Source organism: Streptomyces sp. NPDC059499, from assembly GCF_042749285.1.
In the GTDB taxonomy this organism is placed as follows: domain Bacteria; phylum Actinomycetota; class Actinomycetes; order Streptomycetales; family Streptomycetaceae; genus Streptomyces.
On sequence record NZ_JBHYTT010000009.1, the window covers coordinates 154,995 to 270,071 of the forward strand.

Consider the following 115,077-nt stretch of genomic DNA (forward strand, 5'->3'; position numbering starts at 1 on the left):
TGTTGCGTAATTCATCCGGGCCTGACAACCCGCGTCCGGACCGGGCGCGGTGCGCTTCATCACTTAGGTGAACCTAAGTTGACCTGCGGAAATGATGATCTCCGGCACACCTTCGCAGGTGAGAGGTCCCTGGGCGCGCGCAGCGGCCGGGCCTGCGAAAACACGGACGGCCCCCGGCGGAAGGAGCTCCGCCGGGGGCCGGCCGGGTGAGTGCGGGCCGGTCAGCCCGCCGAGAGGTCGGACCGCTCGGTCACCCTGATCGAGTTGACCAGTGTCTTGCCCTCGTTGGCCACGAACCGGAGGTTCAGCTGGCCGTCGGTGACCGTGACGGTGAACGCACGGTCGTGCGCGGTGTACCGCCCGGCCTCCAGTGCCAGGTCGAGGTTGGGCACGACCTGCGCCCCCTCGGCCATCACGTCGAAGACCCGGTCCGTCGGATCGTTGGAGCCGAGCTCGGCGAAGCCCAGTTCGATCCGGTACGTGCCCGAGGGCAGCCCGTCGAAGCGGTACTCGTACATGCCCTGGCGCGCCGTCGAGTAGCGTGCCGGGTCGTCCGTCGCCAAGATGGTCCTCGACGTGCTGACCCGCGTGGCGCTCCCGAGGTACCCGTACGCGCCCGCGGTGTACGCCGGGTCGACCGTCCAGGTGTCACCCAGCGCGTCGACGGCCGCATTCCGGGCGCCGCTGTCCAGCGCCGTCTGGTACGCCGGGACGACGACGCTGACCGGGATCTCGACCACCGGCGCGCGGCCGCTGCCGCTGGTGAGCACCAGGGTCGCGGTGAGGACCGTGCCCGGCGCGGCGCCGGTCGTGTCGAAGGCGAGCGGAACGGACGCCTTCTGCCCCTGGGCGAGTGTGCCCTCGGCGTTGGACAGCCCGAGCCAGCCCATGTCCTGCTTCTCGGTCACGGTGTAGGCCGACTCCGTTCCGGCGTTCGCCAGGTCCAGCGTCCGGGTGCGGGACTGCCCGGCCGGAACGACCAGCTTGACGGCGTCGAGTGCGGGCCGCACCAGCGGTGTGCCGAGTGCCGTCGTGGTGAACGCGATGTCGCCGGCCTCGGCGTCGACCGGTGCGGCGGCCGTCGCGTAGCGGTCGGCGGAGACCTCCACGGTGTACTCCCCCGCGGCCGGCTGGAACGCGTAGGTGCCGTTGCCCGCCGTGGTCACGCTCTCGCCTCCGACGGTGACCGTGGCGCCGGCCAGCGGCTCCTTGTCGTTGGCGTCGACGACCTTGCCGGCCACGACAGCGCGGGCCTTGGCGCCGAAGGACAGCTTCGTGCCGTCCGTGATGGCCGGGGCGTTGTAGGAGTAGAGGAGCGCGTCCGTGCCCGTGGCGTTCTCCAGGCCCACCGTCGCGGTGGCACCCTTGCCCGGCACGGTCTTGTAGTGGTAGGAGACGGAGCCGTCCTCACCGATCACGGCGGAGAACGTGGCGCGCGTGCTGCCGGTCACGACCAGGGCGTCCCGCCACTCGACGACGGCCCTGCGGTTCGGCGCGGTGCCGGTGACCGCCCAGTACACGCCTCCCGACGCGTCGACCGTCATGTTGTCCCAGAGCGGGTAGAGCGCCCCGTTGGGGGTCCCGGTGGTGGGCAGTGTGGCGTTGGTGCTGCTGGTGGACGAGGTGCCGAACGCCAGCACACCCTCGAGAGTCGCGGTCGCCGTCGTGTAGCCCTTGCCGTACAGCGCGAAGCTGAACGGCAGGCTGATGGAGGCCGCACCCGACGTGGTCGAGGAGTAGGACAGCTTCTCGGTGCCCGACGGGAAGTCGGCCGCACTCTCGGTGCTGCAGGAGTAGCCGAAGGTATCGGTCCGGTCGTCCAGGGCGATGTCCTGGGTGAGGTCGGCGGCGACGTCGACCGTGAGCGAGGTCGCGGCTGCACAGGCCCCCGCCGGGGTGACCGCCAGGGTGTAGGAGCCCTGCGGGAGCGTGAGGCTGTACGAGCCGTCGGCCGCGGCCGTCGTGGTGACCGGGGTCCCCTGGGCCACGACGACGGCGCCCGCCTCGGCTCCGGCGGAGCTGGTGACCTTGCCCGACAGGGTGGCCGCGGGCGCCACGGCCAACGGGAAGTCCTTGACCGCCGCGCCGTCCTCGACGACGGTCACCGCGCCCTTCGTGCTGACGTATCCGAACTTGGAGACGGAGGCCTCGTAGTCGCCGACCATCAGCTTGGGCAGGGCGTAGCCCCCGTCCGCCCCGGTCGTCGCGGTCGCGCGCATCGGTCCCTCGAAGGTGACGACGGCGTCCGCGACGGCGGTGCCGCCGGAGGTGACGTTGCCGCTGACGGAGCCGAGTGCTCCGCGCGGGGTGGCGGTGACGGCCTCGAAGGCGTCGAGCCTGCCCTCGCCGAAGACGTTGTTGCGGGCCGCGGTGCCACCGCACTGGTCGGCGGCGGTGTCGACGGCGGTGGAGTCGAGCAGCGCCTCGGTGGCCGTGACGTCACCGGCGATGGCGGGCGAGGCCGCCCACATCAGGGCGACGGTCGCGGCGGTGTGCGGCGAGGCCATCGACGTCCCGGAGATCGTGTTGTAGCCGCCGCCCGCCCAGGAGGAGCGGACGTTCACTCCCGGTGCCGCGAGGTCGGGCTTGATCTCGCCGTTCTCGCCGGTTCCGCGGGCGGAGAAGGAGGCGATGGCGTTGTCGATGTCGAACGCGCCCGAGGAATAGGAGTTGGTGTACGAGCCGGGGCTGCCGGAGGTGTTGCAGCTGGGCCCGTTGTTGCCGTTGGAGAAGGCCGGGAAGATGCCGGCGTCCCGCCAGGACTGCACGGTGTCCCGGTACCAGGCGTCGTAGACGTTCGCGCCCCAGGAGTTGTTCACCACGTCGGGTGCGAGGTCCGGGCGCGGGTTGGCGCCGGCGGAGTCGGTGGGTGCGACGACCCACTGGCCGGAGGCGAGCAGGGTGTCGCGTGCGCAGGAGCTGGTCGCGCAGCCCTTCGCGGCGATCCACCTGGCGCCCGGTGCCACGCCGATGCCGTCGGCTCCCACCATGGTGCCCATGGTGTGCGTGCCGTGGCCGTTGTTGTCGCAGGGTGCGGCTGTGGCGCAGACGGAAGCCGGGTCGAACCAGTTGTAGTCGTGGCTGTACGTGCCGTCCGCCTTGGTGCCGCGGTAGGCGGCCTGGAGCGCGGGGTGGTCGTACTGGACGCCGGAGTCGATGTTGGCGACGACGATGCCCTCGCCCTTGACGCCGAGGCTGCTCCACACCTTGGGTGCGTTGATCCGGTCGATGTTCCACTCGACGGCGTCGACCTCGGGCTCGCCGGTGCCGGGCAGCGGGTCGGGAATCGTGACCGGGTCGTCGGCCTCGATGCTGACCACGTCGGAACGGGCCGCGATCTTCTCGGCGAGTGCCTTGTCGCCGGTGATCTTCACGGTGTTGGCGATCCAGAACGACGTGTACCGCGCTCCGGCGTCCTTGGCCAGTCCGATGACCCCGGCCTGGGACTTCTTGGCGAACGCGGTCTTCGCTTCGAGAACGGCGCGGGCCTTGGCCGTCTTGCCCTTCGCCCGGTGAGCGGACGTGACATCCGCTTCCGCCTTCAGGCCGACCCAGAAGGTCACCTCGTCCTGCACGGCTAACTGCTTGAGCAGTTTGCCCTCGGACTTGGCCTGGTACGCGGACCGGGGCGCCGGCTCGGCCTCCCTGGCCTGGGCAGGGGATGCGCTGATCAGGAGCGGTATCGCGGTCGCTGCCGCGGTGAGGAGTGCGGCGGCGGACCGCCGTCTGAGACGCATGGAACCTCTGGTCACGAGCTCTCCTTCAGGAACAGGCGGGGATCGCCCGCCGTAGGGGATGAAGGAACAGGCGCGGGTGCCACTCACTACTGCCGCTGCCCGTGTACGCGTGGGGGGCGCAGCAACCGCATGAGCTCAGGAAGGAGCATGTGGGACGTGACGCAGGGCACGGAAGGGGGCAGCGGGGCACCTGAGGCGTCATTGGCCGAGCTTTGAGGTGTGCCGAGCTACCGCCCAGGGAAGTACGCACGGCTCCCGGAGGGGACTCCCGGCCCCGGCCCGGCCCCACATTGGCCAATTCGCGCTCCACGGGACCCAGGCCCCGGGGTCCTTCGGCCACTGCCTAGACTTACCGGCCATGAGCAGCGAGCCCGTCGTACAGGTCAAGGCCCTGGTAAAGCGCTACGGCACCAAGACCGCGGTGGACGGCCTCGACCTGGAGGTCCGGGCGGGCGCGGTGACCGCGGTCCTCGGCCCCAACGGCGCCGGCAAGACCACCACCGTAGAAATCTGCGAGGGCTACCGCAGGCCGGACGACGGGACCGTGCGGGTCCTCGGCCTCGACCCCGTCGCCGACGCGGCCGCACTCCGTCCCCGTATCGGCGTGATGCTCCAGTCCGGCGGCGTCTACTCCGGTGCGCGCGCCGACGAGATGCTCAAGCACATGGCGAAACTGCACGCCCATCCGCTGGACGTCGGCATGCTCATCGAACGTCTCGGGCTCGGCAGCTGCGGCCGCACCACCTATCGCCGGCTCTCCGGTGGCCAGCAGCAGCGCCTCGCCCTGGCGATGGCCGTCGTCGGCCGGCCCGAGCTCGTCTTCCTGGACGAACCGACCGCCGGCCTCGACCCGCAGGCCCGCCGCTCCACCTGGGACCTGATCCGTGAGCTGCGCACCGACGGCGTGTCCGTCGTCCTCACCACCCACTTCATGGACGAGGCCGAGGAACTCGCCGATGACATCGCCGTCATCGACGCGGGCCGGGTCATCGCCCAGGGCAGCCCGGAGCAGCTGCGCCGCGGCGGTGCCGAGAACACCCTGCGCTTCACCGGCCGGCCCGGGCTGGATCTCGCCTCGCTCCTGAAGGCTCTGCCCGACGGCACCGAGGCGGCCGAGCTCACCACGGGCGCGTACCGCATCACCGGGAGGATCGACCCGGAGCTGCTGGCCACCGTCACCTCCTGGTGCGCCCAGCACGGCGTGATGCCGGACGGCATCGCGGTGGAGCGGCACACCCTCGAGGACGTCTTCCTCGAACTGACCGGCAAGGAGCTGCGCGCATGAGCGCCGGTACGTACACCCCCCGCCCCGGCGCCGCCCCGCTGCCGCGCATGATCGCCGCACAGGCCGCGCTGGAGACGCGGATGCTGCTGCGCAACGGCGAGCAGCTGCTGCTGACGGTGGTCATTCCGACGCTGCTGCTGGTGCTGTTCAGCGCGGTCGACATCGTGGACACGGGCGCGGGCGAGCCGGTCGACTTCCTGACCCCCGGCGTTCTCGCGCTCGCGGTGATGTCCACGGCCTTCACCGGCCAGGCCATCGCGACGGGGTTCGAGCGGCGCTACGGGGTACTCAAGCGACTGGGCGCCTCACCGCTGCCGCGCTGGGGTCTGTTGGCCGCGAAGACCCTCGCGGTGCTGGTCACCGAGGTGCTGCAGATCGTCCTGCTCACGGTGATCGCCTTCGCGCTGGGCTGGTCGCCCGAGGGCAGCCCGTTCGCCGTCCTGCTGCTCCTGGTGCTGGGCACCGTGGCCTTCTCCGGCCTCGGGCTGCTGATGGCGGGGACGCTGAAGGCCGAGGCGACCCTCGCGGCGGCCAACCTGGTCTTCCTGCTGCTGCTGGTCGGCGGCGGGGTCATCGTGCCGCTGGACAGGTTCCCGGACGCGGCACAGTCGGTCCTCGGGCTGCTGCCGATCTCGGCGCTCTCGGACGGCCTCAGGGACGTCCTCCAGCACGGCGACCCGATGCCGTGGGGCGACCTGGGGATCCTCGCGGTGTGGGCGGTGCTCGGGCTGGGCGCGGCAGCGAAGTTCTTCCGCTGGGAGTGAGCGTGCGGTGACATACCGCTGATGTCGCGAGACATCCGGTAATGACCCCCACCCCTCGTGAAAACATGCACAAGCCGTTGCCTACGATGGTGCGCGTGGAAACCCCCCTCTCCTACATCGCCAAGCGCTGGACGCCGTCCATGAGGACGGCCCGGCGTGCCGCACTGTCCGCAGTCGTCATGACCGTGTTCATCATCGTCACCGGCGGGGCCGTCCGGCTGACAGGATCCGGTCTGGGCTGCGACACCTGGCCCAAGTGCACGGACGACAGCCTCTTCGCCACGCCGGAGCAGGGTCTGCACGGCGCCATCGAATTCGGCAACCGGATGCTCACGTACGTCCTGTCGGCCGCGGTCGGCTGGGCGATCGTCGCGGCGCGCTCCCTGAAGCCCCGCCGGCACGGTCTGACCCGGCTCGCCTGGTCGCAGTTCTGGCTCGTGATGGGGAACGCCGTCATCGGCGGTATCACGGTCTGGGCGGGCCTCAACCCGTGGTCGGTGGCCGGGCACTTCCTGCTCGCCAACGGTCTGCTCACCGTGGCCGTCATCACCTGGGTGCGGATCGGCGAGGGCGACGGACCGCGCCGCCCGCGCGCCCCGAAGCCGGTGCGCACCCTGTCCTGGGCGATCGTGGCGACCTCGGTCGTCCTGATCGCTCTCGGCACCACGGTGACCGGCTCGGGCAAGCACGCCGGGGACAGCAGCGACGTACCGCGCATGCCGTGGGACTGGTCCGCCGCGGCCCATGTGCACGCCGTCGCCGCCTGGGTGGTCTGCGCCCTGGCCGTCGCGATGTGGCTGGCCCTGCGGATCGTGGACGCGCCCGCCGACACCCGGGCGCGCTCCCGGGACCTGCTGGTCGTCCTGGTGGCGCAGGGCACCATCGGGTACGTGCAGTACTTCAGCGACGTCCCCGAGATCCTGGTCGGCCTCCACATGCTCGGCTCCGGCCTGATGTGGATCGCCGTGCTGCGGTTGCTGCTGTCGCTGCGCGAGCGCCCGGTGGCGGGGGCCACCGTTCCCGCCCCGGCGTCCGGACGGCAGCCCGAGCACACGCCCGTGGCCTGATCCGAGCGAACGGCCTCCGCCGTCGTACCCGAGCGGGTACGACGGCGGAGGCCGTTCGCGTGTGCGGGTTCAGCCGTTCGACGGGCCGCCGAGCTGGATGCCGGCCATCCGGGACCACTCGTACGGGCCGGTGCGCACCTTGGCGGCGAATTCGCCGTCGAAGCTCTCGTGCATCGTGATCCCGGACTTCTGCGCGGCGCTCTCGGCGACGGCGTAGGAGGGGGCGACCAGGTCGCCCCAGCCGCCGTCCTCACCCACGAGGACGATGCGGGTGCCCGTCTGGCCGATGTAGGCGAGCTGCCCCTCGGCGCCGCCGTGCGCCTTGGCGAAGGCGCCGATCTGCTTGGCGAGCTTCGCAGCCCTGCGCTCCGCGCGGGCCGCGTGCTTGCTGTCGTCCGTCTGCTGGGTCTCTGCCGTCTCTGCCATGAAAAGGATGCTACCGACGGGTAGATCAATCGGCGACGGGCGGGGGCGTGGCATCGGCCACGTCCCCGCCCGTCGGCGGAGCTTCGTATCTGCGGGACTACCTCAGGAAGGGGTCCACCGCGATGGCGACGAAGAGGAGGGAGACATAGGTGATGGACCAGTGGAACAGCCGCATCTCCTTGAGCTTGCCGCCGGTCACCCCGGCCTTCGCCCGGTTCTGCAGGCCGTGTGCCTCCCAGAGCCAGAAGCCGCCGGCCAGCAGGGCCACCGCCGTGTAGAACCAGCCGGTGTAGCCGAGCGGGGTCAGGAGCAGCGAGACGGCGACCATCACCCAGCTGTAGACGACGATCTGCCGGGCCACCACCCGGTTGGAGGCGACGACCGGGAGCATCGGGACGCCGACCCGGGCGTAGTCCTCCTTCACCTTCATCGACAGCGGCCAGTAGTGCGGCGGCGTCCAGAAGAAGATGACGGCGAAGAGAATGACCGCGGCCCAGGACATCGAATTGGTCACGGCGGACCAGCCGATGAGAACGGGCATGCAGCCGGCGATTCCGCCCCAGACGATGTTCTGCGAGGTCCGGCGCTTCAGCAGCATCGTGTAGACGACGACGTAGAACAGAAGTGCGCCGAGCGAGAGCGCGGCCGAGAGCCAGTTGACGAGCAGGCCGAACCAGACCGTGGAAATCACTCCGAGGGCGATTCCGAACACGAGGCACTCGCGCGGACTCACCATGCCCGTGACCAGCGGCCTCTGGGACGTGCGGTCCATCAGTGCGTCGATGTCACGGTCGATATACATGTTGAGCGCATTGGCACCGCCCGCGGAGAGAAATCCGCCGATGGTGGTGGTGACTACGAGCCATAGGTCGGGCACGCCCTGAGCGGCAAGGAACATCACCGGAACGGTGGTGATCAGCAGCAACTCGATGATGCGCGGCTTGGTAAGTGCCACGAATGCCTTGATGCGGGCCCCGAACGGGCGATGGCCCACTGGGCTCGGAGTCAAGGCGACCCCTGCGGGTCGGGACTCGACGGCCGTCACGCACACCCCTGACAGAGAAATCCCAGCAAGCTCCGGGCATGTAGGCCCGGTAAAGACTTGCGCGAACCAGACCACTGTAGACGTTGCGGATACGCCGCTCTTCGCGGGGGTGGGGTCGTGTTGGGGTGGCGCAGAAGTGAACGGTGGCGCTCATACGGGAGGCGAACTCCGCAGGTCGCCCGCACTGTGGAAAGGGCAGAAGTGAGGCCTTGTTCCGGGGGTAGGCTCGGCAATGCCCGGTGCGGTAACAGCCACCGGTTTACAAACAGTGGAGAGGAGCCCTGACTCAGGGTGAGCACCAAGCCGACCACCACAGACCTCCAGTGGACCGAATTGGACCAGCGGGCCGTGGACACTGTCCGCGTCCTCGCCGCGGACGCCGTACAGAAGGTCGGAAACGGCCACCCGGGTACGGCGATGAGCCTGGCTCCTGCCGCCTACACCCTCTTCCAGAAGGTGATGCGCCACGACCCGGCGGACGCCGACTGGACCGGCCGTGACCGGTTCGTCCTTTCCGCGGGCCACTCCAGCCTGACGCTCTACATCCAGCTCTACCTGGCCGGTTACGGCCTCGAACTGGACGACCTCAAGGCGTTCCGTACCTGGGGCTCCAAGACCCCCGGCCACCCGGAGTACGGCCACACCACCGGTGTCGAGACGACGACCGGCCCCCTCGGCCAGGGTGTCGCCAACGCCGTGGGCATGGCGATGGCCTCCCGTTACGAGCGCGGCCTGTTCGACCCGGAGGCGGCCCCCGGCACCTCCCCGTTCGACCACACCGTCTGGGTCGTCGCCGGTGACGGCTGCCTCCAGGAGGGCATCTCCGCCGAGGCGTCCTCGCTGGCCGGTCACCAGAAGCTCGGCAACCTGGTGCTCCTGTGGGACGACAACCACATCTCGATCGAGGGCGACACGGAGACCGCGGTCTCCGAGGACACCCTCAAGCGGTACGAGTCCTACGGCTGGCACGTCCAGCGCGTCGACCAGTCGCCCAGCGGCGACCTGGACCCCGAGGGCCTCTACCGGGCGCTGCTGGCCGCCAAGGCCGAGACGGAGCGCCCGTCGTTCATCGCGGCCCGTTCGATCATCGCCTGGCCCGCCCCGAACGCCCAGAACACCGAGGCCGCGCACGGCTCGGCGCTCGGCGACGAGGAGATCGCGGCCACCAAGCGGGTGCTCGGCTTCGACCCCGAGAAGACCTTCGAGGTCTCCGACGAGGTCATCTCGCACACCCGTGAGGCACTGGACCGCGGCCGTGAGGCCAAGGCCGAGTGGGAGAAGTCCTTCGCCGCGTGGCGCACCGCCAGCCCGGAGCGCGCCGCCGAGTTCGACCGCATCGCCGCGGGCGAGCTGCCCGCGGGCTGGGAGGACAAGCTCCCCGTCTTCGAGGCCGGCCACGGTGTCGCCACCCGCGCGGCGTCCGGCAAGGTCCTGCAGGCGCTCGGCGGTGTCATCCCCGAGCTGTGGGGCGGCTCGGCCGACCTCGCCGGCTCGAACAACACCACGATCGACAAGACGTCGTCGTTCCTCCCGGTCGGCAACCCGCTGCCCGAGGCCGACCCGTACGGCCGGACGATCCACTTCGGCATCCGCGAGCACGCCATGGCCGCGGCCATGAACGGCATCGCGCTGCACGGCAACACCCGTATCTACGGCGGCACCTTCCTGGTGTTCTCCGACTACATGCGCAACGCCGTGCGCCTGTCCGCGCTGATGCACCTGCCGGTGACGTACGTGTGGACGCACGACTCGGTCGGCCTCGGCGAGGACGGTCCGACGCACCAGCCGGTCGAGCACATCGCCTCGCTGCGCGCCATCCCGGGTCTCAACGTCGTCCGCCCGGCCGACGCCAACGAGACCACGATCGCCTGGCGCGAGATCCTGCGCCGCTACACCAAGGTGTTCGGCAAGGGCGCCCCCCACGGTCTGGCGCTGACCCGCCAGGGTGTGCCGACGTACCCGGCGAACGACAACGCGGCCAAGGGCGGCTACGTCCTGTTCGAGGCCGAGGGCGGCGAGCCGCAGGCCGTTCTGATCGGTACGGGCTCCGAGGTCCAGCTGGCCGTCGAGGCGCGGGACGAGCTGCAGGCGGCCGGTGTGCCGACCCGTGTGGTCTCGATGCCGTGTGTCGAGTGGTTCGAGGAGCAGGACCAGGAGTACAAGGACAGCGTGCTGCCGCCGTCCGTCAAGGCCCGTGTCGCGGTCGAGGCCGGCATCGGTCTCACCTGGCACCGGTACGTGGGCGACGCGGGCCGGATCGTCTCGCTGGAGCACTTCGGTGCCTCGGCCGACGCCAAGGTCCTCTTCCGCGAGTTCGGCTTCACCGCCGGCCACGTGGCCGCCGCCGCCCGGGAATCTCTCGCCGCCACCGCGCGCTGACCCGGTCATACGACAAGTAGGAGATGCAATTCTCATGACAGACGCACTCAAGCGCCTCTCCGACGAGGGCGTGGCGATCTGGCTGGATGACCTGTCCCGTACACGGATCACCTCCGGCAATCTGGCCGAGCTGATCGACCAGAGCCACGTCGTGGGTGTCACCACCAACCCGTCGATCTTCCAGAAGGCGATCTCCGAGGGCCACGGTTACGACCAGCAGCTCACCGATCTCGCCACCCGCAAGGTGACGGTCGACGAGGCCATCCGCATGATCACGACGGCCGACGTCCGCGACGCCGCCGACATCCTGCGCCCGGTCTTCGACGCCACCGACGGCCAGGACGGCCGGGTCTCCATCGAGGTCGACCCGCGCCTGGCCCACCGTACGGCGGCCACCGTCGCCGAGGCCAAGCAGCTGGCCTGGCTGGTGGACCGGCCGAACACACTCATCAAGATCCCGGCGACGAAGGCCGGCCTGCCGGCGATCACCGAGGTCATCGGCAAGGGCATCAGCGTCAACGTGACGCTGATCTTCTCGCTGGAGCGCTACCGCGAGGTCATGGACGCCTACCTGGCGGGCCTGGAGAAGGCGAAGGCCGCGGGCCTGGACCTCTCCAAGATCCACTCGGTGGCCTCGTTCTTCGTGTCCCGTGTGGACAGCGAGATCGACAAGCGTCTGGACGCCGTGGGCACCGACGAGGCGAAGGCACTCAAGGGCAAGGCCGCTCTCGCCAACGCCCGCCTCGCCTACGAGGCGTACGAGGAGGTCTTCTCCTCCGACCGCTGGGCGGCCCTGGACAAGGCCCGCGCCAACAAGCAGCGTCCGCTGTGGGCCTCCACGGGCGTGAAGGACCCCGCGTACAAGGACACCCTGTACGTGGACGACCTGGTCGCCCCCGGCACGGTGAACACCATGCCCGAGGGCACCCTGAACGCCACGGCGGACCACGGACAGATCACGGGCAACACCATCGCCGGCACCTACGAGCAGGCACGTGCCGAGCTCGACGCCGTCGGGAAGCTCGGGATCAGCTACGACGACGTCGTCCAGCTCCTCGAGGACGAGGGCGTCGAGAAGTTCGAGGCTGCCTGGATCGACCTGCTCAACTCCACCGAGGCCGAGCTCAAGCGCCTCGCTCCTTCGGAGGGCTGACCACCTTGTCTGGTGTTCCCGGAGTGAACCCGCTCCGTGACGCACAGGACCGACGGCTCCCGCGTATCGCGGGGCCGTCGGGCCTGGTGATCTTTGGCGTCACGGGCGATTTGTCCCGTAAAAAGCTGATGCCCGCCGTCTACGACCTGGCCAACCGCGGCCTGCTGCCGCCGGGCTTCTCGCTCATCGGTTTCGCACGCCGCGAGTGGCAGGACGAGGACTTCGCCCAGGAGGTCCACGACGCCGTCAAGCAGCACGCGCGTACGCCGTTCCGTGAAGAGGTCTGGCAGCAGCTCATCCAGGGGATGCGCTTCGTCCAGGGCAACTTCGACGACGACGACGCCTTCGAGACCCTGAAGGCCACGATCCAGGAGCTCGACAAGGCACAGGGCACGGGAGGCAACTTCGCCTTCTACCTGTCCGTACCGCCGAAGTTCTTCCCCAAGGTCGTCCAGCAGCTGAAGAAGCACGGGCTGGCGGACCAGAAGGAGGGCTCCTGGCGGCGTGCCGTCATCGAGAAGCCGTTCGGGCACGACCTCACCAGCGCGCAGGAGCTCAACCAGCTCGTGCACGATGTGTTCCCGCCGAACGAGGTCTTCCGTATCGACCACTACCTCGGCAAGGAGACGGTCCAGAACATCCTGGCGCTGCGCTTCGCCAACACGATGTTCGAGCCGATCTGGAACAGGTCGTACGTCGACCACATCCAGATCACGATGGCCGAGGACATCGGCATCGGCGGCCGGGCCGGTTACTACGACGGCATCGGCGCGGCCCGTGACGTCATCCAGAACCACCTGCTCCAGCTGCTGGCGCTGACCGCGATGGAGGAGCCCGGCTCCTTCCACCCGAAGGCCCTGGTCGCCGAGAAGCTCAAGGTGCTCACGGCGGTGGAGCTGCCGGAGGACCTGGGCAAGCACACCGTGCGCGGCCAGTACGCGCACGCGTGGCAGGGCGGCGAGGAGGTCCCCGGCTATCTGGAGGAGGACGGTATCGACCCCAAGTCGAAGACCGACACCTTCGCCGCGATCAAGCTGACGATCAACAACCGCCGCTGGGCGGGCGTGCCGTTCTATCTCCGTACCGGGAAGCGGCTCGGCCGCCGGGTCACGGAGATCGCGGTCGTCTTCAAGCGCGCCCCGTACCTGCCCTTCGAGTCCGGTGCGACGGAGGAGCTGGGCGGCAACGCCCTGGTCATCCGGGTGCAGCCGGACGAGGGCGTCACCGTGAGGTTCGGCTCCAAGGTGCCCGGTACCTCCATGGAGGTACGGGACGTCACGATGGACTTCGCGTACGGCGAGTCCTTCACGGAGTCCAGCCCGGAGGCGTACGAGCGGCTTCTCCTGGATGTCCTGCTCGGCGACGCCAACCTCTTCCCGCGCCACCAGGAGGTCGAGCTCTCCTGGAACATCCTCGATCCGATCGAGCAGTACTGGGACAGGCACGGCAAGCCCGCCCAGTACGCGGCCGGAACCTGGGGCCCGGCCGAGGCCGACGAGATGCTCGCACGCGACGGACGGAGCTGGCGCCGGCCATGAAGATCGATCTCACGGAAACCACGTCCAGCAAGATCAACCAGGCCCTGGTGTCGGCCCGCCGTTCCATCGGCACCCCGGCCATCGGAATGGTGCTCACCCTCGTCGTCGTCACCGACGAGGAGAACGCCTACGACGCACTCCGGGCGGCGGCGGACTCCTCGCGCGAGCACCCCTCGCGGATCATCGCGGTGATCAAGCGGGTCAGCCGCTCGCCGCGCAGCCGGCGTGACGCGCGGCTCGACGCCGAGGTGCGGGTCGGTTCCGACTCGGGCTCCGGCGAGACCGTCGTCCTGCGTCTGCACGGTGAGCTGGCCAACCACGCCCAGTCGGTCGTCCTGCCGCTGCTGCTGCCGGACGCCCCGGTCGTGGTGTGGTGGCCCGAGGACGCCCCGGCGGACCCGGCCAAGGACCCGCTGGGTGCGCTGGCCCAGCGCCGTATCACCGACACGTACTCGGCCGAGCACCCGCTCGACGAGCTCGCGGTGCGTGCGGCGACGTACCAGCCGGGTGACACCGACCTGGCCTGGACCCGCATCACGCCGTGGCGCTCGATGCTGGCGGCCGCGCTCGACCAGCAGCCCGCCCAGGTCGTCTCGGCGACGGTCGAGGGCGAGTCGGACAACCCGAGCTGCGAACTGCTGGCCATGTGGCTCGCGGACCGGCTCGGAGTCCCGGTGGAGCGCACCCTGTCCGCCGGTCCCGGTCTGACGGCCGTGCGGCTGGAGACCAAGAACGGTGTCATCGTTCTGGACCGGGCCGACGGTTCCCTGGCCACGCTCTCCATGGTGGGCCAGCCGGACCGTGCGGTGGCGCTGAAGCGGCGGGAGACCGCCGAGCTCCTCGCGGAGGAGCTGCGGCGGCTGGACCCGGACAACATCTACGAGGCCACGGTGAAGTTCGGCGTGGAGCGTCTCGGCGGTCCCGCCGAGGCGTCCTCGGTCGGTGCCGGGCACAGGCCGTCGTCCCCGGCCGGTGCCGCGGCCCCGGCCGCGAAGAAGGCCGCGGCCAAGAAGGCGGCCTCGAAGTGAGTGCTCCGCAGCTCGTCGTGCACCGCGACAAGGAGCTGATGGCCCAGGCCGCGGCGGCCCGGCTGATCACGAAGATCGTGGACGCCCAGGCCGCGCGCGGATCGGCCTCCGTGGTCCTCACCGGCGGGCGCAACGGCAACGGCCTGCTGGCCGCGCTCGCCGGTTCGCCCGCGCGGGACGCGATCGACTGGTCGCGGCTCGACCTGTGGTGGGGCGACGAGCGGTTCCTGCCCGAGGGCGATCCGGAGCGCAACGTCACGCAGGCCCGCGAGGCCCTGCTGGACGCGGTGGCCCTGGACCCGTCCCGGGTGCACGCGATGCCCGCGTCGGACGGTCCCTACGGCGGCGACGCGGATGCCGCCGCCGCCGGGTACGCGGCCGAACTGGCTGCCGCGGCGGGCCCGGAGGACCACGGTCCCGTACCGACGTTCGATGTGCTGATGCTGGGCGTCGGCCCGGACACGCACGTCGCGTCGCTCTTCCCGGAGCTGCCGGCGGTACGGGAGACCGAGCGCACCGTCGTCGGTGTGCACGGCGCCCCCAAGCCGCCGCCCACCCGTGTCTCGCTCACGCTGCCCGCCATCCGGGCCGCGCGCGAGGTGTGGCTCCTGGCGGCCGGTGAGGACAAGGCCGAGGCGGCGGAGATCGCGCTGTCCGGTGCCGGGGAGATCCAGGCCCCGGCGGCGGGCGCGTACGGCCGCAGCCGCACGCTGTGGCTGCTGGACGCGGCGGCGGCCTCGCGGCTGCCGCGTGCGCTCTACCCGCCTGCCTCCGCGTAGGCACCGGTCGTCCGAGGCCCGGTTCCGCTCCCAGGAGCGTGGCCGGGCCTCTGTCGTGCCAGGGTGGCGCCATGGTGCGAATCGGGACTGTGGTGATGGGCGCGTCGGACGTACGGCGCGCGGCGGACTTCTGGATGGCGGCGCTGGGCTATGTGGAGCGCGAGCCGCTCGAGGACGACTGGGTGGTGCTGGTCCCGGCCGAGGGGCCGGGCGCCGGACTGGCCCTGGGGAAAAGCGAGTCGCCCGTGCAGGAGGTGCCGCGTGTCCACCTCGATCTGTACACCGACGAACAGGACGCCGAGGTGGCACGGCTGACGGAGTTGGGGGCGCAGCCGGTGGCGTGGGAGCTCTATCCGCCGGATCCGGACTTCGTGGTGCTCGCGGACACCGAGGGCAACCGCTTCTGCGTCATCGATACGACGCACGGCTGACCCGCGCGCCTCAGGTGCGCTCCAGGAACGGCTCCAGCAGACCGGGCACGGCCTCCGCGGCGAAGGTGAGGCCTTCGGAGGCGTCGGTGTCGTGCGCGGTGTACGCACCGGCCCCGGCTGCCGTCGTGGCGGTGACGCTCAGCAGTCCTGCCCGGCGCTGGAAGCAGGACTGCTTCACCGTCCAGCCGATCACCCCGGTCCGCTGCAGGGCCGCCGTGGAGCGCCGGAGGGTGCCGGACCGGGTCACGAGGTACTCGCCGCTGACGGTGTGCCCCAGTGCCCGGTACGCGTCGAGGGCCAGCAGCACGGCGAGGGGGAGGAACACCACGGCACAGGCAGCCGCGGTCCACAGCAGTACGGGCGTCAGTACGGCGCCCAGAGCAGCCAGGGTCAGCACGGGGACCAGGACGGCTCCCAGCGCGCGGCGCAGCCGCCTGCTCCGGGCCGCGCGGGGGTGGGCGGTCAGCGTGGCACCGGTCGGGGTCCTCGTCTCGCGCAGGACCTCGGCCGCGATCGTGTCGGCCAGCGGGCGGGGCGCTGCCGGGAGCAGGGTGTTGTGGTCGGCGCCCCGTGATTCCTCGTCCTTGGCCAGCCCCGTGGTGATCGCGTCCACCCGCGCGGCACCGAACAGCCGTACGCCGAGCGGTTCCACGAGGTCCACGCCGCGCAGCCGCTGTTCCTCGACGGAGAGGGAGCGGGAGGTCAGCAGCCCCCGCCGGACGCGCAGGGTGCCGCCGGGTTCGCGTTCCAGACGGTAGTTCCACCACATCTCGACCCAGAGGCCGAGTGCCCCGACGACACCGGCGGTCAGGGCCGCCCCCGCCATGACCACGATCGCCCAGACCAGCGGGGTGTCGAGGAACCGTTCGGCGACCCAGTCGATCACCTCTCCCTGCACGCCTGCCCACTCGCTGATCTGCAGCAGACCGCCGACCGCGGCACCGCCCAGCGCGGGGGCGACGAAGGAGACCGGCGCGTAGCGGATCCAGCGCGGGTCGAGCGTGGCCAGTTCGCCCTCGCGGTGCGTCCCGGTGCCTGACTCCGCGGCACGGTCGAGGAGTTCGTGGCGCAGCCGCTCCCCCTCCGCCCGGGAGACGGGGTCCAGTTCCAGGGTGGATTCGCCGCCCGTCTGTTCGCCGGTGCCGATACGCACCGTGACCAGGCCGAGGAGCCGCAGGTGCACGGGGGCGGTGAGGTCGACGCTGCGGATCCGCGTCCGGTCCAGTGAGCGCCGTTTGACCAGCAGAAGTCCGGTGTGCAGATCGACGCGTTCGGGGCCGACGCGGTAGCGGGTGCGCCGCCACCGCACGTGGTCACCGGCGGCGGCGCACCCGATCAGGACGGCCGCCCCGGCCAGCACCCAGCCGACGGCCCGCGCGTATCCGAACCGGCCGGACAGCGCGAGGACGGCCGGTACGGCCGCGCCGGCCGCGACTCCCGCCGTGACGAGCGCGGTGACCAGCACCGTGCGCGGGTGGATCCGCCGCCACCGGGGGTCCTCGGGCGCGGCGGTGCTCACGTGGCGTCCCCGGGGGTGGCCTGCGTGACCCTGGTCAGCCGTTCGACGAGCTCGGCCGCGACCTCGTGGCCGAGGCCCTCGATCCGCACGGCCCCCTTGGCGGACGCGGTGGTGACCGCGACCGTGGCCAGTCCGAAGAGCTGCTCCAGCGGGCCGCGCACGGTGTCCACCGTCTGGATGCGGGACATCGGCGCGATCCGCCATTCCTGCAGGAAGACACCGGTCCGTACGTAGACCGCGTCGTCGGTGACCTCCCACCGATGGGTGCGGAACCACCAGAGAGGGAAGAGGACGGCGCACAGCAGGCCGATGACCGCCAGCGCCGCCGCGGGCACCAGCAGCCAGAACCTGGCCGGAGCGATGAAGGCTCCCAGCAGGCCCAGCACGGCCACCGGAGCGGCCGTCAGCAACAGCCACTGGGCCCGCCACCATCCGACGGCCCGCGGAGCCGGTGTGTTCCGCGGCGGCCTGAGCGCCACCGTCCCCGCCCCCCTGCCCATCGGCTCAGCGACCCCGCAGCGTGCGGTACGCGGAGACGAGGGCGGCGGTGGAGCTGTCGAGCTCCTCCGCGCCGGTTCCGTCGGTCAGGACCGGCTCGATCTTCCTGGCGAGGACCTTGCCGAGCTCGACGCCCCACTGGTCGAAGGAGTCGATGTTCCAGACGGCGCCCTGGACGAAGACCTTGTGCTCGTACAGCGCGATCAGCTGGCCGAGCACCGACGGGGTGAGCCGGTCGGCGAGGATCGTGGTCGTCGGGTGGTTGCCGCGGAACGTCTTGTGCGGAACGAGCTCCTCGGCGACGCCCTCCGCGCGGACCTCGTCGGGCGTCTTGCCGAAGGCGAGGGCCTGGGTCTGGGCGAAGAAGTTGGCCATCAGCAGGTCGTGCTGGGCGATCAGGCCGGGCAGCAGGTCGCCGACGGGCGCGGCGAAGCCGATGAAGTCCGCCGGGATGACCTTCGTGCCCTGGTGGATCAGCTGGTAGTAGGCGTGCTGGCCGTTGGTGCCGGGGGTGCCCCAGACGACCGGCCCGGTCTGCCAGTCGACCGGATTGCCGTCCCGGTCCACGGACTTGCCGTTGGACTCCATGTCCAGCTGCTGCAAGTACGCGGTGAACTTGGACAGGTAGTGGCTGTAGGGCAGCACGGCGTGGGACTGGGCGTCGAAGAACGCGCCGTACCAGACACCCAGCAGACCCAGCAGGAGCGGGGCGTTCTCCTCGGCGGGCGCGGTGCGGAAGTGCTCGTCGACGAGGTGGAAGCCGTCGAGCATCTCGCGGAACCGGTCCGGGCCGATGGCGATCATCAGCGAGAGGCCGATCGCCGAGTCGAAGGAGTAGCGGCCGCCGACCCAGTCCCAGAACTCGAACATGTTCGCCGTGTCGATACCGAAGTCCGTGACCTTCTCCGCGTTGGTCGACAGCGCCACGAAGTGCTTGGCGACGGCGTCCTGACCCGCCTTCAGCTCGGTGAGCAGCCAGTCGCGGGCGGAGGTGGCGTTGGTGATCGTCTCGATCGTCGTGAAGGTCTTGGACGCGACGATGAACAGCGTCTCCGCCGGGTCGAGGCCCTGTACGGCCTCGTGCAGGTCCGCGCCGTCGACGTTGGACACGAAGCGGACGGTGAGCGAGCGGTCCGTGAAGGAGCGCAGCACCTCGTACGCCATGGCGGGGCCGAGGTCGGAGCCGCCGATGCCGATGTTCACGATGTTCTTGATGGGCTTGCCGGTGTGACCGGTCCACTCGCCCGCCCTGACCCGGTCGGAGAAGGCGGCCATCTTGTCCAGGACCGCGTGCACGGCCGGCACCACGTTCTCGCCATCGACCTCGACCACGGCGTCGCGCGGGGCGCGGAGCGCGGTGTGCAGGACGGCCCGGTCCTCGGTGGTGTTGATCTTCTCGCCGCGGAACATCGCGTCCCGCAGCCCGGCGACGTCCGTGGCGGCGGCGAGCTCGCGCAGCAGGCCCAGCGTCTCGTCGGTGACCAGGTGCTTGGAGTAGTCGATGTGGAGGTCGCCGACCCGGAGGGTGTACGCGCTCCCGCGGTCCGGCGCGTCCGCGAACAGCCGACGCAGATGGGTGCCGCCGAGCTCCTCACGGTGCTTGCCGAGAGCCGTCCACTCGGGAGTCTGATTGAGCTTCGTTCGGCTTTGTGCGTTCATCCGGGAAATCGCCCACTTCTTCTCGTACCTGCAACATCCCCGCTGCCCCTCCAACCTAATAGATCTGAAGGGTGCGACGGGGCAGCAGCGGGCTGTGGGACGACATACGGATTCCGGCCGGGCACCCTTGGGGTGACCGGCCGGTGAACAGCTCTCAGATTTCGCCGCGGAGTTTCGCGAGGGCTTCGGCGAGGATCGCTTCGCCGTCCGCGTCGCTGCGCCGCTCGCGTACGTACGCCAGGTGCGTCTTGTACGGCTCGGTGCGCGGTGGTGCCGGCGGATTGTCCCGGTCCTGGCCGGCCGGGAAGCCGCACCGCGGGCAGTCCCAGGTCTCCGGTACCTGCGCGTCATGGGCGAAGCTCGGCTGCGTCTCGTGCTCGTTCGAGCACCAGAAGGAGATGCGGAGGCGCGGCGCGGACTCGCCGCGCTCGGCCTCCCCCATCGGCCCCGCTCCGACCCGGCTTCCCCGGATCGCGTTGCCACTTGCCACGGTCGTAACTCCCTGCGTGATGGTGCTCGAAGATGCCCCAGTCTACGTAAGGCCCAACGCGCGTCCAGTGGAAGGAGTTACACCCTCACCGGGAATCGCGAACGACGGGTCAGCTGTCCAGCTTGATGAGCAGACCAAGGACGACGATGCACGCGAACCAGGCCAGACCAACCACAACGGTGATGCGGTCGAGGTTACGCTCGGCGACCGACGAGCCACCCACGGACGACTGCATTCCGCCACCGAACATGTCGGAGAGGCCGCCGCCCTTTCCCTTGTGCATCAGCACCAGCAGCATCAGCAGCAGGCTGAAGACGATCAGGGCGATCTCGAACGCCAAAATCACGGCTGGTCCCTACTTTCCGGAATCTTTAGGACTGCATGTACGAACAGCGGGGGCCTGAGAGGGATACCCCTCTCGGCCCCCGCAAGGGTACGACGGATCGGCGCTACCGCATACTCACTGGTCGCGGAAGCGGACGATCTTGACGAACTCGTCGGCGTCCAGGGCGGCACCGCCGATGAGCGCGCCGTCCACGTCGGGCTGCGCCATGATGGCCGCGACGTTGCCGGACTTCACCGAGCCGCCGTACTGGATACGGACGGCGTCGGCCAGCTCCTGCGAGTACAGCTCGGCGAGCCGGCGGCGGATCGCACCGCAGACCTCCTGGGCGTCCTCGGGGGTGGCGACCTCGCCGGTCCCGATGGCCCAGACCGGCTCGTACGCGATCACGATGGACTCGGCCTGCTCGGCCGGGACGTCCTTCAGGGCGCCGTCGAGCTGCGCGAGGGTGTAGGAGACCTGCTCACCCGCCTTGCGGATGTCCAGGCCCTCACCGACGCAGAGGATCGGCGTCAGACCGTGCTTGTAGGCGGCCTTCACCTTGGCGTTGCAGATCTCGTCGTTCTCGCCGTGGTACTGGCGGCGCTCGCTGTGGCCGACGGCCACGTAGGTGCACTTCAGCTTGGCGAGCATCGGGCCGGAGATCTCGCCGGTGTACGCGCCGGAGTCGTGCGCGGAGATGTCCTGGGCGCCGTACTTGATCTTCAGCTTGTCGCCGTCGATCAGGGTCTGCACGGAGCGCAGGTCGGTGAAGGGCGGCAGGACGGCGACCTCTACGGCGTCGTAGTCCTTGTCGGCCAGCGCGAAGGCGAGCTTCTGGGTGTGGGCGATGGCCTCGAGGTGGTTGAGGTTCATCTTCCAGTTGCCCGCCATCAGCGGGGTGCGGGTGCTCATTAAGGGTCAGTCCTCCAGTGCGGCGAGGCCGGGAAGCGTCTTGCCCTCGAGGTATTCGAGGCTGGCGCCGCCACCGGTCGAGATGTGGCCGAATGCGTTCTCGTCAAAGCCCAGGATGCGGACGGCGGCTGCGGAGTCCCCGCCGCCGACGACGCTGAAGGCCGGGGAGTCGACGAGTGCCTGGGCGACGGCCTTGGTGCCCTCGGCGTAGTCGGGGTGCTCGAAGACGCCCATCGGGCCGTTCCAGAAGACGGTGGCCGCGTCGGCGAGCTTCGAGGCGTAGAGCTTGTTGGTCTCCGGGCCGTTGTCCAGGCCCATCACGCCGGCCGGAATGGCGTCGGCGGCGACGGTGGCGGGGTGGCCCGGGGTCTTGGCCTTGAGGTCCGGGAACTGCGCCGAGACGACGACGTCGACGGGGAGCACGAACTCCACGCCCTTCTCCTCGGCACGCTTGAGGTAGCCGAGCACCGCCGGGATCTGGTCCTCCTGGAGGAGGGAGCTGCCGACCTCGTGGCCCTGGGCCTTGAGGAAGGTGTAGGCCATGCCGCCGCCGATGAGGATGCGGTCGGCCTTCTCCAGCAGGTGGTCGATCACGCCGAGCTTGTCGGAGACCTTGGAGCCGCCGAGGACCACGACGTAGGGACGCGTGACGTCCTCGGTGAGCTTCTTGAGGACGCCGACCTCTGTGGCGATCAGGCCGCCGGCCGCGTGCGGCAGGCGGGCCGGAAGGTCGAAGACCGAGGCGTGCTTGCGGTGGACGGCACCGAAGCCGTCGCCCACGTACACGTCGGCGAGCTCGGCAAGCTGATCGGCGAAGGCGCCGCGCTCGGCGTCGTCCTTCGACGTCTCGCCGGCGTTGAAGCGGAGGTTCTCGATGACGGCGACCCGGCCGTCGGTGAGGGCGCCGACCGTGGCGCGGGCGGACTCGCCGACGGTGTCGGTCGCGAAGGCGACCTCGGCACCGAGCAGCTCACCGAGGCGCGCGGCGGCGGGAGCCAGCGAGAACGCCGGGTCCGGGGCGCCCTTGGGGCGGCCGAGGTGCGAGGCGACGACGACCCGCGCGCCGGCTTCGGCGAGCCTGGCGACCGTCGGCTGGACGGCGCGGATGCGGCCGTCGTCGGTGATCGTGGTGCCGTCGAGCGGCACGTTGAGGTCGGCGCGGACGAATACCCGCTTTCCGGCGACCCCTTCGGCGAGAAGTTCGTCGATCGTCTTCATCTTGTTCGCGGTACTCCTTGGAGACGGATGAGCACGCAAGGGGCTCGGACGGCGCCACGTTGCGCCGCCCGAGCCCCTTGCTCACATCGAGATGCCTGCCGATCCGAGGATCAGAGCTGCTCGCCGACGAAGACCGTCAGGTCGACGAGGCGGTTGGAGTAACCCCACTCGTTGTCGTACCAGCCGAGGATCTTCACCGACGTACCCTCCTGGACCATGGTCAGGGAGGAGTCGAAGGTGCAGGACGACGGGTCGCCGACGATGTCGGAGGACACGATCGGGTCCTCGGTGTAGGTCAGGAAACCCTTGAGGTCGCCGTCGTCGGAGGCCTTCTTGAACGCGGCGTTGACCTCGTCCTTGGTGACCTCGCGCTGCAGCGTCACGACGAGGTCGGTAGCGGAACCGGTCGGGACCGGGACGCGCATCGCGATGCCGTCGAGCTTGCCCTTGAGCTGCGGCAGGACCAGAGCGGTCGCCTTGGCGGCACCGGTCGTGGTCGGAATGATGTTCTCGGCCGCGGCGCGGGCGCGACGCAGGTCCGAGTGCGGGAAGTCCAGGATCCGCTGGTCGTTCGTGTACGCGTGGACCGTCGTCATCAGGCCCTTGACGATGCCGAAGTTCTCGTCGAGAACCTTGGCCATCGGCGCCACACAGTTGGTGGTGCAGGAGGCGTTGGAGATGACGTGGTGGTTGGCCGCGTCGTACTTGTCCTGGTTGACGCCCATCACGATGGTGATGTCCTCGTCCTTGGCCGGAGCCGAGATGAGGACCTTCTTGGCGCCACCCGCGATGTGCTTCGCGGCGTCGGCCTTCTTGGTGAAGATGCCGGTCGACTCGATCACGATGTCGACGCCCAGCTGACCCCAGGGGATGTCGGCCGGGTTGCGCTCGGAGAGCACCTTGATGGTGTGACCGTCGACGGTGATGGTGTCGGCGGTGTGGCTCACCTCTGCCTTGAGACGACCCAGAATGGTGTCGTACTTCAGCAGGTGGGCCGTGGTCGCAGTGTCACCCAGGTCGTTGACAGCCACGATCTCGATGTCCGCACCCTGCTCCAGCAGCGCGCGGAAGTAGTTACGACCGATGCGGCCAAAGCCGTTGATGCCTACGCGGATCGTCACGAACCGATCTCCTCGTTAGGTACGCCGGTTTTCGACGCCGGCGAGTTGTATGGGATGTCCCCGACCGCCTCCGACCCTACCTCTCCGAGGGCCCGGTAGTGACATCGAGTAGGGACGGAACGGACGGCGAGGTCCGTACTCCCGAGTAGGAATACGGACCTCCGTTACTGCGTCGACCGCACGGGCGGGGCGCCGGCCCCACCCGTGCGACGGTTACGGAGCGTCAACGCCCCAGACTTCTCAGCGCCTTTCCGATCAACTGCTTCCGCTCGGCGGCCCCGGCCACGTGTTCGAGGCCGAAGCCGAGCAGCACGGTGTCACGGGTCGTGACGGCGGCCTGCGAATGGAACAGCGGTCCGGAACGGGTCCAGTCGGCCGTGTTCTGCGGGCTGCCGGCCGGCGCCCCGGGGGTGTTCCAGGGACCGAGGGCGGTCTCGAAGCCCTCGGTGTCCCGGGCCGTCCCGCCGACGACGAGCTCGGTGTCGTCCACGAAGACCCCGAGTCCGCCCGAGCCCGGGTCGGTGACGTAGGAGACCGAGAGCTCGACCTGCTTGCCCGCGTACGCGCCGAGGTCCACGGAGACCTGCTGCCAGCCGTTGGAGCTGCCCGTGAACCGGTGCCAGCCGCCGGTGGTCCCGGTACCGGTGCAGGAGTCCCCGCCCACGGTCAGGTAGTGGGTGAGGAAGGGGTGGAGCTGGGCGTAGTAGCCCTCCTCGCAGTCCGTGGGCAGGCCGGTGTCGGTGCCGCCGTTGGCGTCGGGCAGGGTCGTCCAGTCGTCCTGGCCCACGGTGCGGGCCTCGACGACGACGTTGTCGTACCCCTCCTCGGTGTCGTAGCTGAGCTGGAACCGCAGGCCGGGGTCGTCCGCCGCGGTGGTGCCCGTCAGGTCGACGGTGCGCGAGAGCCTCTTGTAGGAGGCGTCCTGGTGGGTGGCGGCGGCGAACCAGGAGCCCCCGTACGGCTCGAAGGGTGTGCGGACCCCCGGGTATTCACCCGCCGCGGCGCTGCGGAACTGGGGGAACTCCTCCGGGTCCAGCGTGTCGGAGGTGACCGTGTACGCGCCCGCCGCCTCCAGGGCGTTGTCCGGGACGTCGCCGAGCGTTCCCGTCGCCCCGGACAGCCGTCCGGAGCCTGCGAAGGAGGGCGGGGACTTGAGTCCGACCCTGTTGTACGCACCGAGGTAGTACTGCGAGAAGTCGTCGGTGCCCCCGGCGCCGGTGACGCTCCCGCCCGCCTGCTCGCCGGCGTTGATCAGCTTCCCGCCCTCGTTGACGTAGGAGCGGACCGCGAGCATGGTCGCGGCGGCCGGGCGCCGGTCGCCGGTGTACCACAGGACGGTGCGGAAGTGGCTGAGCACCCCGAGGGCGTGCGGGGCGCCGTTCGCGGCGACGTCCCAGACGGCTGCTCCGTGGCCGTTGGCCGCGAGCGCCCCGGTGTACGCGGCGGTGTGCCGGGCGGGGGCGCCCTCATCGGCGATCACCAGGGTGTCGCCGCGCGGCCGGTCGGCGACGGTGTAGGTGAAGGGGGTGCTGGAGGTGCGCTTGCCGGCGGTCGTGCGGCCGGTGAACCAGACCGTGACGGTGTCGCCCTCGTCGGCGTCCTCGACCTCGGCGCGGTACTGGTCGAAGTGGATGTTGTCCTCGCCGCCGAAGGTCTCGCCGCCCTCCCAGGCCTTGAGCCGCTCGGTGTGCGTACGGCCGCCGTCGATGCGGTAGTTGAGGCGCTTGTCGCGGACGGACTTGCGGGCGGTGACCGCCACTTCCTGGTCGCCGCCGCGGGCGTAGGAGGTGGTGAAGGCGTCAGGGGTGAAGTCGGGCGCGTCGATGCCGACCGGGGAGACCGGCCGGTCGGGGTGCGCGGCGGACTCGGCGACCGCGAGCGCGAAGGGGACGTTCTTGGCGAACTCCTGCTGGATCAGCTTCTCGTCGTCCGGGAAGCGGAAGATCGAGCCGCAGTCGGCCGGTTCCCACGCGTCGTCGGGGTCGATCCGGGAGGCGGTCGCGCACGTCGACATCTCCGGCGTGAACATCATCATCCTGTTGACGTTGGCCGCGTGTCCGTCGGCCTCGCCGTTGGTGACGTACAGCTCGGAGGAGACCTGCGGGCGGTATCCCGGGACGGCGGACTTCTCGGGCGTTCCGGCGAGCGCCTTGTAGACGATGTCGTCGGGTGTGTCCGTGGCGACCTGCCAGCCCACTCCGTACAGCAACAGCTGTGCGGCGGAGTGGTAGTTGATCCCGTACTGGAAGCCGATGCGCTTCTGGAAGGCGTCCAGCGCCCTTGTCTCCGGCTCGGAGGAGGGCGCGGTGCCGCGGAAGGTCTCGTCGCCCGGGTCCGGCGAGGAACCCTCGTTGTCGTAGCCCCACTTGTAGCGGAAGTTGCGGTTGAGGTCGACGCCGTCGCCGGGGGTGATGGTGCCGTCGCCGTTGTTGTCGCGGAGGTTCTTGCGCCAGTCCCGTTCGCCGGTGAACGTGTAGTCGTAGCCGTCGGGGTTGGCGGAGAGCACGAACCACAGTTCGGTGGTGTCGACGATCCTCGTGATCCGCGGGTCCTTGCCGTACCCGTCGAGGTAGTGGTGCATCAGCCGGCGGGTCATCTCCGGGGTGATCCACTCCCGGGCGTGCTGGTTGGACATGTACAGCGTGGCGGGCCTGGAGCCGTCCTTGGCCTTCTTGGCGCCCTTGGTGAGCTTCAGGGCGAGGATGTCCTGGCCGCGGACGGTTCTGCCGATGCTGACGACCTTGGTGAGGCCGGGGTTGGCCTGCGCGGTCGCGAGGATCTCCTTCCGCAGGCCGTTCTCGCCGCTGTACGGGCGGAAGACGCCGTCGCCGGCTGCCGCGACCCGCTTCGAGGCCTTGGCGGAGAGGGTGTGCTCGGTGATCTCGACGCCCTTGCCGCGCAGCTCTCCGGCCTGCCGGTCGGTGAGGTAGAGCTCCACGGTGGCCGAGCCCCGTTCGGGCACCTGCTCACTCAGCTCGTGGCTGTCCGTGCCCGCATCGGCCAGCAGCGGCAGCTGAGCCGCGGAGACCTCCGCGTGCCAGACACCCAGGCCGTCCGCGCCGCCGCCCCTCCCCTGGTCCGCCTGGGCAACGGGTACCGCCAGTCCGGCCATCAGTAGTGAAGCCGCGGCGAGGATCGCTCGCGCTCTGCGTCTCATGAGCCCCCCATGCAGTTGTCTGTCACTTCCGTCCGCCCGGTCGGCGGACAGAGGACAGGTTCGTGATGGTCCATGGTCATGTCAATAGGGCCTCGTCGCGGCACAAAGAGTGTGTACCGGGCATGCATGAGGGCTGCCCGAGGTCCCGGCAATGCCGCCGCCGACGCCCTCGGGAGGTGCGCCGGCGACGGGAGGCGTGCGACCGCTCAGCCGACGAGACCGTCGGCCAGCTCCTCACTGAGGGTGGATTCGGTGCCCGGGATACCGAGGTCCTGGGCCCGCTTGTCGGCCATGGCCAGCAGCCGCCGGATCCGGCCCGCGACCGCGTCCTTGGTCAGCGGCGGGTCGGCGAGGGCACCCAGCTCCTCCAGGGACGCCTGCTTGTGCTCCATGCGCAGCCGTCCGGCCGCCGCGAGGTGCTCCGGGACCTCCTCGCCCAGGATCTCCAGCGCGCGCCCCACGCGGGCGCCTGCGGCCACCGCGGCCCGGGCGGAGCGCCGGAGGTTGGCGTCGTCGAAGTTGGCGAGCCGGTTGGCGGTGGCGCGGACCTCGCGCCGCATCCGGCGCTCCTCCCAGGCCAGCACCGACTCATGGGCGCCGAGACGGGTCAGCAGCGCTCCGATGGCGTCGCCGTCCCGGACGACGACGCGGTCCACCCCGCGCACCTCGCGGGCCTTGGCCGCGATCGAGAGCCTGCGGGCGGCTCCGACCAGGGCGAGGGCGGCCTCCGGGCCGGGGCAGGTCACCTCCAGCGAGGAGGAGCGGCCGGGCTCGGTGAGCGAACCGTGGGCCAGGAAGGCCCCGCGCCAGGCGGCCTCGGCATCGCAGGTGGCCCCCGAGACCACCTGCGGGGGCAGTCCGCGGATCGGCCGGCCGCGGCCGTCGACCAGCCCGGTCTGGCGCGCGAGCTGATCTCCGCCCGCCACCACGCGTACGACATAGCGGGAGCCCCGGCGCAGTCCGCCGGGAGCCATCACGATCAGCTCCGAGCTGTGCCCGAAGATCTCCAGGATGTCCCGCTTCAGCCGGCGCGCCGCCATCGCCGTGTCCAGTTCGGCCTCGATCACAATCCGGCCGCTCACCAGGTGCAGCCCGCCCGCGAATCGAAGAATCGCCGAGACCTCTGCTTTTCTGCAGCAGGTCCGGGTCACGGGAAGCCGAGAGATTTCGTCCTTCACCGCTGGCGTCATCGCCATGGGCCGATCCTTCCATGCATCCGAAAAATACGGTCGTACGCGGCAGCCAACAGCTCCGGATCGTGAATCGGAACACCGTCGGGCGAAGCCACCGGGGCCAGCTCGACCGCGGCTCCGAGCCGCTTGGCGGCGTCGGCGAGGGACTCACGGTCGGGCACCGCAGCCTCGTCGGCCAGCACCACGTCCAAGGCGAGTTTAGGGGCGTGTCGTCCCAAAACCTCCAAATGACGCTGCGGTGAGAAGCCTTCTGTTTCACCGGGTTGTGGTGCGAGGTTCAGCGAGAGGACCTTTCGGGCCTTCGTGGAGACCAGCGCGTCGAGCAGTTCGGGCACCAGGAGGTGCGGAATCACCGAGGAGAACCAGGACCCCGGGCCGAGGACCACCCAGTCGGCGTCGAGGACGGCCGCGACCGCCTCCGGGACCGCCGGCGGGTCGGCGGGCACCACATGGACGGACTGCACCTCACCGGGGGTGAGCGCCACGGTGGCCTGCCCCCGCACGGTCACGATCTCCTCGGGGCGCTCCGGGTCGTGCCCCCGTACGAGCGCCTGGAGCTCCAGGGGTACGGCGGACATGGGCAGCACCCTGCCGTGGGCGCCGAGCAGCTTGCCGACCAGGTCGAGGGCCTGCACGTGGTCGCCCAGCTGTTCCCAGAGGGCGACGATCAGCAGGTTGCCCACCGCGTGCTCGTGCAGATCGCCCTTGGACTCGAAGCGGTGCTGGATGACCTGGGCCCAGGTCTGACCCCATTCGTCGTCCCCGCACAGCGCGGCCAGCGCCTTGCGCAGGTCGCCGGGCGGCAGGACGCCCAGCTCCTCGCGGAGCCTGCCGCTGGAGCCCCCGTCGTCGGCGACGGTGACGACGGCCGTGAGATCACCGGTGATCCGGCGCAGCGCCGTGAGCGACGCCGACAGGCCCATACCGCCACCGAGGGCGACGACCTTGGGCTGCGCGCCCCGCTTGCGGCCGGAGAGCGCGGAGGTGGCTCTGCTCAGCCTGCGCAGGCGCAGGTTGCGACTGGTCACTCGCGCCCCATGTCCCGGTGTACGAGCACGGTCTCGATCCCCTCGGTGGCCAGCCGGGCGGCCAGCTTCTCCGACATCGCGACGGAACGGTGCTTGCCGCCCGTACAGCCGACCGCGATGGTCACATAGCGCTTGCCCTCGCGGCGGTAACCCGCGGCAATCAGCTGGAGCAGCTCCGTGTACTGGTTGAGGAACTCCTTGGCGCCGGGCTGGTCGAAGACGTAGTCGGACACCTCCTCGTTGAGCCCGGTGAAGGGACGCAGCTCGGGGACCCAGTGCGGGTTCGGCAGGAAGCGGCAGTCGACGACGAGGTCGGCGTCGACGGGCAGGCCGTACTTGAAGCCGAACGACATCACCGTGGCCCGCAGCTCCGGCTCCTCGTCGCCGGCGAACTGCGCGTCCATCTTGGCCCGCAGCTCGTGCACGTTGAGGCTGGAGGTGTCGATCACCAGGTCGGCGTCGCCGCGCAGCTCGCGCAGCAGATCGCGTTCGGCTGCGATGCCGTCGACGATCCGGCCGTCGCCCTGGAGGGGGTGCGGACGGCGCACCGACTCGAACCGGCGTACGAGTGCGTCGTCGGAGGACTCCAGGAAGACGATCCGCCGGGTGACGTGTTTGGCCTCCAGGTCCGCGAGGGACTGCCGGAGGTTGTCGAAGAAGCGGCGGCCCCGTACGTCGACGACGACGGCGATGCGCGCGACGTTGCCCTGGGACCGGGCGCCGAGCTCCACCATCGTGGGGATCAGCTCGGGCGGGAGGTTGTCGACGACGAACCAGCCGAGGTCCTCCAGACACTTGGCGGCGGTGCTGCGCCCGGCACCCGACATACCCGAGATGATCACCAGCTCGGGGATGGCCGGCACGGCGGCCTCGGCCTTCTCCTTGGTGCTTCCCGTACTCACGTCTGCTGCTCCGTCTGCTCGGTCGTTCTGGCGTTCATGCGCGTGCTCGGTCATGACGTGCTGCCCCCGTCGTCCTCTTCCATGATCTCTCCTGTGGCCGTGTTCACGGCGGGCGCGGCCGGGGCGGCCGTGGCGAGGGCGGCGGCCACTGATTCCGCCGTCCTGCGGCCTATCCCCGGAACCTCGCAGATCTCGTCGATTGTCGCCTGCCGCAGCTTCTTCACGGAGCCGAAATGCTTGATCAGCGCCTGCTTGCGGGTCTCGCCGAGACCGGCGACGTCGTCCAGCGGGCTGCTGCGGATGCGCTTGGCCCGCTTGGCGCGCTGATAGGTGATCGCGAAGCGGTGGGCCTCGTCGCGGATGCGCTGGAGGAGGTAGAGGCCTTCGCTGGACCGCGGCAGGACCACCGGGTCGTCGTCATCGGGCAGCCAGACCTCTTCGAGGCGCTTGGCGAGGCCGCAGACGGCGATGTCGTCGATTCCCAGCTCGTCCAGGGCGCGCTTGGCCGCGGCGACCTGGGGCTGCCCGCCGTCGACGACGACGAGCTGCGGCGGGTAGGCGAACCGCTTGGGACGGCCGTCGTCCTCGCGGGGCTCCTCACGGGGCTCCTCACGGGACTCTCCGCCGGGCTCTTCACCGGGCTCGGCGGGGGCGTCGGCCAAGGCGGTGGGTGTGCCCCCGGCGGCGCCCGCGGGTGCGGGTTCCACGGACGGTGCGGCCTGTGCGGGCGCAGGTGACCCGGGCGCGGGCTCCGCGGGCGCGGGCGCCGGTACGGGGCCGGTGGCGGCCGGAGTCTCCTCCCACTCCCCCGTCCGCTCCTTCTCCTGGAGGTAGCGCTTGAAGCGGCGGCCGATGACCTCGTGCATCGAGCGGACATCGTCCTGGCCCTCGAAGCCCTTGATCTGGAAGCGGCGGTACTCGCTCTTGCGCGCGAGTCCGTCCTCGAAGACCACCATGGAGGCGACCACGTCGTCTCCCTGCAGGTGCGAGATGTCGAAGCACTCCACCCGCAGCGGTGCCGTGTCCAGGCCGAGCGCCTCGGCGATCTCCTCCAGGGCCCGGGAGCGGGTCGTGAGGTCGGAGGCGCGTTTGGTCTTGTGCAGCCCCAGAGCCTGCTGGGCGTTGCGCTGGACCGTGACCATCAGGTCCTTCTTGTCCCCCCGCTGCGGGATGCGCAGGCTGACCAGGGAGCCGCGGCGGTCCGCGAGCCACTGGGAGACGGCTTCCGGGTCCTCGGGGAGCGCCGGGACGAGGACCTCCTTGGGGACGGAGTCGCCCGTCTCCTCCCCGTACAGCTGCTGGAGCGCGTGCTCGACCAGGCCCGCCGTGTCGACGGCCTCGACCTTGTCGGTGACCCAGCCGCGCTGGCCTCGCACCCTGCCGCCGCGGACGTGGAAGATCTGGACGGCGGCCTCGAGCTCGTCCTCGGCCACCGCGATCAGGTCGGCGTCGGTGGCGTCGGCGAGGACGACGGCGCTCTTCTCCATGGCCCGCCTGAGCGCCTCTGCGTCGTCGCGCAGCCGGGCCGCCCTCTCGTACTCCATCTCCTCGGCCGCCTGCATCATGTCCTTCTCCAGGCGGCGGATGTACGTGCCCGTCCGGCCGGCCATGAAGTCGCAGAAGTCCTCGGCCAGTTCGCGGTGTTCGTCGGGGCTGACCCTGCCGACGCACGGTGCCGAGCACTTGCCGATGTAGCCCAGGAGACAGGGGCGGCCGGTCCTGGCGGCGTTCTTGAACACACCCGCGGAGCAGGTACGCACGGGGAAGACCCGGAGCATGAGGTCGACCGTCTCGCGGATCGCCCAGGCGTGACCGTACGGACCGAAGTAGCGCACGCCCTTCTTCTTGGCTCCGCGCATGACCTGCACGCGCGGGAACTCCTCGTTGAGCGTGACCGCGAGGTAGGGATAGCTCTTGTCGTCGCGGTACTTGACGTTGAACCGGGGGTCGAACTCCTTGATCCAGGAGTACTCCAGCTGGAGCGCCTCGACCTCGGTGGAGACGACGGTCCACTCGACGGAGGCGGCAGTCGTGACCATCGTGCGCGTGCGCGGGTGGAGGCCGGCCAGGTCCTGGAAGTAGTTCGCCAGGCGCTGGCGCAGGTTCTTGGCCTTCCCGACGTAGATCACCCGGCGGTGCTCGTCGCGGAATTTGTAGACCCCCGGGGAGTCGGGGATCTGTCCCGGCTTGGGGCGGTAGCTGGAGGGGTCTGCCATGTCTCACACCCTACTTGCGGGTGGTGACAGCGCGGCATTCTCGCAGGGGATCCGCCTTCCGGCGAGCGCGCGGAGGGGCGGCCCCGGGGTTCGCCCGGCAGAGGTCCGGGAGCGGCCCGCCGCTCGCGGTCAGGCCTCGGGGCCCGCGACCAGTTTTCCGCCCTCGACCTTCACCGGGACGGCGGGCAGCGGCACGGTGGCGGGGCCTTGGAGCGCCTTGCCGGTCGTCATGTCGAACCGGCTGCCGTGGCACGGGCAGTTGCCCTCGTTGCCCTCGACCTTGTCCAGGAGACAGCCCGCGTGGGTGCACTGTGCACTGAACGCCTTGTACTGGCCCTTCGCCGGGCAGCTCACGACGACCCGCTGCTCCCGGTAGAGCTTCGCCCCGCCGACCGGGACCTCGTCGGCGGCACCGAGCTCGACGGGCGCGGTGGGCGTCGGTGTCTGGGCGTGGCCGAGCTTCGAGTCGGTCGAGCAGGCGGCCACTCCCAGCCCGGCGGCACCGGCGAGAGCGGCGCCCTTCAGTACGGTGCGGCGGGCGGCGGGCAGGCCGGACATGCGGTCTCCACTGGTCGGGGGGACAGAGAGCCGCCGGTTCCCGCCCCGGGGCGCCGGATGCCCACGGACGTCGGGCACAGGCCGCGCCTGAAGGCATCGGCGACAGACCCGACGATACCGGCGGAGAACGCCGCCCCTCCGACCGGCCCCGACCGGACCGGGCGGGACCCGGCAGGCGAAGGCCGGGCCGGGGCGCGGCCGGGTCCGGGTCCGGCCCGGGTCGCGCCCGGCCCGGTGGCCGGGAACAGCGCCGAGGCGGCCCCCGGGGTGCCGGGGGCCGCCTCGTCCGGACGGTGTCAGGCCTTCCGCGTGCGGGTGGCCTTCTTCGGTGCGAGCTCCTCGGCCGCGGCCTTCTTGGCCGTCCTGGCCGTGGCCGTCCTGCGGGCCGGGGTGGCCTTCGCTGCGACCGCCTTCTTGGCGGCCGTCCTGCGGACCGGCTTGCGGGCGGCGGGCACCGTGGCCTCACTGATCCGGTCCGCGCCCAGGACGGTCTGCAGGAACTTCCCGGTGTGGCTGGCCGGCACGGAGGCGACATACTCCGGGGAGCCCTCGGCGATGACCAGACCGCCGCCCTTGCCGCCCTCGGGGCCCATGTCGATGACCCAGTCGGCGGTCTTGATGACATCGAGGTTGTGCTCGATGACGATCACCGAGTTGCCCTTGTCGACCAGTCCGGAGAGCACCGCGATGAGCTTGCTGATGTCCTCGAAGTGCAGACCGGTCGTCGGCTCGTCCAGGACGTAGACCGTGCGGCCGGTGGAGCGCTTCTGCAGCTCGCTCGCCAGCTTCACGCGCTGCGCCTCACCGCCGGAGAGCGTCGGCGCGGACTGGCCGAGCCTGACGTACCCGAGGCCGACCTCGTTGAGCGTACGGAGGTGGCGGGCGATCGTCGGGACGGCCTCGAAGAACTCCAGGCCCTCCTCGATCGGCATGTCCAGCACTTCCGCGATGGACTTGCCCTTGTAGTGGACCTCCAGCGTCTCCCTGTTGTACCGCGCTCCGTGACAGACCTCGCACGGGACGTACACGTCGGGCAGGAAGTTCATCTCGATCTTGATCGTGCCGTCGCCCGAGCAGTTCTCGCAGCGGCCGCCCTTGACGTTGAAGGAGAAGCGGCCCGGCAGATAGCCGCGCACCTTCGCTTCCATCGTCTCGGCGAACAGCCTGCGGACATGGTCGAAGACTCCGGTGTACGTGGCCGGGTTGGACCGGGGCGTGCGGCCGATCGGCGACTGGTCGACGTGCACCACCTTGTCGACGAGGTCGTCGCCCTCGACCCGGGTGTGCCGGCCGGGGACCGACTTGGCCCCGTTGAGCTCGCGGGCCAAGTGGGTGTAGAGGATGTCGTTGACCAGGGTCGACTTCCCGGAACCGGAGACACCGGTGACCGCGGTGAGGACACCCAGCGGGAACGAGACGTCGATGTCCTGGAGGTTGTTCTCCCGGGCGCCGTGCACCGTGAGCAGGCGTGTCGGGTCGACGGGGCGCCGGATGTCGGGCATCGCGATGGACTTCTTGCCGGAGAGGTACTGCCCGGTGACCGACGCCTTGTTGGCCAGCAGGTCCTTGAGCGAGCCGGAGTGGACGACCTTGCCGCCGTGCTCACCGGCACCGGGGCCGATGTCGACGACCCAGTCGGCCACCTTGATGGTGTCCTCGTCGTGCTCGACGACGATGAGCGTGTTGCCCATGTCGCGCAGCCGGACCAGGGTCTCGATCAGCCGGTGGTTGTCGCGCTGGTGCAGGCCGATGGACGGCTCGTCCAGCACGTACAGCACGCCGACGAGTCCGGAGCCGATCTGGGTGGCGAGCCTGATGCGCTGGGCCTCGCCACCGGACAGCGTGCCTGCGGCACGGTTCAGCGAGAGGTAGTCCAGGCCGACGTCGACGAGGAACTTCAGCCGCTCGTTGACCTCCTTGAGCACCCGCTCGGCGATCTTCTTGTCGCGGGCGTTCAGCTTGAGGCGGCCGAGGAACTCGGCGCACTCGCTGATCGACATCGCGGCGACCTGGGCGATGGACTTGTCCATCACCGTCACCGCGAGCACGATCGGCTTGAGCCGGGTGCCCTCACAGGTCGGACAGGGCACCTCACGCATGTAGCCCTCGAAGCGCTCCCGGCTGGAGTCGCTCTCGGCCTCGGAGTGCCGCCGCTTGACGAACTGCACCGCACCCTCGAAGGCGGGGGTGGTGTAGGCGCGCTCGCGCCCGTAGCGGTTGCGGTAGCGCACCTCGGTCTGGATCTTGTGGCCATGGAGCAGCGCCTTCTTGGCGCGCTGCGGCAGACCCGCCCAGGGGATGTCCGTACGGAATCCGAGCGCTTCGGCGAGCGCGTTGATCTGCCGCCCGAAGTACTCCTTGGTGTGGCCGTGCGACCAGGGGTGGATCGCGCCCTCGTCGAGCGACTTGTCCTCGTCCGGGACGATCAGCTCCGGGTCGACCTCCATGCGCGTACCGATGCCCGTGCAGTCCGGGCAGGCACCGAAGGGGGAGTTGAAGGAGAAGGAGCGGGGCTCGAGCTCCTCGAAGGACAGGTCGTCGTACGGGCAGTAGAGGTGCTCGGAGAACATCCGCTCGCGCTCGGGGTCGTCCTCCGGGAGGTCGACGAAGTCGAGTACGACCATGCCGCCGGAGAGGCCGAGCGCGGTCTCGACCGAGTCGGTCAGCCGGCGCTTCGCGCTGTCCTTCACGGTGAGGCGGTCGATGACCACCTCGATGGTGTGCTTCTCCTGCTTCTTCAGCGTGGGCGGCTCGGAGAGCTGGATCGTCGCACCGTCGACCCGCGCCCTGCTGTAGCCCTTGGTCTGCAGATCGGCGAAGAGGTCGACGAACTCGCCCTTGCGCTCGCGCACCAGCGGGGAGAGCACCTGGAAGCGGCTGCCCTCGGGCAGGCCGAGGACCTTGTCGACGATGGCCTGGGGCGACTGGCGGGAGATGGGCCTGGCGCACTCGGGGCAGTGTGGCTTGCCGATCCGGGCGAAGAGCAGCCGGAGGTAGTCGTAGACCTCGGTGATGGTGCCGACCGTCGAGCGCGGGTTGCGCGAGGTCGACTTCTGGTCGATGGAGACCGCGGGCGACAGACCTTCGATGAAGTCGACGTCCGGCTTGTCCATCTGGCCGAGGAACTGCCGGGCGTACGAGGAGAGCGACTCCACGTAGCGCCGCTGGCCCTCGGCGAAGATCGTGTCGAACGCGAGTGAGGACTTGCCCGACCCGGAGAGCCCGGTGAAGACGATGAGGGAGTCACGGGGGAGGTCGAGCGAGACGTTCTTCAGGTTGTGCTCGCGCGCGCCACGGACGATGAGACGGTCGGCCACGCCGGTCCGCACCTTTCTGGAGAGAAATGGGGGAACTGAGCCCCTGTCCCAGGGTATGGGGGGCGCCACAGCGATGTAGGGAGTTTCGACTCCGAGCGTATAGCACGCACATTCGATTTACGGACGGTTGATGACTCCTTCACCCGAATGAGTGGCGAGGCTAGGCTCGGCCTCATGATTGATCATGTGCACGACCTGGACGCCGTACGTGAAGCGACCGAACGGCTCCTGAGCGCGACGGGCAAACTGGACAACGCCGCCCTCGCCGAGCCGTCACGGCTGCCGGGCTGGAGCAGAGGACATGTCCTCGCCCACCTGTCACGTAACGCCGACGCGCTCGTAAATGTTCTCCAGGGCCGCCCCATGTACGCGAGCAGCGAAACCCGGGACGCCGACATCGACCGCGATGCGCCCCGCCTCCTCGCCGAGCAGCTCGCCGACCTGCGCGTCAGCGGGGACGGCTTCCTGGCCGCGGCCGCGGCGCCCGCCGACTGGTCGCGCACGATCACGATGCGCAACGGCGTGACGGACTCCGCCTCCCGGGTCCCCTTCCGCCGCCGGGTCGAGGTCGAGCTGCACCATGTCGACCTGGGGATCGGCTACGAGCTGGAGGACCTTCCGGAGGAGTTCGTGATCCGGGAGAACGACTTCCTGGCGGAGCGGTTCGCCGGGCATCCCGATGTGCCTCCCACGACGACGGTGACCCCGGACGGCCACCTCTGGACCACCGGCGGGGGCGGGGACGCCGGACCGGTCGTGGTCCGGGGCAGCGCGACCGACATCCTCGGCTGGCTCTGCGGGCGCCGCGACGGCTCCGGGCTCACCGCGGAAGGCGGCCCCCTTCCCGCGCTGCCCCCGCTATAGGCTGAGACGTATGACGTACAGCGGAACGGTCAAGGTCGGCGGACCTGCGGATGTGCACGAGCTGACGGATCTGATGATCTCCAAGGTCGCTGTCGGCCCGATGAACAACAACGCCTATCTACTGCGCTGCCGGGCCACCGGCGAGCAGCTCCTGATCGACGCGGCGAACGAGGCCGGGACCCTGCTGCAGCTGATCGGCGACGACTCGATCACCGCGGTCGTCACCACGCATCAGCACGGTGACCACTGGCAGGCCCTGGGAGAGGTCGTGACGGCCACCGGGGCACGCACGTACGCGGGACGGTACGACGCCGAGGGCATTCCGGTCCCCACCGATGTGCTCGTCGAGGACGGGGACACGATCCGGGTGGGCCGGGTCGCGCTGACCGCCCGCCATCTGGCCGGCCACACCCCGGGCTCCATCGCGCTGGTCTACGACGACCCTCACGGGGCACCCCACCTGTTCACGGGGGACTGCCTCTTCCCCGGCGGGGTCGGCAACACGCGCAACGACCCGGAGGCGTTCGCGAGCCTGCTCCACGATGTGGAGACCAAGCTCTTCGACCCGCTCCCGGACGAGACCTGGGTCTATCCGGGACACGGACACGACACGACGCTCGGCGCCGAGCGGCCCCGGCTGCCGGAGTGGCGCGAGCGCGGCTGGTGACACACCGGCGGCCGGTGCCTGTTGGCCCCGGCCGCCGATTCGTCCGCTGGTCGTACCGCTACCGGCTCCGCTTCCACCGGTCCTGCTTCCGGCCTACTTCTGCGCGCCGATGCTCTTGCTCTCCTCGTCGGACGCCTTCGCCTTCTCGGCCTCCGCCGCCGCCGTCCTCTTGTTGGCGATCAGGCTGGTGATCGTGGTGACCACCAGGACGCCGCAGATGAAGGTGAGGGAGAACGGGATGGAGATCTCGGGTACGTGCACCCCGGACTCGTGGAGTGCGTGCAGCACCAGCTTGACGCCGATGAATCCGAGGATCACCGAGAGTCCGTAGCTGAGGTGGACCAGCTTCTTCAGCAGACCGCCGATGAGGAAGTACAGCTGACGCAGGCCCATCAGAGCGAACGCGTTGGCGGTGAAGACGATGTACGGGTCCTGGGTCAGCCCGAAGATCGCGGGGATGGAGTCCAGCGCGAACAGCACATCGGTGGTGCCGATGGCGAGCATGACCACCATGAGCGGGGTCATGACGCGCTTGCCGTTGTTGCGGATGAAGAGCTTCGTGCCGTGGTACCTGTCGGCGACACCGAAGCGGTGCTCGATCGACTTCAGGAGACGGTTCTCCTCGAACTCGTCCTCCTCGTCACCGGCCCGCGCCTCCTGGATGAGCTTCCAGGCGGTGTAGATCAGGAACGCGCCGAAGATGTAGAAGACCCACGAGAAGTTGGCGATGACCGCGGCGCCGGCGGCGATGAAGATCGCTCGGAGCACCAGGGCGATCAGCACACCGACGAGCAGCACCCGCTGCTGGAGGTGCGAGGGCACCGAGAACTTCGCCATGATCAGGACGAAGACGAAGAGATTGTCGACGCTGAGCGATTTCTCGGTGATGTAACCGGCGAAGAATTCGCCCGAGGCCTGGGTCTCGCCGAAGAGCAGCAGGCCGAGCCCGAAGAGCGCGGCCAGCACGATCCAGACGATGGTCCAGATTCCGGCTTCCTTGGTCGACACGTCATGGGGCTTGCGCCCGATGAAGAAGTCGACGGCGATGAGGGCGACGAGACCGAGAATGGTCAGCGTCCAAAGGGTCCATGAAACGTCCACTGCGCCTCCGGCAGTTCGCTACGGCTATAGATCAGCGTCGTCGCTGCCGGAGGTCTCTTCCACCCAGGGTGCGCGGGATGCGCACGGGGCCGACGCCCCGGGACCGGTCACAGTCCGTACTGACGGGAACGTCGCGATCGGGAGTACTCCCCTCCGCCCAAAGAACAGTACAGGAACTCCCAAGAAAAGGTAAAGTCTCAGGCAAGGGGCCACCAAAATGGCTGGTCAGGCCGGTTTTGGGTCACGCGGCACCCTGGCTCAGCGATAGCCGTTACGCCGAGCGGCGGCCACCAGTGCGAGGACCTGCTCCAGGACGCGGCTGCCCTGCGGCGGCCTCAGCGGCTCGTACGTCCAGGCGTGGCCCACCCACGGGTCGGCCAGATGGTCGTCGGCGACCGGGGTGATCCGCAGCAGCGACCGCCACAGCGGATCGAGCACGGGACCGTAGGCCCGCGCGTCCTCGCGGTCGGCCACCATCAGCAGGTGCACGCCCACGGCGGGCCCCTCATCGGCCAGATAGCGCAACTGCGTGACCGCCCGGTCGTCGAAACCGTGCGGGAAGTCGTTGACGATCAGCAGCTGCTCGCCCGTGTCCAGGTCCGGCGGGAGCGAGTCGGCGGCACCGGCCCTGATGGCCATCTGCACCAGGTCGACGCGTCGGGTCAGACGGGCGAGCACCGCGGCCACTCCCCCGGGACCTGCGGCAGGCGCCTCCGCCAGAGCCCCGGAGCCGGTCAGGGGCGCCAGCGCACCGGCGGCGGAGCCTGCGGGGTCGATGACATGCACCGAGAACTCGTCCGCGGGATAGACGGCGAGCATCCGGGCGGCCAGGGCGACCGCCGTTTCCATGCCCAGCCTGCGCAACTGGTCACTGTCCGTCAGAGCGGAGGCCTCGGACGCCGTACGGCCGCTGTCCACCCAGATCCCGCGTTCCAGCGGCAGCCGCACCAGCAGCGGGATGTGCAGGTCGGTGCGCTCGGGCAGGTGGAGGTCACCGATGCGCAGCGCCATCGGGATCTCCATCGGAACCCGGTAGGCGTGCCAGACGGGGTTGCCCCAGCCCGCGTACGCGGCCGGGAGCGCGGGCTCGACCACGGCGGACTCGGCGGCCAGCTGGGCGAGGTCCCGGTCCAGAGCCTCACGTGCCCGCGCGGTCAGCTCGTCGCGCTTGGCCCGGGCTTCCTCACGGGCCCGGTCACCCGTGCCACCGATGCGGCTGCGCGGGTCGGACAGGGCCCTGTCGAGCTCCTGGTCCATCCGGGACTCGGCGAAGTCGACCGCGCTGCGATAGGCGGCGGTGGCCCGGGCCAGGTCCTCGAACATGCCCCAGATCTGGTTGTAGAGGCGCTCGTCCATGGACCAGCCGGTGGCGTCACCGGCGACGGGCTGGGCGGGCTGTCCCGGTGCCGCGGGCGGGGCCACCGGAGGGGGCGGTGGCGGGGCCGTGGTCTGGCGGCGCGGATGGGCGTAGTCGATGGGGCCGCCCGTGGTGGGACCGGCCACCGGTGGGGACGGTTCACCGACGGGTTCGGAACCCCGGGTGTGGGGCCGGCCCGGATCGGCGGCCGGAACCGGTCCGGTGGCCGGGGGCGGTCCGGCCGGATGACGTACGCGCCCGCCGTCCGCGGTACGGGGCGGCGGGGGTGTCACGGAGCGGGCCAGGCCGGAGGCGACCGCCTCCTGTATCGAGCGTGCCAGCTCGACGGCTTGTGCCACGCCCTGGTCGGCGAGCATCTCGGCGAGCCCGGCGGCGTATCCCTGGCCGACGGCACGGACCTTCCAGACCCCCTGCCGGCGGTAGAGCTCCAGCGCCGTCACGGCGGACTCGGCGTCCAGGCCCGTGAGGGTGAAGGTGGCGATCTCGGTGCCGTCGAGCCCGGTGACGGCGACGAACGGCGCGGCGACCGCACCGAACCGGACGGGCATGCCCGCCCCCAGGGGCAGGGCCAGGAGCACGGTGACGCGGTGCACCGCGTCGGGAAGTGCCTCCAGGTCGACTGCGAGCCGGTGGTCGGCCGCGGCCTGCCTGGACACCTCGAGTCCGGGCAGCTGGGGCGATCCTGGGTGGGCGATCCACTCGACGCCATGGACCGTGCCCTGCTCGTCCCCGAGCGTGGCACCGGCCACGACGGGCGAGCCCGCCGACACCCTGATCTCCAGACGGGTCTGGGGCAACGTGTGATTCTGCCCCCGGACCAGCTCGGCCGTCATTGCCCTGTCCCCTCGACGTTCGGTGTGGTGCCCTGCCATGGGCGCAGCTCCCGGCGGCGGATGCCTCCGGGAGCTGCTCGTACTGACGTCGGACCGCGGTCCGGTCCTGCTACAGGTGGGGCAGGATGGACGGCATCAGGTCCTGGAAGGTCCGGCCGTTGGCCGGGTTCCCGAGGGCGGTCATCTGCCATCCGTTGCCCGCACGGTGCACCTTGGCCATGATCTGGGCCGTGTACTGGCCGCCGCCGTCGAGCGTGTAGCGGGCGAGCTCCTGGCCGTTCGTCTCGTCGACGATGCGGCAGAAGGCGTTCTGCACTTCCTGGAACGTCTGGCCGGTGAAGGAGTTCACCGTGAAGACGATCTGGTCGATGTGGACCGGGATCCGCTGCAGGTCGACGAGGATCGCCTCGTCGTCGCCACCCGAGCCGGCGCCGCCGACCAGGTTGTCGCCGGTGTGCTTGACCGAGCCGTCGTCACTGACGAGGTGGCGGAAGAACACGACGTCCACAGGCTGCTTGTCGGCGAAGAGCACCGCCGAGGCGTCCAGGTCGATCTCCCGGGTGCGCGAGCCGAACAGACCGCGGCGCGGAGCCGCCTGCCAGCCGAGCCCCATCCGTACCGCGGTCAGGGTCCCCCCGTCGCTCTTCTGCAGGCTGATGGCCTGACCCTTGGTCATATTGACCGTCACGCGCTGTCCCCTCTCCGCTTGCCCCGCAACCGTCCGTGTGCGGTTTCCCCGCACCCTACGCAGTCCGCTCGGGGCGGAAGCAGGTAAGGGGCGTTTTTGTGTCGTTCTTGCAACACACCTGGTGCACGCCGGTCAGGCCAGCCCCGCCTCCCTCATCTGACGCAGCTCCTTCTTCAACTCACCCACCTCGTCACGCAGTCGGGCAGCCACCTCGAACTGCAGGTCCGCGGCGGCCGCCCGCATCCGGTCCGTCATCTCCTCGATGATCCCGGCGAGTTCCGTGGCGGGCCGGTCGGTGACCGCCGCGCCACCCCCCTTGGCCTTGCCGGCCGAGGCCTTGCCGCCGAGCGCCGGCACGGGGGCCTTGGCCCCCTTGCCCTGCCGGTAGCCGGTGCCCAGGAGCTGCTCGGTGTCGACCTCCTCGCGGGCGATGGTCGCGACGATGTCGTTGATCTTCTTGCGGAGCGGCTGCGGGTCGAGCCCGCGCTCGGTGTTGTACGCGATCTGCTTCTCACGGCGGCGGTTGGTCTCGTCGATGGCCTGCGCCATCGCAGGAGTGATCTTGTCCGCGTACATATGGACCTGCCCCGACACGTTTCGGGCCGCACGGCCGATGGTCTGGATCAGGGAGGTGCCGGACCGCAGGAAGCCCTGCTTGTCCGCGTCGAGGATGGCCACGAGTGACACCTCGGGAAGGTCGAGGCCCTCACGCAGCAGGTTGATCCCGACCAGGACGTCGTACTCGCCGGAGCGCAGTTCGCGCAGCAGCTCGATGCGGCGCAGGGTGTCGACGTCGCTGTGCAGGTAGCGGACCTGGATGCCGAGCTCGAGGAAGTAGTCGGTGAGGTCCTCGGACATCTTCTTGGTGAGGGTGGTGACCAGGACCCGCTCGTCCTTCTCGGTCCGCTTGCGGATCTCGTGCACCAAGTCGTCGATCTGGCCCTCGGTGGGCTTGACGACGACCTCGGGGTCGACGAGCCCAGTGGGCCGGATGATCTGCTCCACGAATCCGTCGCCCCGGGAGAGCTCGTACTTCCCCGGGGTGGCGGACAGATAGACGGTCTGGTTGATCCGGCCCAGGAACTCCTCCCATTTCAGCGGGCGGTTGTCCAGGGCGGAGGGCAGGCGGAAGCCGTGGTCGACGAGAGTCCGCTTCCGGGAGGCGTCGCCCTCGTACATCGCGCCGATCTGCGGCACCGTGACGTGCGACTCGTCCAGGACGAGGAGGAAGTCCTCGGGGAAGTAGTCGAGGAGGGTGTTGGGCGCGGTGCCCGGATCACGGCCGTCGAAGTGCATCGAGTAGTTCTCGACGCCGGAGCAGGTGCCGATCTGGCGGAGCATCTCGATGTCGTACGTCGTGCGCATGCGCAGCCGCTGGGCCTCCAGCATCTTGCCCTGCTTCTCCAGCTCCGCGAGGCGCTGCTGGAGCTCCGCCTCGATGCCGCCGACCGCCTTCTCCATGCGCTCGGGGCCCGCCACGTAGTGGCTGGCGGGAAAGACGTGGAGCGACCGGTCCTCGCTGATGACCTCGCCGGTGAGCGGGTGGAGGGTGGAGAGCGCCTCGATCTCGTCGCCGAACATCTCGATCCGGACGGCGAGCTCCTCGTACACCGGGAAGATCTCGATGGTGTCGCCGCGCACCCGGAAGGTGCCACGGGCGAACGCCAGGTCGTTGCGGGTGTACTGGATCTCGACGAAGCGGCGCAGCAGCTGGTCGCGGTCGATCTCGTCGCCGACCTTGAGCTGGACCATCCGGTCCACGTACTCCTGCGGTGTGCCGAGGCCGTAGATGCAGGAGACGGAGGCGACCACGACGACGTCGCGCCGGGTCAGCAGTGAGTTCGTGGCGGAGTGGCGCAGCCGCTCGACCTCCTCGTTGATCGAGGAGTCCTTCTCGATGTAGGTGTCCGACTGCGGGACGTACGCCTCGGGCTGGTAGTAGTCGTAGTACGAGACGAAGTACTCGACGGCGTTGTTCGGGAGGAGCTCGCGGAACTCGTTGGCCAGCTGTGCGGCCAGCGTCTTGTTGGGCGCCATCACCAGGGTCGGCCGCTGCAGTTTCTCGATCATCCACGCGGTCGTCGCCGACTTGCCGGTGCCGGTCGCGCCGAGCAGGACGACGTCCTTCTCGGCGCCGCGGACACGCCGCTCCAGCTCGGCGATGGCCGCGGGCTGGTCACCGCTGGGCTGGTAGGGACTGATGACCTCGAAAGGCGCCATCGAACGTTCGATCTTCGAAACGGGCCGCATGCAACCACCGTACGACTCGCCACTGACAACGGCGCCGGATCAGCGATTCCGCTGCTGCCGGTACTCCCCGCGGGCTTCTGTCCCGTACGAGGTGTGGAGCCGCTGGACGGGAATGCCGGGGACCCGCCCGGGGCTGCGCGGGCGGCCGACGGGCCGGCGGTCCGGACCGTCGGGAGCGCCCATCACCACCAGCGGATCGAACAGCACGACCACCCCGGCGAGGAGCAGGAAGCAGCCCGGCCCGATCAGCATCGGCATGAGCAGCGAGGCGGGTGTGTCGCCGGCCACCGCCCCCTGGGCCACGGCCGGGTGCAGGTGCACGCTGAGCGCGGCCATTCCCGTGTAGTGCATCCCGCTCACGGCGACGCCCATGACCAGGCTCGCGCCGAGGCTGGGCAGGAAACCGTGGATGGAGACGGCGGCCCACAGCGAGGCGGTCGCGGCCACCACGGCGATGACGACGGAGAGGGAAACGGTGACCGTGTCGTACGCGAACTGTCCCTCGAACCGCATTCCGGCCATGCCGAGGTAGTGCATGGAGGCCACGCCGAGGCCCATGATGGTGCCGCCCGTGACCAGCGCCATGCGGGTCGCGCCCCGGTAGCCGACGACGAATATGCCGATCCCGACCATCACGATCGCCACGGCGAGACTGGCGAAGGTGAGCGGCCTGTCGTAGCTGACCGGTGCCTCCTCGACGGAGAAGCCCAGCATCGCGACGAAGTGCATCGTCCAGATGCCGGAGCCTATGGAGGTGGCGCCCAGAGCGAGCCAGCCCGCTTTGAAGGAGCGTTCGGTGCGCAGGGACCGTGTGGTGCAGCGCAGCCCGAGGGCCGCGCCGAGGCACGCCATGAGGAATGCCACGACCGGGGTCAAGAGGCCGTAACTGAAGCCGTCAACTGTGCCCTGCATGCTGGTACGCCCTTCGCGGAAGCCCGGGTTCGGGGGTGACCCTAAAGGGCGAGGCCCGGCAGGCAAACATAAGAGGGGCATTTTATCCGCCTTGGAGCCGGTCCACGATCCGGTACCGAACAATCCGTTCACATTGTCGTCACCGCCTTCCTGCCACCCGTTGGGCATCGGCTGGGAGTCTCTGCATGTCCGCACCCCGACGCGAGGAGTACACGTGTCCGTACGCACCGCAACCGCCTCCGCCGCTGTCGCCGCTCTGCTCGGCGGCTGCGTCCTGCTGCCCGCCACCCAGGCGCAGGCGGCGGGCCCGAAGGACGGCCCGGTCGTCTTCGCCCACCGCGGGGCTTCCGCCTACGCCCCGGAGAACACCCTGGCGGCCGTGGACGCGGCCGACCGTCTGGGCATCGACTGGGTGGAGAACGACGTGCAGCTCACCAAGGACGGTGTGCTGGTCGTCGTGCACGACACCACCCTCGGGCGGACCACCGACGCCGAGCAGGTCTTCCCCGGCCGCGCCCCCTGGGCGGTCAAGGACTTCACCGCCGCGGAGATCGCCCGGCTGGACGCGGGCAGCTGGTTCGGCGCCCGGTACGCGGGGGCACGGGTGCCGACGCTCACGCAGTATCTGCACCGTGTCGAGCGCAACCGCCAGAAGCTCCTCCTGGAGATCAAGAGCCCGGAGACCTACCCGGGAATCGAGAGGGAGACCCTGCGGATCCTGCGCGAGGAGGGGTGGCTGGACCGCGGTCACGTCACGCACCGGCTGATCGTCCAGAGCTTCGGTGCAGAGAGTGTGAAAGCTGTCCACGCTCGGCGTCCCGACGTCGTCACCGGCTTCCTCGGCACCCCCGCGGTGGCCGATCTGCCGTCGTACGCGGCCTTCACCGACCAGATCAATCCGTCGCACACGACGATCGGCGCCGACTACGTCGCGGCGGTCCAGAAGCTGAAGGGCCCCCACGGGAAGCCGCTCCAGGTGAACACGTGGACGGTCAACGACGCGGCGAACGCGGCGAAGGTGGCCGGCTTCGGTGTCGACGGCATCATCACCAACACCCCCGACGTCGTGCGGGACGCCACCCGCTGAGGGATCCGGGAAAGGCCGTGGCCGGGCGTTGTCAGTGGCCGGCCGTACGGTGGTCGCATGGACAGCAACGAGCAGGTCGTGGAGTGGTCCGTCGTGCGGAGCGACATCGGGCCGCTCCTGCTCGCCGCGACCGGCACGGGTCTGGTGAACGTGGTCTTCCACGCGAGCCCCGCCGTCCGGGACAAGGCACTCGGGCACATACGGACGCGGCTGGGCGCTGAGCCCGTGCAGGCAGCCGGCTCCGCGCGGCTCGCCGAGCCCGAGCGCCAGCTCGCGGCGTATTTCGCGGGCGGGCTGCGCGCCTTCTCGCTGGACCTGGACTGGTCGCTCACCTCCGGTTTCAACCGCGAGGTGCTCCGCGAGCTGGCAGCCGGCGTGCCCTACGGCACCGTCGTCGGATACGGGGACCTGGCCGGGCGGGTGGGGCAGCCGGGAGCCGCCCAGGCCGTCGGGGCGGCGATGGGTTCCAATCCGCTGCCGGTGGTGGTGCCGTGCCACCGCGTGGTGGAGAGCGACGGAGGGCTCGGCGGCTTCGGCGGCGGGCTGGAGACCAAGCGGCAGCTGCTGGCGCTCGAGGGGGTCCTTCCGCAGCCGCTGTTCTGAGGACCGTCCGGCGCGGTCCCGCACGGGCACTCCGGCGCGGTCACGGACGCGCACACCGGGTGCGGCCCCGCACAGGCACACCGGGGCCGGAAACGGGATGTCGCACGGGCGTACGTACTGGCACACTTCGGCGGTGACAGAAGCCCTCCCCACTCCCCGGATCACGGCTGCGGACCTGCCCGCGCTGCAGCGCAGGACCTCCGCCGTACTCATCGGCAGCCAGATACTCGGCGGCCTCGGCGTGGCCATCGGTATCGCCCTGGCACCGGTCCTGGCGGCGGAGGTGAGCGGCTCCGAGGCTCTGTCCGGGCTCGCTCCGACCGCCTCGGTGGCGGGTCCCGCTCTGTTGTCACTGCCCCTGGCGGCCCTGATGACCTCACGGGGCAGGCGCCCCGGACTCGTTCTCGCCTATCTGATCGGCGCGGTGGGCGCGTCCCTGGTGGTGACGGCCGCCGTGGTGGGCAGCTTCCCGCTGCTGCTCCTCGGCATGGCCGGTTTCGGCGCCGGCTCCTCGGCCAATCTCCAGGCCAGGTTCGCCGCAGCCGATCTGGCGGAGCCGGACCGCCGCGGGCGGGCGATCTCCAACGTCGTCTGGGCCACCACGATCGGTTCGGTCCTCGGCCCCAACATCTCGGCACCCGCCGGACATGTCTTCCGCGGCACCTCCGTGCCCGAGACGGCCGGTGCGTTCGCCTGGGCAGCCGCCATCTTCCTGCTCACCGGTGCCGTGGTCGCCGTGCTGCTGCGCCCCGATCCGCTGCTCACCGCCCGTGCGCTGGCCCCGCAGGAGACCGGGACCGTCGAGAAGCGCTCCCTGCGGGCGGGCATCGCGGCGGTGCGGGCCTCCCCGATGGCCCGTCTCGCGCTGGTGACCATCGCGGTGTCCCACACCACCATGGTCTCGATCATGGTCATGACCCCCGTCCACCTCGGGCACCACGGCGCGGACATCCAGCTGATCGGGCTGGTCATCAGCGGTCATATCGCGGGCATGTACGCGTTCTCGCCCGTCATGGGCTGGCTCTCCGACCGGGTGGGGAGGCTGTCCGTGATCGGTCTCGCCGTCGGCCTGCTGTGCTGCGCCGCGGTGCTGGCCGGTACGTCGGGCGCGGGGCACGGCCGGACCGCCGCGGGTCTGTTCGTCCTGGGCCTCGGCTGGTCGGCCGGCCTGGTCGCCGGTTCGGCACTGCTCACCGACTCCGTGCCGCAGGCCGCCCGCGCCGCGGTGCAGGGCCTCTCCGACCTCACGATGAACACGGCGGCGGGCATCGGCGGGGCCGTCGCCGGAGTGATCGTCTCCCGGCTGAGCTACGGCTGGCTGAACACGGCCGCCGCCTGTCTGCTGCTGCCGCTGGCCGCGCTCGCCCTGCGCCGGACCCTGAACCGGCAGCCCTCGGTGTCCGGGAAGGTCTGAGAGACCGGCGGCTCCCCTCCCCGTCCGGGTTTGCGGGCGCCGTGCCTGCGACAGGGATGGGGCATGCATCGGAACCCATCGGCATCCACGTCGCAGGAAACCGGCCGCCACGCCCCCGTGCTCTCCACCGAGGTGCGCGACGCTCTCGCCGACCACCGCCCCGTCGTCGCCCTGGAGTCGACGATCATCGCCCACGGTCTGCCGCGCCCCCGCAACCTCAAGATCGCGGAGGAGCTGGAGGAGCTCGTACGCAAGGCGGGGGCCGTGCCCGCCACGGTCGCCGTGCTCGACGGCCGGGCCCATGTGGGTCTGACGGCCGACCGGTTGGAGCGGGTGGCCGGTGACCCGGCGATGCGGAAGCTGGGCCACCGCGACCTCGCGCCCGCTCTCGCCCAGGGAGCGAGCGGGGCGACGACCGTGTCCGCGACCGCGTTCCTGGCGGCGCGGGCCGGCCTGGAGGTGTTCGCGACCGGGGGACTCGGCGGCGTACACCGCGAGTGGACCGAGACACAGGACGAGTCCGCGGATCTGCGGCTGCTCGCCAGGACCGGCATCACCGTGGTCTGCGCGGGCGTGAAGTCGATCCTGGACGTGCCGGCCACGCTCCAGCGCCTCGAGACGCTCGGCGTCGGCGTTCTCGGTTACGGCACGGAGTACTTCCCCGGCTTCTACCTGAGCAGTTCGGGCGAGCCCGTCGACTGGACGGTCCACACACCGCAGGAGGTCGCGGACGTGATGCGGGCCCGGGAGGAGCTCGGGGGTCCCTCCGCCGCGCTGGTCGTCGCCAACCCCGTACCGCAGGAGGAGCAGTTGGACCCCGAGGTGCACGACCGGGTGCTCGCGCAGGCTCTGGACGCCTGCCGGGAGCGCGGGATCGTGGGGCAGGCCGTCACTCCGTTCCTGCTGGAGTACCTGATGCGGGAGACCGACGGAGCGTCCCTGGAAGCGAATCTGGCCGCCGTGCGCGGGAACGTGCAGCTGGCCGCCCGGATCGCGGCGGCGGCGCGGTGACCGCAGGCGGTCTCCTCGTCGTCGGCGACGTGGTCACCGACGTGGTCGTCCGGCACGGCTCGGCCGTGGTCCACGGTACGGACACGGCTGCGCGGATCAGCACGATGCCGGGCGGGGCGGGCGCCAACGCCGCGTGCTGGGCTGTTCGTTCGGGCTGCCGGGACGTACGTCTGCTGGCGCGGGCCGGGGCGGATTCGGAGGCCTGGCACCGGGGCGCGCTGGAACGGGCGGGAGTGCGGCCGCTGCTGTCCGTGGACCGGGAGGCACCGACCGGCACGGTGGTGGCCCTGGTCGACTCCTCGGCCGAGCGCACCTTCCTCACCGACAGCGGCGCGGTCCTGCGCCTCTCCCCCGACGACTGGTCGGCGTCGTTCCTGGACGGCGTCGCCCGGCTCCACCTCTCCGGTTATCTCTTCTTCGCGGAGACCAGCCGCGCGACGGCACGGCTCGCCCTGCGTGAGGCCCGGCGTCGGGACATCCCGGTGAGTGTGGACCCCGCGTCGGCGGGCTTCCTCGCCTCTCTGGGCGCCGGCGCCTTCCTCGACCTGGTCGAGGGCGTGGACCTGCTCCTCCCCAACGCGGACGAGGCCCGGGAGCTGACCGGCCTGCCGGACCCGGCCGACGCGGCGGCCAAGCTGAGCCGTCACGCCGGGCGGGTCGCCGTCACCCTCGGGGACCGGGGCGTCCTGCTGGCTGCCGGGGGCATGGTGACCACGCGTGTGCCCGCCCCGGCCGTACGGGATCCGGTCGACTCGACCGGCGCGGGGGACGCCTTCACCGGCGGTTTCCTCGCCGCCCTCATCGCCGGGGCGGACGATGCCGCGGCAGCCGCGGCCGGCTGCCGGGCCGGGGCCGAGGCGGTCGCGACGGTCGGCGGGCGGCCGGGGCCGCGTCCGGCGTAGCGGTCACATGCCGATGCCGGTCCAGGCGGGGTGGTGCGGGTCGTCGGCCCGCACCACCGCGTCCGCGCGGTCGGCGGGCGCCACCTCGTCCTCGTACCGGGCGAAGGCGGGCAGTGTCCACCGCTCGCCCTCATCGGTACGCCGTCGCAGCGCACCGGGCGAGAGGCGAAGGTGAACGGCGAGGTCGAAGGGGAACCACTGCCCGAGGAGCAGCGGCCCGTGCACGATCAGCACCCCGCCCTCGGGCAGGACCCGGTACGGGCTGCGGGTGGCCCGGTCCGTCACGGGGTCCCAGAGGTCGGGCAGCACCCGTCCGCTGCCACCGGGCTCCAGCGGACGGAACACCTCGCGCCACAGTGCGTTGGTGTCGAACCAGCTGTCGGCGTACGAGTCGGGATCCTCCTTGCCGTACTCGTAGCGCAGACTCGCCGGCCGGAGGAACCCTGCGGTGGAGACGGTGAGCACCGCGCGGCCGCGCGCCCGCAGTTCCTCGGCGACGCGTTCGGCGGGCTCACCGGGGCGGGCGGCCGGAGCGCCGTCGACGCCGACTCTGAGCCAGGGCCCGCCGTCGGCCGGTTTCAGGCCGTCGGCGTGCGCGGCCAGCGCTTCGGCGAGGCGTTCCCAGGTGATCGGTTCGAATCGCACGTTCCCATCATCACCCGGGACCGCACCGGCTTCCGTGCGTGAGCGCGCCCCGCCCCGGCGCCGGACCTACTTCGCCGCCGGGCAGTGCACCGCGTCGGCGTCGTCGGAGAGTTCGCTGCCCTCGGGAAGCAGATAGGTCACCCACAGCACCACGGGTTCCGTGCCGAGGTTGCGCCCGATGTGCCGGTGTTTGGTTCCGGACGGCTCGATGAACGCCGTTCCCGCGGGTGTCACCTCCACCGAGCAGTCGTCGAGGGTCCGGGTCAGCGTCCCGGACTGGACGACGGCGATCAGCTGGCCCGGGTGGGTGTGCCAGCCGGTGGAGCCGCCGGGCGCGATGGTGATGGTCCGGACGGTCACATCCGTGCGGCCCTTGGGGGTCTTCACCTTCAGCTTGCCCTCGGACGTGCCCTTGGCGACGACGGTGCCGCTCACACCGCTGCCGGGCGTCGCGACCGCGGCTGCCGGGACGAGACCGAGCGCGGTCACACAAGCGCTCACGAGTATGACCTTGCGCAGCGTGCCCTGCTGCTTCGTGCCGACCCTGCTGCCGAACTCCATGGACATCTCCCTCGTCCCGCCGGACCGGATGAACGAACCCACGCTACGCGCGAGTCGGGCCGCCGTCACCGGTGGCGCGGGTGTCATCCCCCGCGGAGTTCGGTGGCGAGCGGGCCTTCCCCCTGAACCTCGGCCCGGCCCTCCGCGACCGCTTCGGCCAGTGTCAGTTCGCCGCGCCCCAGCGCCAGGCAGAGCTCGGCGTCGAGCACGATGCGGGCGTCGGGGTGCGCGGCGGGGCCGTACCCGTAGGCATCGTCCCGCTGCGCGTCCCCGCCCGTTCGGATGTGGAACTCCCCTTCCTCCAGACGGACTTCGACGACTCCCGCGTGCTTCGTCCCGTCCATCGCGCGCAGCAGGGGCAGGGCGAACCAGTGGGCACGGACCGCGTCGGTGGGGCGGCGTTCGGCGAGTGCGGGTGTGCCCCACCGCGCGAGCGCGGTGAGGACCGGGAGCAGTCCGCGACCGTGTTCGGTCAGTTCGTAGACCGCGGTGGCCGCCGGCGGCGGAAGGCGCCGGCGCACGGCGAGGCCGCTCTGCTCCATGTCCTTGAGCCGGGAGGCGAGCACGTCCGTGCTGACGCCGGGCAGGTCGGCGTGCAGATCCGTGTACCGGCGCGGGCCGGCCAGCAGTTCACGGACGATCAGCAGCGTCCACCGGTCGCCCACGGAGTCGAGGGCCCGGGCGGTGGCACAGAACTGGTCGTAACTCCGGCGGCGGGCGGGGCGTGCTGACGGCTGCTGACGTGGCATGCGACGCAGTCTAGACATGTTGTTGGACTTTCCAAGCTCCAACTTGGTAAAACCAAGTACCGCAGTTCGGGATCGGGGAGGGCACAGCATGGAGTTCCGGCAGTCCAGCAAGCTCAACGAGGTCTGTTACGAGATCCGGGGCCCTGTCATCGAGGAGGCCAACGCCCTGGAGGAGGCGGGCCACAGCGTGCTCCGCCTCAACACGGGCAACCCGGCGCTCTTCGGGTTCGAGGCCCCCGAGGAGATCGTCCAGGACATGATCCGGATGCTCCCGCAGGCACATGGCTACACCGATTCGCGCGGCATCCTCTCCGCCCGCCGGGCCGTGGCGCAGCGCTACCAGGCGATGGGCCTGACCGACGTCGACGTCGACGACATCTTCCTCGGCAACGGCGTCTCCGAGCTGATCTCCATGTCCGTACAGGCACTTCTGGAGGACGGCGACGAGATCCTCGTCCCGAGCCCCGACTACCCGCTGTGGACCGCCGTCACCACACTCGCGGGCGGCAAGGCCGTGCATTACACCTGCGACGAGGCAGCGGACTGGAATCCGGACCTCGCGGACATGGCCTCGAAGATCACCGACCGCACCAGGGCCGTGGTGATCATCAACCCGAACAACCCGACGGGTGCCGTCTATCCCCGCGAGATCCTCGAGGGCATGCTCGATCTGGCACGCAGGCACGGGCTGATGGTGTTCGCCGACGAGATCTACGACCAGATCCTCTACGACGACGCCGAGCACCACTCCGTGGCGGTCCTGGCCCCGGATCTGCTCTGCCTCACCTTCAGCGGGCTGTCCAAGACGTACCGTGTGGCGGGGTTCCGCTCCGGCTGGCTGGTGGTGTCGGGCCCCCGGCAGCACGCCCGCAACTACCTGGAGGGGCTCACCATGCTCGCCTCCATGCGGCTGTGCCCCAACGCCCCCGCCCAGTACGCGATCCAGGCGGCGCTCGGCGGCCGGCAGTCGATCCGTGGGCTCGTCGCCCCCGGGGGCAGGCTCCACGAGCAGCGCGACCGGGCCTGGGAGCGGCTGAACGAGATCCCGGGGGTGTCGTGCGTGAAGCCGAAGGGCGCCCTGTACGCGTTCCCTCGCATCGACCCCAAGGTCCACAACATCGTCGACGACGAGCGGTTCGTCCTGGACCTCCTGCTGCGGGAGAAGATCCAGGTGGTTCAGGGCACCGGCTTCAACTGGCCGCGCCCCGACCACTTCCGGATCCTGACCCTCCCCCATGCCGACGTCCTCGACGCGGCGATCAGCCGCATCGGCCGCTTCCTGAGCGGATACCGCCAGTGATCTGCACCGGCTGCCGGACCCCCGTGCACACGCAGTTCGCGTCGCCCGGCCTGGTGGGCGCGATCGTGGAGGGCGGGCTCGATCCGGCCGAGGACCCGGCCTGGGCGGACTCCGGCGCGGTCTCGCCCGCCGAGTACGCGCGCTGGGCAGGCCATCTGTGCGGTATGACCTGCCTGCGCATGGCGCTCGGCCCCACCGCTCCGACCCTGTTCGCGCTGCGCGACGGGGCCGTCGAGTACGGCGCGTACACCGAGGACGCCCACGGGGTGATCCGGGGCCTGGTCTACGCCCCGTTCGCCGCGTACGTGACCGAGGCGCACGGCCTCGACGCGACCGTCCACCGGCACCTGTCCCCCGCCGGGATCCTCGGGCTGCTGGACGACGGCAGGAGTGTGATGGCGTCCGTGCACTACGGAATCCGGCACCCGGAACTGCCGGCGCCGGGGCGGGGCGGGCATCTGGTCCTGCTGACCTCGCGCACCGCGGACGGATCGGGAGTGCACTTCCACAACCCGTCCGGGACGACGGCGGACACACGCGCGGCCGAGCTGCCGCTGCCCGTCTTCGAACGCTTCTTCGCGGGCCGCGGGGTGTCGTTGCCCGGAGTCACGACGACGGGTGCCGCGGGGCCGTAGCACCTCACCCTTACGGGTGGTCCGGCCCGGATCCCGGTGTCCTGCCGGGCCGTTGCGCCGACCGCGTGCCACGGTGAGCGCCGTTCCGGCATCCGACCGCCCGTGGGAGATCATCTTGCTGCGTCTGCGCAACCGACCGAAGCCGGGCCCCGAGCGATCCACGCGGCGCACCGCGGTCCTGGCGGGTGTGGCCGCCTGCGCGGCACTCGCCACGGGCGCGCCGATCGCGTACGCCACACTCGGCAGCGAGGCACCGGCGGCGCGGGCGACGGCGGTCCGGGGCGCCGAGTACGTGGAGACCCGTCTGTTCTTCGGTACGGAACGCCCCGACGGGGGACCGGATGTGACCGACCCGCAGTTCCTCGCCTTCGTCGACCGGAACGTGACGCCGGACTTCCCGGCCGGCCTGACGATCCAGGACGGCCGTGGGCAGTGGCGGGACTCCAACGGGGTGATCGAGCGGGAGCGTTCGTACGAACTGATCCTGCTCTATCCGGCGTCGGAGGCGCGCCTGCGCGACCCGCAGATCGAGCGGATCCGCGCCGCGTACGAGAAGGCCTACGCCCAGGACTCGGTGGCCCGCCTCGACGAACGCACCCTCGCCGACTTCTGAACCCCGGGGCCGCGTCCGCACCGGTGCCGCCTACCGTTGCCCGGAAACGACGGACGAGCACGGGAGCGATGCACATGGGCGCGGCGATACGGCACTTCACAGCCACCGGACCGGGCGGCCAGGTCTTCACGGTGAACATCGAACGCGACTTCCGGTACGACCCCTACCGCGACTTCCTCGTGTGCGCGCACTGCGACTGGTCGCCGTCCCTGCTGACGACGAGGAAGCTCCTGGACATGGCCGGGGAGCATCTGTCCACCGCCCACGGTGCCGACCGCGGGCTGTCCCAGCAGGAGAACGAGTCGTTCCGCAAGGCCCGCTGGGTGATGCTGCCCCTGTGCGCGGTCCTGGTGATCGGGCTGCTCACCTATTACGCACAGAGCTGACGGCTCATCAGCCCCGCAGGGCGGTGAGCGCGCCCACCGGGTCGGGGTCCGGGGTGGCGCGGGGCCACCAGTCGTCCGCGCCCGGGTCCGATTCGTAGCCGTACCAGCGGCCGTCGTGGCCGAAGCGGAGCTGGAGGGTGCCCCCGGCGTTGGTGAGGTGGTTGCGCCAGGGCTGGAAGCGCGGGAAGTCGGCCGCCGCGAGGGCGGGGCGGGCCCGGTCGAACGGGCCCGCCGGTGGGTCCCAGGGGCTCTCCAGGACCGCGAGGCCCTCGGCGCCGCCCTGCCTCCAGGCGGCGACGGCGCGTGCCAGGTCGGTGGTGCTGCGGCCGGTGGCGTAGGCCAGCTCGCGGTAGAGGGCCCGGGTCGTTGCCGTGAGCCCCGCGGTGGGCCGGGACGCGGCGATGCGCACCGCGTCCTGCCAGGTGCTGAGCCCGGCGATCGGGTCGTCCCCGGTGGTCAGGAGTGCGTGGGCGCGGGCAGCCGCGTCCGAGGCGAGGTGGTCCAGGGACAGCGGGTCATGGGCGCCGGGCAGGTCCGGGTAGGAGGGCGGCTGCCCGGGGTACGGCGGCACGGGCAGCGGTGCCGGGAGCGGCGGCAGGAAGCGGCCGGCCAGGACCTCGGCTGCCGGGAGCGAGGGCATCGCCGGGGTGGCGGGGCGTTCTCGGGCGGAGTGCTCGGCGTTGCGGCGGCCCAGCTCGTCGAGGAGTTCGCGCTCGCCCCGGCCGCGCATCAGCAGCAGGACGAAGGGGTCGCTGTCCAGGAGCCGTGCCGTCTGGAAGCAGAGCGCCGCCACGTGCTTGCAGGGCCAGCCCCGGTCCGGGCAGGAGCAGTCCGGGTCGAGGTCGCCGGCGGCGGGCAGCAACCGGATACCGGTCTCCCCCGCCGTGTCGACCAGGGAATGCGGCATGTCCTTGTCGAGCAGCGCGGACAGATGCCCGGGCCGCGCCGCGACGGCGTCCAGGAAGGTGTCCCAGTCGGAGGCCGAGAGCGTACGCAGGCGCAGCTCCGCCCTGTACGGGCGGGGGCGGCTGCCGTGGACGTAGGCGATGACCCGGCCGGGGGTCACGGTGATCGCGGCGACATGGCCGCCGTCGGCGTACGTACGGCCGCGGGCGAGGCGCCCCTCGTCCATCGACAGGGACTCCAGGGCGTCCACCCAGGCCCGGCCCCACCAGCTGTCCGCGAAGGGTTCCGCGGTGTCCGAGGCACGGGCGGGCACCGCCTCGAAGGTGCGCCGCAGGTCGTCGGGGCCGGGACGCGCCGTGGGGCGGGGGCGTGCGGCCGGGCTCATGCCGTCCTCCGGAGCGAGACGAGGTCGGCCAGGTCACGGTCGCTGAGCTCGGTCAGAGCGGCCTCGCCGGATCCGAGCACCGCGTCGGCGAGCGCGCGCTTGGACTCCAGCAGCTCGCTGATCCGGTCCTCGACGGTGCCCTCCGCGATGAGCCGGTGCACCTGCACGGGCTGCGTCTGGCCGATGCGGTACGCACGGTCGGTGGCCTGCTCCTCGACCGCGGGATTCCACCAGCGGTCGTAGTGGATGACGTGGGCGGCCCGGGTGAGGTTCAGCCCGGTGCCGGCCGCCTTGAGGGAGAGCAGGAAGACGGGGACCTCGGCGGACTGGAAGCGGTCCACCATCCGCTCCCGCTCGGGCACCGGGGTACCGCCGTGCAGGAGCTGGGAGGGGACGGAGCGGGAGGCCAGGTGGGCGGAGAGGAGACGGGCCATCGACACGTACTGGGTGAAGATCAGGACGGAGGCGTCCTCGGAGAGGATCGTGTCGAGGAGCTCGTCGAGCAGGGCGAGCTTGCCCGAGCGTCCCGTGAGCCGGGTCGGCTCCTCCTTGAGGTACTGCGCGGGGTGGTTGCAAATCTGCTTGAGCGAACCGAGCAGTTTCATGATCAGCCCGCGGCGGGCGATGCCCTCGGACTGCTCGATGAAGGCCATCGTCTCGCGCACGGCCGCCTCGTAGAGCGTGGCCTGCTCGCGGGTGAGGGAGACGGCGTGGTCGGTCTCCGTCTTCGGCGGCAGCTCGGGCGCGATGCCCGGGTCCGACTTCTTGCGGCGCAGGAGGAAGGGGCGGACCAGCCGGGAGAGCCGCTCGACCGCCTCCTCGTTGCCCAGGCCCGCCGCGGTGCCGGTGTTCTCGACGATCCGGGCGTGCCGGGACCGGAACGCCTTGAGCGGGCCGAGCAGCCCGGGGGTGGTCCAGTCGAGCAGGGCCCAGAGCTCGGAGAGGTTGTTCTCGACGGGCGTGCCGGTCAGCGCGACGCGGGCCGGGGCCGGGATGGTGCGCAGCGCCTTGGCCGTGGAGGAGTGCGGATTCTTCACGTGCTGGGCCTCGTCGGCGACGACCAGACCCCACGTGTGCTCGGCGAGCCGGTCCGCGCTGGACCGCATCGTGCCGTAGGTGGTGAGGACGAAGCCGCCGTCCGGGTCGGTGAGCGTGCGGTCGGTGCCGTGGAAGCGGCGCACGGGGACGCCGGGCGCGAAGCGGTTGATCTCCCGGTGCCAGTTGCCGAGGAGGGAGGCGGGACAGACGACCAGCGTGGGGGCGGCGTGGGCGCGGTGCAGATGGAGGGCGATGACGGTGATGGTCTTGCCCAGGCCCATGTCGTCGGCGAGGCAGCCGCCCAGGCCGAGCGAGGTCATCCGGTCCAGCCAGGCCAGACCTCGCAGCTGGTAGTCGCGGAGGGTGGCGTCGAGGCCGGGCGGCGGCGGGAGGGTGGCGCCCTCGTCGAGGATGCGCGAGCGGAGTGCCGCGAGCGCGCCGGCCGGCACCGCCTCGACCTGTTCGCCGTCGACCTCGGCGCTGCCTGTCAGGGCGACGGCGAGCGCGTCCACCGGATCCAGCAGACCGAGCTCCCGCTTGCGCGCCTTGCGTACGAGCGCGGGATCCACGACCACCCACTGGTCGCGCAGCCGCACCACCGGCCGGTGGGCCTCGGCCAGCGTGTCCATCTCGGCCTCGGTGAGCTGCTCGTCGCCCAGGGACAGCTGCCAGTTGAACGCGAAGAGGTGCTCCGCGTCGAAGAACGAGGTGCCGTCGGTGGCCGAGCCCGGCGCGGGCCGGACGACGGCCGTGGCGGTGAGCGAGCGGGCGAGCTCCCGGGGCCAGTGGACGGCGACCCCGGCCGCCGCGAGCCGTGGTCCCGCTTCGCCGATCAGTTCGTAGAGCTCGTCCTCGGCGAGCGCGAGCACGTCGGGGACCGGCTGGTCCAGCAGCCGCTCCAGCGGGGGCCAGATCCGGGCGGCGCGGCGCAGGGCGAGCACCGCGTCGATCCTCGCCCGCGGCCCGAAGGGCTCCCCTGCCCCGCCGCTCCACAACGTCGCCGCATCGGTGACGTACGTCGGGTCGGCCAGGCTGTGCACCTGTGTGACGGCCGCTGCGGCGTGGCGGGCTGCTGTCGGGGATCCGTGCGCGTCCCCGTCCGGGTCCGTGGTGGGCCCGGTGGTGTCGAAGAGTTCGCTGACGGACAGGTCGAGCCGGAGGGAGACGCGCACCCCCGCGTCGAGTCCGGCAGCCACCTCGACGGCCCAGGCGCGGGCGCCGGGCAGCTGCTGCGCCTCGCGCGCGGCGAACGGCGCGCCCATCGCGTGGCCCGCGGCCGGAGTCCGGGGCAGGGTGTCCGCCACGGCGTCGAGGAACGCTCCGAGCAGGGCCGGCGGGTCCGGGACCCGCAGCGGTGAGCCGTCGAGCGGGACCGCGTACCCCTCGGGGGGCATCGAGGCGGCGACGGCCCTGAGGTGGGCGATGTCCTCCGCGTCACGGGGCCCGGCCCGCCATGCGTCGTGGTCGTCGGCCGTCAGACCGGGCAGGAGCCTGCCGCGCGCCACCAGGGTGAGCGCGTGCAGCGCGGCCGCGCCCCAGGCGCGCGTGGCGGGGTGGGCGGAGGCCCGGTGCCGGGCGCGCGCGAGGAGCGGCACGGCATCCGCGACGGACAGCACTGCGGCGGGCACCGTGCGGCGCCGGGCCGCGCCCGCGCCGTACGGCCCGACGACCGTCAGCTCCGTGACGGTGTACGGCGGATCCCCGCCGTCGCCCGGCGGCTCGTCGGGACCGGTGAAGGCGGTACCGCCCTCGGGGTCCCAGAAGGCGACCCGGCCGTCCCGGGGCAGCGCGGCCGGAAGGAAGACCGCCGCGCACCGCACCAGCCGCTCGGCGGCCGGGACCGTGGTCCGCTGTGCCATGCCCACTACCCCTCCCGCCTGGGTCCGCATGCCTGAATCCTGTCTTCGCGAGTCTAGGCGGGGGGTACGACAACGCCCGCCCCGCACGTGTTCCCACGGGCCGGGGCGGGCGTGGTGTCCGCGTCAGTGATGGACGAAGGGCTCGGCGCGGGCCCCGCCGTGCTGCCGCTCCTCCGCGGAGTCCGGCGACGCGGTCGCGGGGTCGGGCAACCCGGTCGCGGGGTCACGCGGCGCGGGAGGCTCGTCCGCCGGGAGGCGCGCGGCCCGTGACCCGTCCTGTGCGAGGTCCTCGCCCCGCGCATGGGACTCCGGCGCGTGGGACTCCGCCTGCGCCTGGGACCCGGTCCGCGCATGGGGCTCGGTCTGCGGGGAGGACCCGTCGTACCCGGACGGACTCTGCGGCTGCCGCACCTCCGCGGGCGGCTGCCCCTGCTGCGCACGCTCCAGGAAGCGGAGCAGTTCGACGGGGAACGGCAGCACCAGCGTGGAGTTCTTCTCGGCCGCCACCGCGACCACGGTCTGCAGCAGTCGGAGCTGCAGCGCCGCCGGCTGGCTGGACATCTCCTGGGCCGCCTGGGCCAGCTTCTTCGAGGCCTGCAGTTCCGCGTCGGCGTTGATGACCCGCGCGCGCCGCTCACGGTCGGCCTCGGCCTGCCTGGCCATGGACCGCTTCATCGTCTCCGGCAGGGACACGTCCTTGATCTCGACGCGGTCGATCTGCACACCCCAGCCGACCGACGGACTGTCGATCATCAGTTCCAGTCCCTGGTTCAGCTTCTCCCGGTTGGACAGCAGATCGTCCAGGTCGCTCTTGCCGATGATCGACCGGAGGGACGTCTGAGCCATCTGCGAGACCGCGAACCGGTAGTCCTCCACCGCGATCACCGCGCTCGCCGGGTCCACCACCTTGAAGTAGATGACGGCGTCCACCCGGACCGTCACGTTGTCCCGCGTGATGCCGTCCTGCGCGGGCACCGGCATCGTCACGATCTGCATGTTCACCTTGCGGAGCCGGTCCACACCCGGAACGATCATGGTGAATCCCGGCGGTCGCACACGGTCGTGGAGCCTGCCGAGCCGGAGCACCACTCCACGTTCGTACTGCTTGACCACCCGGGCCGCGGCCATTCCGTACACCGCCGCGCCCGAGACCGCCGCCACCGCTGCGATCACCAGCTCCTGGACCATCACGGCCCCCTGCATCCGAGAGTGCGTTCCAGCACCCGTCCATCACGCCCTATTACCACGGTATGCCCGGTATGCGCACCCGTCGAACCTCTGTCCGGGTGTCAGTGGCCCGACCGGCCGCGCACCGGGTGCCGGGGCTCCGCGCAACAGGCAGGGTGACCAGCACCAGCACGTCTTTGTGCCGTACCGATGAGCCGGACGAGCAGACGAGGACCCGCCCATGTCCGTCACCGCGACCGCGACCGCCACCGACCGCCGCCGACGCCGCCGACACACCGGCGTCGCAGTCGGCGCGGCCCTGCTCACTCTCGGCCTCACGGGCTGCTCCGGCCTCGGGCGCACCGCGGTCGGACCGGTCATCTACACCACCGAGCGGGACAGGGTCATCAGCGTGAACAGCCCTTCGGTGAACGGCTGCCACCGGATGGCGCCCGCCGGCGCCAACGAGGTCGCCAACAGGACCCTGATCGACATGATCCTGTACCGCACCCGCGACTGCACCGGCGCCGGCACCACCTACGTCGCCACCACGCTGACCGACGCGAACTCCCCGCGCAGCCTGCCCTGGCGCAGCTACAGGTTCGTTCACTGACCGCGGCGCCGCGAACGGCCGCGCCCCCGGAGCAGCGCGACCAGCTCCGCCGTACGCTCCCTCCGGTCCCGGGCGATCAGGACGACCACGGCGATGAGCAGCGCCGGCATGACCGCGTTCGGAGGGTCCAGCAGCGTCAGCTGCACGATCGCAGCCCCGGCGAGCAGCCCGGCGAAGGCCATGGCGGCCACCCCGGACAGCAGGGGGATCAGGAGGGCGACGGCGCCGACCAGCTCCAGGCCGCCGATCGTGTACATCGCGCCGCTGCTCCAGCCCATGCGGTCGAAGGACTCCACCGCGGACTCGTGGGCGATGAGCTTGGGCACCGCGCTCAGCCCGAAGAAGAGCGCGAGGACGATCCGGGCCGCCGTCAGGACGACGGAAGCCCGGCTGCGGCGCGGCGACGCGGTGGCCGGTGCGGCGGGGGAAGCGGCGGCAGCACTGGTTTCGGACATGAGGGTCTCCTCGGAGGGCGTCGTGGATGACGTGCGCCGGGGCGGGGGCGGACCTGCCGCTTCGCCTTCCCGGCGCTTACAGAGGGGTAGACCCTGCCGGGGTCCGGAACTCATCGCGTCCCGGACCCCGGATTCACTTGATCCGTTGGCTACTTGGGGCGGGCGAGCACCCAGACGCCGTCATCGGTGAGGTAGCGGTCGACGGTCAGTCCGGCCGCTTCGAGACAGGCCTCGAACTGCCCGGGGGACAGTTCCCGCGACCGGAACGTCTGGGTCCACCGCGCGTCCTCGAACACGTACTCGGCACGCACCTCGTACACCCCGTCGCCCAAGGGCTCCGCCGACACGACGCGTATGGTGCAGCCCGCGGCCTCGTCCTCCCGTTCCCGCGGCAGATTGGTGTGGTAGTCGGCACCCTCGCGCTGGAGAAGTACGGCGCCGCCGTCCTTGACGTACCTGCGGCAGGTCCGCAACAGCCCTTCCCGGACGCGGTGGTCACTCGTGTGCACCAGGAACGACGCGAGCATGACCACGTCGAACCTCTCGTCGCCGAGGTCGAGCGACTCGATGGAGCTCCGCACCGTGCGTGCGCCTCTGACGTGTCCCAGCATCTGCGCCGACTCGTCCACGGCGGTCACCACGAAGCCGCGTTCGGCCAGTGGGTGCGTCACCCGGCCCGCCCCGCAGCCCAGTTCGAGAATGCTCGCTCCGGCGGGCACGGCCGCCTCGATCACATCCGGTTCGTTCCCGGCGGACAGCCGCGCGTACAGCTCGACCGCGCAGCCGTCCGGTGTGATGGAGCCCGGCCCCGTACCCGAATGTCCCTCACGTATCAGTCGTCCGCTCATACCCGGCCGAACGCACGGCAGCCGGGCCCCGTTCCCCGGACGGTCGCGGGCGGTGCCCGTCAGTACTGCGGATAGCGGCCGTCGGGCCACACCACGGGCTGCTCGAGCTCCATGCACAGGTCGTCGGCAAGCTCCGCGATCACGGCCCTGCCCTCCGTGGGGGCGAGCCAGGAGGCCGGCAGCGCCACGTCCCCGTGGTGCGCGCCGAGCAGATTGCCGCAGACCGAGCCCGTGGAGTCGCTGTCGCCCGAGTGGTTGACGGAGAGCAGCAGCGCCTCGGCCACATCGCCGGGGCCCGGCAGCACCAGCGCGCAGTAGACGGCGATGGCGAGGGCTTCCTCGGCGACCCACCCCGCCCCCAGCGACTCCACCCGCTCGGCGGTCGGCCGGCCGCGGGCGGCCAGGTCGACGGCGGCTCGCAGCGCGGCCGTCGTCTCCTCGTGGCCGCGGTGGCGGGCCAGCAGATCCATGGCCCGCAGGACGGCGCCCGCCGGGGAGTCGCCCTCCAGCAGATGGGTGACGATCGCGGCGAGCGCTCCTGCCGCGTACGCACCGGTGGGGTGGCCGTGGGTGATCTGCGCGCACCGGGCGGCCAGTTCGAATCCCCTGGGCGCGTCGGCTCCGAGCAGCCCGAAGGGTGCGGACCTCATCACCGTGCCGCAGCCCTTGGAGTGCGGGTTGACGGGGCCGGGCAGATCGAGCGGTGCGTCGGTACCGGGGACGTGGCCGGCCGCGAGCCCTGTCAGACAGGCGTTGCCGGGCGCCCGGCGCGCGTACAGCCAGGGCTGCTGCCTGAGCCATCCGGTCCGTACGGCGTTCTCCCCGCCCCGCGTCGGCGGAGAGGGGTGGTTCTGGGTGTCGAGCCAGCGCAGGTAGGCATGGCGTACGAGGGCGGTCTCGGAGCCGCCGACCCCCTTCGACCTGGCCCTGGCATGGGCCCTGATCAGCCCTTCGACCGTGAACAGCGTCATCTGGGTGTCGTCCGTGATCCGCCCGACGACCCCGTCCGCGTCCGCGACGGGCTCCCGCACTCCACGCTCCCCGTAGGCGCGGCGGATGCCGCCGAGCGAGAGGAATTCGACGGGGTTCCCCAGGGCGTCCCCGACGGCGCCGCCCAGCAGGGCGCCGCGCACCCGGGCCCGCCGGGCGACGACGTCACCCCACGCCGCCCCTGCCCCGATGGAGTTTCCCTGTTCCCTGGCGTCCACAGTCCGCTCCCCTTCGTCCTCCGGCATCGGTTTCCGTACGCCGCACGCCGGGTTCATGCTGGAGGAGAGGCGATGCCGATGCGTACCGGAAGTGAACCGTCCACCGCCCGCAGTCCCCTGCGGATGCGGCTCTGGCTGAGTCTATGGGGGATGATCTGGGCCGCTTTCGGCCTGACGGCCTTCGTGCTGACCGGACGCGCCGGCTGGGCGGCGGCGTGCGGCGTGCTTCTCGTCGTGACGGTCACGGACTTCTGCTTCGTCGTCCACCACATCCGTCAGGGTCCGCACTACCAGCCGGGCAGGGACGTCCCGCCGTACGAGCCCGACCGCGACGAGCGGGACGGGCTCGGCCGCTGAGCACGGAGGGGCGGGTCAGGGGGCCTTGTCGAAGCGGGCTGCCTCGAGGTACTCCGGATTCGGGTCGAGCGCCGCGGCCAGCCGGAAGTGGCGGGTGGCCTGCTCGGGGCGGCCGGCGCGCTGGAAGGTGCGGGCCAGGGCGAAGTGCGCGAAGGCGTTGTCCGGCTCCCGCTCCAGGACCAGCTCGAACTCGAGCTCGGCCGGGCGGAGTTGAGCGGCGGCGAAGAAGGCCCGCGCACGCAGCAGCCGGGCGGCCGTGTTCTCCGGATGGGCGGCTATCACCGAGTCGAGGAGTTTCACCGCACCTCTCGGATCCCGCGCCGCGAGGAGCTGTTCCGCCGCACGGAAGTCGATGACATGGGTTTCCGGGTTTCGCTCGGGCATGCCGGCATCCTTCCCCTCGGCTGCGGTACTTCAACGTCCGGGGCACTTCAACGCCCGGCCGGATCCTCGTATTCCGTCCCCGGCGCGGGCTCAGCCTCCGGCGGCCCGCGCGGTCAGTTCCGACCACAGGGCACGGACCTGCGGCTCCAGTGCCTCCAGCGGCCCGTCGTTGTCGACGACCAGGTCGGCGACGGCCTTTCGTTCCTCGCGGGTGGCCTGCGCGGCCATCCTGGCGCGCGCGTCGGACTCGGTCATCCCGCGCAGCGTGACGAGCCGGTCGAGCTGCGTCCCGGGGGTCGCGTCCACGACCACGACCAGGTCGTACAGCGGGGCGAGGCCGTTCTCGGTGAGGAGGGGGACGTCGTGGACGACGACGGCGTCGGGTCCGGCCGCCCGCTCCAGCTCCGCGGACCGGGCGCCGACGAGTGGGTGGACGATGGCGTTCAGCGTGGCCAGGCGCTCGGAGTCGGCGAAGACGATCGCGCCGAGTGCCGGCCGGTCCAGGGTGCCCTGCGGGGTGAGGATCCCGGGCCCGAAGGCCTCGACGACGGCGTCGAGCCCGGGTGTGCCGGGCTCGACGACCTCACGCGCGATCCGGTCGGCGTCGATCAGTACGGCTCCGTAGCTCACGAGCAGCCGTGACACTTCGCTCTTGCCGGCGCCGATCCCGCCGGTCAGGCCCACTTTCAGCATGCGCCGAGCCTAGAGGTGTCCTGTGTGCGGCCGGGAGCCGCCCTCAGGAGTCACCTTCGCGCTCGGCCAGGAAACGTTCGAACTCGAGGCCGATCTCGTCCGCCGACGGCAGGTCGACCGGCTCCGCCACGAGATTGCGACGCGTCTCGGAGCCCGCCACCGCGTCGTACTGGTGCTCGAGCCCCTCGACGAGCGAGACGAGCTCCTCGTCGCCCTGGCCGATCTGCCGGTCGATCTCGGTCTGGGTGCGGTGTGCCTCTGTGCGCAGACCGTGCGCGACGCTCGGCAGGACCAGGCCGGTCGCGGCGGTGATCGCCTCGAGCGCGGTCAGGGCCGCGTCCGGGTACGAGGACCGGGCGACGTAGTGCGGGACGTGGGCGGCGACGCCGAGGACGTCGTGGCCCGATTCCATCAGCCGGTACTCGACGAGCGCCTCGGCGGAGCCGGGGACCTGTGCCTCGTCGAACGGGCTGCGGTGACCCGGCATGAGGTCGGTGCGGTTGCCGTGCGGGGTTATTCCGACCGGGCGGGTGTGCGGGACGCCCATCGGGATGCCGTGGAAGTTGACCGCGAGACGGACGCCGAGCCGCTCGACGATCTGCTCGACCGCGGCGGCGAACCGCTCCCACTCCACATCCGGCTCGGGGCCGGACAGCAGCAGGAACGGTGCGCCCGTCGCGTCCTGGACCACGCGCACGTCCAGCGTCGGTGCCTCGAAGGCCGTCCAGCGGTCCCGCTTGAAGGTCAGCAGCGGGCGCCGTGCGCGGTAGTCCACGAGCCTGTCGTGGTCGAAGCGGGCCACGATCTGGTGCGGCAGCGTCTCGAGCACGCCGTCGACGATCTGCTCGCCGGTCTCGCCCGCGTCGATGTATCCGTCGAAGTGGTAGAGCATGACCAGGCCGGCCGACTCCTGGGCGAGCGCCATGTCGACGACGGCCAGGCCCTTCGGCTCCCATTCGTACAAACTCTGCGGATCAGGCACGGTTACCGCTCCTCCTCGTGTTCCTCGACAAGAACACCCCGCACGGCACCGGCATTCCCGCCCGCGCCCCTTTCGCGGCCGTTACGTCAGAACACGGCTGTGGAGCGCGGTGACCGCCTTCCGCGCGGACGTGAAGGCCCCGTGCTGCCAGGCGTCCGTGTGGCTGAGGTAGTCACCGGCGAAGTAGACGTGCCCCGCGGCCTCGTTGAGCGGTGCGAAGGCCGGAGCGTCGGGGCCACCGGAGAGTGAGTGCCAGGCGGCCTCCAGGTAGGGGGTCTGGCGCCAGTGGTGGGAGAACGACGAGGAGAGCTCCGTGCGGTACTTCTCGCCGTGGATCTTGACCCCCTGGGCGACGGCGCGCGCCTCACGCTCCCGCGGGGCGAGCGCGGCGTACGAGTCGGCCTGGGAACCGTAGTTGTAGTACCCGATGACGAGCCCCCGGTCCCCGTTGTGACCGTAGGACGGGTACCAGATGTGGGACAGGTCCAGGTCCGTCTCCGTGATGCCGCCGTAGATCCGGTGGTCGCTCTCCCACCACCGGCTGCGGTACTCCAGACCGATCTTCCCGGCCGAGGACGGCTTGCACGCCTCCAGCGCGGTCTGGACGGCGGGACCGAGGTTGTGAGCGGTCTTGGCGAGGATGTTGGGCGGCAGCGCGGCGATGCAGTAGTCGGCGTCGATGGTCCGGGTGCGTCCGGACTGGGTGTAGGTCACGGTGACGCCGTGCGCCGTGTCGGTGATGTCGGTGACCGCCGCGCCCGTCCTGATACGGCGCTCCCCGACGGCCCGGGTGAGCGCGGCCGGGATCCGGTCCATGCCGCCGACCGGCTGGAACATCAGCATGGCCTGGTCGTACTCGAACTCGAAGGAGAAGTACCGTCCGACGCCGCTCGCGAACACCTCGGACGCGGTGGGTACGGAGCCGAGCTCCTCGCCCGGGGTGCCGGCCGCCGCCGGGTCGACACGGAAGCCGCGGCGCGGGCTTCCGGTGTAGTCGAGACTGTCGCCGATGTCCCCGAAGTCCTTCAGGAACTCCAGGAGCCGCTCCTGGTCCTCGACGGTGATCTGCCGGTCGAGTGCGCCCTTGTCGGTGGCCTTCGCGAGGAGTTCGGCGACGTAGCCGTACACGTCGGCCTTCGCGGTGCGGTAGCGCACCGGGGCCTTCATGCCCGCCGTTTCGTTGTATATATAGGCATTGGCGTTCACATTGGTGAACACCTCAACAGGTACGCCGAGTTCACGGCAGTAGTCGAGGGTGACCATCCACTGCGGAATCCGGCCGGGACCGGCGTTCATGTACTGGCCGTCGTGGAATTTCGCGGTCTGCTTGTTGCCGTACGTGTCGGTGGTCGAGTCCCCGCCGCGCACGGTGAAGTTACGACCGCCCGTGCGGCCCCGGGCCTCCAGGACCGTACAGTCGTAGCCCGCCTTTCCCAGTTCGTACGCGGCGGCCAGACCGGCGATGCCTCCGCCGACCACGACGACCTTCGCCGCCGCTCTCCCCTTGAGGGTGAAGTCCCCTTTGCTCGGCGCCCGGAAGGCGGGTTCCCGGCCTGCGGCCTGGGCGGTGGGCGCGAGACCGAGCGCTCCCATGGTGGCGAACATGGCACCCGCGCCGCCGGTGATGCCTACGTTGCGCAGAAAACTCCGACGGCTGGCACCGGCCGCCACGGGGGAGGTATGCGCGTCGCGCGAGGTGTTCGACGTATATGTCATGTCCTGGCTCACCTTCGTTCCTGAGGTTGCCGGGATCTTGGCAAGCGCTTGTTACGGGCCGTCAGTTACTCGTGTATCCCGCAGGTTTCCCTCCGTTCACCACCCCGGTGGGCAATGGTCCAGACCTTGACATGGCCACATCTCATCCCTAGCGTCACTGGGCAGCAGATTCAGAAGCTCGCCCCAGGTTCATGTACAAGAACGCGTATCTTCGCGGGAACCTCTGAACCCTTCGACGGGAAGGCACCCCCATGCGCACCCGCACACTGCTCCCCGCCCTGCTGGCCACCGCGCTCGCCGCCGGAGGCCTGTCCCTCGCCTCCGCCAGCAGCGCGTCGGCGGAGGCAGTCATCGACGTGACCACAGCGGCCCAGCTCAAGGCGGCCCTCACCGCCGCGGCCCCCGGCGACACGATCCGGCTCGCCGACGGCACGTACACGGGCAACTTCAAGGCGACCGCCGCCGCCACCCCCTCCGCCCGGATCACACTCACCGGCTCCGACAAGGCGGTCCTCACCGCGGGTGGCGGCTACGGACTCCACCTGAACGGCGCGTCCTACTGGACCGTGCGGGGCATCACCGTCACCGGCGGCCAGAAGGGGATCATGGCCGACGCCGCCACCGGTGTCGTCATCGACGGCGTGACCGTGTACGACCTCGACATGGAAGGCGTCCACTTCCGCAAGTCCAGCAGGGACGGCGTCATCAAGAACTCCCGGATCTACGACACGGGGCACGACGGTCGTGGCATGGGCGAGGGCGTGTACGTCGGGTCCGCGGGCGATCTGTCCGACCGCAGTGACGCGGTGCAGATCCTCGACAACGTCATCGGGCCCGGCGTCGGCGGCGAGAACATCGACATCAAGGAAGGCACCACCGGGGCGCGGATCATCGGCAACACCTTCGACGGCAGCGGGCTGACCGGTGCCAACTACGACGACTCCTGGGTCGACGTGAAGGGGAACGACGTCCTGGTCCAGGACAACAAGGGCTCCCGTACGACGAACAACGGGTACGAGACGCACACCCAGCAGAGCGGCTGGGGCTGCGGCACGGTGTTCCGCAACAACGCCTCGGACCTGACCGGCGCCGGCGGCGACAAGCAGCTCGCCGTCAACGTCACCAACCAGAGCTCCACGTGCCGCACGACCGTCCACAGCGACAACACGGTCACCGGCGGCAAGGGACTGACGAACATCGCCGTCACCCCGTAGAGCCGTTTCGGGCCGTCCCCCGGTCCCGATGCGTGCGCTCGCGGACACGAGTAAGGCCCGCCCCCCGAAGGGAGCGGGCCTTACCGACAAGCTCTACAGCTCTACGGCCGATGAGCGACTGGGGTCAGAGCGTCAGCTCTGGCCACCGGCCAGCTTCTCGCGCAGGGCAGCCAGCGCCTCGTCCGACGCCAGGGCGCCGGAGTTGTCGTCGGACTCCGAGGAGTACGAGCCGCCGCCACCGCTGCCGCCGGAGGCAGCCGGGGCGCCGGCGGCCGGGGCAGCAGCGCCCTCGGCAGCAGCGGCCTCGTCGGCCTCGCGGGACTTGATGACCTGGGCCTGGTGCTGCTCGAAGCGCGTCTGCGCCTCGGCGTACTGGGTCTCCCAGACCTCGCGCTGAGCCTCGAAGCCCTCGAGCCAGTCGTTGGTCTCGGGGTCGAAGCCCTCGGGGTAGATGTAGTTGCCCTGGTCGTCGTACGACGCGGCCATGCCGTACAGCGTCGGGTCGAACTCGACCGAAGCCGGGTCGCCACCGAAGGCCTCGTTGGCCTGCTTCAGCGAGAGGCTGATGCGACGGCGCTCGAGGTCGATGTCGATGACCTTGACGAAGATCTCGTCGTTGACCTGGACGACCTGCTCCGGGATCTCCACGTGGCGCTCGGCCAGCTCGGAGATGTGGACCAGGCCCTCGATGCCCTCGTCGACGCGCACGAACGCACCGAAGGGAACGAGCTTGGTGACCTTACCGGGGACGACCTGCCCGATCTGGTGCGTACGGGCGAACTGCTGCCACGGGTCTTCCTGCGTCGCCTTGAGCGACAGGGAGACACGCTCGCGGTCCATGTCCACGTCGAGAACCTCGACGGTGACTTCCTGGCCGACCTCGACAACCTCGGAGGGGTGGTCGATGTGCTTCCAGGAGAGCTCCGAGACGTGCACGAGACCGTCGACGCCACCCAGGTCCACGAAGGCACCGAAGTTGACGATCGAGGAGACGACGCCGGAGCGGACCTGACCCTTCTGCAGGGTCGTGAGGAACGTCTGGCGCACCTCGGACTGGGTCTGCTCGAGCCAGGCGCGGCGGGACAGGACCACGTTGTTGCGGTTCTTGTCCAGCTCGATGATCTTGGCCTCGAGCTCCTTGCCCACGTAGGGCTGGAGGTCGCGGACACGACGCATCTCGACGAGGGACGCCGGCAGGAAGCCACGGAGGCCGATGTCGAGGATGAGACCACCCTTGACGACCTCGATGACGGTACCGGTGACGATGCCGTCTTCTTCCTTGATCTTCTCGATGGTGCCCCAGGCACGCTCGTACTGAGCGCGCTTCTTCGAGAGGATCAGGCGGCCTTCCTTGTCCTCCTTCTGGAGAACCAGGGCCTCGATCTCGTCGCCGACCTTGACGACCTCGTTCGGGTCGACGTCGTGCTTGATCGAGAGCTCGCGGCTCGGGATGACGCCTTCGGTCTTGTAACCGATGTCGAGGAGAACCTCGTCCCGGTCAACCTTGACGATGACGCCGTCAACGATGTCGCCATCGTTGAAGTACTTGATCGTCTCGTCGATCGCCGCGAGGAACGCGTCCGCGTCGCCGATGTCGTTGACCGCAACCTGCGGAGTGGTGGCGGTGGTCTCGGTGCTGCTCGTCATGTGGGAAAGGGCTCCGGTACGGACAGAGAGTCGAAGTTACTGCTACGCCGTAAGCCCGTATCGCCTCTGAAGAAGCCGGACAGCCTTGAGAGCACCCAACCGAATCCGGAAGGCGCCCCGACAACCGAGGGGACATACGACAGACGCGAGCGCGGCCTGCTAGGTCTGAAGCGCGCAGGCTCGCGGCGCAACTTGTAGCATACGGGGGCAGCCGGAAGTGGTCAATGCGCGAAGGCGCACACGCGGGGCACAACGCCCCATTCCCGGCACAACTCATGTTGTCCGAGGCCACATCGGCCACGGCACCGTTCCGCACGCGCGCGGCCGTACTCACCCGTACAGCCCGGGCGGGCACCGCGTGCGGCGGGTGAAGGCAAACTACAACGACGGGCACGATGAGCCAAGAGATCCACGGGTCCGAACCTGAAGCGACTCGCCGGGAGGCCGGGGAATCGGAGAGCAGCCGGGCAAGTCGCGGCTGGTGGGACCGGAACGCCGACGAGTACCAGAGCGACCACGGGACCTTCCTGGGGGACGACCGCTTCGTCTGGGGCCCGGAGGGCCTCGACGAGGCCGAGGCGGCTCTGCTGGGCCCCGCCTCCGGGCTGAAGGGCCTGGACATCCTCGAGATCGGCGCCGGCGCGGCCCAGTGCTCGCGCTGGCTGGCGGCCCAGGGCGCCCGTCCGGTGGCCCTGGACCTCTCGCACCGCCAGCTCCAGCACGCGCTGCGGATCGGCGACGACGTCCCCCTCGTGGAGGCCGACGCGGGCAGGCTCCCGTTCCGGGACGGCTCCTTCGACCTGGCCTGCTCCGCCTACGGGGCGGTGCCCTTCGTCGCCGACCCCGTACAGGTGTTCCGCGAGGTGCACCGGGTGCTGCGGCCCGGGGGCCGCTGGGTCTTCTCGGTGACGCACCCGGTCCGCTGGGCGTTTCCCGACGAGCCGGGCCCCGAGGGGCTCTCGGTCGCCGCCTCCTACTTCGACCGGGTCCCCTACGTGGAGCAGGACGAGCGCGGCGACGCCGTGTACGTGGAGCACCACAGGACCCTCGGCGACCGGGTACGCGACGTGGTGGCGGGCGGCTTCCGGCTCACGGACCTGGTGGAGCCCGAGTGGCCCGCCTGGAACAACCAGGAGTGGGGCGGCTGGTCCCCCCTGCGCGGCAACCTCATCCCCGGGACCGCGATCTTCGTGTGCGAGCGGGACCGCCGGACCTGGTGAGGGGCCGGCGTACGAGACTGGGGGCGTGATCCGTACCGACGCCCTCGGCCAGTTGCCCGTACGCACCGCTGTGCCCGCCCTGGAGCGGGCACTCGACGACCGGGGGGTCGCGGTGCTCTGCGCACCGCCCGGGACCGGCAAGACGACCCTCGTACCCCTGGTGCTCGCCGGCCTCACCGGCGGCGGTCCGGTGCGCCGGGTGGTGGTCGCCGAGCCTCGGCGGATCGCGGCCCGGGCGGCGGCACGGCGGATGGCCTGGCTGATCGGTGAGCAGCCGGGCGGCCGCGTCGGCTTCACCGTGCGCGGGGAACGGGTGGTGGGGCGCGACACGGTGGTCGAGGTCGTGACCACCGGCGTGCTGCTCCAGCGGCTGCAGCGCGACCAGGAGCTGGCAGGCGTCGATGTCGTGATCATCGACGAGTGCCACGAGCGCCATCTGGACGCCGACACGGTCGCCGCGTTCCTCCTCGACGTGCGGGAGGCCATCAGGCCGGACCTGCGGCTGGTCGCCGCGTCGGCGACGACGGACGCGGAGGGCTGGGCCCGTCTGCTGGGCGGCGCTCCCGTGATCGAGGCGCAGGGGGTGTCCCACCCGGTCGAGGTGGTCTGGGCGCCGCCGGCCGGGTCCGTGCGCCCGCCGCACGGAATGAGGGTCGATCCGGCACTGCTGACGCACGTGGCCGCCGTGGTGCGCCGCGCGCTCGCCGAGCGTGAGGGCGACGTGCTGTGCTTCCTGCCCGGCGTCGGGGAGATCGGCCGGGTGGCCGGGCAGCTCGCGGGAGTGGGTGCCGAGGTGCTCCAGGTGCACGGCCGGGCACCCGCGGCCGTGCAGGACGCGGTGCTCGCGGGGTCGTCGCAGGGGCGGCGCCGGGTGGTGCTCGCGACCTCCGTGGCGGAGTCGTCGCTGACGGTGCCGGGGGTGCGGGTCGTCGTGGACTCCGGGCTGGCCAGGGAGCCGCGTACCGACCATGCGCGGGGACTGAGCGCGCTCACGACCGTGCGGGCGTCCCAGGCGGCCGGACGGCAGCGCGCGGGCCGGGCCGGGCGTGAGGCGCCGGGCGCCGTGTACCGCTGCTGGGAGCAGGCCGAGGACGGGCGGCTGGCCCGGTTCCCGTCCCCGGAGATCAAGGTGGCCGATCTGGCCGCGTTCGCGCTGCAGGCGGCGTGCTGGGGCGATCCCGACGCCTCCGGGCTCGCCCTGCTGGATCCGCCGCCGGCCGGGGCGATGGGCGCGGCACGGGAGGTCCTGACCGCGGTGGGCGCGGTGGACGCGTCGGGGCGGGTGACGGACCGGGGCGTGCGGATGTCCCGCCTGGGCCTGCACCCGCGCCTCGCGCGGGCGCTGCTGGACGGTGCGGACGAGGTGGGCGGGCGCCGGGCCTCGGAGGTCGTGGCGTTGCTGAGCGAGGAGCCGCCGCGGGAGTACGGGGACGATCTGGCGGCAGCGCTGCGCACCGCGCGGCGGGGCGGCGACGGTTACGCGGCGCGCTGGCGGCAGGAGGTGCGGCGGCTGTCGTCCTCGCTCGGCAGCACCGCCGGCCCGGGTACGGGGTCGGACGACGCGGCCGCGGGACTGGTGGCGGCGCTGGCGTTCCCGGAGCGGGTGGCGCGGGCCCGGGGCGAGGGGGCGTTCCTGATGGCGTCGGGGACCGGGGCGGAGCTCCGGGAGGGCTCGCGGCTGCGCAGCGCACCGTGGCTGGCCGTCGCGGTCGCCGACCGCCCCGCGCACTCGGCGTCCGCCCGGGTGCGCCTGGCGGCGGTCGTCGACGAGGACACGGCGCGGCTGGCGGCCGGGCATCTGCGGTTCTCCGGCGAGGAGGTCCGCTGGGTGGACGGCGATGTGGTGGCCCGTTCCGTGGAGCGGCTCGGGGCCGTCGAGCTGTCGGTGCGCGCGCTGAGGCAGCCGGACCCCCGACTGGTGCGCGGCGCGCTGCTGGACGGTCTGCGGCGCGAGGGCACGGGGCTGCTGCGGTGGACCCGGGACAGCGAGCAGCTGCGGCTGCGGCTCGCGTTCCTGTACCGGGAGCTGGGCGCTCCGTGGCCCGATGTGTCGGACGGCGCACTGCTGTCGCGTACCGAGGAGTGGCTGGAGCCCGAACTGTCGCGGGCGCGGCGGCGCTCGGACCTGGCGCGGATCGATGCCGGGCAGGCGGTGCGGCGGCTGCTGCCGTGGGCGACGGGCGACGCCGCCCGGCTCGACGAGCTGGCCCCGGAGCGGATCGCGGTGCCGAGCGGGTCGAGGATCAGGGTGGAGTACGGCGGCGAGCAGCCGGTCCTCGCGGTGAAGCTCCAGGAGCTGTTCGGGCTGCGGGAGACGCCCCGGGTGGCCGGGGTGCCCGTCCTGGTGCATCTGCTCTCCCCCGCCGGGCGGCCCGCGGCGGTGACGGCGGATCTGGCGTCGTTCTGGCGGGAGGGCTACAAGGCGGTGCGGGCCGAGCTGCGCGGCCGGTACCCGAAGCACCCGTGGCCCGAGGATCCGACGACGGTGGAGGCGACGCGCTTCACCTCGGCCCGGCTGCGGCGCGAGTAGGCGCCGCGTCCGGTACGCGGCAGCCCCCTGCGGCAGGTGCGGCAGGGGGCTGCTGTGCAGGCGGTCCGGGTCAGGCGGCGGGAACCTCGGCAGCGGGCGCCTCGACCTTGAGTTCTACGACCAGCGTGGCGCCGCTCGCGGTGGTGAGACGCAGCAGGAAGGTGCCCGCCGTGTCGTCGGCGAAGATCTTCGGGAGCTTCAGGACTCCGTCGTCGCCCGTCTTCAGGTCTGTCAGGGTCCTGACCGCGTTGCCGTCCGCGTCCTTGAAGTGGGGGCCCTTGTCGTTCTCGGCCGGTGTCTCGCCGTCGGTGATCATCGTTGCGGTGACGGCGGTGCCCGCCACGGCGATGCCCTTGTACGTCGCCTTGACCTCGACGGTGTCGGCGAACTCGGCGCCGGGGGCGGCCGTCAGGGCCTTCTCGTCGGTCCGGGCGATCTTGTCGGCCTGCCGGGCGGCGACGGCCGCCGTGTAGGTGAGGACGCGCGGCTTGCTGGTGCCGGCCACGGCCGTCACCTTGAACTCGCCGGTCTTCTCACCCGCGTTGAGGACGGGCGCGGTGACGGTGCCGTCGGCCGCGGTGGGCAACGAGACCGTGCTCCGCCCGCCGGAGAAGCGGGTGTCGGTGTCGCCGGTGATCGTGAAGGTGACCGAGGTCTTGGCGAGGGGCGAGCCGAGCGTGTCCCTGGCCTTCACCTTGACGCGCTCGGTGAACGCCTCGCCCGCCGTGGCGGCGAGGGGGCCGGTGCCCGCGTTCTCGAGGCTGCCCAGCGTCCGGGTCGGCGTGGGAGGCGGTGTCGTCCCGGGCGGCGGCGTCGGCGAGGGGCTGGGCGTACCGCTGCCGCCCGGCTTGGGCGGGGTCGGCGAGGGGCTCGGGGTCGCGCCGCTGCCGCCCGTCCCGGACGGGGACGGGCCGGGGTCCGGCGACGAGCCGGAGCCGCTGGTGTTGCCCGAGGGGAGGACGCCCGTACCGTCGGGGACCTCGTGGGTGCCGCGCTTGTAGAACTCGAACCAGGAGCGCACCGTCCGCAGGTACTCCGTCGAGTGGTTGTAGCTCAGCACCGCCTTGTCGAGGTCGGCCGCGACGGCCAGGTTGCGGGTGCCCGCGCAGAGGTAGCGCCCTGCGGCCAGCGCCGCGTCGTAGATGTTGTTGGGGTCCTTGCGTCCGTCGCCGTTCCCGTCCTGGCCCCAGGTGGCCCAGGTCTGCGGGATGAACTGCATGGGGCCGACCGCGCGGTCGTGGGTGGAGTCCCCGTCGTACGCTCCGCCGTCGGTGTCCTTGATCAGCGCGAAGCCCTGGCCGTTGAGGGCCGGGCCGAGGATCGGGGAGAACGTGGTGCCGTTGGCGTCGACCTTGCCGCCGCGGGCCTGGCCGGACTCGACCTTGCCGATCGCTGCGAGGAGTTGCCACGGCAGGGCGCAGGCCGCGTCGGTGCTCGCGAGGTCCTGCTCGGCCTTCTTGTACGCCGCCAGGATCGAGGCCGGTATGCCCGCTTCCGCACTGCCCGTGACCGGCAGATTGACGGACGAACCGGGCTTGTTGGGCGTGTTGAGCGGCGGCAGGTCCGTGTAGTACGGCGAGTTGCCGGTGGCCGCGCTGTCGCCGGGCGACGCGGAACCGGACGCCGCCGGGTCACCGCCTTCGGCGAGCGGGGCACCGGGAGCCTGCGAGGCGGATAGGGCCGCGACGGCGACTGCCGCCACCGCGGTGGTGGTGGCCCCCCTGCGAAGCCGTCGGCCGAATTGCGCTGCCATACGTTCTGGTCCCTCCCCGTCGACGGCTGTTCGCGCTCTCCCCAGCGCTAGGACTCAGGCGACCCTACGGCAACTTGCGCGGCCCGAACACTGGCACATGACCGGTTCTTACCGACTTTTCACGAAGCTGTCGGCACCTTGCACGGAAGGTTCGGGCAGGTGACAGGTGCTCACGCATACTTGCCGTCATGCCGTTCACGCTCAGCCACGCCGCAGCCGTACTTCCGGGCATCCGCCGGTCAGGGACGGGACGCGGCCCGCTGGTCGCCTCCGCACTCGTCGCCGGTTCGTTCGCACCCGACATGACCTACTTCGCGGACACGGCCGTTCCCGGGGCGATGGAATTCGGCGCGGTCACCCACGCGGTGTGGGGGGTGTTCACGGTGGACGTGGCCATCGCCTCGGCCCTGGTGGCGCTCTGGCTGCTGCTGCGCGAACCGCTCGTCGCGCTCCTGCCCACCGCGTGGCAGGGGCGTGTGCACACCTTCGTACGGGGCCGGCGGCGGGAACCCGGAACGCTGCCGACCGTGCCCGAGGCCCTGTGGTTCGTCCTGTCCGCGGTCATCGGCGCGGGCACGCATGTCGTGTGGGACGCCTTCACCCATCACGACCGGTGGGGCACCGAACTCGTTCCCGTGCTCACCGACAGCATCGGCGGATTCCCGGTGTTCCAGTTCGTCCAGTACGGGAGTTCGGCCGCGGCCCTGACCGTCCTGGCCTGGTTCACGTACACGGGCCTGCGCCAAACCGGGCCGGCGGCCGCCCCGGAGTCCGTACCGGTACTCGGCCGGGCGGAGCGCCGGTGGGCGGGCGTCCTGCTCGCCGTGTGCGTGCTGCTTGGTGTCGTCCACCGGTGTGCCCGCTGGTACGCCTACTTCGGGCACATCAGCACACCGCTCGACATCATCCCGACCGCGTGCTTCGGGGCGGGCGCGGGTCTGGCGGTCGGGCTCGTGCTGTACGGGGCGTGGATGCGGCTGCGGACACCGCGCCACCGCCCGCCGGACAGGCCCGGTACAGGGACCCGCCCGGCGAACGAGGACGCGCGCTGAGGGGCCGCCTTCGAGGAGGGTCCACTCCCCGAAGGCGGCCCCTTTCGGGCGGCGGACGCGTCAGTGCGCGGCCGTCTCCCAGTCCGTGCCGACACCCACGGAGACGTCCAGCGGCGCACGGAGCTCGACCGCCGTGGACATCTCCCGGCGCAGGATCTCCTCGACCTGCTCCCGCTCGCCCTTCGCGATCTCCAGAACGATTTCGTCGTGGACCTGGAGCAGCATCCGCGACGTCAGCTTCGCCTCCGTCAGCGCACGGTCCACGTGCAGCATCGCGACCTTCACGATGTCGGCGGCCGTCCCCTGGATCGGGGCGTTGAGCGCCATCCGCTCGGCCGTCTCGCGCCGCTGACGGTTGTCGCTGTTCAGGTCCGGGAGGTAGCGGCGCCGGCCGAAGACCGTCTCCGTGTACCCGGTGGACCTGGCTTCCTCCACGACCCGGTGGAGGTAGTCGCGCACCCCGCCGAACCGCAGGAAGTAGGTGTCCATCAGACCGCGCGCCTCCCCGGCCTCGATGTTCAGCTGCTGGGAGAGCCCGAACGCGGAGAGCCCGTAGGCCAGCCCGTACGACATCGCCTTGATCTTGCGGCGCATCTCCGCGTCGACGGCCGACTTCTCGACACCGAACACCTGCGAGGCGACCGTCGTGTGCAGGTCCTCGCCGGAGGTGAACGCCTCGATGAGACCGGCGTCCTCGGAGAGATGGGCCATCACCCGCAGCTCGATCTGGCTGTAGTCCGCCGTCATCAGCGTCTCGAAACCCTCGCCGACGACGAAGCCCCGGCGGATCGCCCGCCCCTCGTCCGTACGGACGGGGATGTTCTGCAGGTTGGGGTCGGTGGAGGAGAGCCGGCCCGTCGCCGCGACCGTCTGGTTGAACGTGGTGTGGATACGGCCGTCCGCCCCGACCGTCTTGATCAGGCCTTCGACCGTGACCCGCAGCTTCGCCTGCTCCCGGTGGCGCAGCATGATGACCGGCAGCTCGTGCTCGGTCTGCGCGGCCAGCCACGCCAGCGCGTCCGCGTCGGTCGTGTAGCCCGTCTTCGTCTTCTTCGTCTTCGGCAGGGCCAGCTCACCGAAGAGCACTTCCTGGAGCTGCTTGGGCGAGCCGAGGTTGAACTCACGGCCCACGGCGGCATGCGCCTCCTTCACCGCCTGCTGCACCGCACCGGCGAACTGCTGCTCCATGCCCTCCAGATGGGCCCGGTCGGCGGCGATGCCGTGCCGCTCCAGGCGCGCCAGCATGATCGACGTGGGCAGCTCCATGTCGTACAGCAGCTCGGTGGCACCGACCTCCTTGAGGCGCGTCGTGAACGCGTCCCCGAGGTCCAGCACCGCGCGGGCCTGCGCCATCAGGGCATCGGCCTCCGCGCGGTCGTCCGCGCCGAAGGCCAGCTGCCCGTCGGAGGCGGGGGCCGGGGCCAGCTCACGGCCGAGGTACTCCACGGCCAGGGCGTCCAGCGCGAAGGAGCGGCGGCCGGGCTTGACGAGATAGGCGGCGAGCGCGGTGTCCATGGCGATGCCGTCCAGCCGCCAGCCCTGCTCCGGGAAGACCCGCAGGGCGTTCTTGGCGTTGTGCAGGACCTTCGGCCGCTCCGGGTCCGCGAGCCACGCGGCCAGAGCGCGCTCGTCGGCCTCGTCGAGCTCGGCCGGGTCCAGCCAGGCGGCGGCCCCGTCAGCGGCCGCGAGCGCGACCTCCGTGACCGTGCCGGTACCCAGCGACCAGGTGTCGACGGTCATCACGCCGAGCGGCTGCCCGCCATGGGCCTCCAGCCACGGGGCGACCTCGCCCGAGCCCAGCACCGCTCCGTCCAGCTCGATGCCGGCCGCGGGCTCCGGCGGACCGGCCTCCTCCGCACCCGGATCGACGGCGAGCAGCCGCTCGCGCAGGCTCGGGTTACGGATCTCCAGGACGTCCAGCACACCCGTGACGGCCGTGCGGTCGTACGGGGCACGCTCCAGCTCGGCCGGGACCTTCGGCAGCTCCACGTCACGGACCATCTCGGTCAGCACGCGGTTCATCTTCACCGCGTCCAGGTGGTCCCGGAAGTTCTGGCCGGCCTTGCCCTTGACCTCGTCGGCCCGCTCGACCAGCTCCGCGAACGACCCGAACTCGTTGATCCACTTGGCAGCCGTCTTCTCACCCACACCGGGGATCCCCGGAAGGTTGTCCGAGGGGTCACCGCGCAGCGCCGCGAAATCCGGATACTGCCCCGGGGTGAGCCCGTACTTCTCCTGGACCTTCTCCGGGGTGAAGCGCGTCAGCTCCGAGACGCCCTTCGTCGGATACAGCACCGTCACGTTGTCCGTGATCAGCTGGAACGAATCCCGGTCGCCCGTGACGATCAGCACCTCGAAGCCCGCCGCCTCGGCCTGTGTGGCCAGCGTCGCGATGACGTCGTCCGCCTCGAACCCGTCCACCGCGAACCGGTCCGCGTGCATCGCGTCCAGGAGCTCGCCGATCAGCTCGACCTGCCCCTTGAACTCGTCGGGGGTCTTGGAACGGTTCGCCTTGTACTCGGGGAACTTCTGCGCACGCCACGTCTTGCGGGACACGTCGAACGCGACCGCGAAATGTGTGGGCGCCTCGTCGCGCAGCGTGTTCGCCAGCATCGACATGAAGCCGTACACGGCGTTCGTCGGCTGCCCCGTCGCCGTCGTGAAATTCTCCGCGGGCAGGGCGAAGAACGCCCTGTACGCCAGGGAGTGCCCGTCCATCAGGAGCAGGCGCGGTCGGTTGTCTGCCGTCTTCTTCGATGCCGTCTCAGCCACGCCCCCGATCCTGCCACGGACCGCTGACAATCCGGACCGGCCGCCGCTCGACTCCCGGTCGAGCACGGCTCGGGCGCCCCTGTACCGCGCCCGACGCCCGGCTCCGCGGCGCCCCGGCCGCCCTCCGGGTGCCGCGGCGGCCGTGCGTGACAGGATCGAACGACAGCCACATCACTGACAGGGAAAACGCGACTGGGCGCCACGACGCGTGACGACGTATCGCGGGTTCGCAAGCGCTCGAAGGGGAGCACCATGGCCACCAAGCCCCCGACCGGTGACCCGGTCCAGGACGCGCCGCAGGTCGAAGCGGTCCAGCACGCGGCCGCGGGACTGCCCGCCGTCGCCCACAGCCTGCGCGTCGCCCAGCAGCAGATGGGGGTCCGGCGCACCGCGCAGACCCTCCTCAAGGTGAACCAGAAGGACGGCTTCGACTGCCCCGGCTGCGCCTGGCCCGAGGGCGACAAGCGGCACACCGCCGAGTTCTGCGAGAACGGCGCCAAGGCCGTCGCCGAGGAGGCGACCCTGCGCCGCGTCACCCCCGACTTCTTCGCCGCGCACCCCGTCGCCGACCTGGCCACCCGCAGCGGCTACTGGCTCGGCCAGCAGGGCCGCATCACGCAGCCCATGTACCTGCCCGCGGGCGCCGACCGGTACGAGGCCGTGACCTGGGAGCGCGCCTTCCAGATCCTCGCCGAGGAACTCACCGCGCTCGGCTCCCCCGACGAGGCGCTCTTCTACACCTCGGGCCGCACCAGCAACGAAGCGGCGTTCCTGCTCCAGCTCTTCGCCCGCGAGTTCGGCACCAACAACCTGCCGGACTGTTCCAACATGTGTCACGAGTCGTCCGGATCCGCGCTCACCGAGACCATCGGCGTCGGCAAGGGCAGCGTCAGCCTGGAGGACCTCCACCACGCCGACCTGATCATCGTCGCCGGGCAGAACCCGGGAACCAACCACCCCCGGATGCTCTCCGCCCTCGAAGAGGCCAAAGCCGCCGGTGCGAAGATCATCTCGGTGAACCCGCTGCCCGAGGCCGGCATGGAGCGGTTCAAGAACCCGCAGACCGCCCGCGGCATGATCAGGGGCGCCGCCCTCAACGACCTCTTCCTGCAGATCCGCATCGGCGGCGACCAGGCCCTCTTCCGCCTGCTCAACAAACTGATCCTCGACACCGAAGGGGCCGTCGACACCGACTTCGTCGCCCGGCACACCCATGGGTACGAGGAGTTCGCCGAAGCGGCCCGCGCCGCCGACTGGGCGCAGACACTCACCGCCACCGGCCTGGACCGCGCCGACATCGAGGAAGCGCTCGCCATGGTCCTCGCCTCCGAGCGGACCATCGTCTGCTGGGCCATGGGCCTCACCCAGCACAAGCACTCCGTGCCGACCATCCGCGAAGTCGTCAACTTCCTCCTGCTGCGCGGCAACATCGGCAGGCCCGGCGCCGGCGTCTGCCCCGTGCGCGGCCACTCCAACGTCCAGGGCGACCGCACCATGGGCATCTTCGAACGCCCCTCCGCCGCCTTCCTGGACGCCCTGGACAGGGAGTTCGCCATCACCTCGCCGCGCCACCACGGCTACGACGTCGTACGGTCCATCCAGGCGCTGCGCGACGGCGAAGCCAAGGTCTTCTTCGCCATGGGCGGCAACTTCGTCGCCGCGTCACCCGACACCACCGTCACCGAAGCGGCGATGCGCCGCGCACGGCTCACCGTGCACGTGTCGACCAAGCTCAACCGCTCCCACGCCGTGACCGGCACCCGCGCCCTGATCCTGCCCACCCTGGGCCGCACCGACAAGGACGTCCAGGCCGGACGGAAGCAGTTCGTCACCGTCGAGGACTCCATGGGCCTGGTCCACTCCTCCCGCGGCAACCTCACGCCCGCGAGCCCCCACCTGCTCTCCGAACCGGCGATCGTCGCCCGCCTGGCCCGCGCCGTCCTGGGGCCCGCCTCCACGACACCCTGGGAGGACTTCGAGAAGGACTACGGGACGATCCGGGACCGCATCTCACGCGTCGTCCCCGGCTTCGAGGACTTCAACGCCCGCATCGCACGCCCGGGCGGCTTCGCACTCCCCCACGCCCCCCGCGACGAACGCCGCTTCCCCACCGCCACCGGCAAGGCCAACTTCACCGCCGCACCCGTCGAGTACCCCGAGCTCCCCGAAGGCAGGCTGCTGCTGCAGACCCTGCGCTCCCACGACCAGTACAACACCACGATCTACGGCCTCGACGACCGCTACCGCGGCATCAAGGGCGGCAGGCGCATCGTGATGGTCAACCCCGAGGACGCCCGCGCCCTCGGGCTCGCCGACGGCTCGTACACCGACCTGGTCGGCGAGTGGAAGGACGGCACCGAGCGCCGCGCACCGGGCTTCCGCGTCGTCCACTACCCGACCGCGCGCGGGTGCGCCGCCGCGTACTACCCCGAGACCAACGTGCTCGTCCCGCTCGACGCCACCGCCGACACCAGCAACACCCCGGCCAGCAAGTCCGTCATCGTCCGTTTCGAGAAGCCCTGAGAAGCCGGTGCCCACCAGCGTCTAAGCGTTCGCTCAGCCGTCTGATAAGAACAGTGCACACAGCAACGAACGAACGGAGCCGGACCCCATGGGCGAGCACACCGCACCCACGTTCCCCCAGGAGATCATCGACGAGTACGCGGCACTCGGCGTCGACCTCCCCGCCCTCTTCTCCGCCGGACACCTCGGCGAGCGCATGGGCGTGCAGATCGTCGAGGCCTCCGCCGAACGCGTCGTGGGCACCATGCCCGTGGAAGGCAACACGCAGCCCTACGGACTGCTCCACGGCGGCGCCTCCGCCGTCCTCGCCGAGACACTCGGCTCCATCGGCACCATGCTCCACGGCGGCGCCACCAAGATCGCCGTCGGCGTCGACCTGAACTGCACCCACCACCGCGGGGTACGGAACGGCCTCGTCACGGGCGTCGCCACCCCCGTGCACCGCGGCCGTTCCACCGCCACGTACGAGATCGTCATCACCGACGAGCACGACAAGCGCGTCTGCACCGCCCGCCTCACCTGCCTGCTCCGCGACGTCCCCCCGCCCACCGCCGGCTGAACCCGTCGCCGCAACACCCCTGCCCGGCCCGGAAATCGCACCGCATTCCGGACCGGGCAGACCCATATCCGGAGCAGAGCGCAGACGTTGACCACCACGCTCGGTCAACACCCTTGACCACCGCACACGTTCCATGAGCCACTTCAGCAGCCACAGCGACCACCGCAGCGAATCGAACACATCACCCAGATGTAACACTGCGTAACAGGTGTGCAATACACGAAAAAGGCCCCGCGCCGCATCCCCGATCCAGAGGGACAGCCTCGCCGCGCCCCTTGCGCCCCGATTCGCGCGACAGCACCAAGATCGCCTCAAGCCCCTTAGCGGAGCTGCGCGTTCTCAGCATGCGGTCATTTCACAAGCCGTAAATGTCCACACTGCGCCCACCAACCCTTCCCCATGGCATAACAAGACAGTCACATCATCGGCGGACTTGTCCCGCACCCCCTCACCTGCCCTTAGAGTCACGGCCAGTCACCGCGCCGCCGGGCGCGTCTGCTGCACAGCCTTCTTGACCACCAGTACGGCCCGGCGATCGTCACGGCACCTCAGCAGAGGAGGCCGCGCCAGGGAAAGGACCTTTCGTGCGACACCGTTCTTTGCTTATCCTCACCGCAGTGCTCACCACAGGAGCACTCACCCTCACCGCCTGCGGGTCGCGCGACGACGACAAGAAGAGCAGCGGCAGCGGCGACACCCAGACCGTCGTCATCGGCCTGGACGCCCCCCTGACCGGCGACCTCTCCGCACTGGGCCTCGGCATCAAGAACTCCGCCGACCTCGCGGTGAAGACCGCCAACAAGGACAAGACCGTCCCCGGCATCAAGTTCGAGATCCAGCCCCTCGACGACCAGGCACAGCCCTCCGTCGGCCAGCAGAACGCCCAGAAGTTCATCGGCAACAAGGACGTCCTCGGAGTCGTCGGCCCCCTGAACTCCGGCGTCGCCCAGTCGATGCAGAAGCCCTTCACGGACGCCAAGCTCACCCAGGTCTCCCCCGCCAACACCGGCACCGAGCTGACCCAGGGCAACGACTGGAAGACGGGCAACAAGAAGCGCCCCTACGCGGCCTACTTCCGCACCGCCACCACGGACGCGATCCAGGGCGCCTTCGCCGCGAACTACCTCTTCAAGACCGCCAAGGTCAAGGACGTCTACCTCATCGACGACCAGAAGCCCTACGGAGCCGGCCTCGCCGCCTCCTTCAAGGCGACGTTCACGGAGCTCGGCGGCAAGATCGTCGGCACCGACCACGTCAACCCCGACGACCGTGACTTCAACTCCGTCGTCACCAAGGTCAAGGGCTCCGGCGCCAAGGCCGTCTACTACGGCGGCGAGTACCCCGCCGGCGCACCCCTGAGCCAGCAGCTCAAGGACAGCGTCCAGATCCCGCTCATGGGCGGCGACGGCATGTACAGCGCCGACTTCATCAAGCTCAACAAGAAGTCCGAAGGCGACATCGCCACCTCCGTCGGCAAGCCCGTCGAAGAGCTCGACTCCGCCAAGAAGTTCATCGCGGACTACAAGACGGCCGGCTACAAGGACGCCTACGAGGCGTACGGCGGCGGCACCTACGACGCCACCTGGGCCATCATCGAGGCCGTCAAGGCAGTCGTCGCCGCCAACGACGGCAAGCTCCCCGACGACGCCCGCGCCAAGGTCCTCGAAGCCATGGCCAAGGTCAGCTTCGAAGGCGTCACCGGCCCCGTCGCCTTCGACGAGTACGGCGACACCACCAACACCCTCATGACCGCCTACCAGGTCACCGGCGGCAAGTGGACCTCCAAGCTCAGCGAGGCCGTGAAGTAGGTCCGCCAAGGACCCTCGATCACACATAGCAACCAGACCGCGCGGGAGCGCTACGAGCGCTCCCGCGCGGTGCCATATCCGAACCACTCGACGGAGGCCCTGCGGTGAACGAACTGCCGCAACAGCTGGCCAATGGACTCATCCTCGGCGCGATGTACGGTCTCATCGCGATCGGTTACACGATGGTCTACGGAATCATCCAGCTCATCAACTTCGCACACGGCGAGATCTTCATGATCGGGGGCTTCGGAGCCCTCACGGTCTACCTCGGGCTTCCGTCCGGACTCTCCCTGCTGGCTGCGATACCCCTCATGATCGCCGGCGGAGTCCTGTGCTCCGTCGCCGTCAGCGTCGCCGCTGAACGCTTCGCCTACCGGCCACTGCGCAGCGCGCCACGTCTCGCCCCCCTCATCACCGCAATCGGCCTCTCCCTGGCACTCCAGCAGGCCGTATGGATGTGGTACCCCGACGCCACGAAGGACCGCTCCTTCCCCCAGTTCAAGGGCGAAGCGATCGAGATCTTCGGCGCCAACATCCAGCGCGGAGATCTCTTCGTCCTCATCGCAGCCCCCGTGTGCATGCTCGCCCTGGGCCTCTTCGTCTCCAAAACCCGCGCCGGACGCGGAATGCAGGCAACCTCCCAGGACCCCGACACCGCCAAGCTCATGGGCATCAACACCGACCGCATCATCGTCATGGCCTTCGCCATCGGTGCCGCGTTCGCAGCCGTCGCCGCCGTCGCCTACGGGCTCAAGAACGGCCAGATCGGCTTCCGCATGGGCTTCATCATGGGCCTGAAAGCCTTCACCGCAGCCGTACTCGGCGGCATCGGCAACATCTACGGCGCCATGCTCGGCGGAGTCGTACTCGGCGTCGCCGAATCCCTCGCCACCGGCTACATGAGCGAGGTCCCCGGCATGGAACTCTTCGGCGGCGGAGCCTGGAAGGACGTCTGGGCATTCGTCCTCCTCATCCTCGTCCTCCTCATCCGACCCCAGGGCCTACTCGGCGAACGCGTCGCGGATCGGGCGTGATACCGATGACAACCAACACCACGCCCCAGACCGGCGCACTCCTCGCGCTGCCCACCGCGGCAGCCCGCACCCTCACCGTCGCAGGCGCAGCCGTCGCACTCGTCGGCACCTTCCTCGCCTGGACCTGGACCGACGAATTCCCCGGCGACCTCACCGTCACCGGATACCCCGGCGGCCTCCAGGTCCTCACCCTGATCAGCGCAGCACTCACCCTGCTCTTCGCGCTCTCCGGGTACGGCATCCGCGGCCTGCGCTGGCTCACCCCCGGCGGCACCAACAGCCCCACCCGGCTCGCCGCCCTCGGAACCCTCGGCGTCACCGGCTACGCCATCGGCGCGATCTCCGTCAAGCTCGGCGGAGTCGTCAACCTGGAACCCGGCGCCTGGATCAGCGGCATCGGCGCGATCATCGCCGTCATCGCCGCACTCGGACTCCCCAGCGACCAGCCCATCGAGCACACCGCCAGGCCCAACACCCTGGACCGGTTCCTCAACAGCCTCCGCGCCCCCTCACCGGCCCGCGCCAAGGCACTCCCCTCCTGGGCCGAGATCCTCGTCATCGCCGGAGCATTCGGCGTCGCGCTGTACGTCTTCACCTACGGCATCGACACCGAATACGCCGAACTCTTCATCGGCTACGTCATCGCCGTGGCCTTCGGCTTCACCGCACTCACCCGAGCCGGGCTCATCGCCCGCATCACCGCACTCACCACCAAACACCGCAACGTCACCCTCGCCGCCGCACTCGTCGCAGCGTTCTGCTTCCCCTTCACCCAGCAGAACGAGGAATACGCCCTCATCGGCGCCAACATCCTCATCTTCGCGACCGTCGCACTCGGCCTGAACGTCGTCGTCGGCCTCGCCGGCCTCCTCGACCTCGGATACGTCGCCTTCCTCGGCGTCGGCGCCTACGCCGCCGCCCTGGTCTCCGGCTCCCCGCTGTCACCCGTAGGCGTCCAGTTCCCCTTCTGGGCAGCAGTCCTCACCGGCGCCGCAGCCTCACTCGTCTTCGGCGTCGTCATCGGCGCCCCGACACTCCGGCTGCGCGGCGACTACCTCGCCATCGTCACCCTCGGATTCGGTGAAATCTTCCGGCTCACCGTCAACGCCCTCAACGGCGTCAGCGGCCCCGACCTCACCAACGGCTCCCAGGGCATCCCGAGCATCCCCGACCTCAACCTCTTCGGGTTCGACTTCGGGCTCAGCCACGACATCGGCGGCTTCACCCTCGGCAGGTCCGCCAACTACTACCTGCTGATGCTCGTCTTCACCGCCGTCGTCGTCATGGTGTTCCGCCGCTCCAACGAATCCCGCATCGGCCGCGCCTGGGTCGCCATCCGCGAAGACGAAACCGCAGCCACCGCCATGGGCATCAACGCCTTCCGGCTCAAACTGCTCGCCTTCGCCCTCGGCGCCACCCTCGCCGGACTCGCGGGAACCGTCCAGGCACACGTCTCCTACACGGTCACCCCGGAGCAGTACCAGTTCGCCGGCTCCGTACCGCCCAACTCCGCATTCCTCCTCGCCGCCGTCATCCTCGGCGGCATGGGAACCCTCAGCGGACCCCTCGTCGGCGCCGCGCTGCTCTACCTCATCCCGGCCAAGCTGCAGTTCATGCAGGACTACCAGCTGTTCCTCTTCGGCCTCGCGCTCATCCTCCTGATGCGCTTCCGCCCCGAAGGACTCGTCGCCGACCGCAGGAAGCAGCTCGAATTCCACGAGACCGGCCAGCTCGACGTACCGCCGGACATCCCACTCACCGACACAGCCGCCGGCACCACGAAGGCGGGGGCGTGACCACCATGACGACAACAGCCACACCCACCACCGGCACCGCGGTCCTCGACGCAAGCGGCGTCACCATGCGCTTCGGCGGCCTCACCGCCGTACGCAACGTCGACCTCACCGTCAACGCAGGCGAAATCGTCGGCCTCATCGGCCCCAACGGCGCCGGCAAGACCACCTTCTTCAACTGCCTCACCGGCCTCTACGTCCCCACCGAGGGCAAGGTCAGCTACAAGGGCACCGTCCTGCCGCCCAAGCCCCACCTCGTCACCCAGGCAGGCATCGCCCGCACCTTCCAGAACATCCGGCTCTTCGCCAACATGACCGTCCTGGAGAACGTCCTCGTCGGACGCCACACCAGGACCAAAGAAGGCCTCTGGTCCGCGCTGCTGCGCCTCCCCGGCTACAAGAAGGCCGAGAACGCCAGCCGCGAACGGTGCATGGAACTCCTCGAGTTCATCGGCCTCCAGGACAAGGCCGACCACCTCGCGCGCAACCTCCCCTACGGAGACCAGCGCAAGCTCGAGATCGCCCGCGCACTCGCCAGCGACCCCGGCCTCCTCCTCCTGGACGAGCCCACCGCCGGCATGAACCCCCAGGAAACCCGCGTCACCGAAGAGCTCATCTTCGCGATCCGGGACCAGGGCATCGCCGTACTCGTCATCGAGCACGACATGCGGTTCATCTTCAACCTCTGCGACCGCGTCTCCGTCCTCGTCCAGGGCGAGAAGCTCGTCGAAGGCACCGCCGAAGTCGTCCAGGGCGACGAACGCGTCATCGCCGCCTACCTCGGCACCCCCTTCGAAGGCGCCCCCGGCGCCGAAGAAGTCGCCGAGGTCGAAGCCGCCGAAGCGGAAGCCTCGGCCGCGGCCGGCGCCACCGCGAAGACGGCCACGCCGGAGCCGGACACCACCCCGGAAGCCGAAAGCACCCCCGCCGCCGAAAGCACCACGGAAGCCGACACCTCCGCGGACACCGAAAGCGCACCGGACGCCGACAGCACACCGGAAACCGAAGGCACCACGGACGCGGACAACGCACCCGAAGCCGACACCACCCGCACCGAGGAGGAGGACACCCGATGACCGCACTGCTCGAGGTCGAGGACCTCCGCGTCGCCTACGGCAAGATCGAAGCCGTCAAGGGCATCTCCTTCAGCGTCGAGGCCGGCCAGGTCGTCACCCTCATCGGCACCAACGGTGCGGGCAAGACCACCACCCTGCGCACCCTGTCCGGACTCCTCAAGCCGACCAGCGGCCGCATCACCTTCGACGGCAAGCCGCTCGCCGACATCCCCGCACACAAGATCGTCTCCCTGGGCCTCGCCCACTCCCCCGAGGGACGCCACATCTTCCCCCGGCTGACGATCACCGAGAACCTCCTCCTCGGCGCCTACCTCCGCAACGACAAGGCAGGCATCGAGAAGGACATCCAGCGCGCCTACGACCTCTTCCCCATCCTCGGGGAACGCCGCAAGCAGGCCGCAGGAACCCTCTCGGGCGGCGAGCAGCAGATGCTCGCCATGGGACGCGCACTCATGTCCCAGCCCAAGCTGCTCATGCTCGACGAGCCCTCCATGGGACTCTCGCCGATCATGATGCAGAAGATCATGGAGACCATCGTCGAGCTCAAGGCGTCAGGCACCACGATCCTGCTCGTCGAGCAGAACGCCCAGGCGGCCCTCTCCCTCGCGGACCAGGGCCACGTCATGGAGGTCGGCAAGGTCGTCCTCTCGGGCACCGGCGCGGACCTCCTCCACGACGAGTCGGTCCGCAAGGCCTACCTCGGCGAGGACTGACACCCTCCGCTCACGCACACGAAGGAGGCCCGCACCCCGATCGATCCGGGGTGCGGGCCTCCTTCGTACGTCCGTACGGGGCTTACTCGGCCGCCTTCTTCTTCTCCTCGGCGTCCTCGATCAGCGCCTCGGCGAGCTGCTGCATGGAGAGCCGGCGGTCCATCGACGTCTTCTGGATCCACCGGAACGCGGCGGGCTCGGAGAGGCCGTAGTCCGTCTGCAGAATGCTCTTCGCCCGGTCCACCAGCTTCCGGGTCTCCAGCCGCTGCGAGAGGTCGGCGACCTCGTTCTCCAGGGCCTTCAGCTCCGAGAACCGGGACACGGCCATCTCGATGGCCGGCACGACGTCGCTCTTGCTGAACGGCTTCACCAGGTACGCCATCGCACCGGCGTCCCTGGCCCGCTCGACGAGGTCGCGCTGCGAGAACGCGGTGAGCATCAGCACGGGGGCGATGGACTCCTCCGTGATCTTCTCGGCCGCGGAGATCCCGTCCAGTACGGGCATCTTCACGTCGAGGATGACCAGGTCCGGCCTGTGCTCCCGGGCGAGCTCGATGGCCTGCTGGCCGTCGCCGGCCTCACCGACGACCGAGTAGCCCTCCTCCTCCAGCATCTCCTTGAGGTCGAGACGGATGAGCGCCTCGTCCTCGGCGATGACGACACGGGTCGTCAGCGGCGGGACGTGCGACTTGTCGTCGTCGGCGGCGTCTACGGGCTGGGGCGACTCGGGGGTGGTCACGGGGCTCCTCGGTATGGGGCAGATACTGCTCCCACGAGCCTACCTACCTGCTGCGCCCGTTGGTCACCAGGTACACTTCTGACCGGCTACCAAGCCGGGTTGGCGCAACTGGCTGACGCGGAGGTCTCAAACACCTCTGTCCGCAAGGACATGTGGGTTCGAATCCCATACCCGGCACAGCGCACAAAGCGGATGTTCACCTTCTCGTGAACATCCGCTTTTCGTTACACAGGGCGACTCGCAGCGACTCATGGTTGCCATATGAACCTCCATGGATCTGAAGTCCGGCACACGGCAGTCACACTGCTCAGGAACGGTGTCAGGAATGCCGATGTAGCCCGCAGGCTCGACATTCCCGCAGGCACCATCAGCTACTGGAAACACATGGACCGCGCCAAACGCGGCGAATGTCCCGGCTCGCACGACCCCAAATGCCCACGCTGCGATCGCCGCGCACTGGACGAGTCCGCGTACGCATACCTGCTGGGTCTCTACCTGGGCGACGGACACGTAAGCCGCTACTCCGGTCACCGGGTCCCAAATCTCATGATCACGTGCGGCGACGGCTGGCCTGGTCTCATGGACGCCGCCGAGCAGGCACTGCGTAGCGTCTTCCCCGACAACAGGGTGTGCCGTGTGCGCAAGATCGGGTGCCACAACGTCAAGGTCTATTCCAAGCATCTTGAATGCCTCTTCCCCCAACACGGACCCGGCAGGAAGCACGAACGCCGCATCATCCTCGAACCCTGGCAGCAGGAAATCGTCGACGCGCACCCCTGGGACTTCATCCGCGGCCTCATCCATTCCGACGGCTGCCGGAACATGAACTGGACGACCCGGATGGTCGGCGGCGTACGGAAGCGGTACGAGTATCCGCGGTACTGGTTCACCAACGTCTCGGACGACATCCGGACGCTCTACACGGACACCCTCGACAAGCTCGGCATCGAGTGGACGCACTGCACCCGCGCGGGCAAGGAGTACAACATCTCCGTCGCCCGACGGGCATCCGTCGCGCTCATGGATGCTCACGTCGGGCCGAAATACTGAGCCGAGCCCGCCCCTACTTCGGGCTGTCGTCCTCGCCGATGTGGTGCACCCGCACGAGGTTGGTCGAGCCCGCGACTCCGGGCGGGGAGCCGGCCGTGATCACGACGACGTCCCCCTTCTGGCACCGCCCGATCCGCAGCAGTTCCTCGTCCACCTGCGCCACCATCGCGTCCGTCGAGTCCACGTGCGGCCCGAGGAACGTCTCCACGCCCCACGTGAGGTTCAGCTGGGCGCGGGTGGCCTCGTCCGGGGTGAAGGCCAGGAGCGGGATCGGGGAGCGGTAGCGCGAGAGCCGCTTGACCGTGTCGCCGCTCTGGGTGAAGGCGACCAGGAACTTGGCGCCCAGGAAGTCGCCCATCTCGGCTGCCGCGCGGGCGACCGCGCCGCCCTGGGTGCGGGGCTTGTTTCGGTCGGTGAGGGGCGGGAGGCCCTTGGCGAGGATGTCCTCCTCGGCCGCTTCGACGATGCGGGCCATCGTGCGGACGGTCTCGACCGGGTACTTGCCGACACTGGTCTCGCCGGAGAGCATCACCGCGTCCGTGCCGTCGATGACGGCGTTGGCGACGTCGGAGGCTTCGGCGCGGGTGGGGCGTGAGTTGTCGATCATCGAGTCGAGCATCTGGGTGGCGACGATGACCGGCTTGGCGTTGCGCTTGGCGAGTTTGATGGCGCGCTTCTGGACGATCGGGACCTGCTCCAGGGGCATTTCGACGCCGAGGTCTCCGCGGGCGACCATGATGCCGTCGAAGGCGGCGACGATGTCGTCGATGTTGTCGACGGCCTGGGGCTTTTCGACCTTGGCGATGACGGGGAGGCGGCGGTCCTCCTCGTCCATGATGCGGTGGACGTCGTCGATGTCGCGTCCGCTGCGTACGAAGGAGAGGGCGATGATGTCCGCGCCGGTGCGCAGGGCCCAGCGGAGGTCGTCGATGTCCTTTTCGGAGAGTGCGGGGACGGAGACGGCGACGCCGGGGAGGTTGAGTCCTTTGTGGTCGGAGACCATGCCGCCTTCGATGACGGTGGTGTGGACGCGTGGTCCGTCGACCTGGGTGACTTCGAGGGTGACGCGGCCGTCGTCGACGAGGATGCGTTCGCCTGTGGTGACGTCGGCGGCGAGGCCGTCGTAGGTGGTTCCGCAGGTGTGGCGGTCGCCCTCGACGGTTTCGACGGTGATGGTGAAGTCGTCGCCGCGTTCAAGGAGTACGGGGCCTTCGGTGAAGCGTCCGAGGCGGATCTTCGGGCCTTGAAGGTCGGCGAGGATTCCGACGCTGCGTCCGGTCTCTTCGGATGCTTTGCGTACGTGGTGGTATCGCTGTTCGTGTTCGGTGTAGGTGCCGTGGCTGAGGTTGAGGCGGGCGATGTCCATTCCCGCTTCGACGAGTGCCTTGATCTGCTCGTATGTGTCGGTTGCGGGTCCCAGGGTACAAACGATTTTCGCTCGGCGCATGGTTCGAGCCTAGACCTTACCTACGGGTAGGTAATTGTCTCTGCATGACTCCCCAACAACCTTTGGGTGAAAGCTTATTGACAAGTGTTGAATTGTGCAGCGGGTCGCTCTGATGAGCGTGTGGCGGGTGCGGTGTCGGGGGTGCGGACGGGTCCGTGCGGGTGGGTGCGTGCGGTGGTCATCAGATCGAAACCTGCGTGGGGTGTTGCGGAGCGTGGTGGCTGGGCCAGAATCTACGCGCGTTGTTCAATTGAACGAGGAGTCAGGAATGCCGTTGAACCGTAGGAACTTTCTGGGCCGGTCGGCCGCCGCGGGTGCGGGTGTGGCGCTGGCGGGCGGGGCCCTTGCCGGTCCTGCCGGGGCTGCGGAGTCGAAGGGGCACGGGCACGGCCGCCCGGCCAGGCGGTACTCGTTCACCGTGATGGGGACGACGGACCTGCACGGCAACGTCTTCAACTGGGACTACTTCACGGACAAGGAGTTCGACGACAAGGCGCACAACGATGTGGGCCTGGCGAAGATCTCGACGCTGGTGGAGCAGATCCGCGAGGAGCGCGGGTGCGGTAACACGCTGTTGATCGATGCGGGTGACACGATCCAGGGCACCCAGCTGTCGTACTACTACGCGAAGATCGATCCGATCACGGCGAAGCGTGGTCCGGTGCATCCGATGGCGCAGGCGATGAACAAGATGGGGTACGACGCGGCGGCGCTCGGGAACCATGAGTTCAATTACGGCATTCCGGTGCTGCGGAAGTTCGAGGAGCAGTGTGATTTCCCGCTGCTGGGTGCGAACGCGTTGGATGCGAAGACGTTGCGGCCGGCGTTCGCCCCGTATGTGATCAAGCGTTTGCGTACGCCGCACGGGCCGGATGTGCGGGTGGCGGTGCTGGGGTTGACGAATCCTGGTATCGCGATCTGGGACAAGGCGAATGTGGGCGGGAAGATGGTGTTCCCGGGGCTTGAGGAGCAGGCGGCGAAGTGGGTGCCGAAGCTTCGTTCGATGGGTGCGGATGTGGTGATCGTTTCGGCGCATTCGGGTTCGTCGGGTACGTCGTCGTACGGGGATCAGTTGCCGTACGTGGAGAACGCGGCGGGTCTGGTGGCGGAGCAGGTGCCGGGTATTGACGCGATTCTGGTGGGTCATGCGCACTCGGAGATTCCTGAGTACTTCGTGACGAACAAGGAGACGGGTAAGCAGGTCGTTCTTTCGGAGCCGTTGAAGTGGGGGCAGCGGTTGACGTTGTTCGACTTCGATCTGGTGTGGGAGAAGGGCCGCTGGGCGGTGGAGAAGGTCGGCGCCGAGGTGTTGAACTCGAACACGGTGGCGGAGGATCCGCGGATCACGTCGTTGCTCGGGGATGAGCACACGAAGGTGGTGGCCTATGTGAATCAGGTCATCGGTTCGTCGGTGGTGGCGATGACGACGGTGGAGGCTCCGTGGAAGGACGAGCCGATCATCGATCTGATCAACCAGGTGCAGGCGGACACGGTGAAGGCGGCGTTGGCTTCCGGCGAGTATGCGGCGTTGCCGGTGCTGTCGCAGGCGTCGTGCTTCTCGCGTACGGCGGGGATACCGGCCGGTCAGGTGACGATCAAGGATGCGGCGGGGCTGTATCCGTTCGAGAACACGCTTGAGGCGCGTCTGGTGACGGGTGCGCAGCTGAAGGATTATCTGGAGTATTCGGCGCGGTATTACGTGCAGACGGCTGCGGGTGGTCCTGTGGACACGTCGAAGTTGACGAATGCGGGCGGTACGCCGGATTACAACTATGACGCGGTGTCGGGGGTGTCGTACGACATCGATATCGTGAAGCCTGCGGGTTCGCGGATTGTGGGGCTGTCGTTCGAGGGGCAGGCGGTTGATCCGGCTGCGCAGTTCGTGCTGGCGGTGAACAACTACCGGGCGAGCGGTGGGGGTAATTTCCCGCATGTGCCGGGTGCGAAGCAGCTGTGGGCGAATTCGGACGAGATCCGGAACACGATCATCGGGTGGGTGCAGGCGAAGGGTTCGGTGGATCCGGCGGAGTTCGCTTCGGTGGGCTGGCGTCTGACGCGGGACGGTGTGCCGGTGTTCTGACCGGGTTGTTCTGACCTGTTCGGTGTGGGGCGGCCGTTCTCCTTCGGGAGGGCGGCCGCCTTCGTGTGTCCGGGGGGCGGCCGGGTTCGGGTGGTTGTGGGGTCAGTGGCCTTGTACGAGGGGGGTGAGGGCGGGGCCCTGTTGGGGGATTTTCGGTGCGGGGTGGGGGGTGAGGCCGAAGGTGGTGAAGGCGGTGCGGTGTGGGAGGGGGTAGGGGGTGGTGCCTGTGAGGTCGTTGAGGATCGTGGCGCTGCGCCAGGCGGCGAGTCCGAGGTCGGGGGCGCCGACTCCGTGGGTGTGGCGTTCGGCGTTCTGTACGTAGATGTGGCCGGTGATGGCGGGGTCGAGGCCGAGGCGGTAGGTGTCGTCGATGTGGGGGCGTTGGGAGGCGTCGCGGCGGATGTGGGGGGTGAGGCCGGTGAGGAGGGTGTCGAGGGGGCGTTCGCGGTAGCCGGTGGCGAGGACGACGGCGTCGGTGGTGAGCCTGGTGCGGGTGTGTTGCTGGGTGTGTTCGAGGTGGAGTTCGATGCGGGTGCCGGAGAGCCGGCCGGCGGTGCGTACGTGGACGCCGGGGGTGAGGGTGGCGTCGGGCCAGCCGCCGTGGAGGGTGCGGCGGTAGAGCTCGTCGTGGATGGCGGTGATGGTGTCGGTGTCGATGCCTTTGTGGAGTTGCCATTGGCTGGGGACGAGTGTGTCGCGTACGGCTTCGGGGAGTGCGTGGAAGTAGCGGGTGTAGTCGGGGGTGAAGTGTTCGAGGCCGAGTTTGGAGTACTCCATGGGGGCGAAGGCCTGGGTGCGGGCGAGCCAGTGGAGTTTTTCGGCTCCTCGGGGGCGGGCGCGGAGGAGGTCGAGGAAGATTTCGGCGCCTGACTGGCCGGATCCGATGACGGTGACGTGGTCGGCGTCGAGGAGTTTCTGCCGGTGGTTGAGGTAGTCGGCGGAGTGGATGACGGGGATGTTGGGGGCTTCGGCGAGGGGGCGGAGGGGTTCGGGGACGAAGGGTTCGGTGCCGACGCCGAGGGCGATGTGGCGGGTGTGGGCGCGGCCGAGTGCTTGTGCTTCGCCGTCGTTGTCGAGGTGGGTGTAGTCGACTTCGAAGAGGGCTTGGTCGGGGTTCCAGCGGATGGCGTCGACGTGGTGGCTGAAGTGGAGGGCGGGGAGTTGTTCGCTGACCCATCGGCAGTAGGCGTCGTATTCGGTGCGTTGGATGTGGAAGCGCTCGGCGAAGTAGAAGGGGTAGAGGCGGTTCTGGGTGCGGAGGTAGTTGAGGAAGGTCCAGGGGTTGGTGGGGTCGGCGAGGGTGACGAGGTCGGCGAGGAAGGGGACTTGGAGGGTGGCGCCGTCGATGAGGAGGCCGGGGTGCCAGTGGAAGCGGGGGCGTTGTTCGTAGAAGGCGGTGGTGGGGCGGGGGTGGTCGGGGGTGGTGGGGATGGTGTGGGCGAGGGCGGCGAGGGAGAGGTTGAAGGGGCCGATGCCGATGCCGATGAGGTCGTGCGGCTGGTCGGGGGTGGGCCGGTCTGTCATCGGGGGGTGCTGCCTTCCGTGAGGCCGGTGACGGCGTGGGTGACGAGGTCGGTGAGTCGGTGGAGGTCGTCGGGGGTGGTGTGGGGGTTGAGGAGGGTGGCTTTGAGCCAGAGGCGGTTGTCGGCGTGGGCGCGGCCGAGGACGGCGTGGCCGTGGGTGAGGAGGGTGCGGCGGATGGTGGCGACGGTGGTGTCGTGGGCGTCGGTGGGGCGGAAGAGGACGGTGCTGATGGTGGGGCGGGCGTAGAGGTCGAGGTGGGGGGTTGCGGTGATGATGTCGGCGAGGTGGTGGGCGGCGGCGAGGGTGCGGTCGATGAGGTCGGCGAGTCCGTCGCGGCCGAGTGCCTGGAGGGTGACGGCGATCTTGAGGGCGTCGGGGCGTCGGGTGGTGCGCAGGGAGCGGCCGAGGAGGTCGGGGAGGCCTGCGTCGGTGTCGTCGTCGGCGTTGAGGTAGGGGGCTTGGTGGTGGAGGGGGTCGAGGTCGTGGTGGTGGGGGACGGCGAGGATGCCGGCGGATGCGGGTTGCCAGCCGAGTTTGTGCAGGTCGAGGGTGACGCTGTGGGCGCGGTGGAGGCTGTGGACGAGGTGGCGGTGGGTGGGGCTGAGGAGGAGTGGGCCGCCGTAGGCGGCGTCGATGTGGAGTTCGGCGCCGTGGGTTGTCGTGAGGTCGGCGATGGCGTCGAGGGGGTCGATCTGGCCGGTGTCGGTGGTGCCTGCGGTGGCGGTGACGAGGAGGGGGCCTTGGTGGTGGGTGAGGGCGTCGTGGAGGGCTGGGAGGTCCATGACGCCGGTGGGGGCGGGGATGACGAGGGGGGCGGGGAGGCCGAGGAGCCAGGCGGCGCGGGTGATGCTGTGGTGGGCGTTGGCGGCGCAGATGGTCTGTACGGGGCCGTGGCGTTCGCGGGCGAGGAGGAGGGCGAGTTGGTTGGCTTCGGTGCCGCCGGTGGTGATGAGGGCGTCGGGGTGGGGGGTGTGGGGGTAGATCTCGGCGGCGAGTGTGCGGGTGAGGGTGGTTTCGAGGGCTGAGGCGGCGGGGGCTTGGTCCCAGGAGTCCATGGAGGGGTTGAGTGCGGATGCGGCGAGGTCGGCTGCGGCGGCGACGGCGAGGGGTGGGGTGTGCAGGTGGGCGGCGCAGTGGGGGTGTGCGGGGTCTGCGGCGCCTTCGGTGAGTGCGGTGACGAGGGTGCGCAGGGCGTGGTGGGCGCCGGTGCCGTGGTCGGGGATGAGTGGGCCGGTGGTGTGGTGGGTGTGGTGGGTGACGGTGTCGGGGCCGCCTGCGGGGAGGGGGCCGTTGCGGCGGGCGGCGCCGTCGTGGAGTGCGGTGAGCACGGTGTCGAGGAGGGGGCGCAGGTGGGTGGGGCCTGCGGTGCCTCCGGCGAGGGGTGGGATGGGCATGGTCGGTGTGGTGTCCTTCGGGTGCGCGGGGGCGGACGTACCAGCTTGTCCGGGTTTCTGGAACCCCGGCCGAAGAGACCAACGATCTGACCCCGAAAGGGGTATTGCCCTGTGGTGTGGGTGGGGTGTGCGGGGTGGGGCTGGTATAGGAGTGCGTTGTTCGCATGGCTGTGCCCGGCCCCTGTGTGTTCGGGGGCCGGGCACGGGGTGGTGATGGGTCGGTGGGTGTTGCTTACGGCGTGGGTCGGTGGGTGGTGCGTACGGCGTTGGTCAGTGGGCGTTGCGTACGGCGAGGGCGCGGCGCAGGTCGTCGAGCTGGTCGGTGAGTTTGCGGCGGAGTGCGGGGATGAGTGCCTTGTCGTCGAGGGCGTCGGTGCCGTGGCGGAGGCTGTCGGCGTCGACGTGGTGGGCGGGGAAGGCGTGGCGGCCTGCGGCTTCGGCGATGGCGGGGCCGCGGCGTACGGCGAGTGCGGTGGCTTCGGGGTAGTAGCGGGCGACGTAGTCGTGGAGGAGTTCGCCCTGTTCGGGTTGCCAGAAGCCTTGGGCGGTGGCGGTGAAGAGGTAGTTGGACAGGGTGTCGTCGGTGAACATGGCGTGCCAGGCGGCGGTTTTGGCTTCGGGGGTGGGGAGGGCGGCGCGGCAGCGGGCGGCGCCTTCCTGTCCGGTGGCGCTGGGGTCCTGGGCGAGTTCGGCGTCGATGGCGGTTTCGTCGGTGGCGCCGAGGACGGCGAGGCGGGTGAGGATGCGCCAGCGCAGTTCGGGGTCGAGTTCGGGTCCGCCGGGGACGGTGCCGTCGGCCAGCCAGTCCTGGATGGTGTCGGGTTGGGTGGCGGCGTCGATGAAGTGGCGTACGGCGGTGAGGCGGAGGCCGGGGTCGGCGCCGGGGGGCGGGGTGTGGTCGGGGTGGTGTTCCCAGTCCTTGGCGGTGAGGCCTTCGGTGCGGCGGAGCAGGTCGCGGCAGAGGGAGGTGAGGGTGGCGAGTGCGGCGGGGCGGTCGTGGGGGGTGAGGTAGCGGTCGGCGATCTGGGTGGTGGCGAAGCCGAGGACGCCGTTGACGAGGGCGAGGTCGGTTTCGTGGGGGAGGTGGGTGCGGGCGGTGGTGAGGTAGGTGGTGGGGTGGAGTTCGCCGTCGCGGACCATGTCGCGTGCGGTGTTCCAGATGAGGGCGCGGGTGAGGGCGTCGGGGATGCCGGAGAGGCTGCCGAGGACGGTGTCCCAGGATGTGGGGTCGAGGCGGATCTTGGCGTAGGTGAGGTCGTTGTCGTTGAGGACGACGAGGGCGGGGCGTTGGCCGGGCAGGGCGGTGGGTTCGCCGGTGTGCGGGATGTCGAGGTCGAAGCGGTCGCGCAGGACGAGTTCGGCGGCGCCGGACCGGGTGTCGAGGGTGTGGTCGTAGGTGCCGACGGCGATGCGGTGGGGGCGGTTGCCGTGGTGGTCGACGGTGAGGGTCCAGGCGCGGTCGGTGTCTTCGACGTGGGCGGTGAGGGTGTCGATGCCGGTGGTGCGGAGCCAGGTGTCGGCCCAGGCGTGGACGTCGCGGTCGGTGGCGGACGCGAGGTTGTCGATGAAGTCGGCGAGGGTGGCGTTGGCGAATTTGTGCCGGGCGAAGTGGGTGTTGATTCCGGCGAGGAAGTCTTTTTCGCCGAGCCAGGTGACGAGTTGGCGCAGGGCGGAGGCGCCCTTGGCGTAGGAGATGCCGTCGAAGTTGAGCAGGGCGGATGCGGTGTCGGGGACGGCGTCCGGGTCCGGTGCGACGGGGTGGGTGGAGGGGCGTTGGTCGGCGTCGTAGCCCCAGCCCTTGCGGGCGACGCCGAAGTCGACCCAGGTGTCGGCGAAGCGGGTGGCTTCGGTGAGGGTCTGGTAGCCCATGTATTCGGCGAAGGACTCGTTGAGCCAGATGTCGTCCCACCAGGTGAGGGTGACGAGGTCGCCGAACCACATGTGGGCCATTTCGTGGGCGATGACCATGGCGCGGGTCTGGCGTTCGGTGTCGGTGACGGCGGAGCGGTAGATGAATTCGTCACGGAAGGTGACGAGTCCGGGATTCTCCATGGCGCCGGCGTTGAATTCGGGGACGAAGGCCTGGTCGTAGGAGTCGAACGGGTAGGGCTCGTCGAACTTCTCGTGGTACCGGTCGTAGCAGTCGCGGGTGATGGAGAGGATCTCGTCGGCGTCCGCGTCGAGGTGGGGTGCGAGGGAGCGGCGGCAGTGGATGCCGAAGGGCAGGCCGGCGTGTTCGGTGGTCACGGTGTGCCAGGGGCCTGCGGCGACGGCGACGAGGTAGGTGGAGATCGGTGGGGTGGGGGCGATGCTCCAGCGGCCTCGGGTGGCTTGGTGGGCGGTGCCGTTTCCGAGGACGGTCCAGTTGTCGGGTGCGGTGACGGTGATGTCGAAGACGGATTTGAGGTCGGGTTGGTCGAAGGCGGCGAAGACGCGTTGGACGTCTTCCATGAAGAGCTGGGTGTAGACGTAGGTTTCGCCGTCGGCGGGGTCGGTGAAGCGGTGCATGCCTTCGCCGGTGCGGGAGTAGCGCATGGTGGCGTCGACGCGCAGTTCGTGGGTTCCCGCGGTGAGCCGGTCGAGGGGGTAGCGGTTCTCGGTGAGGCGTTCGGGGTCCAGGGGTTGTCCGTCGAGGCTGAGCGAGCGCAGTGTGTGGGGCTTGACCTCGACGAAGGTGTCTCCGGCCGTGTGGGCGGTGAACTTGATGACGGTACGGGAGTCGAAGGTGTCCTCGCCTGTGGTGAGGTCGAGGTCGACCGTGTACCGCTGTACGTCGAGGAGCTGGGCTCGGGTCTGCGCTTCGTTGCGCGTCAGTACGGACATGCCGCCCATGCTGCCGTACGGCCGGTGGGGCGTGCAGTGGGGTTCTCGCAGGGCTGACGGTGGTGTGTCAGAGGCTGGGGGCCGGGGTTTCGCCGGCTGATTCCTCCGCGATGCGTTCGTGGTGCCGGATGACTTCGGCCACGATGAAGTTCAGGAGCTTCTCGGCGAACGCGGGGTCGAGTTTGGCGCTTTCGGCGAGTTGTCTCAGCCGGGCGATCTGGCGGCCTTCGCGGGCGGGGTCGGCGGGCGGCAGGTGGTGTTCGGCCTTGAGGTGGCCGACCTGCTGGGTGGCTTTGAACCGTTCGGCGAGCATGTGGACGACTGCGGCGTCGATGTTGTCGATGCTTTCGCGCAGCCGGTTCAGTTCGGCGCGTACGGACTCGTCGATGTCGCTCGTGGTCATGGGCAGCGAGCTTAGACGTCCTTGGGGCCTGTGATCGTGGGTGGGTGGTCCGGGTCGGGGATCCGGTCGCTCCAGCCGCCGGGGACGGTGCGGCCCTGTTGTTCGCGGAAGCGGACGGGGGCTGTGCCGACGCGGCGGGCGAAGAGGCGGGAGAAGTAGGCGGGGTCGTCGTATCCGACGCGGCGGGCGACTGCGGCGATGGGCAGGTCGGTGGCGGCGAGGAGTTCCTTGGCGCGGCCGAGCCGGATGGTCAGGAGGTAGTCCTTGGGGCTGCATCCTGCTCCGCGTCGGACGGCGGTGCGCAGTTCGGCGGGTGTCATGCCGTGCCGGGCGGCGTGTTCGGCGACGGAGAGCGGTTGGAACGCGTCGCGTGCGAGGGCCTGGAGTACCGGGGAGCCGTCGGGTCCGATGTCTGCGCGGGCTCGGCGCAGGGCTACGAGGAGTTCGTGGACGGCGGCGCCCGTCTCGACTTCGAGCAGGGGGTTTCCGCGGCGTGCGGCGCGGACGATGCGGCCGATGGCGGCGCGTGGTCCTGCGGTGTCGGAGAGCGGGATGAGGGGGCGGTCCGCTTCGATGTAGCCGAGTTCGGTGTAGGTGGTGGTGGCGGGTCCGGTGAAGTCGACGAAGCTTTCGTCCCAGCCGGTGGGGTCGGCGCCGTAGTGGTGCGGGGTGCCGGGGGTGAGCCAGATGAGGCTGGGTGCTTCGACGGTCTGGCGTCGGCCGTCCGTTCCGCTGTACCAGCCGCTGCCCGAGGTGATGACGACGGCGACGTGGTGGTCGAGGGTGCGGGGGCCGACGGTGGGCAGTGCGCCGTGCTGGAGGCCGACGCCGAGGCAGGCCAGTCCCAGGCGGTGGTGCAGTGCGCTGGGTGTGAAGAAGCGCATCCAGGTGTGGTACATCGTCTCTCCACCTCCTGTCGGGTGTTGTGTCCAACCAGCAGTGATCTTTCTCCATGGACCGGCCGGGCGCCAGAGGCCGAAGCTGGGGGCAGGCGAGGATCCGCACACAGGAGCGTACGAGCACCATGAACGATTTCACCGTGGGGGACGACTGTTTCCGGCTGGGCGGGAAGCCGGTGCGGCTGTTGTCGGGGGCGTTGCACTATTTCCGGGTGCATGAGGCGCAGTGGGATCACCGGCTGTCGATGCTGCGGGCGATGGGCCTCAACTGTGTCGAGACGTACGTGCCGTGGAATCTCCATGAGCCGCGCCCCGGGATGTTCCGTGATGTGGGGGCGCTGGGCCGATTCCTGGACGCGGTGGGCCGGGCGGGGCTGATGGCGATCGTGCGTCCGGGGCCGTACATCTGTGCCGAGTGGGAGAACGGTGGGCTGCCGGTCTGGGTGACGGGGCGGTTCGGCCGGCGGGTGCGGACGCGGGATGAGGGGTACACGGCGGCGGTGGAGCGCTGGTTCGGGGAGTTGCTTCCGCAGGTGGTGCGGCGCCAGGTCACCCACGGCGGTCCGGTGATCATGGTGCAGGCGGAGAACGAGTACGGGAGTTACGGTTCGGACCGGGTGCATCTGGATGAGCTGGTGGGGTTGTTGCGCCGGTGCGGGGTGACGGTGCCGCTGTTCACGTCGGACGGGCCCGAGGACCACATGCTGACGGGCGGCTCGGTGCCGGGGCTCCTGGCTACGGCGAATTTCGGTTCGGGGGCGCGTGAGGCGTTCGAGGTGATGCGCAGGCATCGGCGGCGGGGGCCGCTGATGTGCATGGAGTTCTGGTGCGGCTGGTTCGATCACTGGGGTGCCGAGCCTGTCGTGCGGGATCCGGCGGAGACGGCGGATGCGCTGCGCGAGATCCTGGAGTGCGGTGCTTCGGTCAATGTCTACATGGCGCACGGTGGTACCAATTTCGGGGGCTGGGCGGGTGCCAATCGTGGCGGTCCGTTGCAGGACCAGGAGTTCCTGCCGACGGTGACGTCGTACGACTACGACGCTCCGGTCGATGAGTACGGGCGGCCGACGGAGAAGTTCCGGCTGTTGCGGGAGGTGCTGGCCGAGTATGCGGAGGGTCCTCTTCCGGAGTTGCCGCCGGAGCCGGTGGGGCTGTCCCCGGTGCGGGTCGAGCTGACGCAGGGGGTCGCGCTGGCCGGGGTGCTGGACGGGCTGGGCGATCCGGAGACGGCCGAGTCGGGTGTTCCGCCGACGTTCGAGGATCTCGGTGTGGACCGGGGCCTGGTGCGTTACCGGGTGGGCGTTCCGGGGCCGCGGCAGCCGTATCCGCTGGGTGCGGTGGGTCTGCGGGACCGGGCGGTGGTGTACGTGGACGGGGTGCGGGCGGGGGTGCTCACGGAGGAGCTCGCCGTGCTGGAGGAGCCGGTCGCGGGGCCCGCGGAGGTCGAGCTGTGGGTGGAGTCGCTGGGCCGGGTGAACTACGGTCCGCGGCTGGGCGAGCAGAAGGGCATCACGGTCGGGGTGGTCCATGAGCGGCAGTATCTGCACGGGGTGCGGGCCCGGGCGCTGCGGCTGGACGCGTTCGACGATGCGGGTGCGGTGGCCGGGCTGCCGTTCGGGAATGCCGGGGAGGCCGGGCGGACGGGTCTGTTCCGGGGGTTCTTCGAGGTGACGGGCGCGGCGGAGACCGGTCATGCGGGTCTCGAACTGCCGGGCTGGACACGGGGGTTCGTGTGGGTGAACGGTTTCTGTCTGGGGCGCTACTGGTCGGCGGGGCCGCAGCGGACGCTGTACGTTCCGGGGCCGGTGCTCCGCGAGGGTGCCAACGAGGTGTGGGTGCTGGAGCTGGAAGACGCCGGGGAGCCGTTCGTCGGGCTGGGCCCGGGGGTACCCGTCAGGACGGGTACCCCCGGGGACGGTCGGCGGTGACTGCGGGTCAGAGGCCGGCCGCCGCCGATGCTATGGCGGTGGCGAAGGTCGAGACCTGGGTGTACACACCGGGGTAGCCGGCGCGTGCGCAGCCTTCGCCCCAGCTGACGATGCCTGTCTGGATCCAGGCTCCGGCGTTGTCCTTGCGGAACATGGGGCCGCCGGAGTCGCCCTGACAGGTGTCGACGCCGCCGGTGTCGACGAGTCCGGCGCAGATCTCCTCGCTGGGGACGAGGTCGCTGCCGTAGGCCTGCTGACAGACGGAGTCGGAGACGAACGGCACGGTGGCCTTGAGCAGGTAGCGCTGCTGGCCGCCGCCTTCCCTGGCGGCTCCCCAGCCGGCGATGGTGAAGTTGCCCGTGTCGTACGCGGTGGTGGTGGCGATCTTCAGGGTGGGCAGGTTGATCGGCTTGGCGAGCTTGATGAGCGCCCAGTCCTTGCCCACGCCGTTGTAGCCGGGTGCCTGGAGGACCTTGGTGGACTTGACCTTGACGGCGCTCGATGACTGGAGGTCGACGACGCCGGCGGTGGCGGTGATGGAGGTGTTGTTGCCGGATCCGTTCACGCAGTGCGCGGCGGTGAGCACGATGGTCTGGGTGTAGAGGGCGCCGCCGCAGCCCATGGAGAGCCGGACCATGAAGGGGAATTCACCCTGTGCGGCGCGGGTTCCGCCGACGACGGGGTTGGGGGCAGCGGTGGCGCCGGAGGGCTGGAGGCTGATGGCGGCGAGGACCACCGCGGCGATGACGGAGCATCTTTTGAGGGTGCGCAGAAGCTGCTTCAACGGTTTGCCTGCTTTCGGGTGGGGGGTTCGGTGGGGGGTGCTGTGCAGGCGTGCGGGCGTGCAGGTCCAGGTCAGGGGCACGGCGGACCCAGCTCTCGGCATGCTCCCGACAAGAACGCTCCGATTATCGGGAAGCGATCACCGCTGCCACAAGGCGGACTTTCCAGCCAAGATCATCAGGCTGTGCGCGGGTCCCCTCCCTCACGGCTCGGCCTACAGTGAAGGTCCGTTGAGCGTCACTGATGGGGGTTCGGACGTGAGAGACGGCAGTAACGGCAGCAGTGGCAGTCCGGTCGTCCACGGGTTTCCGCATCTGGACACCGTCCGGTCCGCGATCACCGCGCTCTACCGGCGGATCTCCTACGACGGCGTGCACGGCTACGCCACCAGCCTCGTCCCCGCCGACGCCGCGTTCGCCGACGCGGACGATCTGCACCTCGGCTCCCAGCGCGTGGCACACGCCCTCGTGGAGCACCTGCATCTGCCCCAGGCCCGGATGATCGTCGGCTTCCGGGAGATGGAGCACGCCGCGAGCGTCGAACTCGCCGCGGGCCCGGAATACTTCATCGAGCTCAACGACCGGTTCCGGACGCACCGCAGGGACATCGGGGCGGCGCTCGCGCACGAGATCACGCATGTCCTGCTGCACCGGCTGGGCCTCGAGTTCCCCGGCACCCGCGACAACGAGATCCTCACCGACACGGTGACGGCCTACCTCGGCGCCGGCTGGCTCCTGCTGGACGCCTTCCGGGAGGACGCCACATCGAGCCAGAAGCTCGGCTACCTCACGCCGGAGGAGTTCGGGTACGTGCTCGCCAAGCGTGCGCTCGTCTTCGGCGAGGACCCCTCCGTGTGGTTCACCAGCCCGCAGGCGTACGCGGCCTACACCAAGGGCCGTGCCATGGCCCTGCGGGACCTCGACCGGCCACCGCTGACGGCCGCGGGGTGGGCGGGACGCCGCCGCTACGCCAAGGACCGCCGCGCTGCCGGGGACAACCCGGGTGCCGGGACCGGCCCGGACGTTCCCTACGCCTTCGAGCACGGTGACACGGGGCTGCGGGTCTCCTTCGCCTGCCCGACCTGCGGCCAGCGCATCCGGGTCCCGGTCCGCGGCCGGGTGCGGGCCCGGTGCGGACTGTGCCGCACCGTCCTGGAGTGCGACACCTGAGGTTCGTCCCGCATGCGCCGTAGGGTCGAAGTATGACGAAAGATCCGGCCGGGGACCCAGGCAACCTCTTCGAAGCGCTGTACGACGGTGAGGACGCCGTCGTACGAGCGCTCCGCGCGGGCGCGTCCGCCGAGTCGAGCGACACCGACGGGACCACGGCGCTGTACCTGGCGTCGGTGGAGGACCTGCCGGGCGCGGTGCGGCTGCTGCTCGCCGCAGGGGCCGATCCCGACCGGGCGAGCGGCCCGGAAGCGGGCGACCTGCCGCTGTGCGGCGCGGCGTGCGGCGGCCACGGCGAGGTCGTGGAGGCGCTGCTCGCGGCCGGCGCGGAGCCGGATCTGCGCGAGGAGTTCGGCTTCACCGCACTGCGGTGGGCGGTCGGCCTGGGGCACGCGCGGATCGCGGAGACCCTGCTCTCGCACGGTGCGGATCCCGGCCTGCCCGGCCCGGAGGGTGAGTCCCCGCTGGTGGTCGCGGCCCGGCGGGGATCCGCGCACACGGTCCGGACCCTGCTCCGGCACGGCGCGGCCGACCTGAACCGGGCGCTGGAGGAAGCCAGGCTCTGCCTGGGGCTGGACATCGAGCGGGAACTGCGCGACGCCCTGTCCGCGCTCTACGGTGACGGCACCGGCAGCGGCGGGATCGACGGCGGTTACACGACGGTGGTACACCGCACCCCGGTGGACGGCGGGGTGACGGTCACGGTCGAACTGCGTCGGGACGGTGAGCCCTTCGCGTCACAGGACCGGCAGACGGGACACGGAGCGATCGCGACGCTCCTGGAGAACGAGCTGGGTCTGCGGGCCCCCTTCGACGAGCTGGCGGCCCGTGCGCTGCGGGGTGCGGACCCGGAGCTGGACGACTGGCACGAGTCGGTCGAGGCGCTGTGGCTGCGCGGCGACGAGGAGACGTTCCAGGCGGCGGCCGCGTGGACGGCGAGCGGAGATCCGCTGCGGCAGGCCTTCGGAGCGGATGTGCTGGCGCAGCTCGGGTTCCGTACCGGGGCGAAACCGTTCACCTCGCGGTCGGTGCCGCTGCTGCGGGAACTGGCGCGGGAGGCCGTGGACGCGGAGCTGATCCGGTCGGCGGTCCTCGGCCTCGGCCACCATGAGGACCCTGCCGCACTGCCGGAGATCCTGCGCCACGCAGGGCATCCGGACCGGACGGTGCGGCGCGCGGTGACGCTGGCGCTGTTCGGTCCGGCGGCGGCGGACCGGCCGGAAGCCGTCGCGGCACTGATCACCCTGAGCGGGGACACCGACGAGGAGGTCCGTGACTGGGCGACGACGGCGCTGGCCACCACGGACGACGACACCCCGGAGATTCGGGAAGCCCTGGCAGTGCGACTGGACGACGCCGATCCCGACACGGTGGCGGAGGCGGCGCGGGGCCTGGCACGACGCGGTGACCCGCGCGCGGCAGAGGCTCTGGCACGCCTCCTGGCCGAAGAACCGGCGGACAGCTACGCGGGCACGACGGCCGCGATCGTCGTGGACGACGTCGCAGCCACGTAGGGCTTCTCGTCCGGATCACGGCAGGCGGAACATCGATCCGACCGGGCTCATACTCGGCCTGCCACGACCGCTACGCGGCCCGACGCCCCCGCGAAGGCGCACCGCTGCGCCCGCCGGAACCTCCGGCCCGCCCGGCCCCGGCACCACGGCCCGAGCCACCCGAGCCCGAGCCCGCGCCACGGGCGGAACCGCCGGACGCCGCGCCACGGGCCGAACCGCCCGAAGCCGTACCGGCACCCGCACCGGCGCCAGCGCCCGCACCGCCGCGACGACCCCGGCCGCGGCTTCCGGAGCGGAAGGACCCGCCGGCCGCCGCACCCGAACCCGTGCCGCGCGTACGCGGCTTGGGCGGCGTCGGCTCCGGCACGGCGATGACGATCGCGATGCCGGACGGCTCACGCGCACCGGTGATCCGGCTGAGCTCCTCGTCGCTGGACTTGATCCGGGTGGTCCGCGGCGCGATGCCCGCGTCCGCCATCAGCCGGGTCATGTCCCGCTTCTCCTCGGGCAGCACCAGCGTGACGACGCTGCCGGACTCCCCGGCGCGCGCCGTGCGCCCGCCGCGGTGGAGGTAGTCCTTGTGGTCGGTCGGCGGGTCCACGTTGACGACCAGGTCCAGGTCGTCGACGTGGATACCGCGGGCCGCGACGTTCGTCGCGACGAGCGCGGTGACCTCGCCGGTCTTGAACTGGTCCAGGGTCCGGTTGCGCTGCGGCTGGGACCGGCCGCCGTGCAGTGCGGCGGCCCGTACGCCACTGGCGAGCAGCCGCTTGGCGAAGCGGTCGGCGGCACGCTTGGTGTCCACGAACATGATCACCCGGCCCTCGCGGGCGGCGATCTTCGTGGCGACGGCCTTCTTGTCGGTCTCGTCCGCCACGTGCAGCACGTGGTGCTCCATGGTGGTGACGGCGCCCGCGGACGGGTCGACCGAGTGCACGACCGGGTCGGTGAGGAACATCTTGACCAGCCGGTCGATGTTCTTGTCCAGGGTCGCGGAGAACAGCATGCGCTGCCCGTCCGCCTCGACCTGCTTGAGCAGGGCGACGACCTGCGGCATGAAGCCCATGTCGGCCATCTGGTCGGCCTCGTCGAGGACGGTGATGGCGACCTGGTCGAGGCGGCAGTCGCCGCGCTCGATGAGGTCCTTGAGCCGTCCCGGCGTGGCGACGAGTACCTCGGCGCCGCGGCGCAGCGTGCCGGACTGCTTGCTGATCGACATGCCGCCGACCACGGTCGCCATCCGCAGGTTCACGGACGTCGCGTACGGCGTCAGCGCGTCGGTCACCTGCTGCGCGAGTTCACGGGTGGGGACGAGGACGAGCGCCAGCGGGGCGTGCGGCTCGGAGCGGCGTCCGGCGGTGCGCGCGAGCATGGCCAGTCCGAAGGCCAGGGTCTTGCCGGAGCCGGTGCGGCCACGGCCGAGGATGTCCCGGCCGGCCAGCGAGTTCGGCAGGGTGGCGCCCTGGATGGGGAAGGGTTCGGTGACGCCCTGCGCCGTGAGGGTCTTCTGCAGCGCGGCGGGCATGTCGAGTTCGGCGAACGCCTCGACGGCGGGCAGCGCGGGGGTGATGGTTTCCGGCAGGGCGAACTCGCCACCCTGCGACGGCGCGGGACGGCGGCGGGCCGGCGCCTTGGCGGAGCCTCTGGCGTTCACCTGTGCCCCGGCCGTGCCGCGCCCCCTTATCGGGCGGCTGCGGGTCGGTCGGTCCTGGCGTTCGGAGCGGGTCATACGGAATTGCCCTCCTGGGGGATTCCTGGGGTTACTGCCGACTGCTGTGGACTGCTTGATGTGCGCCCCAGGATGCAAGCACAGAGCAGATGTCCCCGGAGACAGAGCAAACCGGAAACAGCACAAACCGGGGCCCGCACCTTCACGGTGCGGGCCCCGGCTGCGAGGTACGCGTCCGGCAATTAGGCCGGGACGATGTTCTCCGCCTGCGGGCCCTTCTGGCCCTGCGTGACGTCGAAGGAGACCTTCTGGCCCTCCTGGAGCTCACGGAAGCCCTGGGTGGCGATGTTCGAGTAGTGGGCGAAGACGTCGGCGCCGCCGCCGTCCTGCTCGATGAAGCCGAAGCCCTTTTCCGAGTTGAACCACTTCACGGTTCCAGTAGCCATGTCATTCTCCTAAAAGAGGTGCAGTGCCGGAAATCCGCACTTTACGAATTCCAAGTCGCCGCATTGAGCCCCATCCGGAGAAAGCCGGAAAACAATAAAGCGCCTGAGGAGGGTTCCCGTCAGGCGCACATAAAGTTCATGGGTACCAAAACTGCAACTGGGCAACCGTAGCACGTTCTGTCGTCGTGCGGCAGCTCCCGCCACACCGACGGATGCAAAGGTTGGCTGACCAGGGGGGTCGCGGCGGCCGTTCGGCCAGGGTTCCGGAATCGTTCCCGGAGGCTTCCCGGGCCGTTCTCCCAAGGGTTGCGGGCCCTCGGGCGGCGGCGAGCGGAACCCTGTGGTCCGCCGGGGCCGCCCGACGCGAAGTCATTCACCCGAATGCCTCAGGACGCGCGTCCGGATCCGTGCCGGCCCGTGCGGGAATGCCGTCAGGAACCCGGTGCGGGTTGCGCCGAGCGGGTGTCGCCGCGGGGCCGTGCGGCCGCCGGCCGGGGTCTCACATCTCGCGCGGCGGACTGTCGTCGTTGCCCCGGCGGATCGTGCGCAGATCATGGCCGGGACGCCAGACCTGTACGACCAGGTCGTCGCCGTCGAGCCCGGTGCGGACCACTTCCGCCGGCTCGGCGCGGAAGAGGAGGAACGGCTCCGGCGGGGTCACGGCGTCGACGAAGCGCGCCAGGACGGCGGGGTCGGTCACCTCCACGGCCCGGCCGGAGATCCGGACGTCCCCGTCGGCCATCTCGGCGTCGGGTCCCGGGTTGGCCTGGAGGGCGAATCGCGGGTCGCGCCGCAGGTCGAGCGCCTTGCGGGAGCCCGGCATCATGCCGAACCACAGCTCGTCCAGCCGGAATTCCGCCTCCAGGCCGGTGACGCGGGGCGAGCCGTCCTTGCGGAGGGTGGCCAGAACATGGTGTTTGTACTGCTGGAACCGCTTTTGCACGGTGTCGGCGAAGGCCGGCTCCGCGGCCCGGAAGTCTTGCCAGGAACTCGATGTCATGAGGCCATCGAACCCTTCAATCCCGACACCTCCTGTCGGGATTGGCCGGACGTCACCGGATCGGATGCCGCCTTGTTGCAAGCGTGGTGTGCTGGAAGGGGTGCAGCCGTCGCCCCGACGGCGGGGAGGACCCCGCCCGAGGTGATTTCAGATGGCAGTCTTCATGAAGGCCCTCCTGCCCGGCACCACGGCCGAGCAGTACGACGCCCTCAACGCCGAGCTGCAGGCACTTCCCGGTGACACCTTCGCGGGGTGCCTGTCACATGTGTGCGTGCCGACCGATGCGGGCCTGGAGATCTACGACCTCTGGGAGTCCCGTGAGGCCATGGACCGGTTCGGCGCGCTGGTCATGCCGATCGCGGAGAAGCAGGGCATGCCCCAGGCCTCCGGGCCTCCGGCGGTCTCCCCGGTGCACAACTACTGGGTGCCCGGCGCGTAACCGCCCTGCCGTCCACCGTTACGCGGCACCCGGCGCTCAGCGCGTCACCGGCCCGGCAGGGTGACCACCACCGCGTAACCCCGCGTGCGCAGGACGCCCGGCGAGTCCCCGGTGGCCAGCACCGCGTCGTAGCAGGCCAGTTCGACATCCTCAGAGGCACCTTCAACCAGCGCTCCGTCCTCGAGCGCGACGGCGACGACCGCGCCGCCGTCCGGCGGGGTCAGCCGTACGGTGCCGCGCACGACGGCGGTCGATGCCGCCTCACGGCCGCGGCGGTACATCACGTTGAGGTTGACGACCGGTCCCCCGAGGAGGCGGCCCTCGGTCTCCAGGTCCCCGGGGAAGTCGTGGGGCCACAACGGCTCGTCGACGATGTGGTGTTCGCCGCCGACCAATAGGTCCATCCCCTCGCCCTCGACGACGGTCAGGGTCCGGTCGATGCCGGGGAAGAGGGAGAACGGGCCGTCCGCCGACACCTCGGCGAGGCTGATCCGCCAGTCGAAGGTGTCCGTCGTCGCGCCCTCGGGAGCCGCGGCGATCTCCCGGGTGACTCCCCCGCCGTTGTGCCAGGGCGCGGCCGCACGGCCGGCCGCCCTCAGTACGCGCAAGGCCACGTCGCTCTCCGATCGGGGTTCCGGCTGCGGGACTTCCGAGACTACGGGCTGTCCCGTACCCGGATGTGCCCGTCTCCCCCGGCGTTCGCTATCTTGAGCGCCGTCGCCCCGGCGGCCCTCCTCTCCGCCCGTCAATCTCCGCCCACGAATGAAGGAGCCGGCCATGGAGGCCGCCGCCACCACGTGTTACCGCCATCCGTCGTACGAGGCGTATGTGCGTTGCACGCGCTGCGACCGGTACATCTGCCCCGACTGCATGCGTGAGGCGTCGGTGGGCCATCACTGCGTGGAGTGTGTGAAGGAGGGGCAGCGCTCGGTCCGTCGGGCGCGTTCGCTCTTCGGCGGTGCGGTCCCGGCGGCCGCGGCACCCGTGGTGACGTACGTGCTGATGGCGTTGAACATCGTCGCGTACGTCGTCGAGGTGGTGCGTTCCGAGACGGTGGACAGGTTCGGGATGCTCGGTGCGGTTCTCGTCGATCCTGCGGGCGGGCAGTACTACTACAGGGGTGAGCAGGTCCCGGGATTCGATCTGGTCGGGGTGGCCGACGGCGAGTGGTACCGGTTGCTGACGGGTGCCTTCCTGCATCTGCCGCCGGACACGTCGTTCGGTGTGATGCACCTCGTCTTCAACATGTTCGCGCTCTGGAATCTGGGCCGGGTCGTCGAGGGGCACCTCGGCCGGGCCCGGTATCTGGCGCTGTACCTGCTGTCCGCGGTGGGCGGTTCGGTGTTGGTGTACCTGGTCTCGCCGGAGGACACGACGGTCGGTGCCTCGGGGGCGGTCTTCGGTCTGGCGGCGTCGTTCTACGTCATCAACCGGCGTCTGCGCAGCGACATGCACGCGGTCAATCGCTTCATGGCCGGTTTTCTGCTGTGGATGGTCATCTCGGCCGCGTTCACGTCGTGGGAGGGGCACCTCGGCGGGCTGCTGACCGGTGGCCTGGTGACGTACGGGCTCGCGTACGCCCCGGCGAAGTTGCGGACCTCGGCGATGCAGCTGGCCGGCGGTGTGGTGCTGGTCGCTCTGCTGGCCGTGGTGGTGGCGTTGAAGACGGCGTCGCTGACGGGCGTGGCCTGACGGCCCGCACGGCCGCGCCCCGCCGGGCGCGCTCCTCGGAGTGCGCCCGGCGGGGCCGGGGAGCCCGGGACGCGCCACGGCGCCCGCCATGGTCCGGTCGGGGACGAGGCGGGCGCCGTGTTCAGTTCCGTACGCCGTTGTACGGGACGTGTGTGTGCCGCGTGATCAGACCATCATGGAGCGGTCCGTCGGGCGGATCGGGGCCGGCAGTGCGCTGGTCCCGGTGAGGAAGCGGTCCACGCCGCGTGCCGCGGAGCGGCCCTCGGCGATGGCCCAGACGATCAGGGACTGACCGCGGCCGGCGTCACCGGCGACGTAGACGCCTTCGACGTTGGTGGCGTAGTCCTTGTCGCGGGCGATGTTACCGCGCTCGTCGAGGTCGAGGCCGAACTGCTGGACGAGGCCGTTGGCCTGGTCGGTGCCGGTGAAGCCCATGGCCAGGGTGACGAGCTGGGCGGGGATGACACGCTCGGTGCCGGCCTTCTGCTCCAACTTGCCGTCCTTGAACTCCACCTCGATGAGGTGCAGGGCCTGGACGTTGCCGTCCTCGTCGCCCTCGAAGTGGGTGGTGGAGACGGAGTAGACCCGCTCACCGCCCTCCTCGTGCGCGGAGGTGACCTTGTAGAGCATCGGGAAGGTCGGCCAGGGCTGGTTGGCGTTACGGTCCTCGCCCGGCTTCGGCATGATCTCCAGCTGGGTGACGGAGGCCGCGCCCTGCCGGTGGGCGGTGCCGACGCAGTCGGCTCCGGTGTCGCCGCCGCCGATGACGACGACGTGCTTGCCCTCGGCGGTGATCGGGGTGACCGTCAGGTCGCCCTCCTGCACCTTGTTGGCGAGCGGGAGGTACTCCATCGCGAAGTGCACGCCGTTCAGCTCACGGCCCGGGACGGGCAGATCGCGGGAGACGGTGGCACCGGCGGCGATGACGACCGAGTCGTAGCGGCGGCGCAGCTTCGCGGCGTCGATGTCGCGGCCGATCTCGATCTCGGTGCGGAACTTGGTGCCTTCCGCGCGCATCTGCTCGATGCGGCGGTTGATGTGCGACTTCTCCATCTTGAACTCGGGGATGCCGTAGCGGAGCAGGCCGCCGATGCGGTCGGCGCGCTCGTACACGACGACCGTGTGGCCGGCCCGGGTGAGCTGCTGGGCGGCGGCCAGGCCGGCCGGGCCGGAGCCGATGACGGCGACGGTCTTGCCGGAGAGGCGCTCGGGCGGCTGCGGGGTGACGTCGCCGCTGTCCCAGGCCTTGTCGATGATGGAGACTTCGACGTTCTTGATGGTGACGGCCGGCTGGTTGATGCCGAGCACGCACGCCGCCTCGCAGGGCGCGGGGCACAGCCGCCCGGTGAACTCCGGGAAGTTGTTCGTGGCGTGCAGGCGCTCGGACGCGGCTGTCCAGTCCTCGCGGTAGGCGAAGTCGTTCCACTCGGGGATGAGGTTTCCGAGGGGACAGCCCTGGTGGCAGAACGGGATGCCGCAGTCCATGCAGCGGCTCGCCTGCTTGCTGATGATCGGGAGCAGCGAGCCCGGAACGTAGACCTCGTTCCAGTCCTTGACGCGCTCGCCGACGGGGCGGGTCTTGGCGACCTCGCGGCCGGTGGTCAGGAAGCCCTTGGGGTCAGCCATTGGTCGCCGCCTCCATCATCTTCTCGGTGGTCTCCTGCTCGGAGAGACCGGCGAGCTCAGCGGCGTCCTTGGCGGCGAGCACTGCCTTGTAGGTGGACGGGATGATCTTGCTGAACCGGGCCACCGCGGTGTCCCAGTCGGCAAGCAGCTTCTCGGCGACCGTGGAGCCGGTCTCCTCCTGGTGGCGGCGCACGACGTCGTGCAGCCACTGCTTGTCGGTGTCGTCGAGCGGGCCGACGGCGCCGAGGTTGCCGGTGTTGACGTTGTCGTGGTCGAGGTCGATGACGTACGCGACCCCGCCCGACATGCCTGCGGCGAAGTTGCGTCCGGTCTCGCCGAGGACGACGGCGTGGCCGCCGGTCATGTACTCGCAGCCGTGGTCGCCCACACCTTCGGAGACGACGGTCGCACCGGAGTTGCGGACGCAGAAGCGTTCGCCGGTCCGGCCGCGCAGGAACAGTTCGCCGCCGGTCGCACCGTAGGCGATGGTGTTGCCCGCGATGGTGGAGTACTCGGCGAGGTGGTCGGCGCCGCGGTCCGGGCGGACGATGACCCGGCCGCCGGAGAGGCCCTTGCCGACGTAGTCGTTGGCGTCGCCCTCCAGGCGCAGCGTCACGCCGCGCGGCACGAACGCCCCGAAGGACTGGCCGGCGGAACCGGTGAAGGTCACGTCGATGGTGTCGTCGGGCAGGCCCGCACCGCCGAACTTCTTGGTGACCTCGTGGCCGAGCATGGTGCCGACGGTCCGGTTGATGTTCCGGATCGCGATCTGGGCCCGGACGGGCTGGGCGGCCTCCGCGCTGTCGGCGCCCAGGGCGTCGGCGGCGAGCTTGATCAGCTCGTTGTCGAGTGCCTTGGCCAGTCCGTGGTCCTGCTCGTTGATGCGGTGGCGCACCGCGCCCTCGGGCAGCTCGGGCACGTAGAAGAGGGGCGCCAGGTCGAGGCCCTGTGCCTTCCAGTGCGTGATCGCACGGTCGGTGTCGAGGAGCTCGGCGTGGCCGACGGCCTCCTCGATCGTGCGGAAGCCCAGCTCGGCGAGGATCTCGCGGACCTCTTCGGCGATGAACTCGAAGAAGTTCACGATGTACTCGGCCTTGCCGGAGAAGCGGTCGCGCAGGACCGGGTTCTGGGTGGCGATGCCGACCGGGCAGGTGTCGAGGTGACAGACGCGCATCATGACGCAGCCGGAGACGACGAGCGGCGCGGTCGCGAAACCGAACTCCTCGGCGCCGAGCAGCGCGGCGATGACGACGTCGCGGCCGGTCTTGAGCTGGCCGTCGGTCTGGACGACGATGCGGTCGCGCAGGCCGTTGAGCAGCAGGGTCTGCTGGGTCTCGGCGAGGCCGAGCTCCCAGGGGCCGCCCGCGTGCTTGAGCGAGGTCAGCGGGGAGGCGCCCGTTCCGCCGTCGTGGCCGGAGATGAGGACGACGTCCGCGTGGGCCTTGGACACACCGGCCGCGACCGTGCCGACGCCCACCTCGGAGACCAGCTTCACGTGGATGCGGGCCGCCGGGTTGGCGTTCTTGAGGTCGTGGATCAGCTGAGCCAGGTCCTCGATGGAGTAGATGTCGTGGTGCGGCGGGGGCGAGATCAGGCCGACACCCGGGGTGGAGTGCCGGGTCTTGGCGACCCACGGGTAGACCTTGTGGCCGGGCAGCTGGCCGCCCTCGCCGGGCTTGGCGCCCTGCGCCATCTTGATCTGGATGTCGTCCGCGTTGACCAGGTATTCGCTGGTCACACCGAAGCGGCCGGAGGCGACCTGCTTGATGGACGAGCGGCGTGCCGGGTCGTACAGCCGGTCCG

The 115,077-nt window shown here is 70.4% G+C and carries 93 protein-coding genes and 1 tRNA gene (1 of these 94 cut by a window edge); 41 read left to right on the plus strand and 53 right to left on the minus strand.

Annotated elements, in window-relative coordinates; all coding sequences use genetic code 11:
- Positions 1-221 precede the first annotated feature (221 nt).
- Positions 222-3,752 carry a S8 family serine peptidase gene (locus tag ACFW9O_RS21915; protein ID WP_384611493.1) on the minus strand — a complete coding sequence of 1,177 codons (3,531 nt, stop codon included), beginning with the start codon at positions 3,750-3,752 and terminating at the stop codon, positions 222-224.
- 343 nt (positions 3,753-4,095) lie between these two features.
- Between ACFW9O_RS21915 and ACFW9O_RS21920 the strand changes: the two genes are divergently transcribed.
- From ACFW9O_RS21920 to ACFW9O_RS21930, 3 genes are all read left to right on the plus strand, one after another.
- The gene (locus ACFW9O_RS21920; RefSeq protein WP_384611495.1) at positions 4,096-5,022 is read left to right on the plus strand and encodes an ABC transporter ATP-binding protein; all 927 of its coding nucleotides are present in this window, start codon (positions 4,096-4,098) and stop codon (positions 5,020-5,022) included.
- Complete coding sequence (locus ACFW9O_RS21925) at positions 5,019-5,786, plus strand: ABC transporter permease (RefSeq protein ID WP_384611496.1); 768 nt, start codon at positions 5,019-5,021, stop codon at positions 5,784-5,786. The genes ACFW9O_RS21920 and ACFW9O_RS21925 overlap by 4 nt, the downstream gene beginning before the upstream one ends.
- Positions 5,787-5,872: 86 nt before the next feature.
- A complete protein-coding gene (locus ACFW9O_RS21930) occupies positions 5,873-6,853 on the plus strand; it encodes a heme A synthase (protein WP_384611498.1) in 981 nt (326 codons plus the stop codon).
- Between the two features lie 69 nt (positions 6,854-6,922).
- Here the strand turns inward: ACFW9O_RS21930 and ACFW9O_RS21935 are convergent, their stop codons facing one another.
- Together ACFW9O_RS21935 and ACFW9O_RS21940 are read right to left on the minus strand one after the other, a co-directional pair.
- Positions 6,923-7,279, minus strand: coding sequence for a hypothetical protein (locus tag ACFW9O_RS21935; RefSeq protein WP_384611500.1), 357 nt, complete (start codon positions 7,277-7,279; stop codon positions 6,923-6,925).
- Positions 7,280-7,376: 97 nt separating this feature from the next.
- Positions 7,377-8,330 carry a heme o synthase gene (locus ACFW9O_RS21940; protein ID WP_351176290.1) on the minus strand — a complete coding sequence of 318 codons (954 nt, stop codon included), beginning with the start codon at positions 8,328-8,330 and terminating at the stop codon, positions 7,377-7,379.
- A 285-nt stretch (positions 8,331-8,615) separates the two neighbouring features.
- Between ACFW9O_RS21940 and tkt the strand changes: the two genes are divergently transcribed.
- The 6 genes from tkt (at position 8,616) to ACFW9O_RS21970 (ending at position 15,632) form a co-directional block, all read left to right on the plus strand.
- The gene (gene tkt, locus ACFW9O_RS21945) at positions 8,616-10,703 is read left to right on the plus strand and encodes a transketolase (protein WP_384611502.1); all 2,088 of its coding nucleotides are present in this window, start codon (positions 8,616-8,618) and stop codon (positions 10,701-10,703) included.
- Positions 10,704-10,737: 34 nt separating this feature from the next.
- Complete coding sequence (gene tal, locus ACFW9O_RS21950) at positions 10,738-11,856, plus strand: transaldolase (protein WP_384611504.1); 1,119 nt, start codon at positions 10,738-10,740, stop codon at positions 11,854-11,856.
- A gap of 5 nt (positions 11,857-11,861) precedes the next feature.
- Complete coding sequence (gene zwf / locus ACFW9O_RS21955; RefSeq protein WP_384611505.1) at positions 11,862-13,394, plus strand: glucose-6-phosphate dehydrogenase; 1,533 nt, start codon at positions 11,862-11,864, stop codon at positions 13,392-13,394.
- On the plus strand, positions 13,391-14,422 hold the full coding sequence (gene opcA / locus ACFW9O_RS21960) for a glucose-6-phosphate dehydrogenase assembly protein OpcA (RefSeq protein WP_351176295.1): 1,032 nt from the start codon (positions 13,391-13,393) through the stop codon (positions 14,420-14,422). Before zwf ends, opcA begins: the two co-directional genes overlap by 4 nt.
- On the plus strand, positions 14,419-15,201 hold the full coding sequence (pgl, locus tag ACFW9O_RS21965) for a 6-phosphogluconolactonase (RefSeq protein ID WP_383182105.1): 783 nt from the start codon (positions 14,419-14,421) through the stop codon (positions 15,199-15,201). The genes opcA and pgl overlap by 4 nt, the downstream gene beginning before the upstream one ends.
- Positions 15,202-15,272: 71 nt before the next feature.
- Positions 15,273-15,632, plus strand: a complete 360-nt coding sequence (locus ACFW9O_RS21970) for a VOC family protein (RefSeq protein WP_384611506.1) — start codon at positions 15,273-15,275, stop codon at positions 15,630-15,632.
- A gap of 10 nt (positions 15,633-15,642) precedes the next feature.
- Here the strand turns inward: ACFW9O_RS21970 and ACFW9O_RS21975 are convergent, their stop codons facing one another.
- The 15 genes from ACFW9O_RS21975 to uvrA form a co-directional block, all read right to left on the minus strand.
- Entirely contained in the window at positions 15,643-17,151 is a 1,509-nt protein-coding gene (locus tag ACFW9O_RS21975; RefSeq protein WP_384611507.1) for a PH domain-containing protein, read from the minus strand.
- On the minus strand, positions 17,148-17,651 hold the full coding sequence (locus ACFW9O_RS21980; RefSeq protein ID WP_384611509.1) for a PH domain-containing protein: 504 nt from the start codon (positions 17,649-17,651) through the stop codon (positions 17,148-17,150). Before ACFW9O_RS21980 ends, ACFW9O_RS21975 begins: the two co-directional genes overlap by 4 nt.
- A 4-nt stretch (positions 17,652-17,655) precedes the next feature.
- On the minus strand, positions 17,656-19,308 hold the full coding sequence (gene pgi / locus ACFW9O_RS21985) for a glucose-6-phosphate isomerase (protein WP_384611510.1): 1,653 nt from the start codon (positions 19,306-19,308) through the stop codon (positions 17,656-17,658).
- Positions 19,309-19,462: 154 nt separating this feature from the next.
- Positions 19,463-19,798 carry an RNA polymerase-binding protein RbpA gene (locus ACFW9O_RS21990; RefSeq protein WP_079099553.1) on the minus strand — a complete coding sequence of 112 codons (336 nt, stop codon included), beginning with the start codon at positions 19,796-19,798 and terminating at the stop codon, positions 19,463-19,465.
- Between the two features lie 109 nt (positions 19,799-19,907).
- Positions 19,908-20,144: a preprotein translocase subunit SecG gene (gene secG, locus ACFW9O_RS21995; protein WP_069172160.1), complete on the minus strand. Its 237-nt coding sequence runs from the start codon at positions 20,142-20,144 to the stop codon at positions 19,908-19,910.
- Between the two features lie 114 nt (positions 20,145-20,258).
- Positions 20,259-21,035: a triose-phosphate isomerase gene (tpiA, locus tag ACFW9O_RS22000; RefSeq protein WP_351176308.1), complete on the minus strand. Its 777-nt coding sequence runs from the start codon at positions 21,033-21,035 to the stop codon at positions 20,259-20,261.
- Positions 21,036-21,041: 6 nt separating this feature from the next.
- Positions 21,042-22,253, minus strand: a complete 1,212-nt coding sequence (locus ACFW9O_RS22005; RefSeq protein WP_351176310.1) for a phosphoglycerate kinase — start codon at positions 22,251-22,253, stop codon at positions 21,042-21,044.
- 110 nt (positions 22,254-22,363) lie between these two features.
- Complete coding sequence (gap, locus tag ACFW9O_RS22010; RefSeq protein ID WP_351176312.1) at positions 22,364-23,374, minus strand: type I glyceraldehyde-3-phosphate dehydrogenase; 1,011 nt, start codon at positions 23,372-23,374, stop codon at positions 22,364-22,366.
- A gap of 223 nt (positions 23,375-23,597) precedes the next feature.
- Positions 23,598-26,531, minus strand: a complete 2,934-nt coding sequence (locus ACFW9O_RS22015; protein ID WP_384611513.1) for a M14 family zinc carboxypeptidase — start codon at positions 26,529-26,531, stop codon at positions 23,598-23,600.
- 206 nt (positions 26,532-26,737) lie between these two features.
- Positions 26,738-27,727 carry a DNA-binding protein WhiA gene (whiA, locus tag ACFW9O_RS22020; RefSeq protein ID WP_030919772.1) on the minus strand — a complete coding sequence of 330 codons (990 nt, stop codon included), beginning with the start codon at positions 27,725-27,727 and terminating at the stop codon, positions 26,738-26,740.
- Positions 27,718-28,752, minus strand: coding sequence for a uridine diphosphate-N-acetylglucosamine-binding protein YvcK (yvcK, locus tag ACFW9O_RS22025; RefSeq protein ID WP_384611515.1), 1,035 nt, complete (start codon positions 28,750-28,752; stop codon positions 27,718-27,720). Before yvcK ends, whiA begins: the two co-directional genes overlap by 10 nt.
- Positions 28,749-29,708, minus strand: coding sequence for an RNase adapter RapZ (gene rapZ, locus ACFW9O_RS22030; RefSeq protein WP_329212220.1), 960 nt, complete (start codon positions 29,706-29,708; stop codon positions 28,749-28,751). Before rapZ ends, yvcK begins: the two co-directional genes overlap by 4 nt.
- Complete coding sequence (gene uvrC / locus ACFW9O_RS22035) at positions 29,705-31,870, minus strand: excinuclease ABC subunit UvrC (protein WP_384611516.1); 2,166 nt, start codon at positions 31,868-31,870, stop codon at positions 29,705-29,707. Before uvrC ends, rapZ begins: the two co-directional genes overlap by 4 nt.
- A gap of 129 nt (positions 31,871-31,999) precedes the next feature.
- The gene (locus ACFW9O_RS22040; protein WP_351176319.1) at positions 32,000-32,428 is read right to left on the minus strand and encodes a Rieske (2Fe-2S) protein; all 429 of its coding nucleotides are present in this window, start codon (positions 32,426-32,428) and stop codon (positions 32,000-32,002) included.
- A gap of 296 nt (positions 32,429-32,724) precedes the next feature.
- The gene (uvrA, locus tag ACFW9O_RS22045; protein WP_384611517.1) at positions 32,725-35,745 is read right to left on the minus strand and encodes an excinuclease ABC subunit UvrA; all 3,021 of its coding nucleotides are present in this window, start codon (positions 35,743-35,745) and stop codon (positions 32,725-32,727) included.
- Positions 35,746-35,919: 174 nt separating this feature from the next.
- On the opposite strand from uvrA, the gene ACFW9O_RS22050 reads away from it, so the two are divergent.
- Both ACFW9O_RS22050 and ACFW9O_RS22055 read left to right on the plus strand, forming a co-directional pair.
- Entirely contained in the window at positions 35,920-36,609 is a 690-nt protein-coding gene (locus tag ACFW9O_RS22050; protein WP_384611519.1) for a maleylpyruvate isomerase family mycothiol-dependent enzyme, read from the plus strand.
- A 10-nt stretch (positions 36,610-36,619) separates the two neighbouring features.
- The gene (locus tag ACFW9O_RS22055) at positions 36,620-37,276 is read left to right on the plus strand and encodes an MBL fold metallo-hydrolase (protein WP_384611520.1); all 657 of its coding nucleotides are present in this window, start codon (positions 36,620-36,622) and stop codon (positions 37,274-37,276) included.
- A 93-nt stretch (positions 37,277-37,369) separates the two neighbouring features.
- Here the strand turns inward: ACFW9O_RS22055 and ACFW9O_RS22060 are convergent, their stop codons facing one another.
- The 5 genes from ACFW9O_RS22060 to ACFW9O_RS22080 all read right to left on the minus strand — a co-directional run bounded on the left by ACFW9O_RS22060 (position 37,370) and on the right by ACFW9O_RS22080 (position 44,438).
- Positions 37,370-38,377, minus strand: a complete 1,008-nt coding sequence (locus ACFW9O_RS22060) for a TerC family protein (RefSeq protein WP_384611521.1) — start codon at positions 38,375-38,377, stop codon at positions 37,370-37,372.
- Between the two features lie 258 nt (positions 38,378-38,635).
- A complete protein-coding gene (locus tag ACFW9O_RS22065) occupies positions 38,636-40,588 on the minus strand; it encodes a TerD family protein (RefSeq protein ID WP_384611523.1) in 1,953 nt (650 codons plus the stop codon).
- 109 nt (positions 40,589-40,697) lie between these two features.
- On the minus strand, positions 40,698-41,276 hold the full coding sequence (locus ACFW9O_RS22070; protein WP_351175929.1) for a TerD family protein: 579 nt from the start codon (positions 41,274-41,276) through the stop codon (positions 40,698-40,700).
- A 132-nt stretch (positions 41,277-41,408) separates the two neighbouring features.
- Complete coding sequence (gene uvrB, locus ACFW9O_RS22075; protein ID WP_351175927.1) at positions 41,409-43,526, minus strand: excinuclease ABC subunit UvrB; 2,118 nt, start codon at positions 43,524-43,526, stop codon at positions 41,409-41,411.
- 39 nt (positions 43,527-43,565) lie between these two features.
- Complete coding sequence (locus ACFW9O_RS22080) at positions 43,566-44,438, minus strand: MHYT domain-containing protein (RefSeq protein ID WP_384611526.1); 873 nt, start codon at positions 44,436-44,438, stop codon at positions 43,566-43,568.
- A gap of 214 nt (positions 44,439-44,652) precedes the next feature.
- Between ACFW9O_RS22080 and ACFW9O_RS22085 the strand changes: the two genes are divergently transcribed.
- From ACFW9O_RS22085 to ACFW9O_RS22105, 5 genes are all read left to right on the plus strand, one after another.
- Positions 44,653-45,525, plus strand: a complete 873-nt coding sequence (locus ACFW9O_RS22085; protein ID WP_384611528.1) for a glycerophosphodiester phosphodiesterase — start codon at positions 44,653-44,655, stop codon at positions 45,523-45,525.
- 57 nt (positions 45,526-45,582) lie between these two features.
- Positions 45,583-46,128, plus strand: a complete 546-nt coding sequence (locus ACFW9O_RS22090; RefSeq protein WP_351175921.1) for a methylated-DNA--[protein]-cysteine S-methyltransferase — start codon at positions 45,583-45,585, stop codon at positions 46,126-46,128.
- A gap of 97 nt (positions 46,129-46,225) precedes the next feature.
- Positions 46,226-47,542 carry an MFS transporter gene (locus ACFW9O_RS22095; protein ID WP_384611530.1) on the plus strand — a complete coding sequence of 439 codons (1,317 nt, stop codon included), beginning with the start codon at positions 46,226-46,228 and terminating at the stop codon, positions 47,540-47,542.
- A 63-nt stretch (positions 47,543-47,605) separates the two neighbouring features.
- Entirely contained in the window at positions 47,606-48,553 is a 948-nt protein-coding gene (locus ACFW9O_RS22100) for a pseudouridine-5'-phosphate glycosidase (protein ID WP_384611532.1), read from the plus strand.
- Positions 48,550-49,455, plus strand: coding sequence for a carbohydrate kinase family protein (locus ACFW9O_RS22105; RefSeq protein WP_384611534.1), 906 nt, complete (start codon positions 48,550-48,552; stop codon positions 49,453-49,455). The genes ACFW9O_RS22100 and ACFW9O_RS22105 overlap by 4 nt, the downstream gene beginning before the upstream one ends.
- A gap of 3 nt (positions 49,456-49,458) precedes the next feature.
- Here the strand turns inward: ACFW9O_RS22105 and ACFW9O_RS22110 are convergent, their stop codons facing one another.
- The 3 genes from ACFW9O_RS22110 to ACFW9O_RS22120 form a co-directional block, all read right to left on the minus strand.
- A complete protein-coding gene (locus ACFW9O_RS22110) occupies positions 49,459-50,100 on the minus strand; it encodes a uridine kinase (RefSeq protein ID WP_384611536.1) in 642 nt (213 codons plus the stop codon).
- Positions 50,101-50,166: 66 nt separating this feature from the next.
- Positions 50,167-50,661 (minus strand): cupin domain-containing protein, encoded by a 495-nt coding sequence (locus ACFW9O_RS22115; protein WP_384611538.1) that lies wholly within the window; start codon positions 50,659-50,661, stop codon positions 50,167-50,169.
- Positions 50,662-50,744: 83 nt separating this feature from the next.
- Positions 50,745-51,410: a winged helix-turn-helix transcriptional regulator gene (locus ACFW9O_RS22120; RefSeq protein WP_384611539.1), complete on the minus strand. Its 666-nt coding sequence runs from the start codon at positions 51,408-51,410 to the stop codon at positions 50,745-50,747.
- Positions 51,411-51,498: 88 nt separating this feature from the next.
- Here ACFW9O_RS22120 and ACFW9O_RS22125 point away from each other — a divergent pair, with 88 nt between their 5' ends.
- The 4 genes from ACFW9O_RS22125 to ACFW9O_RS22140 all read left to right on the plus strand — a co-directional run bounded on the left by ACFW9O_RS22125 (position 51,499) and on the right by ACFW9O_RS22140 (position 54,344).
- On the plus strand, positions 51,499-52,710 hold the full coding sequence (locus ACFW9O_RS22125; RefSeq protein WP_351175908.1) for a pyridoxal phosphate-dependent aminotransferase: 1,212 nt from the start codon (positions 51,499-51,501) through the stop codon (positions 52,708-52,710).
- Positions 52,707-53,345, plus strand: coding sequence for a peptidase (locus ACFW9O_RS22130; protein WP_384611541.1), 639 nt, complete (start codon positions 52,707-52,709; stop codon positions 53,343-53,345). The genes ACFW9O_RS22125 and ACFW9O_RS22130 overlap by 4 nt, the downstream gene beginning before the upstream one ends.
- Before the next feature lie 118 nt (positions 53,346-53,463).
- Positions 53,464-53,958: a DUF3574 domain-containing protein gene (locus tag ACFW9O_RS22135; protein WP_384611650.1), complete on the plus strand. Its 495-nt coding sequence runs from the start codon at positions 53,464-53,466 to the stop codon at positions 53,956-53,958.
- Positions 53,959-54,032: 74 nt separating this feature from the next.
- The gene (locus ACFW9O_RS22140; RefSeq protein WP_351175904.1) at positions 54,033-54,344 is read left to right on the plus strand and encodes a hypothetical protein; all 312 of its coding nucleotides are present in this window, start codon (positions 54,033-54,035) and stop codon (positions 54,342-54,344) included.
- A 7-nt stretch (positions 54,345-54,351) separates the two neighbouring features.
- Here the strand turns inward: ACFW9O_RS22140 and ACFW9O_RS22145 are convergent, their stop codons facing one another.
- From ACFW9O_RS22145 to ACFW9O_RS22155, 3 genes are all read right to left on the minus strand, one after another.
- Complete coding sequence (locus ACFW9O_RS22145) at positions 54,352-55,635, minus strand: SWIM zinc finger family protein (protein ID WP_384611543.1); 1,284 nt, start codon at positions 55,633-55,635, stop codon at positions 54,352-54,354.
- Positions 55,632-58,532, minus strand: a complete 2,901-nt coding sequence (locus tag ACFW9O_RS22150; protein WP_384611545.1) for an SNF2-related protein — start codon at positions 58,530-58,532, stop codon at positions 55,632-55,634. The genes ACFW9O_RS22145 and ACFW9O_RS22150 overlap by 4 nt, the downstream gene beginning before the upstream one ends.
- A gap of 123 nt (positions 58,533-58,655) precedes the next feature.
- Entirely contained in the window at positions 58,656-59,720 is a 1,065-nt protein-coding gene (locus tag ACFW9O_RS22155) for an SPFH domain-containing protein (RefSeq protein WP_384611652.1), read from the minus strand.
- A 220-nt stretch (positions 59,721-59,940) separates the two neighbouring features.
- On the opposite strand from ACFW9O_RS22155, the gene ACFW9O_RS22160 reads away from it, so the two are divergent.
- On the plus strand, positions 59,941-60,312 hold the full coding sequence (locus ACFW9O_RS22160) for a hypothetical protein (protein WP_384611546.1): 372 nt from the start codon (positions 59,941-59,943) through the stop codon (positions 60,310-60,312).
- On the opposite strand, the gene ACFW9O_RS22165 is transcribed toward ACFW9O_RS22160, so the two are convergent.
- The 3 genes from ACFW9O_RS22165 to ACFW9O_RS22175 all read right to left on the minus strand — a co-directional run bounded on the left by ACFW9O_RS22165 (position 60,306) and on the right by ACFW9O_RS22175 (position 62,823).
- A complete protein-coding gene (locus tag ACFW9O_RS22165; RefSeq protein ID WP_384611548.1) occupies positions 60,306-60,767 on the minus strand; it encodes a DoxX family protein in 462 nt (153 codons plus the stop codon). The two genes, ACFW9O_RS22160 and ACFW9O_RS22165, sit on opposite strands and share 7 nt — an antisense overlap.
- 149 nt (positions 60,768-60,916) lie before the next feature.
- Positions 60,917-61,615 carry a class I SAM-dependent methyltransferase gene (locus tag ACFW9O_RS22170; RefSeq protein ID WP_384611550.1) on the minus strand — a complete coding sequence of 233 codons (699 nt, stop codon included), beginning with the start codon at positions 61,613-61,615 and terminating at the stop codon, positions 60,917-60,919.
- A gap of 59 nt (positions 61,616-61,674) precedes the next feature.
- Complete coding sequence (locus tag ACFW9O_RS22175; protein WP_384611552.1) at positions 61,675-62,823, minus strand: ADP-ribosylglycohydrolase family protein; 1,149 nt, start codon at positions 62,821-62,823, stop codon at positions 61,675-61,677.
- A gap of 78 nt (positions 62,824-62,901) precedes the next feature.
- On the opposite strand from ACFW9O_RS22175, the gene ACFW9O_RS22180 reads away from it, so the two are divergent.
- A complete protein-coding gene (locus tag ACFW9O_RS22180) occupies positions 62,902-63,180 on the plus strand; it encodes a DUF6343 family protein (RefSeq protein ID WP_351175937.1) in 279 nt (92 codons plus the stop codon).
- Positions 63,181-63,195: 15 nt separating this feature from the next.
- Here ACFW9O_RS22180 and ACFW9O_RS22185 read toward each other — a convergent pair whose 3' ends face one another.
- The 4 genes from ACFW9O_RS22185 to ACFW9O_RS22200 form a co-directional block, all read right to left on the minus strand.
- The gene (locus ACFW9O_RS22185; protein ID WP_384611554.1) at positions 63,196-63,564 is read right to left on the minus strand and encodes a tetratricopeptide repeat protein; all 369 of its coding nucleotides are present in this window, start codon (positions 63,562-63,564) and stop codon (positions 63,196-63,198) included.
- 90 nt (positions 63,565-63,654) lie between these two features.
- On the minus strand, positions 63,655-64,257 hold the full coding sequence (coaE, locus tag ACFW9O_RS22190; RefSeq protein ID WP_384611556.1) for a dephospho-CoA kinase: 603 nt from the start codon (positions 64,255-64,257) through the stop codon (positions 63,655-63,657).
- Positions 64,258-64,300: 43 nt separating this feature from the next.
- Positions 64,301-65,239 carry a PAC2 family protein gene (locus ACFW9O_RS22195; RefSeq protein WP_351177785.1) on the minus strand — a complete coding sequence of 313 codons (939 nt, stop codon included), beginning with the start codon at positions 65,237-65,239 and terminating at the stop codon, positions 64,301-64,303.
- An 81-nt stretch (positions 65,240-65,320) separates the two neighbouring features.
- Positions 65,321-66,844 carry a flavin monoamine oxidase family protein gene (locus tag ACFW9O_RS22200; protein WP_384611654.1) on the minus strand — a complete coding sequence of 508 codons (1,524 nt, stop codon included), beginning with the start codon at positions 66,842-66,844 and terminating at the stop codon, positions 65,321-65,323.
- A gap of 362 nt (positions 66,845-67,206) precedes the next feature.
- Here ACFW9O_RS22200 and ACFW9O_RS22205 point away from each other — a divergent pair, with 362 nt between their 5' ends.
- Positions 67,207-68,169, plus strand: a complete 963-nt coding sequence (locus ACFW9O_RS22205) for a right-handed parallel beta-helix repeat-containing protein (RefSeq protein WP_384611558.1) — start codon at positions 67,207-67,209, stop codon at positions 68,167-68,169.
- A 132-nt stretch (positions 68,170-68,301) separates the two neighbouring features.
- Here the strand turns inward: ACFW9O_RS22205 and rpsA are convergent, their stop codons facing one another.
- Complete coding sequence (gene rpsA, locus ACFW9O_RS22210) at positions 68,302-69,816, minus strand: 30S ribosomal protein S1 (RefSeq protein WP_351177779.1); 1,515 nt, start codon at positions 69,814-69,816, stop codon at positions 68,302-68,304.
- 395 nt (positions 69,817-70,211) lie between these two features.
- Between rpsA and ACFW9O_RS22215 the strand changes: the two genes are divergently transcribed.
- The gene (locus ACFW9O_RS22215; RefSeq protein ID WP_351177776.1) at positions 70,212-71,036 is read left to right on the plus strand and encodes a class I SAM-dependent methyltransferase; all 825 of its coding nucleotides are present in this window, start codon (positions 70,212-70,214) and stop codon (positions 71,034-71,036) included.
- Between the two features lie 25 nt (positions 71,037-71,061).
- Complete coding sequence (gene hrpB / locus ACFW9O_RS22220; protein ID WP_384611560.1) at positions 71,062-73,566, plus strand: ATP-dependent helicase HrpB; 2,505 nt, start codon at positions 71,062-71,064, stop codon at positions 73,564-73,566.
- A gap of 70 nt (positions 73,567-73,636) precedes the next feature.
- Here hrpB and ACFW9O_RS22225 read toward each other — a convergent pair whose 3' ends face one another.
- Positions 73,637-75,319, minus strand: a complete 1,683-nt coding sequence (locus ACFW9O_RS22225; protein WP_384611562.1) for a lytic transglycosylase domain-containing protein — start codon at positions 75,317-75,319, stop codon at positions 73,637-73,639.
- A gap of 188 nt (positions 75,320-75,507) precedes the next feature.
- Here ACFW9O_RS22225 and ACFW9O_RS22230 point away from each other — a divergent pair, with 188 nt between their 5' ends.
- Positions 75,508-76,371, plus strand: a complete 864-nt coding sequence (locus ACFW9O_RS22230; RefSeq protein ID WP_384611563.1) for a DUF4184 family protein — start codon at positions 75,508-75,510, stop codon at positions 76,369-76,371.
- A gap of 60 nt (positions 76,372-76,431) precedes the next feature.
- On the opposite strand, the gene polA is transcribed toward ACFW9O_RS22230, so the two are convergent.
- Positions 76,432-79,143, minus strand: coding sequence for a DNA polymerase I (gene polA / locus ACFW9O_RS22235; protein WP_384611565.1), 2,712 nt, complete (start codon positions 79,141-79,143; stop codon positions 76,432-76,434).
- A gap of 252 nt (positions 79,144-79,395) precedes the next feature.
- On the opposite strand from polA, the gene ACFW9O_RS22240 reads away from it, so the two are divergent.
- From ACFW9O_RS22240 to ACFW9O_RS22270, 7 genes are all read left to right on the plus strand, one after another.
- Positions 79,396-81,666, plus strand: coding sequence for an FdhF/YdeP family oxidoreductase (locus ACFW9O_RS22240; RefSeq protein WP_384611566.1), 2,271 nt, complete (start codon positions 79,396-79,398; stop codon positions 81,664-81,666).
- Between the two features lie 88 nt (positions 81,667-81,754).
- Complete coding sequence (locus ACFW9O_RS22245) at positions 81,755-82,225, plus strand: PaaI family thioesterase (RefSeq protein WP_384611568.1); 471 nt, start codon at positions 81,755-81,757, stop codon at positions 82,223-82,225.
- Positions 82,226-82,824: 599 nt separating this feature from the next.
- Positions 82,825-84,033: a branched-chain amino acid ABC transporter substrate-binding protein gene (locus tag ACFW9O_RS22250; RefSeq protein ID WP_384611655.1), complete on the plus strand. Its 1,209-nt coding sequence runs from the start codon at positions 82,825-82,827 to the stop codon at positions 84,031-84,033.
- Between the two features lie 104 nt (positions 84,034-84,137).
- Entirely contained in the window at positions 84,138-85,067 is a 930-nt protein-coding gene (locus ACFW9O_RS22255; RefSeq protein WP_351177079.1) for a branched-chain amino acid ABC transporter permease, read from the plus strand.
- 5 nt (positions 85,068-85,072) lie between these two features.
- Entirely contained in the window at positions 85,073-86,863 is a 1,791-nt protein-coding gene (locus ACFW9O_RS22260; RefSeq protein WP_351177082.1) for a branched-chain amino acid ABC transporter permease, read from the plus strand.
- A 5-nt stretch (positions 86,864-86,868) separates the two neighbouring features.
- Positions 86,869-87,936, plus strand: coding sequence for an ATP-binding cassette domain-containing protein (locus ACFW9O_RS22265; protein WP_384611656.1), 1,068 nt, complete (start codon positions 86,869-86,871; stop codon positions 87,934-87,936).
- A complete protein-coding gene (locus ACFW9O_RS22270; RefSeq protein ID WP_351177088.1) occupies positions 87,933-88,649 on the plus strand; it encodes an ABC transporter ATP-binding protein in 717 nt (238 codons plus the stop codon). Before ACFW9O_RS22265 ends, ACFW9O_RS22270 begins: the two co-directional genes overlap by 4 nt.
- Positions 88,650-88,731: 82 nt before the next feature.
- Here the strand turns inward: ACFW9O_RS22270 and ACFW9O_RS22275 are convergent, their stop codons facing one another.
- Positions 88,732-89,388 carry an ANTAR domain-containing response regulator gene (locus ACFW9O_RS22275; protein WP_384611571.1) on the minus strand — a complete coding sequence of 219 codons (657 nt, stop codon included), beginning with the start codon at positions 89,386-89,388 and terminating at the stop codon, positions 88,732-88,734.
- 93 nt (positions 89,389-89,481) lie between these two features.
- Here ACFW9O_RS22275 and ACFW9O_RS22280 point away from each other — a divergent pair.
- Both ACFW9O_RS22280 and ACFW9O_RS22285 read left to right on the plus strand, forming a co-directional pair.
- A tRNA-Leu gene (locus ACFW9O_RS22280) sits at positions 89,482-89,565 on the plus strand.
- Between the two features lie 84 nt (positions 89,566-89,649).
- On the plus strand, positions 89,650-90,438 hold the full coding sequence (locus ACFW9O_RS22285; RefSeq protein ID WP_351177092.1) for a helix-turn-helix domain-containing protein: 789 nt from the start codon (positions 89,650-89,652) through the stop codon (positions 90,436-90,438).
- Positions 90,439-90,451: 13 nt separating this feature from the next.
- Here the strand turns inward: ACFW9O_RS22285 and pyk are convergent, their stop codons facing one another.
- On the minus strand, positions 90,452-91,885 hold the full coding sequence (gene pyk, locus ACFW9O_RS22290) for a pyruvate kinase (RefSeq protein ID WP_351177095.1): 1,434 nt from the start codon (positions 91,883-91,885) through the stop codon (positions 90,452-90,454).
- A 268-nt stretch (positions 91,886-92,153) separates the two neighbouring features.
- Here pyk and ACFW9O_RS22295 point away from each other — a divergent pair, with 268 nt between their 5' ends.
- Complete coding sequence (locus ACFW9O_RS22295; protein ID WP_384611573.1) at positions 92,154-93,965, plus strand: bifunctional metallophosphatase/5'-nucleotidase; 1,812 nt, start codon at positions 92,154-92,156, stop codon at positions 93,963-93,965.
- 102 nt (positions 93,966-94,067) lie between these two features.
- On the opposite strand, the gene ACFW9O_RS22300 is transcribed toward ACFW9O_RS22295, so the two are convergent.
- The 5 genes from ACFW9O_RS22300 to ACFW9O_RS22320 form a co-directional block, all read right to left on the minus strand.
- A complete protein-coding gene (locus tag ACFW9O_RS22300; RefSeq protein WP_384611575.1) occupies positions 94,068-95,489 on the minus strand; it encodes a lysine N(6)-hydroxylase/L-ornithine N(5)-oxygenase family protein in 1,422 nt (473 codons plus the stop codon).
- Positions 95,486-96,883 carry a pyridoxal phosphate-dependent decarboxylase family protein gene (locus ACFW9O_RS22305; protein ID WP_384611577.1) on the minus strand — a complete coding sequence of 466 codons (1,398 nt, stop codon included), beginning with the start codon at positions 96,881-96,883 and terminating at the stop codon, positions 95,486-95,488. Before ACFW9O_RS22305 ends, ACFW9O_RS22300 begins: the two co-directional genes overlap by 4 nt.
- A gap of 270 nt (positions 96,884-97,153) precedes the next feature.
- Entirely contained in the window at positions 97,154-99,706 is a 2,553-nt protein-coding gene (pepN, locus tag ACFW9O_RS22310) for an aminopeptidase N (protein WP_384611578.1), read from the minus strand.
- A 67-nt stretch (positions 99,707-99,773) separates the two neighbouring features.
- A complete protein-coding gene (locus ACFW9O_RS22315) occupies positions 99,774-100,109 on the minus strand; it encodes a chorismate mutase (RefSeq protein WP_351177110.1) in 336 nt (111 codons plus the stop codon).
- A gap of 11 nt (positions 100,110-100,120) precedes the next feature.
- Positions 100,121-101,008, minus strand: a complete 888-nt coding sequence (locus ACFW9O_RS22320) for an AraC family transcriptional regulator (RefSeq protein ID WP_384611580.1) — start codon at positions 101,006-101,008, stop codon at positions 100,121-100,123.
- Between the two features lie 125 nt (positions 101,009-101,133).
- Between ACFW9O_RS22320 and ACFW9O_RS22325 the strand changes: the two genes are divergently transcribed.
- Positions 101,134-102,936 (plus strand): beta-galactosidase family protein, encoded by a 1,803-nt coding sequence (locus ACFW9O_RS22325; protein ID WP_384611582.1) that lies wholly within the window; start codon positions 101,134-101,136, stop codon positions 102,934-102,936.
- 7 nt (positions 102,937-102,943) lie between these two features.
- Here the strand turns inward: ACFW9O_RS22325 and ACFW9O_RS22330 are convergent, their stop codons facing one another.
- A complete protein-coding gene (locus ACFW9O_RS22330) occupies positions 102,944-103,720 on the minus strand; it encodes a serine protease (protein ID WP_351177119.1) in 777 nt (258 codons plus the stop codon).
- A gap of 256 nt (positions 103,721-103,976) precedes the next feature.
- On the opposite strand from ACFW9O_RS22330, the gene ACFW9O_RS22335 reads away from it, so the two are divergent.
- Together ACFW9O_RS22335 and ACFW9O_RS22340 are read left to right on the plus strand one after the other, a co-directional pair.
- Positions 103,977-104,888: a hypothetical protein gene (locus ACFW9O_RS22335; RefSeq protein WP_384611584.1), complete on the plus strand. Its 912-nt coding sequence runs from the start codon at positions 103,977-103,979 to the stop codon at positions 104,886-104,888.
- 32 nt (positions 104,889-104,920) lie between these two features.
- Positions 104,921-106,402: an ankyrin repeat domain-containing protein gene (locus ACFW9O_RS22340; protein ID WP_384611585.1), complete on the plus strand. Its 1,482-nt coding sequence runs from the start codon at positions 104,921-104,923 to the stop codon at positions 106,400-106,402.
- 70 nt (positions 106,403-106,472) lie between these two features.
- Here ACFW9O_RS22340 and ACFW9O_RS22345 read toward each other — a convergent pair whose 3' ends face one another.
- The 3 genes from ACFW9O_RS22345 to ACFW9O_RS22355 form a co-directional block, all read right to left on the minus strand.
- Complete coding sequence (locus ACFW9O_RS22345; protein ID WP_384611587.1) at positions 106,473-108,131, minus strand: DEAD/DEAH box helicase; 1,659 nt, start codon at positions 108,129-108,131, stop codon at positions 106,473-106,475.
- Positions 108,132-108,313: 182 nt separating this feature from the next.
- Positions 108,314-108,517 carry a cold-shock protein gene (locus ACFW9O_RS22350; protein ID WP_015607926.1) on the minus strand — a complete coding sequence of 68 codons (204 nt, stop codon included), beginning with the start codon at positions 108,515-108,517 and terminating at the stop codon, positions 108,314-108,316.
- 499 nt (positions 108,518-109,016) lie between these two features.
- A complete protein-coding gene (locus ACFW9O_RS22355) occupies positions 109,017-109,517 on the minus strand; it encodes a pyridoxamine 5'-phosphate oxidase family protein (protein ID WP_384611588.1) in 501 nt (166 codons plus the stop codon).
- A 151-nt stretch (positions 109,518-109,668) separates the two neighbouring features.
- On the opposite strand from ACFW9O_RS22355, the gene ACFW9O_RS22360 reads away from it, so the two are divergent.
- Entirely contained in the window at positions 109,669-109,956 is a 288-nt protein-coding gene (locus ACFW9O_RS22360; protein WP_384611590.1) for a hypothetical protein, read from the plus strand.
- A gap of 44 nt (positions 109,957-110,000) precedes the next feature.
- Here the strand turns inward: ACFW9O_RS22360 and ACFW9O_RS22365 are convergent, their stop codons facing one another.
- Positions 110,001-110,570, minus strand: a complete 570-nt coding sequence (locus tag ACFW9O_RS22365) for a HutD family protein (RefSeq protein WP_384611591.1) — start codon at positions 110,568-110,570, stop codon at positions 110,001-110,003.
- Between the two features lie 163 nt (positions 110,571-110,733).
- On the opposite strand from ACFW9O_RS22365, the gene ACFW9O_RS22370 reads away from it, so the two are divergent.
- Positions 110,734-111,648 (plus strand): rhomboid family intramembrane serine protease, encoded by a 915-nt coding sequence (locus tag ACFW9O_RS22370; RefSeq protein WP_384611593.1) that lies wholly within the window; start codon positions 110,734-110,736, stop codon positions 111,646-111,648.
- 165 nt (positions 111,649-111,813) lie between these two features.
- Here ACFW9O_RS22370 and ACFW9O_RS22375 read toward each other — a convergent pair whose 3' ends face one another.
- Together ACFW9O_RS22375 and gltB are read right to left on the minus strand one after the other, a co-directional pair.
- Positions 111,814-113,274, minus strand: a complete 1,461-nt coding sequence (locus ACFW9O_RS22375; protein ID WP_351170737.1) for a glutamate synthase subunit beta — start codon at positions 113,272-113,274, stop codon at positions 111,814-111,816.
- Positions 113,267-115,077, minus strand: partial view of a glutamate synthase large subunit gene (gltB, locus tag ACFW9O_RS22380; RefSeq protein WP_351170740.1) — the 3' end only. 2,749 nt of this gene lie beyond the right edge of the window; the window shows 1,811 of its 4,560 coding nt (coding positions 2,750-4,560); its start codon lies beyond the right edge, outside the window — the gene reads right to left on this strand; the stop codon is at positions 113,267-113,269. The genes ACFW9O_RS22375 and gltB overlap by 8 nt, the downstream gene beginning before the upstream one ends.

What these genes read in the sequence shown, in the direction of transcription:
- ACFW9O_RS22090 (WP_351175921.1), top strand. Translation starts at nt 45,583, where the DNA reads ATGGACAGCAACGAGCAGGTCGTGGAGTGGTCCGTCGTGCGGAGCGAC.
- ACFW9O_RS22040 (WP_351176319.1), bottom strand. Translation starts at nt 32,428, where the DNA reads ATGTCCGGCCTGCCCGCCGCCCGCCGCACCGTACTGAAGGGCGCCGCT.
- rapZ (WP_329212220.1), bottom strand. Translation starts at nt 29,708, where the DNA reads ATGACCGAGCACGCGCATGAACGCCAGAACGACCGAGCAGACGGAGCA.
- ACFW9O_RS22155 (WP_384611652.1), bottom strand. Translation starts at nt 59,720, where the DNA reads ATGGTCCAGGAGCTGGTGATCGCAGCGGTGGCGGCGGTCTCGGGCGCG.
- ACFW9O_RS21970 (WP_384611506.1), top strand. Translation starts at nt 15,273, where the DNA reads ATGGTGCGAATCGGGACTGTGGTGATGGGCGCGTCGGACGTACGGCGC.
- ACFW9O_RS22315 (WP_351177110.1), bottom strand. Translation starts at nt 100,109, where the DNA reads ATGACCACGAGCGACATCGACGAGTCCGTACGCGCCGAACTGAACCGG.
- ACFW9O_RS22360 (WP_384611590.1), top strand. Translation starts at nt 109,669, where the DNA reads ATGGCAGTCTTCATGAAGGCCCTCCTGCCCGGCACCACGGCCGAGCAG.
- ACFW9O_RS22230 (WP_384611563.1), top strand. Translation starts at nt 75,508, where the DNA reads ATGCCGTTCACGCTCAGCCACGCCGCAGCCGTACTTCCGGGCATCCGC.
- ACFW9O_RS22345 (WP_384611587.1), bottom strand. Translation starts at nt 108,131, where the DNA reads ATGACCCGCTCCGAACGCCAGGACCGACCGACCCGCAGCCGCCCGATA.
- tal (WP_384611504.1), top strand. Translation starts at nt 10,738, where the DNA reads ATGACAGACGCACTCAAGCGCCTCTCCGACGAGGGCGTGGCGATCTGG.
- ACFW9O_RS22305 (WP_384611577.1), bottom strand. Translation starts at nt 96,883, where the DNA reads ATGCCCATCCCACCCCTCGCCGGAGGCACCGCAGGCCCCACCCACCTG.
- ACFW9O_RS22240 (WP_384611566.1), top strand. Translation starts at nt 79,396, where the DNA reads ATGGCCACCAAGCCCCCGACCGGTGACCCGGTCCAGGACGCGCCGCAG.
- ACFW9O_RS22125 (WP_351175908.1), top strand. Translation starts at nt 51,499, where the DNA reads ATGGAGTTCCGGCAGTCCAGCAAGCTCAACGAGGTCTGTTACGAGATC.
- ACFW9O_RS22215 (WP_351177776.1), top strand. Translation starts at nt 70,212, where the DNA reads ATGAGCCAAGAGATCCACGGGTCCGAACCTGAAGCGACTCGCCGGGAG.
- ACFW9O_RS22200 (WP_384611654.1), bottom strand. Translation starts at nt 66,844, where the DNA reads ATGTTCGCCACCATGGGAGCGCTCGGTCTCGCGCCCACCGCCCAGGCC.
- ACFW9O_RS22180 (WP_351175937.1), top strand. Translation starts at nt 62,902, where the DNA reads ATGCGTACCGGAAGTGAACCGTCCACCGCCCGCAGTCCCCTGCGGATG.
- ACFW9O_RS22205 (WP_384611558.1), top strand. Translation starts at nt 67,207, where the DNA reads ATGCGCACCCGCACACTGCTCCCCGCCCTGCTGGCCACCGCGCTCGCC.
- ACFW9O_RS22100 (WP_384611532.1), top strand. Translation starts at nt 47,606, where the DNA reads ATGCATCGGAACCCATCGGCATCCACGTCGCAGGAAACCGGCCGCCAC.
- ACFW9O_RS22295 (WP_384611573.1), top strand. Translation starts at nt 92,154, where the DNA reads ATGCCGTTGAACCGTAGGAACTTTCTGGGCCGGTCGGCCGCCGCGGGT.
- ACFW9O_RS22185 (WP_384611554.1), bottom strand. Translation starts at nt 63,564, where the DNA reads ATGCCCGAGCGAAACCCGGAAACCCATGTCATCGACTTCCGTGCGGCG.
- ACFW9O_RS21930 (WP_384611498.1), top strand. Translation starts at nt 5,873, where the DNA reads ATGGTGCGCGTGGAAACCCCCCTCTCCTACATCGCCAAGCGCTGGACG.
- ACFW9O_RS21920 (WP_384611495.1), top strand. Translation starts at nt 4,096, where the DNA reads ATGAGCAGCGAGCCCGTCGTACAGGTCAAGGCCCTGGTAAAGCGCTAC.
- ACFW9O_RS22080 (WP_384611526.1), bottom strand. Translation starts at nt 44,438, where the DNA reads ATGCAGGGCACAGTTGACGGCTTCAGTTACGGCCTCTTGACCCCGGTC.
- ACFW9O_RS22355 (WP_384611588.1), bottom strand. Translation starts at nt 109,517, where the DNA reads ATGACATCGAGTTCCTGGCAAGACTTCCGGGCCGCGGAGCCGGCCTTC.
- ACFW9O_RS21980 (WP_384611509.1), bottom strand. Translation starts at nt 17,651, where the DNA reads ATGGGCAGGGGGGCGGGGACGGTGGCGCTCAGGCCGCCGCGGAACACA.
- ACFW9O_RS22165 (WP_384611548.1), bottom strand. Translation starts at nt 60,767, where the DNA reads ATGTCCGAAACCAGTGCTGCCGCCGCTTCCCCCGCCGCACCGGCCACC.
- ACFW9O_RS22285 (WP_351177092.1), top strand. Translation starts at nt 89,650, where the DNA reads ATGAACCTCCATGGATCTGAAGTCCGGCACACGGCAGTCACACTGCTC.
- pyk (WP_351177095.1), bottom strand. Translation starts at nt 91,885, where the DNA reads ATGCGCCGAGCGAAAATCGTTTGTACCCTGGGACCCGCAACCGACACA.
- opcA (WP_351176295.1), top strand. Translation starts at nt 13,391, where the DNA reads ATGAAGATCGATCTCACGGAAACCACGTCCAGCAAGATCAACCAGGCC.
- ACFW9O_RS22170 (WP_384611550.1), bottom strand. Translation starts at nt 61,615, where the DNA reads ATGAGCGGACGACTGATACGTGAGGGACATTCGGGTACGGGGCCGGGC.
- ACFW9O_RS22375 (WP_351170737.1), bottom strand. Translation starts at nt 113,274, where the DNA reads ATGGCTGACCCCAAGGGCTTCCTGACCACCGGCCGCGAGGTCGCCAAG.
- pepN (WP_384611578.1), bottom strand. Translation starts at nt 99,706, where the DNA reads ATGTCCGTACTGACGCGCAACGAAGCGCAGACCCGAGCCCAGCTCCTC.
- uvrC (WP_384611516.1), bottom strand. Translation starts at nt 31,870, where the DNA reads ATGGCAGACCCCTCCAGCTACCGCCCCAAGCCGGGACAGATCCCCGAC.
- ACFW9O_RS22005 (WP_351176310.1), bottom strand. Translation starts at nt 22,253, where the DNA reads ATGAAGACGATCGACGAACTTCTCGCCGAAGGGGTCGCCGGAAAGCGG.
- ACFW9O_RS22065 (WP_384611523.1), bottom strand. Translation starts at nt 40,588, where the DNA reads ATGACGGCCGAGCTGGTCCGGGGGCAGAATCACACGTTGCCCCAGACC.
- ACFW9O_RS22340 (WP_384611585.1), top strand. Translation starts at nt 104,921, where the DNA reads ATGACGAAAGATCCGGCCGGGGACCCAGGCAACCTCTTCGAAGCGCTG.
- ACFW9O_RS22300 (WP_384611575.1), bottom strand. Translation starts at nt 95,489, where the DNA reads ATGACAGACCGGCCCACCCCCGACCAGCCGCACGACCTCATCGGCATC.
- ACFW9O_RS21935 (WP_384611500.1), bottom strand. Translation starts at nt 7,279, where the DNA reads ATGGCAGAGACGGCAGAGACCCAGCAGACGGACGACAGCAAGCACGCG.
- ACFW9O_RS22120 (WP_384611539.1), bottom strand. Translation starts at nt 51,410, where the DNA reads ATGCCACGTCAGCAGCCGTCAGCACGCCCCGCCCGCCGCCGGAGTTAC.
- pgi (WP_384611510.1), bottom strand. Translation starts at nt 19,308, where the DNA reads ATGAACGCACAAAGCCGAACGAAGCTCAATCAGACTCCCGAGTGGACG.
- ACFW9O_RS22325 (WP_384611582.1), top strand. Translation starts at nt 101,134, where the DNA reads ATGAACGATTTCACCGTGGGGGACGACTGTTTCCGGCTGGGCGGGAAG.
- ACFW9O_RS22370 (WP_384611593.1), top strand. Translation starts at nt 110,734, where the DNA reads ATGGAGGCCGCCGCCACCACGTGTTACCGCCATCCGTCGTACGAGGCG.
- ACFW9O_RS22160 (WP_384611546.1), top strand. Translation starts at nt 59,941, where the DNA reads ATGTCCGTCACCGCGACCGCGACCGCCACCGACCGCCGCCGACGCCGC.
- ACFW9O_RS21925 (WP_384611496.1), top strand. Translation starts at nt 5,019, where the DNA reads ATGAGCGCCGGTACGTACACCCCCCGCCCCGGCGCCGCCCCGCTGCCG.
- ACFW9O_RS22150 (WP_384611545.1), bottom strand. Translation starts at nt 58,532, where the DNA reads ATGGCACAGCGGACCACGGTCCCGGCCGCCGAGCGGCTGGTGCGGTGC.
- ACFW9O_RS22140 (WP_351175904.1), top strand. Translation starts at nt 54,033, where the DNA reads ATGGGCGCGGCGATACGGCACTTCACAGCCACCGGACCGGGCGGCCAG.
- ACFW9O_RS22350 (WP_015607926.1), bottom strand. Translation starts at nt 108,517, where the DNA reads ATGGCTACTGGAACCGTGAAGTGGTTCAACTCGGAAAAGGGCTTCGGC.
- ACFW9O_RS22320 (WP_384611580.1), bottom strand. Translation starts at nt 101,008, where the DNA reads ATGTACCACACCTGGATGCGCTTCTTCACACCCAGCGCACTGCACCAC.
- uvrB (WP_351175927.1), bottom strand. Translation starts at nt 43,526, where the DNA reads ATGCGGCCCGTTTCGAAGATCGAACGTTCGATGGCGCCTTTCGAGGTC.
- ACFW9O_RS22145 (WP_384611543.1), bottom strand. Translation starts at nt 55,635, where the DNA reads ATGAGCCCGGCCGCACGCCCCCGCCCCACGGCGCGTCCCGGCCCCGAC.
- ACFW9O_RS22050 (WP_384611519.1), top strand. Translation starts at nt 35,920, where the DNA reads ATGATTGATCATGTGCACGACCTGGACGCCGTACGTGAAGCGACCGAA.
- ACFW9O_RS22115 (WP_384611538.1), bottom strand. Translation starts at nt 50,661, where the DNA reads ATGGAGTTCGGCAGCAGGGTCGGCACGAAGCAGCAGGGCACGCTGCGC.
- ACFW9O_RS22095 (WP_384611530.1), top strand. Translation starts at nt 46,226, where the DNA reads ATGTCGCACGGGCGTACGTACTGGCACACTTCGGCGGTGACAGAAGCC.
- rpsA (WP_351177779.1), bottom strand. Translation starts at nt 69,816, where the DNA reads ATGACGAGCAGCACCGAGACCACCGCCACCACTCCGCAGGTTGCGGTC.
- ACFW9O_RS22270 (WP_351177088.1), top strand. Translation starts at nt 87,933, where the DNA reads ATGACCGCACTGCTCGAGGTCGAGGACCTCCGCGTCGCCTACGGCAAG.
- ACFW9O_RS22055 (WP_384611520.1), top strand. Translation starts at nt 36,620, where the DNA reads ATGACGTACAGCGGAACGGTCAAGGTCGGCGGACCTGCGGATGTGCAC.
- whiA (WP_030919772.1), bottom strand. Translation starts at nt 27,727, where the DNA reads ATGGCGATGACGCCAGCGGTGAAGGACGAAATCTCTCGGCTTCCCGTG.
- coaE (WP_384611556.1), bottom strand. Translation starts at nt 64,257, where the DNA reads ATGCTGAAAGTGGGCCTGACCGGCGGGATCGGCGCCGGCAAGAGCGAA.
- ACFW9O_RS22015 (WP_384611513.1), bottom strand. Translation starts at nt 26,531, where the DNA reads ATGAGACGCAGAGCGCGAGCGATCCTCGCCGCGGCTTCACTACTGATG.
- ACFW9O_RS22225 (WP_384611562.1), bottom strand. Translation starts at nt 75,319, where the DNA reads ATGGCAGCGCAATTCGGCCGACGGCTTCGCAGGGGGGCCACCACCACC.
- tpiA (WP_351176308.1), bottom strand. Translation starts at nt 21,035, where the DNA reads ATGAGCACCCGCACCCCGCTGATGGCGGGCAACTGGAAGATGAACCTC.
- ACFW9O_RS22265 (WP_384611656.1), top strand. Translation starts at nt 86,869, where the DNA reads ATGACGACAACAGCCACACCCACCACCGGCACCGCGGTCCTCGACGCA.
- ACFW9O_RS22260 (WP_351177082.1), top strand. Translation starts at nt 85,073, where the DNA reads ATGACAACCAACACCACGCCCCAGACCGGCGCACTCCTCGCGCTGCCC.
- ACFW9O_RS22245 (WP_384611568.1), top strand. Translation starts at nt 81,755, where the DNA reads ATGGGCGAGCACACCGCACCCACGTTCCCCCAGGAGATCATCGACGAG.